The 113,403-nt window shown below is 70.2% G+C and carries 106 protein-coding genes and 1 tRNA gene (2 of these 107 running past the window's edge); 46 read left to right on the forward strand and 61 right to left on the reverse strand.

The genetic code is table 11. The annotated features are described in order from the left end of the window. Positions 1 to 590: the 5' portion of a LysR family transcriptional regulator gene (locus tag K7957_RS14220; protein WP_223012660.1), read on the reverse strand. 313 nt of this gene lie to the left of the window's left edge; only the first 590 of its 903 coding nucleotides appear in the window; it begins with the start codon at positions 588 to 590; its stop codon lies beyond the left edge, outside the window. 94 nt (positions 591 to 684) lie between these two features. On the opposite strand from K7957_RS14220, the gene K7957_RS14225 reads away from it, so the two are divergent. Next, entirely contained in the window at positions 685 to 1,548 is an 864-nt protein-coding gene (locus K7957_RS14225) for an oxidoreductase (RefSeq protein WP_246617113.1), read from the forward strand. 58 nt (positions 1,549 to 1,606) lie between these two features. Beyond that, positions 1,607 to 2,743, forward strand: a complete 1,137-nt coding sequence (gene hemW / locus K7957_RS14230; RefSeq protein ID WP_223012661.1) for a radical SAM family heme chaperone HemW — start codon at positions 1,607 to 1,609, stop codon at positions 2,741 to 2,743. Positions 2,744 to 2,878: 135 nt separating this feature from the next. Here the strand turns inward: hemW and K7957_RS14235 are convergent, their stop codons facing one another. Both K7957_RS14235 and K7957_RS14240 read right to left on the reverse strand, forming a co-directional pair. Continuing rightward, on the reverse strand, positions 2,879 to 4,417 hold the full coding sequence (locus tag K7957_RS14235; RefSeq protein WP_223012662.1) for an ABC transporter permease/substrate-binding protein: 1,539 nt from the start codon (positions 4,415 to 4,417) through the stop codon (positions 2,879 to 2,881). Beyond that, positions 4,414 to 5,211 (reverse strand): ATP-binding cassette domain-containing protein, encoded by a 798-nt coding sequence (locus K7957_RS14240; protein ID WP_223012663.1) that lies wholly within the window; start codon positions 5,209 to 5,211, stop codon positions 4,414 to 4,416. The genes K7957_RS14235 and K7957_RS14240 overlap by 4 nt, the downstream gene beginning before the upstream one ends. 63 nt (positions 5,212 to 5,274) lie before the next feature. Here K7957_RS14240 and K7957_RS14245 point away from each other — a divergent pair, with 63 nt between their 5' ends. Continuing rightward, complete coding sequence (locus K7957_RS14245) at positions 5,275 to 6,057, forward strand: SDR family oxidoreductase (RefSeq protein WP_223012664.1); 783 nt, start codon at positions 5,275 to 5,277, stop codon at positions 6,055 to 6,057. A 147-nt stretch (positions 6,058 to 6,204) separates the two neighbouring features. On the opposite strand, the gene K7957_RS14250 is transcribed toward K7957_RS14245, so the two are convergent. After that, a complete protein-coding gene (locus tag K7957_RS14250; protein WP_183924206.1) occupies positions 6,205 to 6,504 on the reverse strand; it encodes a 4a-hydroxytetrahydrobiopterin dehydratase in 300 nt (99 codons plus the stop codon). A gap of 65 nt (positions 6,505 to 6,569) precedes the next feature. On the opposite strand from K7957_RS14250, the gene K7957_RS14255 reads away from it, so the two are divergent. The 6 genes from K7957_RS14255 to K7957_RS14280 all read left to right on the forward strand — a co-directional run bounded on the left by K7957_RS14255 (position 6,570) and on the right by K7957_RS14280 (position 11,134). Next, positions 6,570 to 6,980: a metallopeptidase family protein gene (locus K7957_RS14255; RefSeq protein WP_246617114.1), complete on the forward strand. Its 411-nt coding sequence runs from the start codon at positions 6,570 to 6,572 to the stop codon at positions 6,978 to 6,980. Continuing rightward, the gene (gene ccmA / locus K7957_RS14260) at positions 6,977 to 7,552 is read left to right on the forward strand and encodes a heme ABC exporter ATP-binding protein CcmA (protein WP_246617115.1); all 576 of its coding nucleotides are present in this window, start codon (positions 6,977 to 6,979) and stop codon (positions 7,550 to 7,552) included. Before K7957_RS14255 ends, ccmA begins: the two co-directional genes overlap by 4 nt. Next, on the forward strand, positions 7,549 to 8,184 hold the full coding sequence (locus tag K7957_RS14265) for a heme exporter protein CcmB (protein WP_223012666.1): 636 nt from the start codon (positions 7,549 to 7,551) through the stop codon (positions 8,182 to 8,184). The genes ccmA and K7957_RS14265 overlap by 4 nt, the downstream gene beginning before the upstream one ends. 229 nt (positions 8,185 to 8,413) lie before the next feature. After that, on the forward strand, positions 8,414 to 9,079 hold the full coding sequence (locus K7957_RS14270) for a PEPxxWA-CTERM sorting domain-containing protein (protein ID WP_343228421.1): 666 nt from the start codon (positions 8,414 to 8,416) through the stop codon (positions 9,077 to 9,079). A 10-nt stretch (positions 9,080 to 9,089) separates the two neighbouring features. Continuing rightward, complete coding sequence (locus tag K7957_RS14275; RefSeq protein WP_223012668.1) at positions 9,090 to 10,700, forward strand: hypothetical protein; 1,611 nt, start codon at positions 9,090 to 9,092, stop codon at positions 10,698 to 10,700. Positions 10,701 to 10,702: 2 nt separating this feature from the next. Beyond that, a complete protein-coding gene (locus K7957_RS14280) occupies positions 10,703 to 11,134 on the forward strand; it encodes a GtrA family protein (protein WP_223012669.1) in 432 nt (143 codons plus the stop codon). Between the two features lie 13 nt (positions 11,135 to 11,147). On the opposite strand, the gene K7957_RS14285 is transcribed toward K7957_RS14280, so the two are convergent. Further along, positions 11,148 to 12,563, reverse strand: a complete 1,416-nt coding sequence (locus K7957_RS14285) for a sigma-54-dependent transcriptional regulator (protein ID WP_223012670.1) — start codon at positions 12,561 to 12,563, stop codon at positions 11,148 to 11,150. Between the two features lie 142 nt (positions 12,564 to 12,705). Here K7957_RS14285 and K7957_RS14290 point away from each other — a divergent pair, with 142 nt between their 5' ends. The 8 genes from K7957_RS14290 (at position 12,706) to K7957_RS14325 (ending at position 19,263) form a co-directional block, all read left to right on the forward strand. Beyond that, the gene (locus K7957_RS14290; RefSeq protein WP_183924194.1) at positions 12,706 to 12,840 is read left to right on the forward strand and encodes an aa3-type cytochrome c oxidase subunit IV; all 135 of its coding nucleotides are present in this window, start codon (positions 12,706 to 12,708) and stop codon (positions 12,838 to 12,840) included. 7 nt (positions 12,841 to 12,847) lie between these two features. Further along, a complete protein-coding gene (locus tag K7957_RS14295) occupies positions 12,848 to 13,972 on the forward strand; it encodes an NAD(P) transhydrogenase subunit alpha (RefSeq protein WP_223012671.1) in 1,125 nt (374 codons plus the stop codon). A 254-nt stretch (positions 13,973 to 14,226) separates the two neighbouring features. After that, a complete protein-coding gene (locus K7957_RS14300) occupies positions 14,227 to 14,595 on the forward strand; it encodes an endonuclease domain-containing protein (RefSeq protein WP_223012672.1) in 369 nt (122 codons plus the stop codon). Then, positions 14,595 to 14,891, forward strand: a complete 297-nt coding sequence (locus K7957_RS14305; protein WP_183924186.1) for an NAD(P) transhydrogenase subunit alpha part 2 — start codon at positions 14,595 to 14,597, stop codon at positions 14,889 to 14,891. The genes K7957_RS14300 and K7957_RS14305 overlap by 1 nt, the downstream gene beginning before the upstream one ends. Before the next feature lie 13 nt (positions 14,892 to 14,904). Next, entirely contained in the window at positions 14,905 to 16,401 is a 1,497-nt protein-coding gene (locus K7957_RS14310) for an NAD(P)(+) transhydrogenase (Re/Si-specific) subunit beta (protein ID WP_223012673.1), read from the forward strand. Positions 16,402 to 16,405: 4 nt separating this feature from the next. Beyond that, positions 16,406 to 17,335 (forward strand): winged helix DNA-binding protein, encoded by a 930-nt coding sequence (locus tag K7957_RS14315; protein WP_223012674.1) that lies wholly within the window; start codon positions 16,406 to 16,408, stop codon positions 17,333 to 17,335. 662 nt (positions 17,336 to 17,997) lie between these two features. After that, positions 17,998 to 19,044, forward strand: a complete 1,047-nt coding sequence (locus tag K7957_RS14320; protein WP_223012675.1) for an acyltransferase family protein — start codon at positions 17,998 to 18,000, stop codon at positions 19,042 to 19,044. Between the two features lie 143 nt (positions 19,045 to 19,187). After that, positions 19,188 to 19,263, forward strand: a tRNA-Val gene (locus K7957_RS14325). Between the two features lie 61 nt (positions 19,264 to 19,324). Here the strand turns inward: K7957_RS14325 and K7957_RS14330 are convergent. From K7957_RS14330 to K7957_RS14345, 4 genes are read right to left on the reverse strand one after another with little or no spacing between them, the layout of a single operon-like run. Beyond that, the gene (locus K7957_RS14330) at positions 19,325 to 19,771 is read right to left on the reverse strand and encodes a MarR family transcriptional regulator (protein WP_223012676.1); all 447 of its coding nucleotides are present in this window, start codon (positions 19,769 to 19,771) and stop codon (positions 19,325 to 19,327) included. Continuing rightward, complete coding sequence (locus K7957_RS14335; protein WP_223012677.1) at positions 19,722 to 20,228, reverse strand: hypothetical protein; 507 nt, start codon at positions 20,226 to 20,228, stop codon at positions 19,722 to 19,724. Before K7957_RS14335 ends, K7957_RS14330 begins: the two co-directional genes overlap by 50 nt. 45 nt (positions 20,229 to 20,273) lie before the next feature. Next, positions 20,274 to 20,537 (reverse strand): hypothetical protein, encoded by a 264-nt coding sequence (locus tag K7957_RS14340; protein ID WP_223012678.1) that lies wholly within the window; start codon positions 20,535 to 20,537, stop codon positions 20,274 to 20,276. A 52-nt stretch (positions 20,538 to 20,589) separates the two neighbouring features. Beyond that, the gene (locus K7957_RS14345) at positions 20,590 to 21,114 is read right to left on the reverse strand and encodes a LuxR C-terminal-related transcriptional regulator (protein WP_223012679.1); all 525 of its coding nucleotides are present in this window, start codon (positions 21,112 to 21,114) and stop codon (positions 20,590 to 20,592) included. 115 nt (positions 21,115 to 21,229) lie between these two features. On the opposite strand from K7957_RS14345, the gene K7957_RS14350 reads away from it, so the two are divergent. Next, positions 21,230 to 21,700, forward strand: coding sequence for a DUF6456 domain-containing protein (locus tag K7957_RS14350; protein ID WP_223012680.1), 471 nt, complete (start codon positions 21,230 to 21,232; stop codon positions 21,698 to 21,700). 44 nt (positions 21,701 to 21,744) lie between these two features. Further along, positions 21,745 to 22,686, forward strand: a complete 942-nt coding sequence (dapF, locus tag K7957_RS14355; protein ID WP_223012681.1) for a diaminopimelate epimerase — start codon at positions 21,745 to 21,747, stop codon at positions 22,684 to 22,686. A 47-nt stretch (positions 22,687 to 22,733) separates the two neighbouring features. Here the strand turns inward: dapF and K7957_RS14360 are convergent, their stop codons facing one another. From K7957_RS14360 to K7957_RS14385, 6 genes are all read right to left on the reverse strand, one after another. Further along, a complete protein-coding gene (locus K7957_RS14360) occupies positions 22,734 to 23,531 on the reverse strand; it encodes a SirB1 family protein (protein ID WP_223012682.1) in 798 nt (265 codons plus the stop codon). 236 nt (positions 23,532 to 23,767) lie between these two features. Beyond that, positions 23,768 to 24,487: a hydroxyacylglutathione hydrolase gene (gene gloB, locus K7957_RS14365; RefSeq protein ID WP_223012683.1), complete on the reverse strand. Its 720-nt coding sequence runs from the start codon at positions 24,485 to 24,487 to the stop codon at positions 23,768 to 23,770. Then, entirely contained in the window at positions 24,487 to 24,939 is a 453-nt protein-coding gene (locus K7957_RS14370) for a VOC family protein (RefSeq protein WP_223012684.1), read from the reverse strand. The genes gloB and K7957_RS14370 overlap by 1 nt, the downstream gene beginning before the upstream one ends. 250 nt (positions 24,940 to 25,189) lie before the next feature. Further along, positions 25,190 to 25,927, reverse strand: coding sequence for a tetratricopeptide repeat protein (locus K7957_RS14375; RefSeq protein WP_223012685.1), 738 nt, complete (start codon positions 25,925 to 25,927; stop codon positions 25,190 to 25,192). Further along, positions 25,924 to 26,649: an alpha/beta hydrolase gene (locus tag K7957_RS14380; RefSeq protein WP_223012686.1), complete on the reverse strand. Its 726-nt coding sequence runs from the start codon at positions 26,647 to 26,649 to the stop codon at positions 25,924 to 25,926. The genes K7957_RS14375 and K7957_RS14380 overlap by 4 nt, the downstream gene beginning before the upstream one ends. Positions 26,650 to 26,802: 153 nt before the next feature. Further along, positions 26,803 to 28,095 (reverse strand): aspartyl/asparaginyl beta-hydroxylase domain-containing protein, encoded by a 1,293-nt coding sequence (locus tag K7957_RS14385; RefSeq protein WP_223012687.1) that lies wholly within the window; start codon positions 28,093 to 28,095, stop codon positions 26,803 to 26,805. A 7-nt stretch (positions 28,096 to 28,102) separates the two neighbouring features. On the opposite strand from K7957_RS14385, the gene K7957_RS14390 reads away from it, so the two are divergent. Further along, positions 28,103 to 29,185, forward strand: a complete 1,083-nt coding sequence (locus K7957_RS14390; protein WP_246617116.1) for a hypothetical protein — start codon at positions 28,103 to 28,105, stop codon at positions 29,183 to 29,185. A 4-nt stretch (positions 29,186 to 29,189) separates the two neighbouring features. On the opposite strand, the gene K7957_RS14395 is transcribed toward K7957_RS14390, so the two are convergent. After that, complete coding sequence (locus K7957_RS14395) at positions 29,190 to 29,447, reverse strand: hypothetical protein (protein WP_223012688.1); 258 nt, start codon at positions 29,445 to 29,447, stop codon at positions 29,190 to 29,192. A 56-nt stretch (positions 29,448 to 29,503) separates the two neighbouring features. On the opposite strand from K7957_RS14395, the gene K7957_RS14400 reads away from it, so the two are divergent. The 6 genes from K7957_RS14400 to K7957_RS14425 all read left to right on the forward strand — a co-directional run bounded on the left by K7957_RS14400 (position 29,504) and on the right by K7957_RS14425 (position 36,821). Then, complete coding sequence (locus tag K7957_RS14400; RefSeq protein WP_223012689.1) at positions 29,504 to 31,144, forward strand: tetratricopeptide repeat-containing sulfotransferase family protein; 1,641 nt, start codon at positions 29,504 to 29,506, stop codon at positions 31,142 to 31,144. Positions 31,145 to 31,223: 79 nt separating this feature from the next. Beyond that, entirely contained in the window at positions 31,224 to 33,281 is a 2,058-nt protein-coding gene (locus tag K7957_RS14405) for a S9 family peptidase (RefSeq protein ID WP_223012690.1), read from the forward strand. A 22-nt stretch (positions 33,282 to 33,303) separates the two neighbouring features. Continuing rightward, on the forward strand, positions 33,304 to 33,867 hold the full coding sequence (locus tag K7957_RS14410; RefSeq protein ID WP_223012691.1) for a DedA family protein: 564 nt from the start codon (positions 33,304 to 33,306) through the stop codon (positions 33,865 to 33,867). Beyond that, the gene (locus K7957_RS14415) at positions 33,864 to 34,256 is read left to right on the forward strand and encodes an acyl-CoA thioesterase (RefSeq protein WP_223012692.1); all 393 of its coding nucleotides are present in this window, start codon (positions 33,864 to 33,866) and stop codon (positions 34,254 to 34,256) included. The genes K7957_RS14410 and K7957_RS14415 overlap by 4 nt, the downstream gene beginning before the upstream one ends. A gap of 239 nt (positions 34,257 to 34,495) precedes the next feature. Then, entirely contained in the window at positions 34,496 to 35,743 is a 1,248-nt protein-coding gene (locus K7957_RS14420) for an HD-GYP domain-containing protein (RefSeq protein ID WP_223012693.1), read from the forward strand. Positions 35,744 to 35,747: 4 nt separating this feature from the next. Next, on the forward strand, positions 35,748 to 36,821 hold the full coding sequence (locus K7957_RS14425; protein WP_223012694.1) for a GGDEF domain-containing protein: 1,074 nt from the start codon (positions 35,748 to 35,750) through the stop codon (positions 36,819 to 36,821). A gap of 82 nt (positions 36,822 to 36,903) precedes the next feature. Here the strand turns inward: K7957_RS14425 and K7957_RS14430 are convergent, their stop codons facing one another. The 12 genes from K7957_RS14430 to K7957_RS14485 form a co-directional block, all read right to left on the reverse strand. Next, positions 36,904 to 38,286: a methyl-accepting chemotaxis protein gene (locus K7957_RS14430; RefSeq protein ID WP_223012695.1), complete on the reverse strand. Its 1,383-nt coding sequence runs from the start codon at positions 38,284 to 38,286 to the stop codon at positions 36,904 to 36,906. Between the two features lie 128 nt (positions 38,287 to 38,414). Then, positions 38,415 to 39,815: a glycosyltransferase family 2 protein gene (locus tag K7957_RS14435; protein WP_343228429.1), complete on the reverse strand. Its 1,401-nt coding sequence runs from the start codon at positions 39,813 to 39,815 to the stop codon at positions 38,415 to 38,417. A 48-nt stretch (positions 39,816 to 39,863) separates the two neighbouring features. After that, positions 39,864 to 40,871 carry a GDP-mannose 4,6-dehydratase gene (locus K7957_RS14440; protein WP_223012696.1) on the reverse strand — a complete coding sequence of 336 codons (1,008 nt, stop codon included), beginning with the start codon at positions 40,869 to 40,871 and terminating at the stop codon, positions 39,864 to 39,866. 147 nt (positions 40,872 to 41,018) lie between these two features. Then, positions 41,019 to 41,795 (reverse strand): metallophosphoesterase family protein, encoded by a 777-nt coding sequence (locus tag K7957_RS14445; protein WP_223012697.1) that lies wholly within the window; start codon positions 41,793 to 41,795, stop codon positions 41,019 to 41,021. Beyond that, positions 41,788 to 43,044 (reverse strand): hypothetical protein, encoded by a 1,257-nt coding sequence (locus tag K7957_RS14450; protein ID WP_223012698.1) that lies wholly within the window; start codon positions 43,042 to 43,044, stop codon positions 41,788 to 41,790. The genes K7957_RS14445 and K7957_RS14450 overlap by 8 nt, the downstream gene beginning before the upstream one ends. 190 nt (positions 43,045 to 43,234) lie before the next feature. Beyond that, positions 43,235 to 44,548 carry a Gfo/Idh/MocA family protein gene (locus K7957_RS14455; protein WP_223012699.1) on the reverse strand — a complete coding sequence of 438 codons (1,314 nt, stop codon included), beginning with the start codon at positions 44,546 to 44,548 and terminating at the stop codon, positions 43,235 to 43,237. Continuing rightward, positions 44,545 to 45,375 (reverse strand): aldo/keto reductase, encoded by an 831-nt coding sequence (locus K7957_RS14460; RefSeq protein ID WP_223012700.1) that lies wholly within the window; start codon positions 45,373 to 45,375, stop codon positions 44,545 to 44,547. Before K7957_RS14460 ends, K7957_RS14455 begins: the two co-directional genes overlap by 4 nt. 178 nt (positions 45,376 to 45,553) lie before the next feature. Then, positions 45,554 to 46,450 (reverse strand): glycosyltransferase family 2 protein, encoded by an 897-nt coding sequence (locus tag K7957_RS14465; RefSeq protein WP_223012701.1) that lies wholly within the window; start codon positions 46,448 to 46,450, stop codon positions 45,554 to 45,556. After that, positions 46,447 to 47,736: an MATE family efflux transporter gene (locus tag K7957_RS14470; protein ID WP_223012702.1), complete on the reverse strand. Its 1,290-nt coding sequence runs from the start codon at positions 47,734 to 47,736 to the stop codon at positions 46,447 to 46,449. Before K7957_RS14470 ends, K7957_RS14465 begins: the two co-directional genes overlap by 4 nt. Positions 47,737 to 47,968: 232 nt before the next feature. Further along, positions 47,969 to 50,083, reverse strand: a complete 2,115-nt coding sequence (locus tag K7957_RS14475) for a GumC family protein (protein ID WP_223012703.1) — start codon at positions 50,081 to 50,083, stop codon at positions 47,969 to 47,971. Between the two features lie 44 nt (positions 50,084 to 50,127). Then, positions 50,128 to 51,390 (reverse strand): outer membrane beta-barrel protein, encoded by a 1,263-nt coding sequence (locus tag K7957_RS14480; RefSeq protein WP_343228430.1) that lies wholly within the window; start codon positions 51,388 to 51,390, stop codon positions 50,128 to 50,130. Between the two features lie 56 nt (positions 51,391 to 51,446). Continuing rightward, positions 51,447 to 52,001: a polysaccharide biosynthesis/export family protein gene (locus tag K7957_RS14485; protein WP_223012705.1), complete on the reverse strand. Its 555-nt coding sequence runs from the start codon at positions 51,999 to 52,001 to the stop codon at positions 51,447 to 51,449. 210 nt (positions 52,002 to 52,211) lie between these two features. Here K7957_RS14485 and K7957_RS14490 point away from each other — a divergent pair, with 210 nt between their 5' ends. The 4 genes from K7957_RS14490 to K7957_RS14505 all read left to right on the forward strand — a co-directional run bounded on the left by K7957_RS14490 (position 52,212) and on the right by K7957_RS14505 (position 61,271). Beyond that, positions 52,212 to 53,393 (forward strand): glycosyltransferase, encoded by a 1,182-nt coding sequence (locus tag K7957_RS14490; protein ID WP_223012706.1) that lies wholly within the window; start codon positions 52,212 to 52,214, stop codon positions 53,391 to 53,393. Between the two features lie 100 nt (positions 53,394 to 53,493). Beyond that, positions 53,494 to 54,639 carry an acyltransferase family protein gene (locus tag K7957_RS14495; RefSeq protein WP_223012707.1) on the forward strand — a complete coding sequence of 382 codons (1,146 nt, stop codon included), beginning with the start codon at positions 53,494 to 53,496 and terminating at the stop codon, positions 54,637 to 54,639. 331 nt (positions 54,640 to 54,970) lie between these two features. Continuing rightward, positions 54,971 to 60,016, forward strand: a complete 5,046-nt coding sequence (locus K7957_RS20680) for a hypothetical protein (RefSeq protein WP_343228422.1) — start codon at positions 54,971 to 54,973, stop codon at positions 60,014 to 60,016. A gap of 157 nt (positions 60,017 to 60,173) precedes the next feature. Continuing rightward, positions 60,174 to 61,271 (forward strand): acyltransferase family protein, encoded by a 1,098-nt coding sequence (locus K7957_RS14505; protein WP_223012708.1) that lies wholly within the window; start codon positions 60,174 to 60,176, stop codon positions 61,269 to 61,271. On the opposite strand, the gene K7957_RS14510 is transcribed toward K7957_RS14505, so the two are convergent. The 4 genes from K7957_RS14510 to K7957_RS14525 all read right to left on the reverse strand — a co-directional run bounded on the left by K7957_RS14510 (position 61,268) and on the right by K7957_RS14525 (position 66,431). After that, positions 61,268 to 62,320 carry a glycosyltransferase family 4 protein gene (locus K7957_RS14510; protein ID WP_223012709.1) on the reverse strand — a complete coding sequence of 351 codons (1,053 nt, stop codon included), beginning with the start codon at positions 62,318 to 62,320 and terminating at the stop codon, positions 61,268 to 61,270. The two genes, K7957_RS14505 and K7957_RS14510, sit on opposite strands and share 4 nt — an antisense overlap. 65 nt (positions 62,321 to 62,385) lie before the next feature. After that, positions 62,386 to 63,642, reverse strand: coding sequence for a glycosyltransferase family 4 protein (locus K7957_RS14515; protein ID WP_223012710.1), 1,257 nt, complete (start codon positions 63,640 to 63,642; stop codon positions 62,386 to 62,388). Positions 63,643 to 63,778: 136 nt separating this feature from the next. Next, on the reverse strand, positions 63,779 to 65,086 hold the full coding sequence (locus tag K7957_RS14520; RefSeq protein WP_223012711.1) for a glycosyltransferase: 1,308 nt from the start codon (positions 65,084 to 65,086) through the stop codon (positions 63,779 to 63,781). Positions 65,087 to 65,108: 22 nt separating this feature from the next. After that, positions 65,109 to 66,431, reverse strand: a complete 1,323-nt coding sequence (locus K7957_RS14525; protein ID WP_223012712.1) for a hypothetical protein — start codon at positions 66,429 to 66,431, stop codon at positions 65,109 to 65,111. Positions 66,432 to 66,737: 306 nt separating this feature from the next. Between K7957_RS14525 and K7957_RS14530 the strand changes: the two genes are divergently transcribed. The 4 genes from K7957_RS14530 to K7957_RS14545 are packed head-to-tail and all read left to right on the forward strand — an operon-like array spanning position 66,738 to position 71,238. Continuing rightward, on the forward strand, positions 66,738 to 68,018 hold the full coding sequence (locus tag K7957_RS14530; RefSeq protein WP_223012713.1) for a lipopolysaccharide biosynthesis protein: 1,281 nt from the start codon (positions 66,738 to 66,740) through the stop codon (positions 68,016 to 68,018). A 25-nt stretch (positions 68,019 to 68,043) separates the two neighbouring features. Continuing rightward, on the forward strand, positions 68,044 to 69,255 hold the full coding sequence (locus K7957_RS20685) for a glycosyltransferase family 4 protein (RefSeq protein ID WP_223012714.1): 1,212 nt from the start codon (positions 68,044 to 68,046) through the stop codon (positions 69,253 to 69,255). A 56-nt stretch (positions 69,256 to 69,311) separates the two neighbouring features. Then, positions 69,312 to 70,670 carry a hypothetical protein gene (locus K7957_RS14540; protein ID WP_223012715.1) on the forward strand — a complete coding sequence of 453 codons (1,359 nt, stop codon included), beginning with the start codon at positions 69,312 to 69,314 and terminating at the stop codon, positions 70,668 to 70,670. A gap of 13 nt (positions 70,671 to 70,683) precedes the next feature. After that, complete coding sequence (locus K7957_RS14545; RefSeq protein ID WP_223012716.1) at positions 70,684 to 71,238, forward strand: serine O-acetyltransferase; 555 nt, start codon at positions 70,684 to 70,686, stop codon at positions 71,236 to 71,238. Positions 71,239 to 71,244: 6 nt separating this feature from the next. Here the strand turns inward: K7957_RS14545 and K7957_RS14550 are convergent, their stop codons facing one another. Continuing rightward, entirely contained in the window at positions 71,245 to 72,606 is a 1,362-nt protein-coding gene (locus tag K7957_RS14550; RefSeq protein ID WP_223012717.1) for a DUF1501 domain-containing protein, read from the reverse strand. Between the two features lie 11 nt (positions 72,607 to 72,617). Next, positions 72,618 to 74,504, reverse strand: coding sequence for a DUF1800 family protein (locus K7957_RS14555; protein WP_223012718.1), 1,887 nt, complete (start codon positions 74,502 to 74,504; stop codon positions 72,618 to 72,620). Between K7957_RS14555 and K7957_RS20690 the strand changes: the two genes are divergently transcribed. Next, complete coding sequence (locus K7957_RS20690) at positions 74,494 to 74,703, forward strand: hypothetical protein (RefSeq protein WP_223012719.1); 210 nt, start codon at positions 74,494 to 74,496, stop codon at positions 74,701 to 74,703. The genes K7957_RS14555 and K7957_RS20690 overlap by 11 nt on opposite strands. A 206-nt stretch (positions 74,704 to 74,909) precedes the next feature. Here K7957_RS20690 and K7957_RS14565 read toward each other — a convergent pair whose 3' ends face one another. The 10 genes from K7957_RS14565 to K7957_RS14610 form a co-directional block, all read right to left on the reverse strand. Continuing rightward, positions 74,910 to 75,599 carry a sugar transferase gene (locus K7957_RS14565; RefSeq protein WP_343228423.1) on the reverse strand — a complete coding sequence of 230 codons (690 nt, stop codon included), beginning with the start codon at positions 75,597 to 75,599 and terminating at the stop codon, positions 74,910 to 74,912. A 294-nt stretch (positions 75,600 to 75,893) separates the two neighbouring features. After that, on the reverse strand, positions 75,894 to 76,361 hold the full coding sequence (locus tag K7957_RS14570) for a PilZ domain-containing protein (RefSeq protein ID WP_223012720.1): 468 nt from the start codon (positions 76,359 to 76,361) through the stop codon (positions 75,894 to 75,896). Positions 76,362 to 76,509: 148 nt separating this feature from the next. Further along, complete coding sequence (locus K7957_RS14575) at positions 76,510 to 77,790, reverse strand: DUF1996 domain-containing protein (RefSeq protein WP_223012721.1); 1,281 nt, start codon at positions 77,788 to 77,790, stop codon at positions 76,510 to 76,512. A 113-nt stretch (positions 77,791 to 77,903) separates the two neighbouring features. Beyond that, positions 77,904 to 78,662, reverse strand: a complete 759-nt coding sequence (locus K7957_RS20430; RefSeq protein WP_246617120.1) for a PEPxxWA-CTERM sorting domain-containing protein — start codon at positions 78,660 to 78,662, stop codon at positions 77,904 to 77,906. 459 nt (positions 78,663 to 79,121) lie between these two features. Beyond that, positions 79,122 to 80,417, reverse strand: a complete 1,296-nt coding sequence (locus K7957_RS14585) for a DUF1996 domain-containing protein (RefSeq protein ID WP_223012722.1) — start codon at positions 80,415 to 80,417, stop codon at positions 79,122 to 79,124. A 95-nt stretch (positions 80,418 to 80,512) separates the two neighbouring features. Beyond that, positions 80,513 to 81,871 (reverse strand): O-antigen ligase family protein, encoded by a 1,359-nt coding sequence (locus tag K7957_RS14590; RefSeq protein WP_223012723.1) that lies wholly within the window; start codon positions 81,869 to 81,871, stop codon positions 80,513 to 80,515. Then, positions 81,868 to 82,593: a glycosyltransferase family 25 protein gene (locus tag K7957_RS14595; protein ID WP_223012724.1), complete on the reverse strand. Its 726-nt coding sequence runs from the start codon at positions 82,591 to 82,593 to the stop codon at positions 81,868 to 81,870. Before K7957_RS14595 ends, K7957_RS14590 begins: the two co-directional genes overlap by 4 nt. Before the next feature lie 10 nt (positions 82,594 to 82,603). Continuing rightward, positions 82,604 to 83,815: a glycosyltransferase family 4 protein gene (locus K7957_RS14600; protein ID WP_223012725.1), complete on the reverse strand. Its 1,212-nt coding sequence runs from the start codon at positions 83,813 to 83,815 to the stop codon at positions 82,604 to 82,606. Next, a complete protein-coding gene (locus K7957_RS14605; protein ID WP_343228424.1) occupies positions 83,812 to 84,801 on the reverse strand; it encodes a glycosyltransferase family 2 protein in 990 nt (329 codons plus the stop codon). The genes K7957_RS14600 and K7957_RS14605 overlap by 4 nt, the downstream gene beginning before the upstream one ends. Continuing rightward, complete coding sequence (locus tag K7957_RS14610; RefSeq protein WP_223012726.1) at positions 84,792 to 86,138, reverse strand: oligosaccharide flippase family protein; 1,347 nt, start codon at positions 86,136 to 86,138, stop codon at positions 84,792 to 84,794. Before K7957_RS14610 ends, K7957_RS14605 begins: the two co-directional genes overlap by 10 nt. A 135-nt stretch (positions 86,139 to 86,273) precedes the next feature. Between K7957_RS14610 and K7957_RS14615 the strand changes: the two genes are divergently transcribed. Next, positions 86,274 to 87,365, forward strand: coding sequence for a glycosyltransferase family 4 protein (locus K7957_RS14615; protein ID WP_223012727.1), 1,092 nt, complete (start codon positions 86,274 to 86,276; stop codon positions 87,363 to 87,365). Positions 87,366 to 87,523: 158 nt separating this feature from the next. Here K7957_RS14615 and K7957_RS14620 read toward each other — a convergent pair whose 3' ends face one another. Together K7957_RS14620 and K7957_RS14625 are read right to left on the reverse strand one after the other, a co-directional pair. Continuing rightward, a complete protein-coding gene (locus tag K7957_RS14620; RefSeq protein WP_246617121.1) occupies positions 87,524 to 89,182 on the reverse strand; it encodes a long-chain-fatty-acid--CoA ligase in 1,659 nt (552 codons plus the stop codon). Between the two features lie 100 nt (positions 89,183 to 89,282). Beyond that, positions 89,283 to 90,893 (reverse strand): peptide MFS transporter, encoded by a 1,611-nt coding sequence (locus K7957_RS14625; protein WP_223012728.1) that lies wholly within the window; start codon positions 90,891 to 90,893, stop codon positions 89,283 to 89,285. A gap of 118 nt (positions 90,894 to 91,011) precedes the next feature. Between K7957_RS14625 and K7957_RS14630 the strand changes: the two genes are divergently transcribed. Then, positions 91,012 to 91,590, forward strand: a complete 579-nt coding sequence (locus K7957_RS14630; RefSeq protein ID WP_223012729.1) for a nitroreductase family protein — start codon at positions 91,012 to 91,014, stop codon at positions 91,588 to 91,590. A gap of 282 nt (positions 91,591 to 91,872) precedes the next feature. Beyond that, positions 91,873 to 93,111, forward strand: a complete 1,239-nt coding sequence (locus tag K7957_RS14635) for a DUF1996 domain-containing protein (protein ID WP_223012730.1) — start codon at positions 91,873 to 91,875, stop codon at positions 93,109 to 93,111. Positions 93,112 to 93,183: 72 nt separating this feature from the next. Here the strand turns inward: K7957_RS14635 and K7957_RS14640 are convergent, their stop codons facing one another. The 5 genes from K7957_RS14640 to K7957_RS14660 are packed head-to-tail and all read right to left on the reverse strand — an operon-like array spanning position 93,184 to position 96,881. Continuing rightward, positions 93,184 to 93,783 carry a class I SAM-dependent methyltransferase gene (locus tag K7957_RS14640; RefSeq protein WP_223012731.1) on the reverse strand — a complete coding sequence of 200 codons (600 nt, stop codon included), beginning with the start codon at positions 93,781 to 93,783 and terminating at the stop codon, positions 93,184 to 93,186. Beyond that, complete coding sequence (locus K7957_RS14645) at positions 93,780 to 94,433, reverse strand: PIG-L deacetylase family protein (RefSeq protein WP_223012732.1); 654 nt, start codon at positions 94,431 to 94,433, stop codon at positions 93,780 to 93,782. Before K7957_RS14645 ends, K7957_RS14640 begins: the two co-directional genes overlap by 4 nt. After that, positions 94,430 to 95,407 (reverse strand): acyl-CoA dehydrogenase, encoded by a 978-nt coding sequence (locus K7957_RS14650; protein ID WP_223012733.1) that lies wholly within the window; start codon positions 95,405 to 95,407, stop codon positions 94,430 to 94,432. The genes K7957_RS14645 and K7957_RS14650 overlap by 4 nt, the downstream gene beginning before the upstream one ends. Further along, positions 95,404 to 96,450: a glycosyltransferase family 2 protein gene (locus K7957_RS14655; RefSeq protein ID WP_246617122.1), complete on the reverse strand. Its 1,047-nt coding sequence runs from the start codon at positions 96,448 to 96,450 to the stop codon at positions 95,404 to 95,406. Before K7957_RS14655 ends, K7957_RS14650 begins: the two co-directional genes overlap by 4 nt. Then, positions 96,447 to 96,881, reverse strand: coding sequence for a pyridoxamine 5'-phosphate oxidase family protein (locus K7957_RS14660; protein WP_223012734.1), 435 nt, complete (start codon positions 96,879 to 96,881; stop codon positions 96,447 to 96,449). Before K7957_RS14660 ends, K7957_RS14655 begins: the two co-directional genes overlap by 4 nt. 214 nt (positions 96,882 to 97,095) lie before the next feature. Here K7957_RS14660 and K7957_RS14665 point away from each other — a divergent pair, with 214 nt between their 5' ends. From K7957_RS14665 to K7957_RS14680, 4 genes are all read left to right on the forward strand, one after another. Beyond that, entirely contained in the window at positions 97,096 to 97,251 is a 156-nt protein-coding gene (locus tag K7957_RS14665; protein ID WP_223012735.1) for a hypothetical protein, read from the forward strand. Between the two features lie 747 nt (positions 97,252 to 97,998). Beyond that, positions 97,999 to 100,701 carry a TonB-dependent receptor gene (locus tag K7957_RS14670; RefSeq protein WP_223012736.1) on the forward strand — a complete coding sequence of 901 codons (2,703 nt, stop codon included), beginning with the start codon at positions 97,999 to 98,001 and terminating at the stop codon, positions 100,699 to 100,701. Between the two features lie 85 nt (positions 100,702 to 100,786). Next, positions 100,787 to 101,557: an SDR family oxidoreductase gene (locus tag K7957_RS14675; RefSeq protein ID WP_223012737.1), complete on the forward strand. Its 771-nt coding sequence runs from the start codon at positions 100,787 to 100,789 to the stop codon at positions 101,555 to 101,557. Beyond that, a complete protein-coding gene (locus tag K7957_RS14680) occupies positions 101,554 to 102,516 on the forward strand; it encodes a glycoside hydrolase family protein (protein ID WP_223012738.1) in 963 nt (320 codons plus the stop codon). The genes K7957_RS14675 and K7957_RS14680 overlap by 4 nt, the downstream gene beginning before the upstream one ends. Positions 102,517 to 102,761: 245 nt before the next feature. Here K7957_RS14680 and K7957_RS14685 read toward each other — a convergent pair whose 3' ends face one another. From K7957_RS14685 to K7957_RS14695, 3 genes are all read right to left on the reverse strand, one after another. After that, entirely contained in the window at positions 102,762 to 103,064 is a 303-nt protein-coding gene (locus K7957_RS14685; RefSeq protein ID WP_223012739.1) for a hypothetical protein, read from the reverse strand. A 72-nt stretch (positions 103,065 to 103,136) separates the two neighbouring features. Next, positions 103,137 to 103,379, reverse strand: a complete 243-nt coding sequence (locus K7957_RS14690) for an amidohydrolase family protein (RefSeq protein WP_246617123.1) — start codon at positions 103,377 to 103,379, stop codon at positions 103,137 to 103,139. After that, a complete protein-coding gene (locus K7957_RS14695) occupies positions 103,379 to 103,531 on the reverse strand; it encodes a hypothetical protein (protein WP_223012740.1) in 153 nt (50 codons plus the stop codon). Before K7957_RS14695 ends, K7957_RS14690 begins: the two co-directional genes overlap by 1 nt. 111 nt (positions 103,532 to 103,642) lie before the next feature. Between K7957_RS14695 and K7957_RS14700 the strand changes: the two genes are divergently transcribed. Next, the gene (locus tag K7957_RS14700) at positions 103,643 to 103,963 is read left to right on the forward strand and encodes a hypothetical protein (RefSeq protein ID WP_223012741.1); all 321 of its coding nucleotides are present in this window, start codon (positions 103,643 to 103,645) and stop codon (positions 103,961 to 103,963) included. Here the strand turns inward: K7957_RS14700 and K7957_RS14705 are convergent. Then, a complete protein-coding gene (locus tag K7957_RS14705) occupies positions 103,953 to 104,150 on the reverse strand; it encodes a hypothetical protein (protein WP_223012742.1) in 198 nt (65 codons plus the stop codon). The two genes, K7957_RS14700 and K7957_RS14705, sit on opposite strands and share 11 nt — an antisense overlap. A gap of 220 nt (positions 104,151 to 104,370) precedes the next feature. Next, positions 104,371 to 105,207, reverse strand: coding sequence for a helix-turn-helix transcriptional regulator (locus K7957_RS14710; RefSeq protein ID WP_223012743.1), 837 nt, complete (start codon positions 105,205 to 105,207; stop codon positions 104,371 to 104,373). A 97-nt stretch (positions 105,208 to 105,304) separates the two neighbouring features. On the opposite strand from K7957_RS14710, the gene K7957_RS14715 reads away from it, so the two are divergent. Next, entirely contained in the window at positions 105,305 to 106,192 is an 888-nt protein-coding gene (locus K7957_RS14715) for an SDR family oxidoreductase (protein ID WP_223012744.1), read from the forward strand. Between the two features lie 20 nt (positions 106,193 to 106,212). Here K7957_RS14715 and K7957_RS14720 read toward each other — a convergent pair whose 3' ends face one another. Both K7957_RS14720 and K7957_RS14725 read right to left on the reverse strand, forming a co-directional pair. Beyond that, complete coding sequence (locus K7957_RS14720; protein ID WP_223012951.1) at positions 106,213 to 108,450, reverse strand: transferrin receptor-like dimerization domain-containing protein; 2,238 nt, start codon at positions 108,448 to 108,450, stop codon at positions 106,213 to 106,215. Positions 108,451 to 108,635: 185 nt separating this feature from the next. Next, entirely contained in the window at positions 108,636 to 108,980 is a 345-nt protein-coding gene (locus K7957_RS14725) for a CHASE3 domain-containing protein (RefSeq protein WP_223012745.1), read from the reverse strand. Positions 108,981 to 109,022: 42 nt separating this feature from the next. Here K7957_RS14725 and K7957_RS20805 point away from each other — a divergent pair, with 42 nt between their 5' ends. Beyond that, positions 109,023 to 109,241 (forward strand): hypothetical protein, encoded by a 219-nt coding sequence (locus tag K7957_RS20805; protein ID WP_425517209.1) that lies wholly within the window; start codon positions 109,023 to 109,025, stop codon positions 109,239 to 109,241. After that, entirely contained in the window at positions 109,154 to 109,507 is a 354-nt protein-coding gene (locus K7957_RS14730) for a sensor histidine kinase (RefSeq protein WP_223012746.1), read from the forward strand. Before K7957_RS20805 ends, K7957_RS14730 begins: the two co-directional genes overlap by 88 nt. A gap of 242 nt (positions 109,508 to 109,749) precedes the next feature. Here the strand turns inward: K7957_RS14730 and K7957_RS14735 are convergent, their stop codons facing one another. From K7957_RS14735 to K7957_RS14745, 3 genes are all read right to left on the reverse strand, one after another. Next, the gene (locus K7957_RS14735) at positions 109,750 to 112,167 is read right to left on the reverse strand and encodes an ABC transporter permease (RefSeq protein WP_223012747.1); all 2,418 of its coding nucleotides are present in this window, start codon (positions 112,165 to 112,167) and stop codon (positions 109,750 to 109,752) included. A gap of 121 nt (positions 112,168 to 112,288) precedes the next feature. Further along, entirely contained in the window at positions 112,289 to 112,969 is a 681-nt protein-coding gene (locus tag K7957_RS14740; protein WP_223012748.1) for an ABC transporter ATP-binding protein, read from the reverse strand. 8 nt (positions 112,970 to 112,977) lie between these two features. Next, positions 112,978 to 113,403: the end of an efflux RND transporter periplasmic adaptor subunit gene (locus tag K7957_RS14745; RefSeq protein WP_246617124.1), read on the reverse strand. The gene runs 861 nt beyond the window's last position; the window shows 426 of its 1,287 coding nt (coding positions 862-1,287); the start codon falls outside the window, past its right edge — the gene reads right to left on this strand; its stop codon occupies positions 112,978 to 112,980.

The following is a 113,403-nucleotide window of genomic DNA, read 5'->3' on the forward strand; positions in this document are numbered from 1 at the left end:
AAACGGCCGACCAGGCCATCATGGTCGAGCAGCGCGCGCGGGTGTGCGGGCCGGCCGCGGCGGTCGAGATAGGCGGGCGCGGCGGCGGCCGCGAAGCGCTGCACGCGCGGCCCGATCGGCACCGCGATCATGTCCTGCTCCAGCCGTTCGTCGTAGCGGATGCCGGCGTCGGCGCCGGAGGCGAGGATGTCGACGAACGAATCCTCGGCGTCGATCTCGACGCGGATGTCGGGATAGGCGGCGAGGAAGCCGGGCAGGATCGCGGGCAGCACGAGCTTGGCCGCGCTCACCGGCACGTTGAGCCGCAATAGGCCGGTGGGCCGCTCGCGCAGCTCGTCGACCGAGCCGAGCGCCGCGGCGACCGAGTCGAGCGCGGGCGCGAGCCGCTCCAGCAGCCGCGCCCCCGCCTCGGTCGGCGCGACGCTGCGGGTGGTGCGGTGGAGCAGCCGCAGGCCGACGCGCGCCTCGAGCCGGCGCAGCGCCTCGCTCAGCGTCGAGGCGCTTCGCCCTGTCACACGGGCGGCGTCGCGAAAGCCGCGTGCGCGCGCCACCGCGACGAAGGCCTCGAGGTCGGAGAGATCGGCGTCCATCGTTCGGGTTCCCGCACGGGTCGTCCCGATTCTTCCGGCTAATCGGCACAATCGCAAGCGCCTATCTGCACTCGCACGAACAAGGAGACGCAGCATGGACGTGAAGATGACCTACCGGCTCGGCGACCGCGACGTGCGCCGGCTCGGCTATGGCGCGATGCAGCTCGCCGGCCCGGGCGTGTTCGGCCCGCCGCGCGACCGTGACGCCGCGCTGGCGGTGCTGCGCGCCGCGGTCGCGGCCGGGGTCGACCATATCGACACCAGCGACTTCTATGGGCCGCACGTCACCAACCAGCTGATCCGCGAGGCGCTGGCGCCGTATCCCGAGTCGCTCACGATCGTCACCAAGGTGGGCGCGGTGCGCGGGCCGGAGGGATCGTGGGACCCGGCGCCGTCGCCCGCCGCGCTGCGCAACGCGGTCCACGACAATTTGCGCAACCTCGGGCTGGAGCAGCTCGCGGTCGTCAACTTCCGCGTCCACGACGGCAGTCACGGCCGCAGCGAGGGCTCGATCGCCGAGGGCTATGGCGCGCTCGCGGCGATGCGCGAGGAAGGGTTGATCCGCCACCTCGGGATCAGCAACGCCACCGCCGCGCAGGTGGAGGAGGCGCGCGCGATCGCGCCGCCGGTGTGCGTGCAGAACATGTACAATCTCGCGCACCGCGAGGACGACGCGCTGATCGACCGGCTCGCGGCCGACGGCATCGCCTATGTCCCTTTCTTCCCGCTCGGCGGCTTCAGCCCGCTCCAGTCGGGCGCGCTCGACGCGGTCGCGGCGCGGCTCCGCGCGACGCCGATGCAGGTCGCGCTGGCGTGGCTGCTCCGCCGCTCGCCCAACATCCTGCTGATCCCGGGCACGTCCTCGGTCGCGCACCTGCGCGAGAACCTCGCGGCGGCGGACGTCGTGCTCGACGCGGCGGCGCTGGACGCGCTCGACACGATCGGCGCGACGCGGTGAGCGCCGGCCGCGCCGCGCCATGGTCAAGCGCGGCGCGGCAGGGCATAGCGCCGGCGCCATGACCGATTCCGCGCTGGCGCTCTACGTCCACTGGCCGTTCTGCGTCTCGAAATGCCCTTACTGCGACTTCAACAGCCACGTCCGCGCCGCGGTGGACCAAGAGGCGTGGCGCGACGCGCTGCTCGCCGACCTCGCGCATGAGGCGGCGGCGCTGCCGGGGCGGCGGCTCGGCTCGATCTTCTTCGGCGGCGGCACGCCCTCGCTGATGCCGCCCGCCACGGTGGCGGCGGTGATCGACGCCGCCACCGCCGCCTGGGCACCGCTGCCCGAGCTCGAGGTGACGCTGGAGGCCAATCCCTCCTCGGTCGAGGCGGCGCGCTTCGCCGATCTCGCCGTCGCGGGAGTGAACCGCGTGTCGCTCGGGCTGCAGGCGCTCGACGACGCCGCGCTGCAGTTCCTCGGCCGCGCGCACGACGTCGCCGAGGCGCTCGGCGCGCTCGACGTCGCGCAGCGCCATTTCGCGCGGGTGAGCACCGACCTGATCTACGCGCGCCCCGACCAATCGCTCGCCGCCTGGGAGCGCGAGCTGGCACAGGCGCTGGGCTTCGGCACCGAGCATCTGTCGCTCTACCAGCTCACGATCGAGCCCGGCACGCGCTTTCACACCGAGGCGGCGGCGGGGTGGCTGACCATCCCCGACGGCGACGCCGCCGCCGACCTGTTCGAGGCGACGCGCGCGATCACCGCCGCCGCCGGGCTGCCCGCCTATGAGGTGTCGAACCACGCGCGGCCGGGCGCGGAGAGCCGCCACAATCTCGCTTACTGGCGCTACCGCGACTATGCCGGGGTCGGCCCCGGCGCGCACGGGCGCCGCCAGGCGAGCGCGACGCAGCGCCACCGCAAGCCCGAGAACTGGCTCGGCGCGGTCGCGCGCAACGGCCACGGCCTCGTCACCGAGGAGCCGCTCGCGCCCGAGGCGCGCGCGCGCGAGGCGCTGCTGATGGGGCTGCGGCTCGCCGAGGGCGTCGACCTCGCGCGGGTGGCGCGGGTGACGGGGCTGGCGGTGGAGGCGATCGTGGACGACGACGCGATCGCCGCTTTGCCGGGGCTGATCGCGCGCGACGGCGAGCGGCTGCGCGTGACCGAGGCGGGGATCCTGCTGCTCGACTCGATCCTGCCGCGCGTGGTGCGCTGAGGCAGGGCGCAGCGCTCCCTCCCCTTCAGGGGAGGGCTGGGGTGGGACGGTTCCGCTGGGCGTTCGCTCTCGAAAACAGATGCGGCGCTCGCGCTAAGCCCCCACCCCCGACCTCTCGCCTGAAGGGGAGGGGAGTCACTCGCCCAGTCCGACCTTCGACGCCAGCCACGCCGCCGCCGCTTCCGGCGACTTCTTGTCGGTGTCGCGGTCGACCAGATAATTCGCCGAGCGCATCGCCGCGACCGGGATGCGCCCGACCAGCGGCGCCAGCGCGGCGCGGAAACGCGCGTCCTCGCGTCGCGCCGGCGCCAGCAGCAGCAACGCGTCATAGGAGGGGATCGCGCCGCGCGGGTCGCTCAGCACAATCAGATGCTCCGCCGCGATCCGTCCGTCCGACGAGAAGGCGCTGATCACGTCGGCGCGTCCGCTCGCCAGCGCGCGGTACATGAAGGTCGGGCTGTACGGCGTCGTCGCGGCGAAGCGCAAAGGATAAGCGGCCCGGATCGCGGCCCATTCCGGCCGGTCGAGGAATTCGAGGTCGGCGCCGAGCCGCAGCCTCGGCGCCGCCGCGACCAGATCGTCGAGCGAGGCGATGCCGCGCCCGCGCGCATCGGCGCCGCGCATCGCGAAGGCGTAGGCGTTCTCGAAGCCGAGCGTCCCCAACAAGGTGACGCCGCGCGACCGCTCGGTCCAGCGCGCCAGCTCGGCCACCAGCCGGGCGCGCGGCGGGGTGTCGCGCCGCGCCATCGCGCCGGTCCATAACGTGCCGGCATAGTCGACGTAGACGTCGACCGCGCCGCTCGCCACCGCGCCGAACGCCACCGCCGAGCCGAGCCCGTCGCGGTAGGTCACGCTATACCCTGCCCGCTCCAGCCGCGCGCCGATCAGCCGCGCCAGGATATATTGCTCGGAAAAGTTCTTGGCGCCGACCACCACCGTTCGCCCGCCGTCGCCACCGCCGCGCCACAGCGGCGTGCTTGCGGCCGCGCCGGCGGCGACCAGCAGCGCCAGTGCCGCCGCCATGCGCCGCCACTGCCGCCGCCCCGCCGCCCGCTCGGCAAAGCCCAGCAGCGCGTCCACCGCCAGCGCCAGCGCCGCCGCGCCGACACAGCCCGCCATCACCAACGTCCAGGCCTGAGTCTGCAATCCCGCGAAGATGAGATCGCCCAGGCTCGGCTGGCCCACGGTGGTCGACAGCGTCGCCGCGCCGATCGTCCATACCGCGGCGGTACGCACCCCCGCCATCGCCACGGGCAGCACCAGTGGCGCCTCGACCCAGCGCAGCTTCTGCGCCGCGGTCATGCCGATCCCGTCCGCGGCGGTCAGCAGCGCGCGGTCGATCCCGGCGAGCCCGGTGACGAGGTTTCGCACGATCGGCAGCAGCGCATAGAGCGTCAGCGCGAGCAGTGCCGGCAGGAAGCCGAGCGCGGGGATGCCGCCGCCGACCGAAGCCGAGAGCCACAGCAAGGCGGGGTAGAAGAGCGCGAGCAGCGCGAGGCTGGGGACGGTCTGCACCAGGCTGGCGAAGCCCAGCACCGCCGCGCCGAGGTGGCGCCGCCGCGCCGCGAGCAGCCCGAGCGGCAGTCCCAGCGCCAGCGCGAGCAGCAGCGCCGCGAGCGCGAGCAGCAGGTGCTGCGCCGCCAGCGCGGGGACTCGCGCGAGCGCCTCGCTCATGCGCCGCCCCTCCGCGCGAGGGCCGCGAGTCGCTCGGCCTGCGCGCGCGGTACCGCGACCAGCGCCGCGGCGCGCTCGCCACCCGCGCCGGTGAGCAGCGCCGCTGGCGTCTCGTCGGCGACGACGCGGCCGTGCTCCATCACCAGCACGCGGTCGGCGGCGAGCAGCGCCTCGGCCATGTCGTGGGTGACCATCACCGTGGTCAGCGCGAGTTCGCGGTGGAGCCGCGCGACCGATTCCATCAGCGCCTCGCGCGTGACCGGGTCGAGCGCGCCGAACGGCTCGTCCATCAGCAACAGCCGCGGGCCGGTGACGAGCGCGCGCGCGACCCCGACGCGCTGGCGCTGCCCGCCCGAGAGCTCGGCGGGCAGCCGCGTCGAGAGGGCGGCGGGCAGGTCGACGAGGTCGAGCATCGCCGCGACGCGATCGTCGTCGCGCCTCCCGGCGACGCGCAGCGGCAGCGCGACATTCTCCGCGACGGTGAGGTGGGGGAAGAGACCGACTTCCTGGAAGACATAGCCGATCCGCCGCCGCAGCGCGTGCGGCGGCCCGTCCGCCACGTCGCTTCCGTCGAGCATGACCCGGCCTGCGCTCGGCACCACCAGCCGGTTGATCGTCTTGAGCAGCGTCGACTTGCCCGAGCCCGACGCGCCGACCAGCGCCACCAGGCTGCCCGGCGCGAGCGTCAGCGAGACGTCGTCCACCGCGGCGGTGCCGTCGGCATAGACTTTGGCGACGCGCTCGAACGCGATCGCCGGGCCGCTCGCCGGCGTGGGCAGCGATTGTGCTGGCATCGTGCGCGACGATGCGGGAAGCCTGCGCCACTAACAAGCGTCAAGAAGCAGGAGAGGGTGAGAATGAGGGCGATACTCGTCACCGGCGGCGGCTCGGGCATCGGTCGCGCGGTGGCGCAGCGCTTCGCCGCGGAGGGCTGGCGCGTCGGGCTCGCCGACATCGACCAGCGCGGGCTCGCCGCGACCGCCGCGCTGCTGCCGCGCGATCGCACCAGCACGCACCAGATGGACGTGCGCGACCCGGCCGAGTGGGAGCATGTGCTCGCCGAGTTCGCGGCGATCAGTGACGGGCGGCTCGACGTGCTGTTCAACAACGCCGGCGTGGCGGTGGGCGGCGCCTTCGGCGAGATCGCGATCGAGGCGCTCGATCGCGTCATCGACGTGAACTTCCGCGGCGTCGCCTATGGCGCGCGGCTGGCCTATCCGTATTTGCGCGCGACGCCGGGATCGTGCCTGCTCAACACCGCCTCGGCCTCCGCGATCTACGGCTCGTCCGGGCTCGCCGCTTACTCCGCGACCAAGTTCGCGGTGCGCGGGCTGACCGAGGCGCTCGACGGCGAGTGGGCGCGCGAGGGCATCCGCGTGCGGTCGCTGATGCCGGGCTTCATCGACACCGCGCTGCTCACCGCGCCGGTCGCGGGCTCGAACCGCACCGCGCGCGAGGCGGTGGTGGCGGCGGGGCTGGAGTTCACCCCGGTCGAGGTGGCGGCGGAGCAGGCCTGGGCGGCGGTGCAGGGCGATCGGCTCCACACGTTGGTGGGCCCGACCGCGAAGCGGCTCGCCTTCGCGGCACGCTGGCTGCCGGGGCGGTTGCGCACGTCGATGCGGCGGCGGGTGATGCGGTAGATCCTCCCCGCTCGCGGGGAGGGGGACCGCGCGCGAGGCGCGTGGTGGAGGGGGGGCGTCCGCATACGAGCCGGTGCGGCGTGCGGAGAGCCCCCTCCGTCAGCGCTGGCGCGCTGCCACCTCCCCGCCAGCGGGGAGGATCTTGGCCTACCCCCCCAAGATCGCGTCGATCGCGGTCGCCAGCTCGATGTCGCGCTCGGACAGGCCGCCCGCATCATGCGTCGTCAGCAGTATCTCCACGCGGTTCCACACGTTGCTCCACTCGGGGTGGTGGTCGGCGCGCTCCGCCAGCAGCGCCACCTGGGTCATGAAACCGAACGCCTCGGCGAAATCGGTGAAGACGATCGTACGCGTGATCGCGTCGCGCGCGTCGTCATAATCCCACTCGGGCAGGCCATCGAGCGCGTCGGCGCGCTCGGCCTCGCTGAGTTGTTCGATCGCCGCCATCACGCACTCCCTCTGACCGCCCCGCCGCTTGCCGCGGCCCGCGCGCGAGCGGTATGGCGCGGGGAATGAACGAGCAAGAGCCGATGGGGGAGGCGCCCTCCGCCGACGCGATCGAGGCGCACGCGCGCTCGGTAATCGCGCGCCTGCCCGACGCCTTCCGCCGCCATCTCGGTGACGTGGTGCTGCTGGTCGAGGAGGAGGCCGACGCCGAGACGCTCGCGGCGCTGGAGATCGACCACCCGCTCGACCTCACCGGCGTCTATCACGGCCGCCCGATCGGCGAGAAGAGCGCCTTCGACAGCGCCGCGCTGCCCGACCGCATCCACCTCTACCGCCAAGCGATCCTGGCCGAATGGTGCGAGACCGGGGTGCGGCTCGACGAGCTCGTCGCGCACGTGACCATCCACGAGATTGGCCATCATTTCGGCCTCAGCGACGACGACATGCACGCGCTGGAAGCGGCGGTGGCGGATTGACGCTGCTGGCGGCGCGCGGGCTGGCGGTGGCGCGCGGCGGCCGGCTGCTCGCCGAGGATCTCGAGCTGACGCTCGAGCGCGGCGAGGCGGCGCTGGTCACCGGCCCGAACGGCGCGGGCAAGTCGTCGCTGCTGCGCGTGTTCGCGGGGCTACTCGCGCCCGCGGCGGGGACGGTGGCGCGCGGCGGGCGCGTGGCGTGGATGGGCGAGGCCGCCGCGCTCGACCCGGAGCGCGCGCTCGTCGAGGCGCTGCGCTTCTGGGCGGCGCAGGACGACGTGCCCGCGGCGGAGACGCGGGTCGCCGCCGCGCTGTCGGCGGTGGCGCTCGACAAGCTCGCCGACGTGCCGGTGCGGCTGCTCTCCACCGGCCAGCGCCGCCGCGCCGCGCTGGCGCGCGTGGTCGCCTCGGGTGCCGAGCTGTGGCTGCTCGACGAGCCGGCGAGCGGGCTCGACGCCGCCGCGGTCGCGCGGCTCGCGCTGCTGCTGGAGGGGCATCGCGGCGCGGGGGGGGCGGCGGTGGTGACGACGCACCAGCCGCTCGCGCTGCCCGGCGCGACCGAGGTGGCGCTGTGACCGCGCTGATCTGGCGCGACGTGCGCCGCGCTTACGCGAGCGGCGGCGCGACGTTGCTGGTGAGCTTCTTCCTGCTGGTCGCGACCTTGTTTCCTTTCGCGATCGGCCCCGACGCGACGCTGCTGGCCCGCGTCGGCGGCGGAGTGATCTGGGCGGCGGCGCTGCTCGCCGCGCTGCTGCCGGTCGAGCGGCTGGTCGCGCCCGACCTCGACTCGGGCGTGATCGATCAGCTGGTGGTGCGCGGGCGGACGCCGGTGACGATCGCCTTGGCCAAGGTAGCGGCGCACTGGCTGGCGTTCGCGCCGCCGCTGCTCCTCGCCACGCTGGGAGCGGCGGCGCTGCTCGATCTATCGGCGGCGCAGCTGCTGCCGGTGCTCGCCGGGCTGGCGCTCGGGACACCGGGGCTCGCCGCGCTGGCGGTCGCGACCGCGGCGCTCACCGCGGGCGTGCGCGGCGCCGGGGCGGTCGCGGGGCTGGTGATGCTGCCGCTCGCGGTGCCGCTGCTGATCTTCGGGGCGGGCGCGCTGACGGGCGGGAGCGGCGGGCTCCAGCTTCTCGCGGCGACCAGCCTGGTGCTGTTGGTCGGCGCGCCGCTCGCCGCGGGAGCGGCGATCAGGGCGGCGCTGGAGTGATACTCGTCCTGGCGTAGCCAGCCCGTCGTGGACCGCTGTTTTTCTTGGCCCTGGGTACCCGCGTTCGCCGGACAACAGCCGGGTTGCAACGTGGATCAATGGAGCGCCGCCGGGCCCGACCGAGCGCGCGCCGCGGCTCCCGGTAGTACACCCGATGCGCTTGCCGCGCGGTGCCGCCGCGCCGCTACACTCGCCGCGGGGACATGGCACGACTCAGGGGGCAATCACGGTGCGTACACTCGCGATATCCTTTCTTCTCGGCATCGCCGCGCTCGCGGGCACGCCCGCGGTGGCGGCGACGCTCGTCGGCAGCGCGCCCGGCGCATCGGACCCGGGCGCCAGCGGCGTGCTGACGCTCGACTTCGAGGGCGCGCTGCCCGCCGGGATCGTCTTCGCCGCGGGCAGCACCTATCAGATCCTCCAGGGCTTCCAGCCCAAGCAGGGCTATGCCCCCGCGGGCGACCTGACGCGCTACCTCTCGGTGCCGGGCGGCGGCGCGGCGGGGTCGGCGACGCTCGACTTCAGCGATGATGTCGCCGCCGCGCTCGGCGATTTCAGCCTCTACTGGGGCTCGATCGACCGCGCCAACGAACTGATCGTCGAGACCAGCGCGGGCGTGCTCAGCGTGCTCGGCAGTGACCTGATCACGCGCGGCTATGGCAGCGAGACCTCGGCGACGGGCAACCGCCGCGTCGCGATCGCGCTGGCCGCGGGCGAGACGCTGCGCCGGCTGACCTTCAGCTCGCCGACCTCGTTCGAGCTCGACGACATCGTCTTCCAGCAGGCCGCCGGCGGCGCGGTGCCCGAGCCGGGGACGTGGATGACGATGATCGCGGGGCTGGGCCTCGTCGGCGCGATGCTGCGGCGGCGCGCGCGCCGCGGCGCGGCGGCCTGAGCCGCGCGCGATGGGCGCGCTGCCGCTCGTCGCGATCGATCCCGCGCCGGCGCGGCGCCTCGCCGCCGCGCGCGGTGGCGCCGCGCTCGCACGGCGCGCCGCGGTGGCGCTGGGCGCGGGGACGCTGCTGCTCGGGCTGTTCGGGCGGATCATGGCCTTCCCGCTCGGCCACGACGAGCAGGGCCATGTCGCCGCCGCGCGGCTGGTGTTCCGCGAGCCGCTCTACCAGACGCTCGGCTACAACCACTTCCCCGGCCTGCCGCTGCTGCTCGGCGGCGTCTACGCGCTGACCGGCGCTGACCATCTGCTGCTGGTCGGGCGGCTGCTGGTGTCGGCCTGCTGGCTCGCCACCGCCGTGCTGCTGTGGATTTTGGCGCGCACGCACGTCGCCGCGCCGCGCGAGCGCCTCCCCGCCGCGCTGTTCGCCGGGCTGGCGCTGGCGAGCGGCGGGATGCTCGACCCGGCGGGCATGCTCGTCACCAACAACTTCCTGCCGGTGCCGTTCGCGCTGCTCGGGTTGCACCTGCTGATCCTCGGACAGCGAGGCGCGCGCCCGGCGCCGGCGACGTTCGCAGCGGCGGGGGGCAGTCTCGCGCTGGCGGTGACGATGAAGGTGGCGTTCGTCTTCGTCCTCCCCTGCGTCGGACTCGCCGCGCTGCTGGTCGGGCGCGAGTCGCTGTCGCTCGCCGAGCGGTTCCGCACCGTGCTGATCCCGCTGGTGCTCGGCGGACTGGTCGGCGGCACGCCGCTGCTCGTGTATCTCGCGCGCGAGCCCGAGGGGCTGCTGGCGCACACGATCCGCTATTTCACCGGGCCGCACCGCGCTTATTGGCAGCAGGCGACCGAGCCCAAGGTGATGACGCTCGCGGGCAAGATCATGGTCGCCGACCAGGTGTGGCTCGGCGCCGGCGGGGGGCTGGCCCTGCTGCTGATCGTGCTGTTCGTCGCGGCGGCGTGGCGCGGGCGGCGCGGGCGTGACATCTCCGTCTGGCCGCTTCTGCTGTGCGGCGCGCTGGCGCTGTCGGGCGCGGCGCTGTCGTTCCTGCCGACCCCGGCCTTCCCGCAATATTACTTGCCGCCGCTGCCGTTCGTGGCCGCGGCGGTGATCCTCTCCTACGCCGCCGTGCCCGCCGACACGCGCCCCGCCGCGACCGCGGCGCTGTGGGCCGGGGCGGGTATCTGCCTCCTCCTGCTCGCGCCGCGGCTGCTCGCGGGTGTGCCCGACGCGCTGCGTCCGGCGCGCTGGACCGGGGTGCAGGTCCACGCCGACGGCGAGCGGTTGCGCGCGCTGGTCGGCGACGGCACCGCGCCGGTCGCGACGCTGGCGCCGATCCTGCCGCTCGAGGGCGGGCTGGCGATCTACCCCGAGTTCGCCAACGGCCCCTTCGTCTATCGGCTCGCGCCCTATCTCGCGCCCGCGGACCGTCGCTGGTTCACCACTGCCGCGCCCGCGACGCTCGACGCCTTCCTCGCCGCGCGACCGCCGAGCGCGATCGTGACCGGCTGGGAGCCGCCGTTCGACCCAGCGTTCGAGCGCTACGCGCTGGCGCATGGCTACCGCGCCGCGGCGTTGGCGACCGCCCGCGCCCACGCCTTCGTCGCACTGGAAGAGGAGAAGTGACGATGCGCGCCTACCTCACGACGCTCGCAGGCAGCGGCGCGCGCTTCGCCAGCGTCGGCGCGATTGCCACTCTGCTCGACGCCTGTCTGTTCCTGCTGCTCGCCGAGCTCGGCACCGACCCGGGGCTGAGTAACGTCGTGTCCTACGCGGTCGCGTCGGTGGCGAACTTCTGGCTCAACCGCGAGTGGACCTTCGCCGCGCGCGAGGGCGCGGTGCTGGCGCAGGCGCTGCGCTTCGCGATCATGGTGCTGATCGGGCTGACGCTGAGCACCGCGATCGTCGCCGAGGCGTCGCTGCTGATCGCGCCCGCCTTCGCCAAATTGCTCGCGATCGCGGCGGTGCTGCCGGTCAACTACACCGTGGCGCGACTGCTCGTGTTCCACCGCCCCGCGCGCGCGGCGCTGGCCGAGGCGCGCGCGACCCGGCGGCGGTGAGGCCGTCCCCGTCTCACGCCGCGCTGTCGATGCCGAGCTCGCCGAGCTTGCGGTAGAGCGTCGAGCGGCCGATCCCGAGCCGCCGCGCGACCTCGGTCATGCGGCCGCGATAGTGCGTGATCGCGAGCCGGATGAGATCGGCCTCGATCTCCTCGATCGTGCGCAGGTGTCCGTCGGAGCGGAACAAGGGCACGCCCGCGGCCTCGCCGGCGCGGTTCGCCGCGCGCGGGCCGCGCTGGCCCAGCGCCGCGATCTGCGGGAAGTCGGCGCGAGTCAGCGTGTCGCCGTCGCACTGCACCGCGGCGCGGAACAAGGCGTCCTGCAGCTGGCGCACGTTGTGCGGCCAGTCGTAGGTCATCAGCAGCATCACCGCGTCATCGCTGATCGCGAGCTCGCGCAGCCCCGGCTGAGTCGCGATGCGCTCGAGCAGGTGGCGGGTCAGCGCGGGGATGTCGCCGGCGCGCTCGCGCAGCGGCGGGATCACCACCGAGACCGCGTTGAGACGATAGTAGAGATCCTCGCGGAAACGTCCGGCGGCGACCTCGTCGAGCAGGCGCTTGTTGGTGGCGGCGATCACGCGCGCGTCGACCGCCCGCGCGTGGCGCCCGCCGAGCGGCAGCACCTCGCCCGACTGGAGCGCGGCGAGCAGGCGGCGCTGCGCGTCGAGCGGCAGGTGATCGACCTCGTCGAGGAAGAGCGTCCCGCCGTCGGCCTCGACCATGCGGCCGGTCTTGCGCTGGAACGCGCCGGGGAAGGCGCCCTCCTCATGGCCGAACAGCGCGCTCTCGATCTGGTTGGCGGGGATGGCGCCGCAGTTGAGCGTGATCCGCGGCGCCGCGGCGCGCGGGCTGGCGGCGTGGATCGCCTCGGCGACCACTTCCTTGCCGACGCCGCTCTCGCCCTCGATCAGCACGGGCACGCGCGCGCGCGCCGCCTTGGCGGCGATGGCGAGCGCGGCGCGGAACTCGGGCGCGGTGCCGATGATCTCGTCGAAGCCCAGCATCGCCGGGATCTTCTCGGTCAGCGGGCGCAGCTCGCCCGCGGCGGTCGCGGCGACCGCGCGGTCGAGCGCCTGGAGCAGCCGCTCGGGCGCGAGCGGCTTGGCGAGATAGTCGGTGGCGCCGGCGCGCATCGCGTCGACCGCCTGCGCCACCGAGGCCTGGGCGGTCAGCATCAGGATCGGCAGCTGCGCGCGATAGCCGCGCAGCTCGCCGATCAGCTCGGCCGGGTCCCAGCCCGCGCTGCCCGGATCGAGCAGGATCGCGTCGAGCTGCATGCCGTCGGGCGTGGCGAGCGTCGCCACCGCCGCGGCGGGATCGTCCGCGAACACGATTCGCCACCCGCCCCGCGCGGCGAGCGTCGCGATGACGCGACGCTGTGCCGCGTCCTCGTCGATCAGCATCAGCAGACGTTGTCCGTTACGCGTCATGTCTGGCCTATCGTCCCGTGGCTCCCTGCCTATCGACTAACCGTTCTGAGTAAAGGCGGGCTTAAGCCGCAACGGTGATATTGCCTCCACCCGACCGCGCCTCTACGCTGCCGACGACGATAGTGAGAAATATGAGGAAAAGATGGCGGAGAGTGGCGCGGGGCGCGGCGACATCAAGGCGCACGAGGCGACCTATTCCGGCATGATCGGCTGGCTGAAATATGGCGCGGTGATCTGTTTCCTCCTCGCCTTCTTCGTCATCTGGCTGATCGCGTAGCCACGGCGTGAAGATCGCGGTCGTCAGCGAGCAGGCATCCGGCGAGCGCCGCGTCGCCGCCACGCCCGAGACCGCGCGCAAGTTCATCGCGCTGGGTGCCGAGGTCGCGGTCGAGGCCGGGGCGGGCACCGGCGCGTCGATCGCCGATTCGGACTATGCCGCCGCCGGCGCATCGCTGGGCGACCGCGCCGCCACGCTCGCGGGCGCCGCGATCGTGCTGGCGGTGCAGCCGCCCGCGCCCGATTCGCTCGCCGGGATCGCGCCGGGCGCCTGGGTGGTGGCGATCATGGCGCCGTTCGGCGACGGTCGCGCGCGAATCGATGCCTATGCCGCGGCGGGCTATGAGGCGCTGGCGATGGACCTGATGCCGCGGATCACGCGCGCGCAGTCGATGGACGTGCTGTCGTCGCAGTCGAATCTCGCCGGCTACAAGGCGGTGATCGACGCCGCCGCGGAATATGGCCGCGCCTTCCCGATGATGATGACCGCGGCGGGGACGGTCTCCGCGGCGCGCGTCTTCGTGATGGGCGTCGGCGTGGCCGGGTTGCAGGCGATCGCCACCGCGCGGCGGCTCGGCGCGCAGGTCTCCGCCACCGACGTGCGCTCGGCGACCAAGGAGCAGATCCTGTCGCTCGGCGCCAAGCCGGTGTTCGTCGAGGCGGTGGCGGGGATCGAGGGCGAGGGCAGCGGCGGCTATGCCGGCGAGATGTCGCCCGAGTATCAGAAGGCGCAGGCCGAGCTGGTGTCGGCGCATATCGCCAAGCAGGACATCGTCATCACCACCGCGCTGATCCCGGGGCGCGCGGCCCCGCGGCTGGTCAGCGACGCGCAGCTCGCGACGATGCGCCCGGGTAGCGTGCTGGTCGATCTGGCGGTGGAACAGGGCGGCAACGTCGAGGGCGCGGTGGCGGGGGAGATCGTGGAGCGCCACGGCGTACGCATCATCGGCCATCGCAACACGGCGGCGCGGCTGGCGGCCGATGCGGCGGCGCTCTACGCGCGCAACCTGTACAATTTCCTCTCGACCTTCTGGGACAAGGAGCAGGGCCGCCCGGTGCTCGACGCCGAGATCGGCGACGCGGTGCGGCTGACCCGCGGCGGCGCGGTGGTGAACGCGAGGCTGGTGTCGTGAGGGAGTGCAAGGGTGCGGCGGGGCGGATCATCGCGGTTGGAGGCAGTGCTCGGGTAGGTCCGCAACGACCGCATCAACTTCGTGATGGCAATAAAGTGGCGAGCGACCTTTTTCATCCTCCCCTGAAAGGGGAGGTGGCGCGCGTAGCGCGACGGAGGGGTATCGCCGGTCGTGAGTCCAGCGCCGATCGCCGGCCGGATCACCCCTCCGTCAGCGCTGCGCGCTGCCACCTCCCCTTTCAGCGGAGGATCTAGGTGCTGCAAGGGCAAGAGGGTGTCGCGCCGCTCGCGCGCCGGCTGCGGCAGACCATGTCGCTGCCTGAAGTCCTCCTGTGGCGCGCGCTGCGAGAGCGGCCGGGTGGCTTCAAGTTCCGCCGTCAGCACCCGTCCGGCGCCTATGTCGCCGACTTCTACTGTCACGTCGCACGCCTGATCCTGGAGATCGACAGCGCAGCACGCGAGCGCGGCGACCACCCCGCCCGCGACGCCGCCCGCGACGCCTGCTTCGCCGCGCGCGGACTGCTGACCGTCCGCGTCGCCGCGAGCGACGTGCTCGACGATCTCGACGACATCGTCAGACACCTCGTCATGCTCGCCGCCCCCCGCACCGCCGGAGCACAATGATGGACTTCGTCGCCATCCTATCGATCTTCGTGCTGGCCTGTTTCGTCGGCTATTACGTCGTCTGGTCGGTCACGCCCGCGCTGCACACGCCGCTGATGGCGGTGACCAACGCCATCTCCAGCGTGATCATCGTCGGCGCGCTGATCGCGGGCGCGGCGGCGGGCAGCACCGGCTCGAAATGGCTCGGGCTCGCCGCGGTGGTGCTCGCCAGCGTCAATATCTTCGGCGGCTTCGCGGTGACGCAGCGGATGCTCGCCATGTACAAGAAGAAGGAGCGGCCGGCACCGCGGCCGTGAGGGGGAGAGCCAAGTGGAGCATGTCGCGGTGAACCCCTGGGTCGCGCTGGCCTATCTCGTCGCCGGCGTGTGCTTCATCCTGGCATTGCGCGGGCTCTCCAGCCCCGCCACCAGCCAGCGCGGCAACCGCCTCGGCATGGTCGGCATGGGCGTCGCGGTGGTGACCACGCTCGTCACGCACGTGCCGCTCACCGCCACGCTGATCGAGGGCGAGGATTATGCCGCGCTGATCGCGCGGGTCGACTATGTCGCGGCGTTCGAGATCGTCGCCGCGATCGCGCTCGGCGGCGCGATCGGCATCGGCGTGGCGCGGCGGATCGCGATGACCGCGATGCCGCAGCTGGTCGCGGCCTTCCACAGCCTGGTCGGGCTCGCCGCGGTGCTGGTCGCCGCGGCGGCCTTCCTCAACCCGGTCGCCTTCGGCATCGCGGTGCCGGTGCTCTTCCCCGACGGCAGCGCGGTGGCGCTGATCGAGCCGGTCAGCCGCGTCGAGATGGGGCTGGGCGTGGCGATCGGCGCGATCACCTTCTCGGGCAGCGTGATCGCCTTCCTCAAGCTCAACGGCAACATGGGGGGCAAGCCGATCCTGCTGCCCGCGCGCCACGCGATCAACCTCGGCGTGGTCGCCGCGATCCTGCTGCTGGTCGCCTATTTCACCGTCGACCAGTCGCCCTGGGTGTTCTGGACGGTGACCTTGCTGTCGTTCGCGATCGGTTTCCTGCTGATCGTGCCGATCGGCGGCGCGGACATGCCGGTGGTCGTGTCGATGCTCAACAGCTACTCGGGCTGGGCCGCGGCGGCGATGGGGTTCACGCTCCACAACAGCGCGATGATCATCACCGGCGCGCTGGTCGGATCCTCCGGCGCGATCCTCAGCTACATCATGTGCCGCGCGATGAACCGCAGCTTCGTCAGCGTGATCGCGGGCGGCTTCGGCGCGGAGGCGGCGGGCGGTCCGGGCGGCGCGGCGGCGAGCGACCGGGCGTGGAAGCGCGGCTCGGCCGAGGACGCCGCCTTCCTGATGAGCCAGGCCGAGCAGGTGATCATCGTCCCCGGCTACGGCATGGCGGTGGCGCAGGCGCAGCACGTGCTGCGCGAGATGGGTGACAAGCTCAAGGCGCACGGCGTCCGCGTCAAATATGCCATCCACCCCGTGGCGGGGCGCATGCCGGGCCATATGAACGTGCTGCTCGCCGAGGCCAACGTCCCCTATGACGACGTGTTCGAGCTGGAGGACATCAACTCCGAGTTCGCGCAGACCGACGTGGCGTTCGTGATCGGCGCCAACGACGTGACCAACCCGGCGGCGAAGACCGACCGCACCTCCCCGATCTACGGCATGCCCGTGCTCGACGTCGAGAAGGCCAAAACAATTCTCTTCATCAAACGGTCGATGGGCGGAGTCGGCTATGCTGGAGTCGACAACGAGGTCTTCTACCGGGACAATACCATGATGCTGCTCGCCGACGCCAAGAAGATGGTGGAAGATATCGTCAAGTCGCTCGACTGAGGCGATGTCTGCGGCTTTCTACGACGCCGGCGGCGAGCCGGCGCCCGCCTTCGCGCTCGGCAGCCTCCACGGCACCGGCGCGCTCGACGCGCGCGAGGCCATCGCGCTGCTCCGCGGCACGATCGTCGCGCACCACCCGCTCGCCGAGGCACCCGGTGCGCTGGCGCTGCGCGAGGACGCGCCAGCGATCGTGCTGGATCTCGCAGGTGCAGACGACGCGCTGGCGCACGACTCGGTCGCGGCGATCGACTCGCTCGCCGCGGCGCGCGGGTGGCGCGTCATCGTCGCTTTCTCGGTGGCGCAGATCGATCCGGTCGTCGCTGCGCTGGGCGAGGAGGCAGCCGCGGTGCAGCTGCTGTGCGAGCCCGACCGCGCCGAGTGGATCGGCGCGCTCGCGGTGGCAGCGGCGCGCGGGGGGGGCGGCGGCGTGCGCTCGCCCGAGCGCGACTCGGAACGGCTGGCAAGGCTCAGCGCCGAGGTGGCGCGGATCGCGGCGCTGCTCGCGCAGCTGAGCGACGGCGGCGTCGGGCTCGACCGCGCCGAGGAGCCCCGGCGGGTCTTCCACGCGGCACCCATCGCGCCGGTGGCGATTTCCGCGGCGCAGCTGCGCGCGGTCGTGCGCGCGAGGCGGCTGCGCGACCGCTTCCTCGGCGAGGGCCTGTTCGAGGACCCTGCCTGGGACATGTTGCTCGACCTCTATGCCTCGCACCTGGAGCGGCGGCGTGTATCGGTGTCGAGCCTGTGCATCGCCGCGGCGGTGCCGCCGACCACCGCGCTGCGCTGGATCACGCGGCTGACGGAGCGCCGGCTGCTCGCGCGCATGCCCGACCCGGACGACCGCCGCCGCGTCTTCATCGGGCTCACCGACGAGGCGGTGCGCGCGCTCCAGGCCTATCTCGGCGCGCTCGTCGAGGCGGGCCTGCCGCTGGTGTGAGAAGGTGTTCGCATGTCGTGCGGACCGGGAGCGATCGGTCGCACCGCCGCGTCGGAGGTGATGCGCGCCCTCGAGATATCAGTGCGTGATGAAGGCTCCTGCTCCGTACCCAGCAGTCGTCATCGCTGACACGGCGCGAGAAGGCCGCTGCCAGCCTCGATGGGCCGGAGAGATGCTGGAGGGCGTCTCTCCCCGGCGACTGTGCGCCACGACATTGGTCTAGTGCCGGGCGTCGCGTTGCGCGCTAACGGAATGGTCGGCGCAGCCCGCAATAGTCGAGTCCCTGGCCGCGCGGCAGGCCGCGCGCAAGAGCCGAGGGCCGGCAGGCGTGACTCGCCACCGCCAGCTCCACAAGCCCGGCCTGATGAGCGCTCCTACATCGCGCCGGCCGCGAGGACAGTCGTCGCAGATGCCCTTGTTTCGCGGGTCAATGGCTGCCGCGCGGACGCGGAGGCATCAGCGCCGTTGAGCGGTCTCAATTCGGCCCGCGCACTAGCTAGTGACTAAGCAGGAGTAATCCCGAATTGCCTGAAGAGAGACGACGCCGGTATGAATATCGATCAGCATCGATTGAACTCTTCATCGGCAGCTTACTGATCTAGACTGCGGACGAGCCATGCTTAAAGCTGCCTGGGCGACATCGATCGCCGGGGGCATATCTGGTGTTTAAGCATCGGACACTGCGGGAAGACGGGCGTGAGGGCGCGCCGAGAACGCGCCGCGAGCGCCTGCAATATATTCAAGCTGCGCGCGTTATAGCGATCTTCTTCGTCGTGCTGTCACATACGCGCTTTCTGTTTCTCCCAAACGACGCGGTTTGGTCAACAAAAGTTCTCTTAGTGGTACGAAATGTAAATATCATTTTCATCTTTATCTCGGGTTTTCTGTTTCAACACCTCTCAGCTAACTTTCGCTATATAGTCTACTTAAAGGCTAAGGTGCGTAATGTTATGCTGCCCTACCTTGTATGCTCAATCCCAGCACTGTTCATGTTTGTCTCGGGAGCGAAGCGCATCAGCGACAATGGTGCACTAGGTTTAGATAATTCACCCGTAGAGATGGTGCTGTTCCTTCTTCTGACCGGAAGCCATCTAACACCATACTGGTTTATTCCTGTCATGATGATATTCTATATTACTTCTCCCCTATTTCTCACGATAGACAGGCGGCCGCGGCGATATCTGATACTACCATTATTATTTGGTATCTCGTTCGTGCTATCCCGCTCTCCGGGAGATGCTTCTCCGATCCACAATGCGATATTCTACCTGCCCGTCTATATCAGCGGTATGTGCTTGGCCCATTTTAAAGACCGAGTTATGCCGCTTCTCGCGCGTTGGTATCTCCTGTTGGCGACCTCGATCTTCCTGCCACTGCTGGTCGACATGGGCGGCTTCGGAACGGAAGGGGTATATCTCATCTCGAAGCTGGTTTTCTGCCTGGCCGTATTCGGCGCACTGTACAGATTCATGAGGGTTCTGCCGCCGTCGATCGGCCGCCTCGGCGATATGAGCTTCGGCGTGTTCTTTGTTCATCAGTACGTGATCGCAGCGATGGAGAGGGCGCAGCACAAGCTTCCGCTGATACGCCCCACCGGTGTCGTAGCGTTCCTCTTCGCCGCGCTCGCGGTCACGGCGGTGTCGCTCGGCATCGTGCGGCTGGTGCAGCTTGTCGCGAAGCATCATAGTCGCCAGCTCGTCGGAGCCTGAGTGGTCGCGCGGCGCTGCCGAGACAGGTCGATCCTTTTCCGCGCCGGGCGCGCTCGCCAAAAGCTCATCGCCCCTCTTGCTCCCGGACACCGCCCGTGTAGAGAGACCGCGAACGGCGGTTTTCGCGAGGCTTTCCTCGCGCCGGGCGCTTAGCTCAGCTGGTAGAGCGGCTCGTTTACACCGAGTAGGTCGGCGGTTCGAACCCGTCAGCGCCCACCACCGCCGTTCCTGGAGGGCGGGCGACACGCTGGCGCATCGCCAGCGCATCGCCCCCGCCGCGTCATCCCAGCCCGACCCAGCTGCTCGCCAGGTACAGCTCGATCATGCGGAGCCCCTTGCCGCTCAGCGTCACCAGCGAGCGGCGGCGGTCGTCGACGTCGGCGCGGCGCACCACCAGGCCGCGCGTCTCGAGCTTGCCGAGACAGCGCAGCGCGGTGCTGGGCGGCACCGCGGCGCCGATGCACGCGCTCGACACCGGCACCAGCGCGCCGCGGCCGTGGTGGATGTAGAGGTCGAGCAGAATGTCCCAGGCCGCCTCGCCGAACAGGTCGGTGCCGAACAGTCGGTCGCGCGAGCGGCGTTCCTGGTACATCAGCTCGGCGCGCTCGAGCAGGCCGGGCGCGGGGGCGGGCTGCTGCGCTTCCTTGGCGCGCAGCCGCTCGAGCAGTGCCTCGATCTCACGGATCGCGCAGCCCAGCTCCTCGCGCGTCGCAGGTTCGTGCCTCATCGGCCGCCTCCCGCCGCTGGAAGGTCCAGTCGAACTCGCTTGCCCCCGCCCGAAGCCGGCGACGGTGGCGCGCCACACCGATCACCAGCAGCAGCAAGCCCGGATAGGCCAGCCACGCCGCCACGCGCGTGTAGACGATCGGCAGCACCGCCGGGTCGTAGGCGCGCACGCCGTGCGTCATCACCGTCAGCGCGTGGAAGGCGGTGAGATACAGCGGCCAGAATCGGTCCGCCGCGAGGCTCACCGCCACCAGTCCGGCGAGCAGCGCGGCGTCGATCGCCACCCGCTGCCACTCGACGTGGAAGTAGGTGTAGCCGCGCACGTGCGGCAGCAGGTAGGAGGCGATCGCCGCTGTCAGCAGCAGCGCCGCCACCCAGCGTTCCGGCGCGCCGCCGCGCCGGAAGGCATAGAGGCAGGTGCCCAGCAGCACCGCGGCGAAGACGAGGACTCGCGTCATCGGCCGCTTTCCCGATCGTGTCGATCACGTTCGATCCGCCGCGGCTCAGGCGGTGAAGCCGGGGCGGGGATCCTGCTTGTCGGTGTCGCCGTACAGCCGCACGTCGAGCCCGCGCGCCTTGGCCAGCGCCTCGAGCAGGCGGTGGACGTCGGCGGTGGCGCCCTGCGCGCCGCTGATCTGCACCGCGACGTCGCTGATCCCGGCGCGGATCGACTTGCCGACGATCGGCGCGATATTCTGCTCGATACGCGCGTCGATGAGCGCCGCCATGAGCCGGCCGCACACCGCGAAGGCGCGGTCCTGCAGCATCTCGAGCTCGCGGAGCAGCGTGGCGACCGCGTCGACCTCGGCCGAGGCGGACTCACCGCGCGAGCTGCGCGACGACGTCGCTGAGGGTGCGGACGAAGAGAGCGAAAAGACCGAAGCCGGTGACGAGGCCGAAAACGATGGCGCCGAGCCAGAAGAGGCGCTGTGCGATAGTGAGGTCATTACCATCCCCTTTGCGGAACGGCAGCCACGGCGCGGCGGGGGCGTGTGGGGGCGCTCCCGTCCCGGCCGCGGCGGCCGGTGCCGGAGCGTCATCGCCCGGCAGCGACGGCTCTGCGGCCGGCAGGGGGGTGGGGTCTCCCACCGAGAAGCGACCCCTCGCATCGGGGTGGGCGGCCTCATGGGCGGCCAGTGCGGCCGCGGCGGCGGGACGGCCGCCGACGCCGAGCAGCGCGGTCGCCTCGGTGAGATAGCCGCTGGCGGTGTTCTCGGAGATGGCGAGCGCGCGCGCGATCTCCTTCACGCGATAGCGCTGGTGGTAGAGGCGCAGGCACTCCCGTTGCCGGGTCGTCAGTTTGGCGAATCGATCCGGCGACATGGTCCCGAGATGGGATAGCATGCGATCCAAGTCATCAACCAAGATCGGCGTCGCGTGCCGTCGCGGGCCTCGCCGCTGTCCTACATCGTCCAACATCCGCCACCCCCGCCGCCACATCATGGACGAGGGAGGACGCATGCGCGAGCTGGTGGAGCAGGTGATCGACGCGAACGGCAACCGCGGCGCGGTGGTGCGCGGCGCGCGGCGCGGGCGCACGGTGACGGTCAACCGGCGCGAGTCGCCGCTGGCGTGGCTCGCCGCGCGGGGCCTGGTCGACTCGCGCCAGGCCGAGGCGGGCGAGCGGCTGCGCGCGGACTATGAGCGCGCGCGGCTCGCGCCGTCGGTGACGATGCGCTGGGCGCCGCGCGTCGACCACGGCCGCGGCACCGCGCTCGATCCGGGCGAGGCGCAGCTCGCCGCCAAGCGCCGCTTCGACGACGCGGTGGGCGCGGCGGGGCGCGGGCTGGCGGACGTGCTGTGGCGCGTGGTCTGCGCGGGCGAGACGCTGCCCGACAGCGAGCGCGCGCTCGGCTGGCCGGCGCGCAGCGGCCGGCTGGTGCTGTCGCTCGCGCTCGACCGGCTGGCGGACCATTACCGCCTGCCGTGATCGCGCCCCTTGCCCCGCACGCCGCGCGCGGACACATAGGCGCGATGCAGCTGCGCTTCGTCAAATGCCACGGCTCGGGCAACGACTTCCCGCTGATCGACGCGCGCGACGCCGCGCTCGACGGCGCCGATTGGGTGGGGGTGGCGCGCGCGCTCGCCGACCGCGCCGGCCCGGTCGGCGGCGACGGGCTGCTGCTGCTCACCCGCGGCGACGATCGCGCCGCCTTCGGCATGCGCATGTTCAACAGCGACGGCAGCGAGGCCGAGACCTGCCTCAACGGGCTGCGCTGCGTCGCGCGCGCCGGCTTCGCCGCGCTCGGGCTGGAGCGCGCCACGGTGCGGCTCAAGACCAGCTACGCCGAGGTGGCGGGCGCGGAGGCGCTCGCGCCGGGCGTCTACACCGTGGCGGAGACCGCGGGCCCGGCCTCGCTCGACGCCGCCGCCTGGCCGCTGCGCGACGCGCCGGCGCGGATCGTCGAGGCGCCGGTGCCGCCGCTGCCGAGCGCGCGCGCCTTCACCGCGGTGGCGATGCCCAACCCGCATCTGGTCGCCTTCGTCGACTCGGTCGACGAGGCCGAGCTGGTCGCGGTCGGGCGCGCATGCGAGGCGGCGCCGGCGTGGCTGCCCCATCGCGCCAACGTCTCCTTCGTCGAGGTGCGCGGGGAGGATCGGCTGTTCGTCCGCACCTTCGAGCGCGGCGTCGGGCTGACCGACAGCTGCGGCAGCGCGATGGCGGCCTCGACCTACGCCGCCGGGCTCACCCAGCGCGTGGCGTTCGATCGCGCGCTGACGGTGTACAACCGCGGTGGCCTGGTGCGCGCGCGCGCCAGTGCGGACGCGATGGTGACGCTCCACGGCAACGCCACCTGGGAGTGGGAGGGCAGCGTCTCGGTCGATCCCGCGCGCGGTGTGGCGGGCGAGCTGGCGGTGGAGCGTCACCATGCGGACGAGATCGCCGCCTGGGCGCGCGTGGTCAGGGCGGCGTAGGTCGGGTGGGAGGCGGGCAGGGCAGGAGCGGGGCCAGAGTCCCGCCCTCACTCGCCGCCGAGCTGCTCCAGCAGGTCGGTCACCTTGCCGCGCAGCTCGGCGTCGCGCGTGATCTCGAGGATCGCGCCCAGGCTGCGGCGCGCGCTCTCATGGTCACCGTCGACCAGCTCGAGCCGCGCGCGCTCCCACCAGCCGTGCGGCTGGTCGGGCGCGAACACCGTCATGCGTTGGTACAATTCGAGCGCACGGCGGCCCTTGCCGGCGAGTTCGGCGCGCGCCGCCTGGTTCTGCAGCAGCCGCACCAGCACCGCGCGGTTGGGCATGGCGGCGACATGGGTCACCGCGCGCCCCGGCCGCGCCGCCTCGAGCAGCGCCGACAGCCGCTCCGCCCCGACGCGCGCGCCGCCCGCGAAGGGATCGACGATCACCGGCTCGCTCTCGGCCTCGATCAGCACCAGCACGTGGCCGGGCACGTCGAGCACGTCGGCGCTCCAGCCGAGCCGACGCGCGGCGGCGACGTAGAGGATCGAGAGGCTCACCGGCAGCCCGCGGCGGCGCTCGAGCACCTGGAGCAGGTCGGCGTTGGCGGGATCGTCGTAGCTGGCGGAATCGCCGAGGAAGCCGAACTCGCCCGCGAACACCTCGGCGAGGGCGTCGGCGCGCTCGAGCGAGGTCTCGGCATCGGCGCCGGTGACGTCGAGCCGGGTCGCGATCGCCTCCAGCAGATCCTGCGCGGGAGAGGGGTCGGCGTCGGGGTGGTCGAGCAGGGCGAGCAGCAGCGCGGCCTCGTCGAGCACGATATCGTCCTCGTCGATCAGGCCGAGGCGAAGGAGGTCGTCGGTCATATCGCGGGAGATGGGGGCGCGTGGCCGGACATGCGAGGGGGCGTGCGGGCGAGATCGTGTCCGCGGGACACGATCTTGGCATGCCGGGGGCACGCCAAAGCGCGGACGCGTTTGAAGGTCGTGCTGGTGGAGGGGGCTCTCCGCATGCGCACCGGGCTCGAGCGCGGCAGCCCCCCTCCACCAAAGCTGCGCGATCGTCCCCCTCCCCGTGCCGGGGAGGATGAGGTCGCAGCCCCTCAGAACGAGTCCTTCGCCGCGCGCCATCGCGCGAACGTCGCCACGTCCGGCGCGCGCAGGAACGGGTTGGTCGCGCGCTCGGCGGCGATCGTGGTCGGCACCGTCGCCTCGCCCGCGGCGCGGGCGCGGTCGACCTCGGCCATGCGCGCCACCAGCGCCTCATTGTCCTGCTCGACCGTCAGCGCGAAGCGACCGTTGCTCTGCGTATATTCGTGGCCGCAATAGACCGCGGTGTTGTCGGGCAGCGCGGCGAAGCGGCGCATGTTGGCGTACATCTGCGCCGCGTCGCCCTCGAACAGCCGGCCGCAGCCGAGCGCGAACAACGTATCCCCGGTGAAGATCACGCCGTCCTCGGCGAGATGAAGCGCGATATGCCCGGCGGTATGGCCCGGCACCTCCAGCACGGTGGCGCGATGCTGGCCGAGCGTGAACGAGTCGCCCTCGCGCACGCCGCGGTCGAGCGGGTCGATCTTGGCGCGCTCCGCCTCGGGTCCGGTAACGGTCGCGCCGGTCGCCGCCTTCACCGCCGCGACGCCGCCGGTGTGATCGGGGTGCCAGTGCGTGATCCACACCTGCTCGATCGCCCAGCCGCGCGCCGCGGCGGCGTCGAGCACCGCCGCCGCCTCGCCCGGGTCGACCACCGCCGCGGCGCCGTCCTCGGCGCGCACCAGCCAGCTGTAATTGTCCTTCAGCACGGGCACGCGGACGATCTCGAGCATCACCACGTCCCCGTGTTGGGCATCGACGCCCAGGGCTCGGCAGGGGCGAGCGGCGCGCGCGCCTGGAGCAGCTCGATCGAGATGCCGTCGGGGGTCTTCACGAAGGCCATATGGCCGTCGCGCGGCGGGCGGTTGATCGTCACCCCGGCATCGGCGAACCGCTGGCAGGTCGCGTAGATATCGTCGACCCGGTAGGCGAGATGCCCGAAGTTGCGCCCGCCGGCATAGGCCTCGGGCGCGCTGCCGTCGGCGGGGGGCCAATTGTAGGTCAGTTCGACCTCGACGCGACGGTCGCCGATCGCTCTGTCGGCCTCGGCGGCGAGGAAGATCAGCGTGAAGCGCCCGGCTTCATTGTCCATCCGCCGCACTTCCTCGAGGCCCAGCAGCGCGAAGAAGGCGACGGTCGCGTCAGGGTCGCTGACGCGGATCATGGTGTGGAGATATTGAGTCATTCTACCTTCCGTTTATCGCGAGGGCAGCGGTCCGTGGCGGGTGCTCGACCGCGACCCCGGTGGAATGAGCGAGGGCGAGACTGGTTGCTCACTTCTAGACCCCCGGCCCAGCGAGCTATGCCAGCCTCTCATCGTACTCCCGCGCACGCGGGAGCCCAGGACCCCGCCCACCGCGCGCTCCGGTCCTGCTTGACCCTGGGTTCCCGCGCTCGCGGGGAAACAGGTGGATGACGTGCGGCGGTAGCTCCGCCTATTTCCCCCCGAACTGCGTCAGCGCCTGCGCCGCCGACTGGCCCACCGGCGAGTCGGGCGCGAGCCGCGCCGCCTCCTGCCACGCCGCCTTGGCGCGATCGGCGTCGCCGCTCGCCGCGGCGATGTTGCCGGCCTCGAGCTGGACCGAGGCGTCGTCGGCGGAGCGGCGCAGCGCCTGGGCGATGTCGGCGCGCGCGCGACCGAGGTCGCCGCCGCGCCGCGCCAGCGTCGCCGAGAGCAGCCACGCCAGCGGGTCCTCGCCCGCGGTCGCCAGCGCCTGGTCGAGGTCGGTGCGCGCACCCGCGGTGTCGCCCAGTGCGACCAACGCGCGCGCGCGATCGAGATGCGCCTCACCGCGCTGCAGCTCGACCAAGGTGCCGGCCGCCAGCGCGGCGTCGAGCGCGCCGCGCGCCTTGGCGGCGTCGCCCGCGGCGAGCCAGGCGTTGCCCGCCTGCGCCCAAAAGTCCGCCGCATGCGAGTCGTGCGCCAGCTCGGCGCCGCGTGCGGCCTCGGCGAAGGCGGCGCCTGCCTCGGTGTAGCGGTCCTGCGCCGCCAGCGCGAGCGCGAGGCACGCGCGCAGCCCCGTGCCGCCGCGTCGCGCGCGCGCCTCGGCGGCCGCGGGGTCGCTCCGCGTCTCGGCGACGCAGCCCGCCGCGGGGTCGCTGCCGGTCACGCCCGCGGGAGTCGCGGCTTGGGCGGCGGCGGCGGCGAGCAGCAGCGCGGCGAGCGGGATCATGGCACCACATCCTCCACCGCACGGATCAGCAGCGCGAGATCGTCCTCGCGCGACAGGCGGTGGTCGCCGTCCTTGACGAGCCAGGTCTGAACGTGCGGCGAACGGATCAGCTCGGCGAGCCGCGCCGAGCGAGGCCACGGCACGTCGGGATCGGTCTGGCCGTGCAGCAGCCGCACCGGCCCGTCGAAGGCGATCGGTCCCGACATCAGCCGGCTGGCCTCGCCCGACTGCCAGAAGCGGCGGGTGTAGACGGTCGGGGCCGGGCCATAAGGGTTGGCGCGCTCAAGCCGGCCGTGCTCGAGCAGGTACATCTTCTCGTCCTGCGAGAAGCCCCAGTCGGTGAAGTCAGGCGCGGCGGCGATGCCGACCAGCGCGGCGACTCGCGCGGGGCGCGCCAGCGCGGCGAGCAGCATCACCCAGCCGCCCATCGACGAGCCGACCAGCACCACCGGCCCCTCGACATGGTCGATCATCGCCACCGCGTCGTCGCGCCAGTCGGCGAGCGACTGCTCCTCGAAGCTGCCCTCCGAGGCGCCGCAGCCGCCATAGTCGAAGCGCAGGAAGCCCTGGCCGCGTGCCCTGGCCCACGCCTCCAGCGCGAGCGCCTTGGTGCCGCTCATGTCGGAGGCATAGCCGGGCAGGAAGATCACCGTCGGCGCGGTGCCGGCGTGATGGTGATAGGCGAGGCGCGGGCGCTTCGGCGCGGTCGTGACGATGCTCATGCGCGCCGGCTTAGACGCGGCGCAGGGCTTTGCGAAGGCGGGGGAAGTCGGGTCGCGTGCGGGTGGGTGCGGGGAAGACGTTCGGTGAGGCGGGCAGCGCGTCCCTCACCTCCTATCTCCTGAGGCCCGGCCCCCGCCGCACCCGCGCGCGCGCTACTCCCCGACGCGCAGCCGCGCCATCTCGCCCCTGGGCGCGCCGGCGGTGGCGGCGAAGAACTGGCGCAGCATCGCCTGCTCCTCGGCGGTGAGATGCGGGTTCCAGGCGTCGAGGATCAGGATCGCGCGGGGGCGGTCGGAGCGGTTCCAGGCCTCGTGCTCGATCGTGTCGTCGAACGCCCAGGCGCGTCCCTCGTCCCATTGCCGCGTCTCGCCGCCGACCCGGAAGCCGCAGTCGGGCGGCACCACCAGCGGCAGATGGACGATCGCGCGCGCGTTGCTCACCCCCGTGTGCGCGGGCAGATGCGCGCCCGGCGCGAGGATCGAGAAGAACACCGTCGGTGTCCGCCCCGGCAGATCGGAGAGCGGCAGCGCCTCCACCGCGGCGGCGGTGCGCGGCACGCGCGAGCAGACCGCATCGTCGCGCCTGCCGTCGCGCCACAGATGGAGCGCCCCCCAGGCGAGCGAGCCGTCGAGCGCGGACCATTTGTTCTGCGGCGTTCCCGGCTTCATCGCCACATAAGGCCGCAGCGCGTCGCCATCCTCCGCCAGCACGCGGAGCAGCTCGTCGCGGATCGTCGCGGTCTCGGCCTCGAGCCGGTCGAACCAGGGGAAGAGCTCGCGCGCGAAGAACTCGTCGGCGGGGAGGAAGGGGACGTGCAGCCCGGCGCAGTGATTGGCGTAGATCTGGCGCCGGCCGAGCGCGTGGTCGACGCAGGCGTCGACGCGCCGCCGCGCGGCGGGCGCGAGCGCGGCGCGCGCCGGCGCCAGCGCGGCGTCCACCGCGGCCGCGAAGCCGGCGCGCTGCGCCGCGACATGGGCGCGCGCGTGCTCGAGCATCGTCTCGATCGCGGGCGAACGCTCGTCGAGCAGCGCCGCCATCGTCAGCACATTGCCCCAACGCTCCGCCGCCTCGTCGCGCTCGCCCGCGCGCTCGTGCCACTCGGCGAGCCTGACGAGCGCCATGAAGTGACGCTGATCGATCGCGAGCGCGCCCTCCAGCGCGGCGCGCTCGGCCGCGGCGTCGTCGCGCGAGCGGTGCGCGCGCGCCAGGTTCATCCACAGGTCGGGCGCGGCCGGATCGGCGGCGATCGCGCGCGTGAACCAGTCCGCCGCATCGGCGAAGGCGCCGCGCGCGAGCGAGTCGACGCCGAGCGCGTTGAAGGCGACCGGGTGCTCGACGCCGTCCGCGACCGCGGCGTGGAACAGCCGCACCGCCTCGTCGCGGCGGCCGGCGTTGCGCGCCGCGAGCGCGGCGGCGAGCTGTTGCTGGGATCGGCCGGAGGTCATAACATGGATGATAACCGATCGCGCGGTCTGGACAATCGCGCGCGTGCCGGCGCACAGCAGGGCGATGGCGGCGGCCCCTGACTCCCTGCTCGACGCGACGTGGCTGGCGCATCGCTACGACCCGGGACACGACGCTTTCCATCTCCGCCGCGTGCCGCGCGAGACGCACCGCGCCGCCACCTTCCTGACCGACGAGTATCTGCCCGCCGATGCCGCGCCGCCGCTGGTGGTGCGCCGCGCCGAGGCGCGCGCCGCCGCGCCCGCGCCGGCGCCGCTGCACTGGATCTTCCACTCCGCCTTCTGCTGCTCGACGCTGCTGGCGCGCGCGATGGATCATCCCGGCGCGGCGATGGGGCTCAAGGAGCCAGCGGTGCTCAACGACCTGATCGGGTGGCGTCGCCGCGGCGAGCCGGGCCCGGATCTCGCCGCGGTGCTCGACGACACGCTGGCGCTGCTGGCGCGGCCGTTCGCCCCCGGCGAGGCGGTGGTGATCAAGCCGTCGACCATCGCCAACGGCTTCGCCCCGGCGCTGCTGACGCTACGGCCCGACAGCGCCGCGCTGCTGCTCTACGCGCCGCTGGCGACCTTCCTCGGCTCGGTGGCGAAGAAGGAATTGGAGGGGCGGCTGTGGGTGCGCACGCTCCTCATCGGCATGCTCGACGACGGGCTGGCGCGCTTCGGCTATGCGCCGCGCGAGCTGCTCGCGCTGACCGACCTGCAGGTCGCCGCGCTGGGCTGGCTCGGCCAGCACCGCCTGTTCGCCGACTTGGTCGAGCGCTTCGGTCCCGCGCGCATCCGCACGCTCGACAGCGCGACGCTGATGGCGCGCCCGCGCGAGGCGCTGGCCGCGCTGGCGGCGCTCTACCGGCTGGGGCTGAGCGATGCCGCGCTCGACTCCATCGTCGCGGGGCCGGCGTTCACGCGCCACTCCAAGTTCGGCAACGCCTTCGATGCCACCGCCCGCGCCGCCGAGCATCGCGACGCGGCGACGCTGCACGCGCCCGAGATCGAAATGGTGGTGCGCTGGGCCGGGGAGGTCGCGACGACCTTCGGCATCGCGCTGGTGGCGCCCGCGCCGCTGCTCGGCTGAGTGGTCAGCAGACGCCGCTCGGCGTGGTGGTCTGACACCCCGTGGAGCGGACGGTGGTGCGCAGCTCCTCGCGGTCGCGCTGCCAATCAGCCTTGGTCTTGCAGACCCGCTCATTGCCGATCAGCGAGCCCGTCTTCGCGAAGCGCTTGCAGATGACCTTGTCGGGCGCGTCGGCGGCGCGCTCCGCAGCATCCTTGGTCTTTGCCTGATCGGCCGGCGCGACGGCGGCGAGCAGAAGGGTGAGCGCGGCGATACTGTGCATGATGATGGCCCTGTCGTATGCGGCTGAGCCACGAGGCTATGTCGGAGCGCCGAGCCATGTCAAACCGAGTCGAGCGGCGGCGCACCAGGGCGGGGCGCGGCGACGGGGCGGCGGCGCGCGCGGCGATCGAGCGCGCGCTCGCCGCGGGCGACGTGCCGCGCGCCGCGGCGCTGGCGGAGGCCGCGCTCGCCGCGGGGGCGAGCGACCCGATGTTCCTGAACCTCGCGGCGTGGCGGCGCGAGGAGGCGGGCGACTATCGCGGCGCGCACGAGCTGTTGCGGCGCGCGCTGGCGCTGGCGCCCGGCGACGTGCTGATCGCGGGCTCGATCGGTGCGGTGCTGCGCAAGGAGGGCCGCCACGACGAGGCGCTGGCGGTGCTCGACCGCGTGGTCGCCGCCGCGCCGCAGCACGCGGCCGCCTGGCTCGAGCGCGGCTACACGCTCGACTCACTCAAGCGCGAGGAGGAGGCAGGCGAGAGCTACCGCCGCGCGCTCGCGATCGATCCGAGGCTGGCGCCCGCGCACGGGCGGCTCGCCGATGCCGCGGCGCGCCGCGGGCGGGCGGAGGAGGCGCGCGACCAGGCCGCGCGCGCGCTCGCGCTCGACCCGCACGAGCCCGCCGCATGCGCCGCGCTCGCCACCGTCGCGATCGAGGCGCGCGAGGGCGCTGCGGCCGAGGCGCTGCTGCGCCCGCTGGTCGATCGCGTCCGCGGTGACGATCGTACGCGCACGCTGACGCTCCTGGGCGACTCGCTCGACCGGCAGGACCGCACCGCGGCGGCGTTCGACTGCTACGGCGCCGCGCAGGCGAACTTCCGCCAGGTCTATCGCGACGCGCTCGAACCCGGGCCGGGGCGGCCGTCGCATCGCACCTTCGTCGAGCGCATCGCGGCGCAGCTCGACGTGCCGCGCGCGCCGGCTGCCGCGGGCGACGTTCCCGGCGCCGCCGCTACCCACGTCTTCCTGCTCGGCTACCCCCGCTCGGGCACGACGCTGGTGGAGAACGTGCTGGCGAGCGCCGCGGGGGTGACCGCGCTGGAGGAGCGCGACACGCTGGGCGCGGCCGACGACGCGCTGATCGGCAACGATGGCGCGATGTCCGATCTCGCCGCGCTGGACCCGGCGCTGCGCGAGCGACTCAGCGCCGACTATTGGCGGCGCGTGGCGGCGATGGGAGCGGCGACGACCGGCACCTTCGTCGACATGAACCCGCTCAACGGCACGCGACTGCCGATCATCGCCGCGCTCTTCCCTCGGGCGCGCGTGCTGATCATGCGGCGCGATCCACGCGACGTCGTCCTGAGCTGCTACCGCATCAACTTCACCCCCAGCCCCGCGGCCTGGGCCTTCAGCGACCTGGAGGAGACCGCGCGCCACTATGACGCGCTGATGTCGCTGACCGAGCGCGCGCGCGCGACGCTGCCGCTGGCCTTCCACGAGGTGCGCTACGACCAGCTGGTGACCGACTTCGCGCCGACGGTACGCGCCATGGCGGACGTCATCGGCCTGCCTTGGACCGATGATTTCGAACGCTTCGACCGCACCGCGCAGCGTCGCGGCGTGCGCACCGCGAGCGCCACCCAGGTACGCCGCGGTCTGTTCGACGGACGTGGCCAGTGGCGCCGCTACGCCGAGCAGCTCGCCCCGGTGCTGCCGATCCTGCGGCCCTGGGTGGAGCGGTTCGGCTTCGCGGACTGAGCGCGCTCCTTCCGGGCGCCGGGGGGCGGTGAACCGCTACCCGTTGCCGCTCTCCCGCGCACACCCTAGGTAACGGGCGATGACGCTCACTCCCCCGGTCGCCGCGACGCGCGCGCATACCTTCACGCGCCACGGCGTCACCGTCGAGGACCCCTATGCCTGGCTCAAGGATCCCAACTACCCGGAGGTGACGGACGCCGAGGTCCTCGCCTATCTCGAGGCCGAGAACGCCTATTTCGAGGCGCAGATGGCGCCGCATCAGGGGCTGGTCGACCGGCTCTACGAGGAGATGAAGGCGCGCATCAAGGAGGATGAGTCGAGCGTTCCCCAGAAGGACGGCGACTATGTCTATTGGACCGCGTTCGAGACCGGCGGCCAGTATCGCAAATGGTGGCGCAGGCCGGTCGCCGGCGGTGCCGACGAGCTGCTGCTCGACGAGCCCGCGCTGGCCGAGGGCAAGGAATATTTCCGCCTCGGCGCCTTCGCCGTCTCGAACGACGCGCGCCTGCTCGCCTATGCGATCGACGACAATGGCTCGGAGCGGTTCACGATCCACGTCAAGGACCTGGCCAGCGGCGCGCTGCTGCCCGACACGATCCCCGGCATGCTCTCCGACATCGTGTGGAGCGCCGACGACAGCGGCTTCCTCTACGGGCTCGCCAACAAGGAGTGGCGTACGGACAACGCGCGCTTTCACCGGCTCGGCACCGACCCGAAGGAGGACGTCGAGCTCTACCACGAGGACGACGAGGGCTATCGCGTCGCGGTGGGCGAGACGAGCGACCGCCGCTGGATCGTGATCTCGACCGGCGACCATGTCACCAGCGAGGCGCGGCTGCTCCCCGCGACCGATCCCTTCGCCGCGCCGATCCTGGTCGCGCCGCGGCAGGAAGGGCGCGAATATGACGTCGACTCGCACGGCGACACGTTGTTCATCCACACCAACGACACCGACCCGATGTGGCGGCTCGTCACCGCGCCGATCGCCGCGCCGGGCGAGTGGACCGAGCGGATCGCGCCGAGCCCGCACTTCTACATGACCGGGGTGGATTGCTTCCGCGACTATCTCGTCGTCGAGGGGCGCGAGGACGGGCTCGACCAGATCGAGATCCATTCCTATGACCCCGCCGCCGCACCGCGCCGCATCTCCTTCCCCGAGGCGAGCTACACCGCCGGCATCGGCGACAATCCCGAACATGACACGCAGGTGCTGCGGCTCGGCTATGAGTCGATGGTCACGCCCGGCACGGTCTACGACTATGACGTCGCGAGCGGCGGGCTGACCGTGCTCAAGGTGCAGGAGATCCCCTCGGGCTATGACGGTGAGCGTTACGCCACCGAGCGGCTCAAGATCGTCGCGCGCGACGGCACCGAGGTGCCGGTCTCGATCGTCTACCCGCGCGACTTCCCCCGCGACGGCTCGCGGCCGCTGTTCCTCTACGCCTATGGCGCCTACGGCCACGCCATCCCGCCGGGCTTCTCGACCGGGCGGCTGTCGCTGCTCGACCGCGGCTTCGCCTACGCCATCGCGCATATCCGCGGCGGCGACGATCTCGGCCAGCAATGGTATCACGACGGCAAGCTCGAGAAGCGCGCCAACACGTTCACCGACTTCGTCGATGTCGCGCGCGGGCTGGTCGCGGGCGGGTGGACCAGCGAGGGCCGGATCGCGATCGCCGGGCGCTCGGCGGGCGGCGAGCTGATGGGCGCGGTGGTCAATTCCGACCCGGGGCTGTGGGGCGCGGTGATCGCGGATGTCCCGTTCGTCGACGTGCTCAACACGATGCTCGACGAGACGCTGCCGCTCACCCCGGGGGAATGGCCCGAGTGGGGCAATCCGATCGAGGACGCGGACGCCTTCCACCTGATCCGCGGCTACAGCCCCTACGACAACGTCCGCGCCCAGGCCTATCCGCCGCTGTTCATCTCGGGCGGGCTCAACGACCCGCGCGTGACCTACTGGGAGCCCGCCAAATGGGCGGCGAGGCTGCGCGCCACCAAGACCGACGACAACCTGCTGCTGCTCAAGACCAACATGGGCGCTGGTCACGGCGGCAAGTCGGGCCGGTTCGAGAGCCTGCGCGAGGCCGCCGAGGAGCATGCCTTCGTGCTGTGGCAGCTCGGGGTCGAGTCATGAGGCGCGACCGGCACCACGTCTCGTGACGATCGAGGCGATCGTCGAGCAATATGGGCTGGCGGCAGTGTTCGCCGGCGCCGCGTTGGAGGGCGAGGCCGCGGTGATCGCGGGCGGGCTGCTGGCGCACCAGGACATGTTCCCGCTCGCCGGCGCGATGGCGGCGGCGGCGGCGGGCTCCTTCACCGCCGACCAGGCCTATTTCTACGCCGGCCGGCGCTTCCGCGACCACCGCTGGGTCGCCGCCGCGCGCGCGCGCCCCGCCTTCGCCAGGGCAATGGCCGCGCTGGAGCGGCACCCGATCGGCTTCATCTTCGTGTTCCGCTTCCTCTATGGGCTGCGCACGATCAGCCCGATCGCGATCGGCACCGCCGGGATCAGCCCGCGGCTGTACGCCGCGGTCAACGCGGTGTCGGCGATGCTGTGGGCGATCACCTTCACCGCGATCGGCTTCGTCTTCGGCGATACGTTCGAGGCGGCAGTCGGGCGGCTGCGGCATGACTCGCGTCTGTGGTGGCTGGCGGGCAGCGTGGTCGCTGCGGGAGTGGCGGTCGCGCTGATCCACCGCATCAGGAGCCGTCGGGCATGACGCCGTTCCGCCGCGAGGTCACCGCCCGGCCCGAGGACATCGACGAGCTCGGCCACGTCAACAATGCGGTGTGGGTACGCTGGATCCAGGACCTGGCGGTGGCGCACTGGGCCGCGGTGGCGCCGGCGGAGCAGCAGGCCGCCCATGTCTGGGTCGTGACCCGCCACGAGATCGACTATCGCGGCAACGTCGTCGCGGGCGAGACGGTGACGGGCGAGACCTGGGTGCCGGGTGCGCCGCGGGGGGCGCGCTTCGACCGTCACTTCCGCTTCCTCGGCAGCGACGGTCGCGTGCGCGTCGAGGGCGTGACGACCTGGGCGCTGCTTGACCGCGCGACCGGGCGGCTGCTCCGTATCCGACCGGAGATCGCCGCGCCGTTCGTGAACTAGCACCTCAGATCCTCCCCGCATGGCGGGGAGGGGGACCATGCACAGCATGGTGGAGGGGGCTTCCGCGGATGACACGATGCGTGTGCGGATAGCCCCCCTTCCACCCCGCCCGGCGGGCGCGGCCCCCCTCCCCGTGCCGGGGAGGATCTTCTGCTACCGCTAAACCCAAATTAACGTCGCTCAAGCATACCGCCAGACAATGGATTCGCCGGGGACAGGGGGCTGGTCGGGCGGTGCTGGTGACGATCAAGACGAGCGCGGCGCGACCCGGGATGTACGTCCACGCGGTCGAGGGCGGCTGGATGGCGAGCCCGTTCTGGCGCAAGCACCTCGTGCTCGCCAGCGCGCGCGACGTCGCCAAGCTGGTCGAGGCCGGCATCGGCGAGATCGTGATCGACACCGGCAAGGGGGTCGGCCCGCTCGCGCCCGCGTCGCCGCCGCTCTCCGTCGCAGCAGCGGTCGAGATCGCCGCTCCGATCTCTGCCACGCCGCCGTCGCGCACCCGCCGACGCGCCGCCAACGAGCTCGATCGCGCCCGCGCGGTGGTGGAGCAGTCGCGCGCGGCGATGCTGCGCATGTTCGCCGACGCGCGCATGGGTCACGCGATCGATCACGGCGCGCTCGCCCCGCTGGTCGATTCGATCACCGAGTCGGTCGCGCGCGACCAGCGCGCGCTGCTCACCGTCACGCGGCTGCGCAGCAAGGACGAATATACCTGGCTCCACTCGGTCGCGGTCGGCGCGCTGCTGATCGGCTTCGCGCGCCACCTCGGCCTCCCGGAGGCGGACGTGAGCGACCTCGGCCTCGCCGGCCTGCTCCACGACATCGGCAAGATGGCGGTGCCGAGCGCGGTGCTCGAGAAGGCCGGCAGCCTCGACCCCGCCGAGCTGGCGCTGGTGCGGCACCATCCCGAGAAGGGCCACGCGCTGCTGCTGGGCGGCGACGTGCCCGAGGTGGTGCGCGACGTCTGCCTGCATCACCACGAGCGAGTCGATGGCCGCGGTTATCCCTTCGGCCTGGCCGGCGAGCGGCTCAGCCTCGCGGCGCGGATGAGCGCGGTGTGCGACGTCTATGACGCGGTCACCTCGCAGCGCCCGTACAAGCGCCCCTGGGCGCCGGGCGAGGCGCTCGCCCGGATGCAGTCGTGGCACGGCCATTTCGACCCGGAGCTGCTCGCCGCCTTCATCGACCATATCGGCATCCATCCCCCCGGCGCGCTGGTGCGGCTGCGGTCGAACCGGCTCGCGCTGGTGCTCGGCACCGGCGCCGACGACCCGACCGCGCCGCCGGTGCGGGCCTTCTTCGACATCCCGAGCCAGGCGCGCCTGCCGCTGACCGACGTCGCCACCGACGCCGCGGGCGACCCGATCCTGGGCGGCGAGCGCGGCGCCTATTGGTTCGGCATGTCGTGGGACGGGATGCGCGCCGCGCTGCTGGCGGTCGACCGCGACGATGCGGCGCCGATCGCTCGTGCGGCAGGGGCCTGAGGCGATGCCGACCCGCCCCGAAGCCGCCGCGGCGCCCGCACAGTTGCGGCGCATGCTCGACTGGCTCTCGCCCGCGCGCCGCGCCCAGCGGCTCGACGAGCGGCTCGCCGCGCGACGCCGGCTGTTCGACTCGATCGGCGAGCTGCTGTTCGCCAGCCGGCTCGCGCCCTCGCCGCGCAACTACGGGCTGGTCCACTCCTATCTGTCGGGCGAGGACGTCGCCACCAGCGTCGCGGTGGCGGAGGCGCTGCGTGCCACGGGGACGCTGAGCGAGGCCGTCGCCGCCCGCATCGCCGTCGGGCAGGAGACTACCGAGCTCGGCCCCGACACGCTCGCTCGCATCGCCGAGACGCTGGAGGCGCGCATCACCGAACTGCTCGGCGCCGCGGGCCAGTCGCGCCGCACCGCCGAGCAGTTCGGCAGCGCGCTCGAGGGCGAGGCGGCGCGGCTCGACGAGGATCCCGCCGCGACGATCGCGCGGATCGCCGCGCTCACCCAGGACGCCGTCACCGCGACGCGGCTGGCCGAGGCACAGCTCGAGCGCACGCGGCGCGAGGCCGACGCGCTGCGCCGCGACCTGCGCCAGGCGCGCCGCGTCGCCGAGCGCGACCATCTGACGGGCCTGCCGAACCGACGCGCGCTGGAGGCGGCGCTTCGCGCGCTCGACGCCAACGACGCGCCCGCGGCCGTGGCGCTGTGCGATATCGACGACTTCAAGCAGGTCAACGACCGCTTCGGTCATGCCGCCGGCGACCGCGTGCTACGCTTCGTCGCCGGCTTCCTCGAGCGCGAGCTCGGCGGCGACGTGCTGGTGGCGCGTCACGGCGGCGAGGAGTTCGCCTGCCTGTTCCGCCGCGCCGACACGCGCGCCGCGACCGCGCGGCTCGATGCCGCGCGCGAGCGGCTGTCGGCGCGCTCGCTGGTCAACCAGGAGACCGGGCTGGCGTTCGACCGCGTCACCTTCTCGGCGGGGGTCGCGCCGATGGGCGATGAGGGCGGGGCGGCGGCGCTGGCCGAGGCCGATCTCGCGCTCTACGCGGCGAAGCACGCGGGGAAGAACAGGGTCTGTGCGGGCTAGGGGCAGCACGCTGCGTCACGTTCGCCCCTCCTACCCGACTGGGTCAGAAGGGTAGGATGACCGCCCTTTCTATCTCACCTCATCACCCCTGATTCTCATACGCCAGCTGGAGCACGCCCCAGTGTACGCCGTCGACGCTGATCGAGGCGATCACCTGCTTGAGCAGCATCACCCCGCCGCTGGCGAGCGGGCGGCGGTAGGCCTTGAGGCAGAAGGGCTGCGTGATCTTCACCTGCACCGCGGTGTCGGGGAAGTGGAAGAACACTCCCGCGCGCGAGTGCTCGCTGTTCCACTGGCGATCGCCCGGGCGCTGCGGCAGCGAGCGCTCGGGCATCGCCACCGCGCCGAAGCAGTTGCGATCGGTGAAGCTCATCCCGAAGAAGCCCGGCAGCGCGCGCGCCGATTCCTGGTGCGGGCGCGCCAGCGCGGTGATCAGCGCCATCGCCGGGTGGGTGAACAGCGCGGGATCGGTGTCGGGCACGGGGGCGTAGCGCTCACTGAGGATCGCCTCCCGGCTGATCTCGCCCGTGCTCGCCGCGCGCGCGAGCCCGGCCGAGACCTGGCGCGCCGCCTCCAGCGCGAAGCGGATGTACGGGCGGTCGGGCATGTCGGCGTCACTCTCGGCGAGCCGCTGGAGCAGGTCGTTGGTGTCGTCGCTCACGCTGGTGACGCGCCGGGAGAGGCGCTGGAGCCCCTGCGCATTGTCCGCTGAGGTGCGCGTCAGCTCGCCTAGCCCGCCCTCGACCTCGCCGACGGCGTGGACCATCGAGCCGATCCGGTCGGCGACCCCCTCGCTCGACCGCGTCAGCCCGTCCATCAGCCCGCGCAGCCGCGCCACCAGCGCCTCGATGTCGCGGGTGCCGCGGTGCGCCGAGCGCGCGGTGGCGACGCCGGCGTCGACCTTGCCGAGCATCGAATCGGCCTGGGTGGTGAGCGTGTCGATCGAGCCGGTGATCCGCGCCGTGGCGACCGCGGTCTCGGAGGCGAGCTTCTTGACCTCGCCGGCCACTACCGCGAAGCCGCGTCCCGCCTCGCCGGCGCGCGCCGCCTCGATCGTGGCGTTGAGCGCGAGCAGGTTGGTCTGCTTGGCGATGGCGTCGATCGTCGCGGTGACCCGCGCGACCTCCTCCAGCGCCGCGGTGAAGCCGCCGATGCTCTCGTGGATGCGGCTGACCTGGGTGATCAGCTCGACCACGTCGCTGGTCGCCGCCTCGACCTGGACGTGCGAGTCGGCCAGCACCGCGTGCGCGCCCGCGGTATGCTCGCGCGCGCTACGCGCCGCGGCGGCGACCTCGTCGATGTCGTCGGCGAGTTGCCCGGTCTGCCGCCCGATCTGCTCGATCGTGCCGGCCTGGGCGGTGACCCGGGTAGAGAGCTCGGCGATGTCGGCCTGTAGGTCGAGCGTGCGCAGTCCCAGCTCACCCGACCGGCGGGCCGCCTCGGCAATCGTCTGATCCAGCGTCAACGCGATAGTCCCCCACTCTCCGTGCTGGCTAACAGCCTGAAGTTAAAAGCGTATTATCTAGGTCCGACGGCGAGATCGAGGCGCCTCCGCGACGAAGCTCAGGCCGCTCCAGCGCGGGCATGGCGAGGTCAGGTGGACAAGCGTCGACGCCACGTGAAGACCGAGGACATACCGTAGTTCCAGACCACGCTGACCAGCGCTCCAGCGACAGCCGACCAGAGCCAGTAGCTGTTATGAACGATGAGCCACTGCGAGATGTTGATATTCGCCACCGCGCCGGTCACGCACACAAGATTGAACGTCAGCCACCCGCGCAGCAAGGCGCGCCCGCGAAGTCGTTGATCACGATAGGTCAGTTTATTGTTCAAGGCGAAATTATTGGTGATGGCGACCGCGGTCGCCACGATCTGAGCCGTCGAAAAGCTCGCCGTACCGGTCACATATACAAGCACGAACGTGAGTATGTGGACGAACAGTCCGACCAAGCCCACCAACGCGAAGCTGAAGAATCGTAACGGTACCCTTCCCCCGGTGAGCTTCTCCAGCAAGAGCTGCCCAAACTCCCATAGAACAAGCGAGTCCATCTTGCTGTCGCCATGGCGACGGGCTCGAAAGGTGTATGGTAGCTCGGCTAGACGGAGTGGGCTGGGCGCGCTGAGGATGAGATCCATCAGGATCTTGAAGCCGACGGACGAGAGGTGCGGCAGCGAGCGCTCGAACGACGCACGGGTGAGCATGAAGAATCCGCTCATGGGATCGCTCATCGGGATCTTCGTCAACCGTACCGCGAGTCGAGTCGCCAGCCGGCTCGCCGCGGCGCGGTTGCGCGCCCAGTCGGCGACGCCGCCCCCGGTCGAGTAGCGGGTGCCCACGACGAGATCGGTATCACCCGACCTCAACAGGTCGAGCATCGCCGGCAGCAGCGTCTCGTCATGCTGAAGGTCGCAGTCTATTACCGCGATAAAGGGCGACGCCGTAGCGAGCATCCCTTCGATGCAGGCGGAGGCGAGACCGCGACGGCCAACACGTTGCAAGATGCGCACGCGCGCGTCTCGCTGGGCCAACACTCGGACGCGCGTGGCGGTGCCGTCGGGTGAATCGTCGTCGACGAAGATGACCTCCCACGAGAGGCCGGAAAGCGCTCGGTCGAGAGCGTCAACCAGCGAGGCGACGTTCTCTCGTTCGTTGAAGGCGGGAACCACGATCGCCAACTGCGCCGGCGGAGCGCGCCGATCCGACGTTGCCTCCTGCTCGCACATCACCTCCATCGCCGTGACCTCCCACACGAACCAGCCTGCTGCAAGGTCGTTGTGATGATGGCGACGAGCGCGGCTCAGTGCGCCATGTCCCGGCGGCGGAGCGGAACCCAAGGCATTGTCGCTGCGGTACGGAACCGCGTCCGTGGCGACAGATCCGTACCGTCGATGCTGCCCCTCTCCGTACGTCATCGCGGACGGATTGACCGACCGCCACCCACCGATCCGACCAGCTCGCTCTTCGCCCGCGTCGAAGCCGCGCTTCCTCGACATCGACAAGGGGGCGGCTGTTATGCCCCGGGCAGTCCGCGCACGAGGATCTCAGCTCCGGCGCGCGCGATAGCCCTTGTACCACTCGACCCACAGCGGGATGCCGACCGCGATCGGCGTGGTCGGGCGAAAGCCGAGGTCGTCGCGGATCGCGGTGAGGTCGGCGTAGGTCGCGGGCACGTCGCCGGGCTGCATGCCCTTGTCGACGCGGATCGCCTTCTGCCCGCACGCTTCCTCGATCAGCGTGATCAGCGTCTCCAGCTCCTCGGCCTTGTTGTTGCCGATATTGTAGAGGCGATGCGGCGAGACGCTGCCGCCCGCCTTGACCAGGCCGTCGTCCGCGGGCGGGTGGTCCAGCGCGGCGACGATGCCGGTGACGATATCGTCGATATAGGTGAAGTCGCGCCGCATGTTGCCGCCGTTGTAGACCTCGATCGGTACCCCTGAGAGGATCTTGTCGGTGAAGCCCCATACCGCCATGTCGGGCCGTCCCCACGGCCCGTAGACGGTGAAGAAGCGCAGCCCGGTCTGCGGGATGCGGTAGAGGTGCGCGTAGGTCTCGCTCATCAGCTCGTCCGCCTTCTTGGTGGCGGCGTAGAGCGAGATCGGGAAATCGACGCGCTGCTCGACTCGGAACGGCAGGTCGGGGCTGGTGCCGTAGACCGAGGAGGAGGAGGCGTAGACCATCTGGTCGACGCGGCGCGCGCGCGCCAGCTCGAGCATGTTGACATGGCCCGCGAGGTTGGACGCGACATAGGCGCGCGGGTTGCTCAGCGAGTAGCGCACGCCGGCCTGCGCGCCGAGATGGACGATCCGCTCGATGTCGGTGCCGCCGAGCGCGGCGTCGATCGCCTCATGGTCGCTGAAATCGAGCTGGTGGAAGGTGAAGCGCTCGCCGCCGCCGTCCGCGGTGATCGCCTCGAGCCGGTCGCGCTTGAGCTGCACCGGGTTGTAGTCGTTGAGATTGTCGATGCCGACCACGGTGTCGCCGCGGGCGATCAGCCGCCGCGCGACATGGCTGCCGATGAATCCGGCGACGCCGGTGACCAGAACCTGCATGATCTCTCCCCGATAGGCGGTGCCGCCATCCGCCATTACGTATGATGCTGCAAGTGCTCAGTCATCTGCCTGCACCGCCGTGGAACGGCGGTGACGGACGGGGCGAAGCGGCGCCGGAAGCGCGCGACCCTCCCGCTCGCCGCGCGATCAGCCGGCGAGCTGGACGGGAAACGGTCGCGAACCGCTCGCATGAGTCTCGATCAGCGCGACGTCGCCGCCGTCGAACACCGCGGCGGTCAGTCGGCCGCTAAGATAGCTGCCGCTGTCGAGGCACAGTCGGCCGGGCCCGCCATAGGCCTCTTCCTTCGGCGTGTGGCCGTGCACCACCAACCAGTGATCGTCCCGCTCGCCCTGCAGGAACTCGCTGCGGATCCACAGCAGGTCGCGCTTCTCCTGTCGGTCGAGCGGCACGCCCGGGCGGATACCCGCGTGCACGAACAGGAGGCTGTCCTGCGCCACCGCGAGCTCGAGCCGTTCCAGGAAGACGCGGTGCGTCGGCGGCACAGCGGCGCGGAAAGGATCTCGGCACGCCGCCCAGGCGGAGCGCGACTCCTCGCGCGGCGGTGCCACGCCATAGGAGCGGAGCGTGGCATCGCCGCCATGCTTGCTCCAGCCCAGCCCGCTAATTCGCCCGTCGAGATAGTCGAGCATCGCGTCCTCGTGGTTGCCGAGCAGGAAGCGGCTCTCGAAGCCAGGATCCTGGGCGAAAGCGAGCAACTGGTCGATCACCTCGCGCGAATGCGGGCCACGATCGACATAGTCGCCCAGGAAGACGATCGACGCGGGGCCTGCGGGTGCGCGCGCGTCGCGATCCGCGCGGATCCGCGTCAGCAGCCTGGCGAGCAGGTCGGCGCGACCGTGGATATCGCCCACCGCGTAGGTCAGGCGGTGAGTCAGCAGCGGCGTGGCACGTTCCTCAGGCAAGAGCGGCGGCGTCGCGCGGACGACCGTTGCGCCGGGTCGAGCGCTGGTCGCGGAGAACGAACATGGTCGAGAGCATGACGCACATGAGAGGATTGAGCGGCGTCAGCAACGTACCCTCGAACGAGAACCACAGGATGAGGATCATCGAGAGCTGCCGGCTCGGCGCGCGATCGAACAGCGACACGATGAAGAAGACGTAGAAGAGGATGCCCTGGATCAGGCCATATTCCACCGTAGCCTTCACGATCGGCCACCAGAAGATGTTCATGGCGCGCTCGATCTGTCCGGCGCCGACGCCCGAGTAGATCGCGGTCGGGTCGGCGAGCGCGCGACGGATCCGGTCAAGCGGATCGATGAAGCGGGACGAGCCGCTCGATCCGGCGCGCTGGAACTCGTTGAGGCGGTCGGCGACAAGGTCGAACCAGTGCAATTGAAACGCTACGAAGAGTGCGATCACGGCCGTGATCAGGATGATGACGAAGGTCCGCGTGTTCGTCCTGGTGAAGATGATCGGCAACGCCGCGAGCACCAGCAGCATTCCTGTGCCCGCGAAGGTGGCGAACAACGTGGCCGCGAAGAAAGCGGCGCGCCACATGCGCTGGAGAAAGAGCAGCTCGATGATGAGCGCGAAGGCGAGAAACTGCGAGACGAACGAGACTTCGAGGAACACGAACCCCTGCGGCTTCATGAAGTCCATGCCGTAGCGGATCGGTTGCATGTAGACGAATTGAGGGATCAAGTAGGCGGGCGGGACCAGTTTGTCGAGATTAGGCCAGTACCTCCACCCAATCGAGAACTGGATCGCGTGCTGCGCCCACACCGCCGCGCCGAACACGAGCATGGCGGTGCTGAAGAACGACAGGCAGCGACGATAGGTCGCCTCGGTGGTGTCGAAGGCCACGAGGAGAGGCAGGTAGAGGACGAAGTAGAGCAGCAGGCTCGTCACCGAGAAGGTGTTGGCGAAAAGCACGTTGCTGAGCGCGGACGTGACGACCACCGCGAAATAGAGCAGCATCCGCTCGAACCGGATGAGCGGTTTGGCGAAGAGGATGCCGGCGCCGAGCGCGGCGAAGGTGATCGGCACGATCAACGCGACCGGTGCATCGGCCGGCCCGACGCCGATCTTCTCGAACAGCGTCATGCCGATCATCATCGCGACGAACATGCCGAAGATGACGTTCTGCCGGAACGCCTCCGTCTTCTGCTCGTCCGGCTCGATCTCACGCGGATGCTCCGCCGGAGGCGACATCGTACGGGACCTGCGCCGCGGCGCGGTCCTGTCACCGCCGCGGAGCGGCATTCCGAATTGATCAAGATCCGACGGCACGCACCAACACTCCCTGGTTCATCCGCGCCTGATGCGCCGCCTTCCGCGATGGCGCACTCCGACAAATAGGCCGAATACCTCCTGTCTGTCCACGCTCGGTACAGACGGCGGCTCAGCGGCGGTGCATCCGCTCGACCGCACTGGCGGCGGTGCGCTCGGCCAGTCGCGCGCGATAGCCGGCGCGATAGTCGGGCGAGTCGGCGAGATCGGCGGGTAGCGCGAGCGGGGCGAAGCTGGTGCTCGGCACCACGGTGGCGCCGCGCGCGCCGGCGTCCTGCACCAGCATCGTCAGCTCGTTGAGGTGCAGGAGGAAGTCCGGCCCCATCAGCTGAGGCCGCCCTTCCGCCAGCGCCTTGCCCATCTCGGCGATGCCGAGGATCTTGTCCTGCGCGTAGACCTCGCGGCGGCGCAGCCAACTCACCAGCTTGTGCTTGGGCGAGTTGCCGACGCCGCGCTCGGCCTCGACCGCGTGCGACTTCCAGCGCCGTACCAGCGACAGGCGGCGGCCCTTGATGCCGAAGCGGCGCCCGATCGCGGGCTGGCTGCGCGCGCTATAGGCTTTGCGCGCGCTCAGACTGACGCGCGAGAAGCGCTCGAGGAACACCGGCGACTGGTCGTGGAAGACGTTGTCGACACTGATCTCGCCCGCCTCGCCGATGACGCGCATCTGGTGGTCGCGCGGCGCCACCCAGCTGCACGTCACGCGCGCCGCGACGCCGTGGTCGAAGGCGAGGCATGCCACCGACAGGTCGGGCGTGGTGGCCGGGTGGAGCGGCTCGGGCGTGTTCTTGTCGGGCACGAGGCAGGTCGAGAAGGCGGTCACCGCGCGCACCGGCCCGAAAAGGGCGCACAGCCAGGCGAGGTGATAGCCGATATGCTCGACGGTGCAGCCTTCCTGCAGCTCCTCGGCATAAGGGAAGGGCGCGCCGGTCGGGCTCGTCACCGTGTCGAGCCGCATCAGGTGCGCGGGATTGTCGTCGAGCTCGGCATAGACCAGCACGGGGCGGCCGATCGCGCCGTCGGCGATCGCCTTCCACAGCGTCATCACCGCGTCGGAATAGAGGTTGCACGGCGCCGCGGCGAGCACGCGGCCCTTGGCCTCGGCCAGCTCGAACAAGGCGCGGGTGCGCGCCGGCTCGGTGGTGATCGGCTTCTCGGTATAGACGTGCTTGCCCGCCTCGAGCGCGCGGCGAGTCACCTCCTCGTGCGAGGCGATGCTGGTAAGGTTGATCACCACCTCGACGCGCTCGTCCGCCAGCAGCGCGTCGAGCGAGGGATAGAGCGCGAAGCCGTAATGCCGGTGCACCACCGCGGCGCGGGCGGCGTCGCGATCGTAGACGCCGCAGATCTCGATCTCGGGATAGGCCCAGCGCGTGCGCATGTAGATGTCGAACACATAGCCGCAGCCGACGAACGCGATCTTCATGCTTCAGTCCCCTGAGGATGGTCGCCGATCGCCGCCGCCAGCGCGCGGACGCGCTCGGGCTGGCGCGAGCCGATCAGCGTGGTGGTGACCAGCGGCGTCGCGTGCGCGCGCCGCACCGCCGCCGCGGCGTCGGTACCGGGTTGGAAGCGCAGCACCTCGCGCGCGATCACCGGGATGCCGCGCGCGCGGATGGCCGCGCCGCGCGCGTCGTCGATCGCGGCGATCACGTCCCACGGCAGCTCGAGCACCTCGGTCACCTCGCTCGCCAGCGCGGCGTCGAGGCTCGCGGTGTCGTCGCAGGCGATCCCGACGAGCCGCGCGCGCCCCGATCTCTTCGCCTCGGCGAGCGCGCCGACCGCCTCGCCGCGCGCGATCGTCGCGGCGTCGGGGCTGTGGAGCAGGAAGGCGTCGACATGGTCGCTGCGCAGCCGCCGCAGCGAGCCGTCGAGCGCCCGCAGCAGCCCCGCCCGGCTCCAGTCAGTACGCATCGCGCCGCCGCGCTGCGCGGTCACCGCCGCGCCCATCGCGCGCCGCGCCAGCACCGCGCGGATCAGCGGCTTGAGCGGGCGCAACACGCGCATCTTGGCGGAGAAGGCATTGCCCGCCTTGGTAACGACCTGGGCGCGGTGGCGCTGGCCGCGCAGCGCGCGCCCGATCGCGCGCTCGCTGTCGCCCTGGCCGTAGATATCGGCGGTGTCGAGCAGCGTCACGCCCAGGTCGAGCGCGAGCTGGATCAGCGCGACGCTGTCGGCGAGCGTGCTGGGATTGTTGAACGACCCCATCTTGGCGCAGCCGAGGCCGAGCGGCGGGAAGGCGGGCGCGGTCATCGGTGGGCCTCCGGGTGAGTGACGTAAAATCCTTCCCAGGATGGGGAGCGGGACCACCCGGGGGAGCCGGGTGGTGGAGGGGGGGCGCCACGCACGCGCCGGGTCGCATGCGGAGCCCCTCTTGCGTCGGCGCTGCGCGCTGCCACCTCCCCGTGCCGGGGAGGAGTGAGGAAGTTCCTCACCGCCACAGGTGCCCCCCGCAGTCGCGGATGTACCGCCGCGCCGCCTTGCCGATCGGCTGGCGCGCCGGCCGATCCTGGCGGCGCAGCCACGTCACGAACTGCCGCATCGCGCGCGCCACGTCCATCTCGCCGCGCGCGAATGCATAGGCATAGGGCGGGAAGGCTATCAGGTTCACCCAGACGTAGGGCGAGGGCATGCGCAGGTAGCTGATGATGAACTTGTTGGTCAGCCTGTCCGACTGCACCTGCCGCTTGGGCTTGCGCCCGGCGGGATGCTCCAGCTCCTCGCACACGATGTCGGGCTGGTAGCGGATCGTCCAGCCGCGATCGATGATGCGATAGGAGAGCTCGATCTCCTCCAGCCCGTAGAAGAAGTCGGGCAGGAAGCCCCCGGTCTCCGCGATCGTCGCGGCGCGGAAGGCGACGCAGCCGCCGACGAAGCGGAAGGTGTCGAACGGCCGGGTCAGGTCGATCGACTTGTCGGTGTGCGGGATCAGGTCAGGGCGGGGGCGCGTCTCGCCGCGCACGTGCTTGCGGATCGTCACCGCGCCGAGCCGCGGCGTGCCTTCGAAGAGCGCGCCGAAGCGGTCAAGGAAGTCAGGCGTCTCGACGAACACGTCGTCGTCGAGCAGCACGACCATTTCGCCGCGCGCCTGCTCGAACGCGAGGTTGCGCGCGACCACACCCTTGTTGGCCCCGTCCCACAGGTGCACCGCGTGCGCGAAGGGGGCGAGCTGCGCGGTACGGTCGATCCGCTCGACATTGTTGTCGATCACGATCAGCTCATAGTCGCTGCGCCCCGCGAGATGCCGGGCGAGCCGCTCGATCACCTCGGCGAGGATCGGCTCGCGCGCGTAGGTGAGGATCGCGATCGAGTAGCGGATGTCGGTCATGCGGGGGTCTCTCGCGCGTGGCGCGCCTCGGCGGCGCGCAGCAGCAGCAGGTTGATCGCCTGGGTCACGGCGAAGGCGATGGCCATACCGGCGACGCCGTGGCGCCCGCCGAGCCACAGGCCGATGATGGTCAGCGCCGCGGTGACGCAGCGGATCGCCAGCATCGTCCGCCCGGCGCGGCGCACGATCAGCAAAGTCTCCGAGGGCAGGTTGAGCCCGAACAGGAAGAAGCCGAGCGCGAGCAGCCGGACGTTGGCGGCCGAGCCGTCATATTGCCCGTGGAACACCAGCGCGACCAGCGGCGCGGCGAAGACCGCGACCAGCGCGAGGTACAGGCCGGTCGCCACCGCGATGGTGAGCCGCGAGCGGCGCACCACGCGCGCCAGCCCGGGCAGCCCCTCGGCGGCGAAAGCGCGCGCGGCGCGCGGCTTGTCGATCGAGTCGATCGCCGAGACGATGCTCATCGCGGGGTTGGTCAGCGTCCGCGCCGCGGTGAACAGCGCGGCGGCGACGGGGCCGATTAACACGCCGATCACCACCACGATCGAGGCGGTGCTGTAGACCGAATAGGGGAGGTTGGTCGCGGCCAGCCAGCTCGACTCGGCGCGGTGCCGCCGCACCAGCGCGCGGACGCCGCCGCGGTCGGCGCGCGCGGGGGCGAGCCCCGGCAGCGCCAGCGCGAGCGCGGCGAGGCTGGCGAGCACCCAGGCGAGCGCGCCGCCCGGCGCGCCCAGGCCGAGCCGCCCCGCCAGCAGCGCGGCGAGCGCGAGCACGAGGAAATAGGCGGTCGCGCACAGCGCCACCATGTCGGCGCGGTCGATCTTGTAGAGCCAGCGTCGAGCGAACTCCCACGCCAGCATCGCGGGCGAGATCAGCGCGGTGAGCAGCAGCGGCTCGATCGCCCAGCCGCTCCCGGGCCAGCGCCGCGCCGCCAGCGCCACCGTGCCCCCGACCAGCGCGGTCGCCGCCGAGAGCGCCAACGCGAGCACGAGCGCGATCCACCACCAGTCGCTATTCTCGGCGCGTGCCGCGCGCGGGTCGTGGTCGGCGCGATGGTCCGTAGTGAAGGGCAGTACCGCGGCGGAGCGGTGAAAGCCCGCGATGACATAGTGGAGCCCGATCATCATGCCGACCGCGCCGAACTCGGTCACCGCCAGCGCGCGGCCGAGCAGCGCGAAGGCGATGATGTTGCCGAGCCCCGACGTGCCCTGGTCGACCAGCGCGTACAGGCGCGGCGCCGCGGCGGCCCCGACGCGGCGCTCCAGCGGCGCGGCCAGCGTGCGCATCGCGCGTTCGAGGCGTTGCGCCGGGATGGTCGGTCCTCCTCGTCGGGGCGGTAAGGGTAGGAAGGGTGAAGGCGCTGGAGCGAGCGGCGCTCACCCGCCGTCATCCTGAGCTTGTCTCAGGATCCACCGCGCCGCCCACACAGAGGCGGCGGCGCCTGCGGCAAGGCGGATCCCGAAACGAGCTCGGGATGACGACACCGCGGCGCCGGCCCGTGCCGGCACCGCGGTGTCGTCAATTGCTGACGTAATATTCCTTCATGTCGTTGTAGTAATAGGAGGCGTCGCCGTAGCCCGACTGCGCCTGTGTCTTCAGGTTCACCATCGTCATCGCCACGCCGGCGACCGACCCGCCGACCGTCTCGATCTGATGGAGCGCGGCGCGCACCGCCTTCACCGGGGTGCGGCGCCAGTGCGTCAGCAGCGCGAGCGAGTCGACCAGCGGGATCATCGTGCGCGTGTCCACCACCGCGAGCACCGGCGCGGTGTCGATCAGGATCACCTCGAACTCGCGCCGCAGCGTGGCGAGCATGTCCTTGAACGCCTCGGTCTCGAAGATGCGCTGGCCCTTCTCCGCGCCCGGCGTGATCGGCAGGATGATCGCGCCGGTCTGGTCGGTGATCATGACGTCGCGCAGCGTCGCCTCGCCGTTGAGCGCGTTGGTCCAGCCGATCGGCGCGTCGGGGCACATCGCCTGGGTCACCGAGCGTCGCCGCAGGTCGGCGTCGATGATCACGACCTTGGTCGAGGCCATCGCCAGCACGCGCGCCATCGAGGTCGTGGTCGTGGTCTTACCCTCGCGCGGCAGCGCGGAGGTGACCGCGATGACCCGGCCGCCCTCGGTCTTCGCCTCGCGCGCGTCGAAGATGAGCGTCGTCGCCAGGCTGCGGAACGCCTCGGCGTAGGACGACATCGGGTGGAGGATCACCGCCTCGGCCGGGTCCTTCGTACGCGGCTTGTCGATCGCCGAGGTCAGCGTCGGGATCGAGTTGAGGAAGTCGACCCCGAGCAGGCGCTGGATGTCGTCGATCGTGTTGATCGTCTGCGACCAGCGCTCACGCAGGTAGGCCAGCGCCAGCGCGATCGCCGCGCCCAGCGCGAAGCCGACCAGCAGGTTGATCGCGAGCTTGGGCGAGGACGGACGGAGCGGCGGCACGGCCGCGACCATGATCTGGGCGTCCGGCTGGACGATCGCGAGGTTGGCAGACTGCTGGCCCGCGGCCGACAACAGGTTGGCGTAGAGCTGCCGCGCAGCATCCGCCTTGCGCTGGAGATCCGCGAGCTCGACGCCCGCGCGCACGTTGGAAGCGAGACGGCCCTGCGTCTGCGCGACGCTACCCGCGATCGACGAGGCGCGCGCCCGCGCCGCGTCCGATTCGGCCCGCACGCTCCGCGCGACACTGGTCATCTCGCGATCGACCGACCTGTCGAGTTCGTTGACCTTCTGACGGGCGTCGATCACCTGCGGGTTGCGATCGCCGTAGCGCGCGGTGAGCCCCGCCAGGTCGCGGGCGGCCTCGGCGCGCTGCTCCCGCAAGCTCGACAGCGCGGTGGTGTCGACCCCGCCCGAGATCACGGTACTGCCGCTCGCCGCGCCGCGCGAGGCGGCCTGCGCAGCCTCGCCCTGTGCACCGGCGAGCTGGGTGTTCATGTTGTTGAGCTGGTCCCCCATCGCGGCCGAGGCGGGATCGATCACCAGATTGTTGCGCAGCCGGTACGAGGCTACCGCCGCGTCCGCGGCGCGCGCGCGCTCCGCCAAGACGGCGAGCTGCTTGTCGAGATCGCCGCCGCCGTTCTTATCGGCACCGGCTTTCTGCTGCGCCTGCACGATGAGATAGGCCTGTGCGAAAGCGTTCGCGATCTTGGCCGCCTCGAGCGGGTTGGCGTCGGTGTAATTGATGGTGAAGAGCGGCGTCTGCCCGACCCGACCGGTCGACACGTTGGCGAGTACCGCCGCCGCCCTGGCATCAGCCGACTGGCCGCTCGGATCCATCGCGCGTGCGAGTGCCTGGACCGTCGGGTTGCTGGCCACTTCAGGTGCTTGCAGCACCTGCTTGGCGACCGGAAGCGAAGTCACGATCTGCAGCTGCGATGCGATCGCCGCCTCCCGCTCGGTGTCGCCGACCTGCTGCGGACGCTGTCCGGCGGGATCGTTGGCCAGCGCCGGCGGCGGCGCATATTGCAGCTGCACCGTCGCGGTGTACTTCGGCTTCATCAGCTTTGTGCCGACATAGGCCAACACCATGGCCGCGACGATAATGGCGAGGCTGATCGGCAGATGACGGCGCAGGCGCGAGAACAGGCCGGCGAGATCCTGCTCGCCGGGATCACGGGTCGTCGGCTGGTTCATCGCTTACCTGTGTATGCAAGGGGCAGAAGCGTGGTCGGCATCGGTCAGATCCTGAAAGTCAAGCTGGTCAGCGCGCGGAACTCGTTGATCTCGGGGCCGCGCTGCGTGCCGCTGCTGAGTCGTGAGCGATAGTTCGTGTCGAGCCCAAGCAACCAGCGGCGATTGAGCGTGTAGTTGAAGCCGCCGCCCACGCCAAAACCATGATCGCGGCGATCGTAGCGCTTGAATTGCCCCTCGAAATACTCCGCGCCCACGTAGGGCACGAGGTTACGCAGGAGTTCGTGGTTCACGCGAACGCCGACGCGGCTCGCGATGTAGCCCGGAGAGCCGCGTACCGCGGCCTCCTCGAGCTGTCGCGAGGCCACCGCGGAGATCGTCGTGATCGGCGACAAGTAATAATCGGCGCGCAGGTCGACCGACAAATCGCCGACCGACGAGAAGGCCGGGCTGTCGTAACTGCGGTGAAAATAACCGACCGCGCCAGCGATCCGGACCAAGCTCGTCACATCGGCGATGGCACCGACGCTCAGCCGCCATTCGCCGCTGGTGCGATCGTCTAGGGGGTTGGTGGTGACATAGTCGGTCTTGCGGTAGGTCGCTTGCGCGAACACCGAATTGTCGGCGCTCAGCTGATATTCGCTCCGCACCGTGCCGCGGTACACCGACCGGTCGCGAAAGGAGAGGTCCAGTCGCGTGTTGTTCGTGGTGATCGTGTCGCTGTAGCGGAAGCTATTGAAATCCGTGCTGAAGGTCCAGCGCAGTCGATTGGTCACGACGGCCGCCCGCAGCATGCCCCGCGCCTGATCCACCGCCACGGTGCCGCCGCCGTTGATCGGGAAGTTGGCCTCCTGCTGATCCTCGTAGGTTCGGCGGTAGGACGCGGACCCGTTGATCACGCTGCGGCCGACAACGTCAAGCCGACCGTCGACCTGAGCGAGGAAGGCATCCTCGTTCTTGGCCGGAGTCCATCGGTAACGCGCACCATCGTAGTTGAACACGCCGGACAACGCGTGGCGCCCCCAGTCGCTCGCCACGGTCACCTGCGGCCGCAGCGTCGCGAAGGCGTCGGATCGCGGGTTGGTTTCGGCGCCGATGACGTTCGTCGTGAGCCCGATCCCTGCGGAGATCTCCGGGAAGACGCGGAACCCGCCGAGCGGCAGACCCTGCGGTGCCAGTTCCGGTTTAGGACGATCGAGGACCCCCTGATTGCGTCCTGTCGCGGTCGACAGCGGGATCTCCGAGTCGAGCAGGGGCCCGTAGACCTGGGCCGACGCTGCGAGCGGCGAGACCGAGGCGCATAGCATCACGGCGACCAAGCCGAGGCGCCGCTGCGCCAACGCCGAGCGCAGATGAAGCCTGCACATCAGAAGTAGCGCTCGCCGACTCGTATCGTATCCCCCGGTTGGATCAGAAGGTCGTTCGTGACCTGCACGCGATACTCGCGCGGGTCACCTTCCCGCTTCACGAAGACCTCGCCCTTCTTCGCGCGATAGGTGAAGCCGCCAGCCCGGGCTACCGCGGAGAGAACGGTCATGCCCTGCGCATATTCATACTGACCGGGCGAGTTCACCTCGCCCAAGATGTAGAAGGGACGGTAGGCGACGATCGTCACCGCCACACTGGGATTTTGCACGAACCCGTCCGCCAGCCGGGTCCGGATATCTTCCGAGACCTGCGCTGCCGTGCGTCCCGCCGCCGCGACACGGCCGATCAGCGGCAGCGTGACCGACCCGTCGGGGCCGACCAGTTGCTCGCCGGTCAGCTCCTGCTCGCCGTAGACGGCGATCTGCAGCTTGTCGCCAGATCCCAGCCGATAGGGTGCCGTCCCGCTCGTGGCGGGGGTCGGAGTCGCTGCGGTCTGCGCCGTCGCGACGGCGGGTAGCAGCAGGATCAAGCCGAATGTGGCTAGCGTACGCACCAACTAAGCTCCCTGGTAAAGGAGTGGTTTTCCTATCAGTAGCGCCGCTGCTCCGTCAACATGGTGCAGTGCAGCACACTGCTCGGAATCGGACACTTCTTCGATCTATTTTTGTTTGCATAACTGAGCCTCTCCCAGGAATATGGAGAGTAGGCCAACCCGGACCGTTGATCGAGGCGACCCCAAATTATCACAGCCAGCCTCTTTGCGGTGATCGGTACGGTCGTGTTGCTGATGTGCGCTATTCACCCGCTTCTGAGCTACCCGCTCAGCCTGCGTGCGTTCGTTCGACCGCGCCCGCTGATGATCGATCAGGCGTCGAGGCGGCCCAGTCTCGCGATCTGTATGAGCGCATATAATGAAGAGTCGGTGATCGCGGCGAAGGTCGAGCGTTTGCTCGAGATCGCCGCCGCTTACGGACCCGCCACGATACACGTCTACGCCGATGCGCCGGCGGACGGAACGGTCGCGATCCTCAACCGCTACGCCGACCGGATCGACCTCGTCGTCGGCGCGGAGCGTGCCGGCAAGACCGCCGGGATGAACCTCCTCGTGAACCGCAGCCGCAGCGACTATCTGTTGTTCACCGACGCGAACGTGGAAAGCGATGCGAACGCCGCGATCGAGCTTGCTGCTGCGCTGCGCGACCCGAGCGTCGGCTGCGCCAGTGCCAAGCTGATCTACTCCAATTCGAGTGAAACGGCGACCAGCTCGCTGGGTTCGATCTATTGGCGCACGGAGGAGTGGATCAAGCGCATCGAGAGCGATCGCATGGGCCTGATCGGGTGCGACGGGGCGATGTTCCTGATGCGACGCTCGCTTCACGTGCCGCCCCCCCCGCACCTCATCGACGACCTGTACCTCAGCCTGAGCATCCTCGTCGCCGGGTCGCGGATCGTCTCGCTCGACCACGTCTTGGTATACGAGCGCAGCGCCACGGGCGCGACGGAGGAGAAGCGGCGCAAGCAGCGGATCGCCTGTCAGGCGCTGAACGTCCATCGTGCCATGTGGCCGAGGCTGCGGCGCATGCCGCTCGTGCTGCTCTACGGCTATGTGTCGCATCGCCTGATGAAGTGGCTTATGCCCTTTTTCCTCGCGGGCGCCGCGCTGTGCGCGTTGCTGGCGGTCGGCTTTGCCTTGGGTGCGGCGGTCGCGGGAGCGCTCGCCGCCGCCGTGGGCGTCATGTTGGTGCTGGGCGAGGTGACGCGCCTCCGCCCCTTCTCGCTGCTCTCTTCGGCGGCGCTGAGCCTGACCGGGGTGGCGACCGGATTCCTCGAGTCGATCTTCTTCAATGAAACCTACGCCACGTGGGACCCGGCCTATTCCGTGCGCGACACGCCGCCTGCCGCGGCGGCGCCGGGGCACGTGCTGGCAGAACGGGAGCGCGGCTGAGCCGATCACGCCCGCGAGCACGATCGCGTCTTGCTGCGGTGCGGCAATTTATGGTGAGGGCTGAATGACTCGGGCGAGTCGCTGTGATAGGCCCGCGCGTATGAGCAACCTTGATGCCGCGATCCCGTCGCCCGCGCCAACGCCGAAAGGCAAGCGTGTCAACCGGCTCGGCTACATCGACACGATCCGCGGGCTCGCCGCGCTGGTGGTCATCTATTTCCACATGGCGCGCTACTTCGTCGAGAACGGACTGAGCACCGTCGGGATCGAGCATGCCGCTTTCATCGCTGGCGCCTACATGATCGATTTCGGCAAGGCCGGCGTCGCGTTGTTCTTCATCGTGTCCGGCTTCGTCGTGCCGTTCTCCCTGTTGCGGGGCAAGCGCTACCCGGTGCGGGACTTTTGCATCAGCCGGTTCTTCCGCCTGTACCCAGCGTATTGGCTGTCGATACCCTTCGGCATCTACTTCTTCTTCGTCGTGCCTGGCGCGCCGTTCGGTCTGGTGCAGCTGCTCGCCAACCTGACCATGCTCCAGCAGTTCGTCGGTCAGCCGAACGCGATCGGCGTGTATTGGACGCTGCAGATCGAGCTCGTCTTCTACGCCCTGTGCGTCGCCCTCTACCGGCTCGGGAAGCTCCGGGACGTCCGGTTTCTGTTCGTCACTGCCGTGACGATGATGGCGATCGGGCTCGGCGCGGCGGTGCTCCGCGGGCTCACCGGCAAGGGCCTTCCGATCGCGCTCCTGCTCGCGCTCACGCTGATGCTGTTCGGCATGCTGTGGCGCTTCTGGCTGGTGGAGGGTGACGAGGCGTCGCGTCGCCATGCGAAGTGGCTGGCGGTCCTGTTCATCATCGCAGTGCCGGTGATCAGCTACCTCGGTTATGGCGTCGAGGGCGCTTGGTACCGGTATACGGCGAGCTACTATGTCGCCTTGGCGGTGTTCCTGCTGATGACCACGCGCTGGCGGGTGAGCGGCGCCGTTTTCCAGTATCTCGGCCGTGTCAGCTACTCGGTCTATCTGTTCGCGCCGGTCGTGCAGGACGTCGTGGTGCGGGCGCTTCCGCCCGCTGCACATCGGGCGATCAGTCCACACCTCTACGTGGTCGCCATCATGCTCGCCTCGGTCGCCGTGGCTTCGATCTGCTACGTTCTGATCGAGAAGCCCGCCATCGCCCTCGGCAAGCGCCTGAGCGCGCGGCTCGACCACGGCGAGCGCTTTCGCTCGCCGAGCTCCGAGGTGATCTGAGCCGTTCGGCACGGCGCCGCGGCGGGACCGTCCGGCACGACAGGGAAGCCGCCGATCCGGCCGGCCAGAACGCGCCGGTGGCAGAAGGATACACCGTGACGCTCACTTCGGCGCTCTGAGACAGCCGTTCGCCGAATAGCGACCGTTTCTTGCCGGACCGTACTTAATTTCCGCGTAACTATGGGTATTAGGCTGAAAGGAAGGGGGATCCATCAAACAGGGCGGCAGTAGATCGGAGTAAGCTCATGCCGCTTATCAATGTTCGCAGCGACGTTGCGCTGCTCTTCGTGAATCAGATGTTAACGAACGCTACCCCTCGCGGGGTGCGGTCGTGAGCGCGTCGGTCTATTCGTCGGCGAATGCCGGCTCAGCACTGGATCTGCTTGGCAGCTTCGGGATCAATTCGCACGCGTCCTTCGACTCGGTCGATGCCTACGACAACTCGGCGCTGATCATCCGCGCCCTCAACTACCTGAACATCAACACGGTACGAGAGGGACTGAATCCGGACGGGCTGGCCGCGCAGGTGCTCTCGTCGATGGCCGACGCCGGCATCAAGTTCAATATTGTCACGCCAAGCAGCGTCGCCGCCGCCGGCGCCGGTGGAGTCCAGGCGCAGGTCGACCGCATCGCCGCCTTCGCGCAGGCGCATGCCGGCGCGGTGGTGTCGATCGAAGGGCAGAACGAGGTTAATCTCTACGGTACGAACCTGGGCGGCGATACCTCGCTGAGCGCCGCGGCGGACGTGCAGAAGCTGCTGTACACGGCCGTGAAGGCGAACGATGTGCTGTCGCGCGTAGGCGTTCTTAACCTCTCAGTCGGCAACGACGATCCCGCCGCCTACGCGGCGATCGGCGATCTGTCGGCCTACAGCGACTATGCGAATGCGCACGTCTACACCGGTCCGGCAAGCGACATCGGCCAACGCTTCGCCAACAGCGTCGCACTGGCATCGTCCGCGTCGTCCGGCAAGCGCACGATCATCACCGAGACCGGGCTGACGACGCTCGCGGGCTCCGGCCTCAGCGTGGACGAGCTCGCCCAGGCCAAGATGACGCTCTCCGAGTTGCTGCTCGGCTACAGCCAGGGTGCGGAAAAGACGTTCATCTACACGCTGTTCGACACCCCCGGTGCCGAGGCGCGCGCGACCAACAACTACTTCGGCCTGTTCAACGCCGACGGGACGCCGAAGCTGGCTGCTGCTGCGGTGCACAACCTGACCACGCTGATCGGAGCCGATCAAGGGCATGCGGTCTCCGGCACGTTCGCGGTGGACGGTCTGGGGGGTGACGGGCACACGCTCAACCTCGCAAAAGGCTCGGGCGCGATCGACCTGGTGCTGTGGCGCGACGTGCCGGCGTGGAACGCCGCGACCGGCACGGCGGCGACGATCGCGCCGCAGCAGGTGACGGTGAGCTTCAGCGACGTCCAGGCGAAGGTCTATGTCTATAGTCCCACCGACGGCGTGACGCCGATCGCGACCTACACCAACGTGTCCTCGATCACTGTCGCGGTGGGTGACTCGCCGCTGATCGTCGAACTCGGCTCGGACCAGCCATTCACCGAGGCCGCGCGTGTCGCGCCATCGACGGTGATGAGCTTCGGCGAGCGCGACTTCGTCGCGCAGATCGACGCGCTATCGCACATGACCGGCGTCAGCGCGGTGAAGCTGACCGGCGATCATGTCCTTCAGGTCTCGTCGGCGGCAACGATGAAGGATCTGCTGGAGCATTACGCCGACGTGCTCGGCAAGATCGACGGCGGCTTCAGCTTCAAGATCGCCAACAGCGGGAAAGGTTGGCAGAGCGACACGCGCTACGACCAGGCGGGCGCACTGGTGTCCACCACCACGTCCGGTACCGGTGCGGACGGGGTGCGCAAAGAGCATCTCGTCAATGTCGACGGCTCTACCGCCGACACGTTCTGGAAAGATGGTCTCCTGCAGAAGGAGGTCACGCTCGCGGTCGACGGCACGCGTGGTCTGGTGCTCTACGGCGCGACCGGTAACATGCTCTCCTCGTCGCAGACCAGCGCCGACGGCACGGTGACCTACTCGAGCTACGATCAAGCGACGGGCGTGCTCACCAGCAAGGTCATCACCCACGCCGACAAGAGCGGCGACATGTGGCACTTCGGTATCATAGGGCAGAGCTACGCGTCGGACCATTACGTCTACGGCGCGGGTGGTGCCACGATCGCGATGACGCGTTATTTCGCCGATGGCGGCGTGCAATATGCCACCGAGACCAGGGCGGACCAGAGCACCGTCAGCGACACCTACGACAACGCGGGCAACAAGCTGTTCGAGGTGGTGAAAGCGGCCGATGGGACGCGCACGACCACCACCTTCACCTATGACGCGGTCGGTCGCATGGCGGCGCGCACCGACGTCGCCGGGAACGGCGTCCAGACCTATTCCGCCTATGATGCCGCGAGCGGGACGCTGACGAGCAAGACCGTCATCAACGCCGACAAGAGCGGCGACATGTGGCATTTCGGGATCAAGGGCGAGAGCTATGCTTCAGACCACTACGTCTATGGCAAGGGCGGCGCGACCGCGGCGCTGACGCGCTACTTCGCGGACGGCAAGGTGCAGTTCCGGTCCGAGACCAAGGCCGACGGCAGCACCGTCTCCGACACGTTCGACGCCAAGGGCAATAAGACGATCGGCCTGGTCAAGCTCGCCGACGGCACGCGCGTGACGAGCAACTTCAGCTACGATGCGGGGGGCCATCTCACCGCGCGCACCGACGTGGCGGCGAACGGGACGCAGACCTATTCCGCCTATGACGCGGCGAGCGGTGCGCTGAAGAGCAAGACGATCACCAACGCCGACAAGAGCGGCGACATGTGGCACTATGGCATCAAGGGCGAGAGCTACACCTCGGACCATTATGTCTACGCCAAGGGCGGCGCCACGGTCGAGCTGACGCGCTACTACGCCGATGGCAAGGTTCAATATGCGAGCGAGACCCGCGCCGACGGCAGCACGGTGACCGACATCTTCGACACCAAGGGCAACAAGCTGTCCGAGACGGTGAAGGCGGCCGACGGCACGCGCGTGACGAGCAACTTCAGCTACGATGCGGGGGGCCATCTCACCGCGCGCACCGACGTGGCGGCGAACGGGACGCAGACCTATTCCGCCTATGACGCGGCGAGCGGTGCGCTGAAGAGCAAGACGATCACCAACGCCGACAAGAGCGGCGACATGTGGCACTATGGCATCAAGGGCGAGAGCTACACCTCGGACCATTATGTCTACGCCAAGGGCGGCGCCACGGTCGAGCTGACGCGCTACTACGCCGACGGCAAGGTTCAATATGCGAGCGAGACCCGCGCCGACGGCAGCACGGTGACCGACATCTTCGACACCAAGGGCAACAAGCTGTCCGAGGCGGTGAAGGCGGTCGACGGCACGCGCGTGACGAGCAACTTCAGCTACGATGCGGGGGGCCATCTCACCGCGCGCACCGACGTGGCGGCGAACCGGACGCAGACCTATTCCGCCTATGACGCGGCGAGCGGTGCGCTGAAGAGCAAGACGATCACCAACGCCGACAAGAGCGGCGACATGTGGCACTATGGCATCAAGGGCGAGAGCTACACCTCGGACCATTATGTCTACGCCAAGGGCGGCGCCACGGTCGAGCTGACGCGCTACTACGCCGACGGCAAGGTTCAATATGCGAGCGAGACCCGTGCCGACGGCAGCACGGTGACCGACATCTTCGACACCAAGGGCAACAAGCTGTCCGAGGCGGTGAAGGCGGCCGACGGCACGCGCGTGACGAGCAACTTCAGCTACGATGCGGGGGGCCATCTCACCGCGCGCACCGACGTGGCGGCGAACGGGGCGCAGACCTATTCCGCCTATGACGCGGCGAGCGGTGCGCTGAAGAGCAAGACGATCACCAACGCCGACAAGAGCGGCGACATGTGGCACTATGGCATCAAGGGCGAGAGCTACACCTCGGACCATTATGTCTACGCCAAGGGCGGCGCCACGGTCGAGCTGACGCGCTACTACGCCGACGGCAAGGTTCAATATGCGAGCGAGACCCGTGCCGACGGCAGCACGGTGACCGACATCTTCGACACCAAGGGCAACAAGCTGTCCGAGGCGGTGAAGGCGGTCGACGGCACGCGCGTGACGAGCAACTTCAGCTACGATGCGGGGGGCCATCTCACCGCGCGCACCGACGTGGCGGCGAACCGGACGCAGACCTATTCCGCCTATGACGCGGCGAGCGGTGCGCTGAAGAGCAAGACGATCACCAACGCCGACAAGAGCGGCGACATGTGGCACTATGGCATCAAGGGCGAGAGCTACACCTCGGACCATTATGTCTACGCCAAGGGCGGCGGGCTCACCGCGCTCACGCGCTTCCATGCCGACGGCACGACGGAGTACAACGCTGCCTATCACGCCGACGGCAGCAAGCTCGTTGAGACCTACGATCAGGCCGGGAACAAGACCCTGGCGGTGCTCACGGGCGCCGACGGCAGCCGCGCCTACCACGGCTTCGTCGAACTGGACGACCAGGCGATGCTGAGCAAGAGCCTGTACAATTTCACCTCGGCCAGCGGCGGCAAACTGGCGATCGTCGGCTCACCCAGCGTCAACCTCGTCGACGACGCGGGCCACGTGCTCGGCGCCGTGGACTCCTCGGCCTATACGATCAAGAACGGTGTGCTGACGCTCGACGCCAACGCCGCTGGCGGCCTGCTCCACGTCGGGGAGCATGCCCGCGTCGATGTCACCTACGCCGTGACGAACGGCACGACCGTGGCGCCGACTTCGGTCTACACGATCGAGATCGATGGCTCGTTGCTGCGTGCCGACGGCACTGCGGCATCGGAGACGGTCAGTGTGGCCGGCCTGAGCGGCAATTATCACGTATCCGGGCTGGGCGGCGACGATCGGCTCTTCGGCGGCGAGGGCAATGACCGGCTGTTTGGCGGCGGGGGCAATGACGTCATCGTCGGCGGCGGCGGCAACGACTGGCTGTACGGTGGCGCGGGTAACAACGCGCTCACCGGGGGAGGCGGGGCCGATCGCTTCGTCATCACGGCCGGATCGAACGATACGATCACCGATTTTCGCTTCGCCGACGGCGACAAGATCGATCTCTCCGGCATCGACGCGATCGCCACCAACGCCGCGGGCACGCTGGATCACTTCAGCTTCGTCGCGGGGGGCAAGTTCACGGGCCGGGCGGGTCAGCTGATCGTGGCCGAGGATGTCGCCGCCGCCGACGGCGCGCACTGGATCGTCCAGGGTGACACCAACGGCGACGGTCACGCCGATTTCGCTCTGCACGTCACCTCGCTGGACGGGCACCTGCTCACCGCCGGCGACTTCCTCTTCGGCTAAGCCGCCGGGTGGAAGAGCCGCCGCCGCGCTCCGGCCCTGCCGGGGCGCGGCGGACGTGTCATTCCGGCGCAGCCGCCGGCACGTCGGCCGTGCTTGCCTTGTGATGCAGCATGCGCTCTGCCATGCGATCGGCTCGGGCCTGCCGGGGGGCACATGCATGCGCGCTGAGACGATGGAAACGACCGGGATCACGATCGCGCGATCGCAGGGGCGCGCGGTCCCGCGGCAGCTGGACGGCATCCAGATCCTGCGGGGCATCGCAGCCTCGATCGTCGTCTTCCACCATTATTGCCAGATGGTGCAGGCACACGGCCGCTCCACCCTGGCGAGCTTTCGCAGCTTTACTTGGGTGGGCGCGAGCGGTGTGGACATCTTCTTCTGCATCAGCGGCTTCGTTATCGTCTACAGCCTGTTGGCGCGGCCGCAGGAAGTGGGCTGGCGCAGCTTCGTGGTCGCGCGTATCAAGCGGATTGTCCCGCTGTACTGGCTGTTTACCTTAGTGATCGTGGCGCTGTGGGCGAGCGGGCGCGCGATGAAGACGCTGGTGCTGACGCCGGACCTGCTGCTGCGCTCGCTGCTGCTGCTGCCGGTCACCAAGATCGCGACCGATGGTCGGGTTAACCATCACCCGATCCTCGATCAGGGCTGGACTTTGCAATACGAGGCCCTGTTCTACGTTGCCTGTACGCTGGTGATCGTCCTGCTCGGTTCCCGTCGAGTCTTCCCCTGGACCCCCGTGGCCGTCGCCGCCGTGGCGGTGTTGGCGGTCCTCCTGCCCGGCGCGCCGCCGTACCTGCATGATCCGCTCATGCTCGAATTCGTCGGTGGCACGCTGCTGGGCTGGCTGGCGGCGACGGGCCGGCTTCACGCCCTGCCCGCTCGCCGCGCGATCGCTTGGGGCTGCATCCTCCTGGGCGCCGGCGCGCTGATGGCGACGAGCCTGCTCTCCGATCCCGTCGAGCTACGAGTCCTCGTCTGGGGCGTTCCCGGCTTCCTGCTCGTGCTCGGCTGCATCCTGGTGGAGCCGCGGCGCGGCGGCAGGATCGTCGACGGCGCGATCTTCCTGGGCGCGGCGAGCTACTCGATCTACCTGGCGCACGGTGTCATCACGCTGTTCGTCAACGCTGCTTTCAAGGCCGGGCATTTCCGTGGTGCCGGCGACGGCTTCCTGATCATCGCCACCGTGCTGACCATCGCGGCTTCGGCAATGGTCTACCCCCTGATCGAGCGCCCGCTGACGCGCCGTCTGCCCTAGCGCTGGAGCGCTCGGGCGTAGATCGCGTCGAGCCGCTCGTACATGACGGGAAGGGACAGGTCGCGCTGCACCGTCTCCAGCGCGGCGCCCCGTATGGCCTCGACCGGTGCGCCGCCCGCGGCGAGTACACGCGCCGCGGCGACGAAGCCGTCGGCGTCCGCCACCAGCCAGCCATTGCGCCCGTGCGCGATCATCTCGGGGATGCCTCCGGCGGGGTAGCCGATCACCGGCAGGCCCAGCCCCATCGCCTCCATGACCGATCGCGGCAAGGGATCGGGCGTGTCCGATGGCACCACCACCGCGTGGAGCCCGCCGAAGATCGCCTCCAGGCCCTCGCGCCGCCCCTCGAAATCGACCTGATCGTCGAGTCCAAGCGCGGCAACGCGCGCTCTGATCGCCTCGACATAGCTGGCATGTTCGGGCGCCGCCTCGCCGCGCACGATCAGCCGCGCATCGATGCCGGCGTCGCGCGCCGCGGCAAGCCAGTCGGGCAGCAGATGGACACCCTTGAACGGGTGCAAGCGGCCGCAGAAGCCGATCGTGAGGGGCGGCGAGGCGGCGGGCGTCGTGTTCAGCACCGCGGGTTCAAAGCCATTGTGAACCACGGTGACGTTCCGTGGCAGGCTCGCATCCGGCCAGCACGCGCGACTGACGACGATCGTCTGTGTCGCGGCGCGGGCCAGCGTCCGCCACACCGCCGCCTCGGAGCGGTAGACCGGAAGGTCGTGGATATGGATCACCAGCGGCGGCGATCCCGTCATCCGGGCCAGCGCGGCGATCGAATGCGCTTTCATGCCGTTGCTGTGGATAACGTCGGCGCCAAGCGTGCGGGCAGCGCGCCTCAGCGCGGCAGCGGCGCGGTAGAAGTCGCGCATCGCCTCGCCGATCACGCGCGGCCGGAGCGGTCGTCGAATCTCGCTCACCGCGCCGAACGGCACGATGGCCACCTCGACGCCCTCCCGGCGCGCGGCGCTCGCCACCGCTCCTTCCGCGGGCACGGCCAACGCCGGCACGATCCCCGGGTTGCGGAGCATATCGCTGAGCACCACCTCCGCGCCGCCTTTGAAGTCCGGGACGGGGCAGAAAAACAGCACTTTCGGTTTCGGCCCGGCGCTCACTCCGGCAGCCCGCCGCTGAGCAGCGCGTCAATGCGCGCCTCGTAGGTCGAGATCACCGCGTCGGCCGTGAACGGCGTCGCTGCCGCCAGCGCGGCGGCGCTGAAGCGACGGTATTCGTCTGTCGGCATCGCGCGAAAGCGTGCCATGTGGGAGGCGAACGTGGCGACGTCATCGGGGCGGTACAATAGGCCTGTCACTCCATCCTCTACCACTTCAGGAATGCCGCCGCTGGCTGCGGCGATCGTCGGCAGCGCGAAGCCATAGCCCTCGTAGATGACCCGCGGCAGCGGCTCGTTGTAGGTGGAGGGGCAGATCAGCACGTCGATCGAGTCATAGAAGGGAGCCGCCTTGGTCCAGCCGACAAAGCGGATGCGGTCGTCGCCGTAGCGCGTGCGGAGCTGCGCGAGATAGGCGGGATCGCCGTCGCCCGCGATGTCGAGGCTCCAGTCACGCCCACCCGCGTCACGCTGCATTATCGCGGCGTCCAGGAGGTTCTCGACTCCTTTGGTCGGCGCGATGCGGCCGATGAAGCCGAAGACGATCCGATCGTCAGGGAGCGCTCGGGGGGTGTTTACCAGCGGATTGTCGTTGATGTTCCACTGCACCAGCACCGGACGTCCGGCCGGGAAGGCACCGTAGCGCGCGTGCTCGTCGGCAACGAAGCGGCTGTTGGCGAGAAAAAGGTCAACGTGACGGGCGTGTCGCCGTCGAACCGCGGCGTGGACGGTGCAGTCACCGCACAGACGCTCGCAGGGTTTCCCGCCGCGGAACATACCCGATCGGGAGCAGAGCAGGTAATAGTCCCGCATCGTGTGGACGAGCTTGGCGCCCTCGGCGGTCGCCGCGGCGAAGATCGAGGTGGAGAAGCCGTCGACCACGCTGGTGTTGACCACGTCTGGCCGGACTGCGCGGACCAGCGCGCGGAAGTCGCGCGCGGCCGCTGGATTGTGCAGGTCGATCGCGTGCCACACCGCCTTCTGCAAAGCGCCGTGGTGCACGGTGTCGTCATAGGGGCCGTAGATGTTGTGGATCGGATGGAAGTGCAGCGTCGGCCGGTCCGGGGCGAGCAGGCCCGCCGCCGCGGCGGCGGCGCGCGCGTCGGCCACACCGTCCTTGGGCACGAGGCGGACGACATGAACCTCATGGCCGCGCGCCAGTAGCGCTTCCGCGAGGTTCTGCGTCGATCGCGCAGAGCCGCCGCCCTGGTCTGGTGCATAGGGGCGGATGGCGAAGAGGAACCGACGCGGCGTCATCGGCCGGCGAGCTTCGGTCGCATAGGACGTCTCCTGCTGAGGGGCGGCCCGACGGGTCCGTTGATCCTCTTGCATCATCGACCTCTTGCATTCCGCCTTGAGCGGCGCAAGCACTTGCTGCGCCGCAGCAAAATACTCAGCGCCGCTGCAACGCCGCCTCGACGAAGGTCGCGAAACGATCGAGGAAGTGCTCGCGGCTGAACTTCTCGGCGTGGGCGCGGATCGCGGCAGGGTCGAACGAGGCCTCCTCCGCCTCGAAGGCCGTCATCGCGGCGACCAAGCTCGCGACACTCTGCTCTGCGAAATGCCTGCCGGATAGGCCGGGCACCACCGTCTCGAGCGCGCCGCCCGAGGCGAAGGCGATCACAGGTCGTCCCGACGCCATCGCTTCCACCGGGGCGATGCCGAAATCCTCTTCGCCCGGCATCAGGAAAGCCCGCGCGCGCGCATAGAAGCTCTGGAGGTCGGCGAACGAACATTGCCCGACGAACTCGATGGTCGGGCCGGCCAGCCTGCGCAACGCTGCGGTCTCGGGTCCGCTACCGGTGATGATCAGTCGCCGTCGCAGCTGGTTGCATGCCTGTATCGCCAGATCGACGCGCTTGTACGACACGTGGCGGCCGGTGATCAGGTAGAAATCCTCAACTTGTTCGACGGGGCTGAAATCCTGCACCTCGACCGGAGGGTAGATCACCTCTGCATCGCGACGGTAATATTTGGCGATGCGCGACGCCACGTAATGCGAGTTGGCGATGAAGCGATCCACTCGCATCGCGCTCACCGCGTCCCACTGGCGCAGCCGCGCCACGGTGAGCGACATCACGATGCGTTTGATCAGGCCCGTGTCGCGGCGGTACTGGTGAAACTGATCCCAGATGTAGCGCATCGGCGAGTGACAATAGCAGACATGCACCGCTTTGAGCGGCGGCATGATCCCCTTGGCCGGCCCGGACTCGCTCGAGATGATGAGGTCATAGCCCTCGAGGTCGAGGTTCTCCAACGCCATCGGCGCGAGCGGCAGCAGCGCGCGGTGGGCGCGGGCCGCACCAGGGATGCGTTGCAGGAAGCTCGTATGCAGCCGCTCGCGCGGCACGATGGTCTGCGAGTAAGCCGGTTTCTCCACCAGCGTGAAGACATCCGCCGTCGGGAACAGCCGCAGCATCGTCTTGACGACGTTCTCGCCGCCACCTGGCCCGACAAGCCAATAATGAACGATCGCCACGCGCAGGCCGGCGAAGCGGTCCCGCAGTTCGGCCTCCGCACGAAGCGGGCGCGCCGAAGGCGAAGCGACGGGTATATCCGTGCGCGATCCGTCCAGCGTTACCGACATGAGGCCTGTCCTTCTACTGCAACCCAGCCCGCTGTTGGCGAACGACGTATCGCACGGTGGCGATGGGCATGCCCGACCCTCGACGGTTGAGCAAGCGCACTCCGCGGTGTCCACCTCCGAGCCGTCACGTCGCCACTCACGCGGGGTGCACCGCCGCCTCGCCGACAGGTGACGCGGACGAGCGACGCCGCCGGCGGCGGCGCTGCCCGCTACCATCCTCGTTCGCGCCGCTGGTGCGGGTCCGGGGCCGCTGATAGGCGATCGCCAGACCGAAGGCCATCAGCGGGACGACCGCCTCGATCACGTTGGCGGCCGAGCCGACCCCCAGCATCGCGACGATCATGGTGAAGTCGCGCCGCCCGCGGCCGCCGGCGGCGATCGCGCGCTGTCCGCCGCGGAAGATCAGCACCGCCGCGCCGAGCGAGACGAGGCCGAGCGCGACGAAGAGGTACACGGCGAGATTGTCGGCCGGGTTGCCCACTGTGTCGAACATCATCGACGGCGTGCCGATCCCGCCGAGCCCTCTTCCGACCAGAAGCGTGACGGAGTTACGCCAGTCGATCATCGACATGGCGTTGGGCCAGGTGTTGAGCAAGCGGTCGGCGAGCGAGCTGTAGCCGCGGCCGACCCCGGTGCCTCCTGGGTAGAGCTGGTGCGCGTAGGTCATGCTGATGAAGGGCCCGGCGAAGATCAGTGCTACCCAGAACCCCATCAGCAGATTGGCCAAGAGCTTGCGGCGAGCGGCGTCGCTCGCTCGCGCGCGGCCGATGATCAGGTAGGCGGCGGGCAAGAGCACCATCGCTAATTCAGGTGACTTCGAGGTGGTGTAATGCACGCCGATGAGCCCGAGCACGTACCAGAAGGCCCGCCAGGGAAGGGACTTGAGCCGATGCTCCAGCGCGCAGAAGCCGATCAGGATCTGCCCTGCGGCCAGGAAGCTGGCGCGCGTGAAGCCGGCAAGTCGCGGTTGACCACCGGCCTGCCACTCGCGCGCGGCGGCGACCTGACGCCCCATCACCTCGTAGGTGGAATCCGCCCACGGGAACCTTATCATCATGTTGAGCAGCACGCCGGTGAGCGCGAAGAAGAAGACTGGCACGAGCGCTCTGATCAGCCGGTCCTGCATGCCACGCTGCACCAGCGACATCATGACCAATCCCGGCATGAGGATGTAGAGCTGGAACAACGCTGCCTCGAGGCGGCGGCCCAGCGCCATGGCGATCATGGTCTCGACGACGAGAAAGCCGACCACGGCCAGGACCGGCACCGAAGTGCGCGAGTCACCGATCCGGACCAGCGCGTTGGCGAGCAGCGCCACCAGCGCCGCTGCCGCGGGCACGTAGATCAGGGCGGTGAGCCCGACCATCCCGAGCCCTGCGCGAAGCGGGCCGCCGAACAGGTCGAAGAAGAGGTACAGCAGCCCCGCCGCGACGAGTCCCGCTCCGGCCAGCTCATCCATGCGTCCTGTCGGCCGCAGCTCGTCACGCCGGGCGCGGGGCGACAGAAGCTCGCCGATCGCGCTGGATAAAATCAAGATTGCGCCCCTTTTCCTTGAACGCGACCTGGCGTCGCCGAAGCGTGCGCAGCATAAGCGCGGCGTCAGGGCGGCGCAACGGCGCCTGCCGCGCGCCGTACCGAATCCGTTCGCAACTGCAGCATGACGCTTGCCAACGGACACCGGTGTTAGATAAACGCCGCATTAAAGCTGGGCGGCTTCCGGGGCGGGTCGAGCGGGACCCGTGATCCGTCGGCCGAGTGGAGCGTCATGACCATTGCCATACCAGCCAAGCTGATCAGCCTCTTCACGGTGGGTATTCGCGGCGCCGGGCTGGCCATGCGGTTCCTGCTGTCCTTCTACATCATCAAGTTCCTCGGCTATGAGGCCGCGGGCGTGTACGGCCTCTCGCTGGGTGCGATCGGCCTGTCGCCCGCCATCCTCGGCTTCGGCCTGAACTATTTCTTGGCGCGGGACGTCGTCGGGGTGGAGCCGGCGGAGGCTGGCGTGCGGATCAAGACGCGTCTCACGGTCACCGCGATCGCGCTTCTCGTCGCGACCACGGCGACGCTCGTCGGCACGCTTGCGCTCGGTCACGAACTGAAGCCCATCTACGTGCTCATCACGCTGCTCGTCTGGTTCGAAACCTTCTCGAACGATATCAACGTGTCGCTGATCGCGTCGGAGATGCCGTTCCAGGCGAACGTCCTGATCTTCGTGCGCATGGCCATCTGGGTACCGTTCGTCATCGTCGCTGGGCTGGTCGTTCCGTCGTTGCGAAGCATCGAGGTGGTTTTCATCGGATGGATCGTGGCTTATGTCGTCTATGCCGCGCTCCTGTTCTACTTCGTGCGCGGTTGGCCGCTGTCACGCATTCTCCACGCGCCACTTGAGTACAGCTGGATCCGCGAGCGCGCCAAGCAGACCTGGTTCATCTATCTCAGCGACCTGGGCATGGTGGGATCGATGTACGTCGATCGCTACGTCGTGTCGTTTCTGCTCGGGTTGAAGCAGGTCGGTCTCTACACCTTCTACTGGTCGCTCACCAACGCGCTGCAGACGCTGGTCGGTACGGCGGTGGCGCAGCTTGCCTTGCCAGCCTTGTACAAGGCGTTCCGGGTCGGCTCCGTCGCGGGCTGGAGCGAGGAGATGCGTCGCCAGATGCTCAAAGTGGCGGGGTTCGCCGGCGTGTTAGCAGTGCTGATCTACGCCGCGAGCCAGGTAATCTTTCGCTTCATGTCCATGGCGGAGGTTGCGGAGCATAGCGGCGTGTTCCTGATGCTGTTGACCGCCACCGTGATCCGCTGCACCTCGGACGTCTTCAACATCGGACTCATGAGTGCGCATAAGGACCGGCACTACGGGCTGATCAATATGGGCGGCGTGATCCTGTCCGTGGTCGTTACCTACTCCAGCATCAAGCTCTTCGGTTTCGTCGGCACCGGCATCGGTGCGATCGTGACCGCGGTCATCTTGGCGAGCGTGCGCGGTTCGATCCTGTGGCGGTTCGCGACCACCGCGCCGTCGCCGCGACCGGCGATGCCATCATGATTATGCGGGACAAGGAGTGTTTGCGGTGACAGCAACGGCATCGGGCGCGCGGCGCGAGCAGCACAACGTCCTTTTCCTCGCGGAAGTGATCAACGTCAACGACGGTATTGCCACTTACTGCCTCACCCTGGCCGAGGGACTGAAACAGCGCGGCGTGAGTGTTCATCTTCTCTCAGGCCCGATCAAGTCGGACGAGAGATCCCGGCACAAGCGGGTCCAGATGGAGCAGGTGTTCGCCGACTGGCGCGCATTCGACGGCATGAAGCGCTTTCCGAAGATCGCTCTGATCCGCGAGATTGCGGCCTATATTCGTGCACATGATATAAAGGTGATCAACACGCACGGCCTAGGCATGCTGTTTCTCGGTAAGGCGCTGTCGCTAATGACGGGAGCTCGCTTCGTCGGCACGTACCATCCCTCGCTGATCGGCGGCCTGGAGTCCGTCAAGAAGTCTGCGTCGCAGAAATTCAGCCGACATCAGGAGCTTTTTCTCCGCCTCTTCTTTCCACATCGCCTCATCGTGCTATCCGACCAGTCAGTCGACTTCATCCGTCAGCATCATATCCCGCAGCGCGAGCGGGTGGTGAAGGTGATGGGCGGCACCAGCCTGGACCACTTCTACCCGCCGGCCCCCGCGCAGCGCGAGGCGGCGCGCGCGTCCTTCGGCTTCGCGCCGACCGACATTGTGTGCATCCTGGCGGCTCGGCTGGCGTGGAACAAGGGACATGACTTGCTGATCAAGGCAGTCCGCGATCTGCGCGAGCGTCATCCGGAGTACGGCTTCAAATGCCTCTTCATCGGCAGCGGTGGTGCAGATCGCGAGGCCGAGATCAAGGCGTTGGCGCATCAGGGGGAGGCCGACGCGGACACGTTCCGCTTCGTCGGCTTCGTCAAGGACGTGCGCGATGCCATGTGGGCGTCCGATGTGGCAGTCCTGCCAAGCCGCTTCGAAGGTTTCGCGATCAGCATGGTCGAGGCGATGGCGACGGGCCTCGTGCCGATCCGCACGCCGGCGGGCGGTGCCACCGATCAGATCGTGGACGGTGAGACCGGCTATATCGTGCCGTTCGAGGACAGTGACGCGCTGGGCGCGGCGATCCTGGCGCTGGCCGATCCCGTGCGACGAACCGAGTGGGCGACCCGCAACGCTGAGCGTGCCAGAAAGTTGTTCGGCATCGAGCCGATGGTGGAACAGATCATGGCGCTCTATGGGCTATCGCCGGCTCGCGCTGACTGAATCGAGAGACGTAGAGCGAGCGGGAACGGAGAGCGTCGATGCGAATGAGGCGGGTGTTGGCCCTGGGCACTGTGCCGGCGATCGCAGTAGCGGCGCTCGCGGCGCATGCGCTGTATCCGCAATCCCTGCCGACGACGTCGGTGCGGTTCGCGGCTCCTGGCGCCACCAGGTCTGTCGCCTATCAGCCGGCGCTGCTCGGCGCGACGACGCACTTCGGCATGGTACGCGACCTCGGCTACAACAATCCGGCACTCGCGGCGCGGCAGCTGAGCCAGATCGGCGCCAACGCCTATCGTGATGGGCTGGTATGGGGCGCGTTCAGCTTCCCGGCCGGCGCGGCGCCACGGCTGGATCAGCGGCGCCGGGTGCTCGACTTCATGCCCGTGGCGAACGCCCGCCCGCTGCTCGTCCTGGGTCTCGGCGGCGTCAAGATGGCGCCCCAGGGCATGCCATTCGACGATCAGCAACTCGGGCAATTTGCCGCCTATACCAAGACGATCGTGCAGCTGGGCCAGCGCTACGGCGCGATGTACGAGGTGTGGAACGAGTGGAACATGAAAGTAGGGGACGCGCGCCCGGCTTTCTGGATCACGGGCCAGGGCAATCCCGCGGATCCCCGTGCGGCGGTCCACTACGCGGCGCTCGCCAAGGTGGCCGTCGCGGCGGTTAAATCGGTGAATCCGTCCGCCAAGGTGTTGGTCGGAGCGGTCGGCGTGGATGATGGATGGCAGTGGACCCAGGCGATGGTGCGCTACGGCGCCCTCGAGGGTGCCGACGGCGTCTCCGTGCATGTGTACAATCAGTGTCGACGCGATGAGCAGCGCAACGCGCCCGAGATGATCGATCGGCTTCAATCACTTCAGGACATGCTGCGGCGCGAGACCAAGCGCGCCAGTGTGCCGGTCTATGTCACCGAGTTCGGCTGGCCGACCACGGCCACCAAATGCGCCATCTCTCCCGAGCGCCAGGGATATAATCTCGCGCAGTACCTTCTGCAGTCGTCGACGCTGCCGTGGCTGCGCGGTTCCTGGATCTACGATCTCAAGGACATCGGCCAGAATCCCAACGATATCGAAGACAATTTCGGCATCTATCGCCCCGACGACAGCGCCAAACCGTCGGCATGTTTCGTGCGCGAGTCGCGTTCGATCGTCTCGGCCGCTACGTCGGTGGAGCTGAAGAACCCTTTTCCCGGGATCTACGTGCTGCGCGCGGTCCTGCCCGATCGCCAGGTCGCGGCGGTGTGGACCAGCAACACCGTGCCGACCGGGCACGTCACGCTCGAGGGGCAGCCCAAGGCGGCTCGGACGATGTGCGGCCAGGCGGCCGGCAAAGGTGCCTTGCCGATCACGCCCGAGCCGATCCTCGCCGATTATCCATCCGGGGGCGCCGTGACGGTGACCGTCTCGGGTTGACGGGCGCTACGGCATGACACGGACGATCCGTTTCCGCGACATCGTGCGCGAGGACCTGTATGCGGCGACGGGGCACCGGCGCCTGCGCCGTGCGGTGACGGCTTTTCTCTTCATCCCGGGGTTCAGCACGATCCTGCTCCATCGGCTGGCGCTCCCGATGATCCGCACCCCGCTCGACAAGCTGGGTAATCTTATCTGGGCGTGGAATGTCCGGCGTAGTGGCTGCCACTTCCACCTCGACAGTGTGATCGCTCCCGGGTTGCGGTTACCGCATCCGGTGGCGGTGGTGATCGGTCAGGGCGTGACGGTCGGGCGCAACGTCACGCTCTATCAGTCGGTGACGATCGGCCGCTCGAAGAGCGAAGATTATCCCGTGATCGAGGATGACGTCATCATCTACCCGAACGCGGTCGTGATCGGCCCGATCCGCGTCGGCGAAGGCGCGGTGATCGGCGCGGGCTCGGTGGTGCTGCGCGACGTGCCCGCGGGCGCCGTCGTCGCGGGCAATCCCGCGCGCATCCTCAAGCTGCCAGACCCGTCCGATGCGGCGCTGCCGGGGGTTCAGTGACCGACATCAGGTAAACAGCGCGATCGGTCCACGCCCGGCGGTCGACCAAGTCGACCAGTTCGGCACGACATAGGGCATGTCCGCGTCCGCGACGCCGTGCCAGCGCAGGATCGCCCCGATATACTCCTCCTGCGCCATGGTCGGCAGGAAGCGGCCTTCCCAGCTGATATCGTCGGCCCCGCCGAGCGTCGGATCGGGATAGCGGCCGAATACGCCGCGCGCGGCCACGCCGCCGCCGATCACCAGATGATTGCTGCCCCAGGCATGGTCGCAGCCATATTGAGCGTTGCCCTTGAAGGTGCGGCCGAAGTCGCTCATCGTGAAGGCCGTGACGTTGCTGGCCAGTGCCAAACCGTCCATCGCATTGTAGAAGGCATAGAGCGCCAGCGCGAGATCCTTCAGGAGTGCGGCATGCTTGCCGGCGACTGGATTGCCCGCCGTCACTTGGTTATCGTGCGTGTCATATCCGCCCTGAGACACGAAGAACGTTTGTCGCGCGTGTCCCAGCGTGCCATGCGCCTCGATCATGCGGGCCACACGCTTGAGCTGGTTGGCGAGGTCGGAGGTCAGCGCGGCGCCCGTGTCAGGGTCGACGAAATTGCTATCGATCGCGCTGCTCGCACCGAGCACAGCGGCGGTCGCGCCGGTCATCTGATAGGCGTCATTGTAGGTGCCGGCGGTCGCCTCGCTCAACGCGCCCAGTCCTGATCCAGCGGCGAAGGACGCCAACGCCGCATCGATCGCGCTGCTGCCGGACGCGATCCGGCTGAGCGAACCGGCCGCGGGCAGCACCACCGCCCTCGCGTTCTGGCCGATCAGCGCGATGTTGTTGCCGGCGAACGACATCAGCGGAGGTACGCCGCCGGCGGCGATACGGTCGTTCAATCGGCCCATGAAGCCGTCGTCGTTCTTGGAGCGGGCACGCAACCCCTGCCAATGTTCCTGCTCGTCGGCATGGCTCATCAGATTGGTCGGACGCAGATCGGGACGTTGCAGGTACGTCACCTTGTCGAGCGGTGCGGCGAGTGTACCGGTGTTGAGCACGACGGACATCGCGCCGCGATCCCAGAGCTGCGCGAGGCGTCCCATCGCCCCGTGCAGGCCGAAGTTGGTTCCTGACAGGGGTGCCAGTGCGCTCGGTGGTAAGGCAACGGTGCCGCGCGAGGCAAGATAGGCGCCGTAAGTGGCTGGATCAGTCGGAACAACCATGTTCCAGCCGTCATTGCCGCCGAACAGGAAGACTCCCACCATGGCGCGGTAACCGCTGGTGGAGGTACCGAAGGCGGCGGAGCGGCCGAACATGCCGATGGTGGCGGCTGCGCCGGTGTTGATCGCCATGCGGTGGAAGTGGCGTCGGGTGATCGACATGCTGGCGGTCCTTAGCGATCGACGAGGAAGTTGGGGCTGGACGCGGCGATATAGAGCGCGACCTGCGCGCGCTTGTGCGCCTGAACGGTGGCATTGCTGTTGCGGACGGACAGGATAGCGCTGCGCAGCGCGCCTCGCTGCGCGTCGTTGGCGGAGTTGTTGAGCAGCAGTAGGTTCACCATCGCGACTAGGCGATCGGGGTCGTCGCTGATCGCCTCCCAGCCCTGCCAGTTCGGCTGCGAGCCGGTGAACCGCGGCAGCCCCATGTCAAAGTTCCACTCGCCCCGATTGGCTTCCCCAAGGATCGTCCAATTGTAGACGAGGTTGTGAATCCAGGTCGCGTTCCCCGCCGATAGTAGCTTGGATGCGGGGCTCACCAGCGCGGGTTGGCCCGCCAGCGGATAGTCGGCGGGGTAGAAATTGAACACCGATGGTGCCCCGAAGACGGGCTGTCCCAAGTTCGCGTCGCGTTGGACGAAGGCGACTCCATCCGTCGCGAGACCGATGGCTCGTGCCACTCCGGTCATCACGAGCACAGGCTCCTTGACCTTGCCCGCGTCGGCGCCGCGCGGTTCGTCACCGCGCGCCTCGGGGTCAAGCAGTATCGCGCGCACCACCGCCCTAAGGTCGCCGCGCACGCCGGATCCGTTGTCGGCGAAGACGGCGGCGATGCGCCCGACATAAGCAGACGTAGGATTGGATTTGACGAGATGCTGGATCAACAGCTTGGCAAGACGCGGCGGTGTGGAGGAGTGGTTGAACGCCGCGGTCGCGACGATCCGCACGCTGTCTGCCGGCGTTGCCCCCGCAGGCACAGTGGTGGTCAGGAACGTCTTGGTGTCGCTATCGTAACGATTCGCGCCTGCCGGCACCATCGGCAGCGAGAGATCGTTGCCGGTCCAATCGCTGCGTCCTCCGCTCTTCGCGTAGGTCCAGCCGGTCAGCGCGCGCGCGATGCCGCGGATGTCATCGGGCGTATAGGCCGGCATCGTCGCGCCGGTCGCATCCAACCGTGGCGTGCCGTCAGCGTTGAGCTGAACAGGTCCGCTGCTGAACAGCTGGAGCAGCTCGCGCGCGTAATTCTCCGATGGCGCTATCCGACTGCTGTCGGCCATGGAGAGATAGCGTCCCATGAAGCCGTGAAGCGTCACGTTGTACAGCAGGTCGCCATAGTTGCCGAACGCATTGTCCAGCAGCAGCTGCTCGTAGGAGGCTAGACCCGCGGTCGCGTCGCCGCCGTTCGACACCACGAGGATCTGCGACAGAGCGAAAGCGACCCGCTGGCGAAGCTGGTCCGGGGCCATCGTGGCGTCGGCGTAGAAGCGCGCGGCGACCCGATTGCGCGAGAAATGGATCGAGGCGCATTTCGGCACCGCGGTGTTGTTGGTGCAGAACTCGGCCGGCACCCACTCGATCAGATCCTTGTAGGTGCTGCCGCGCAGCGTGAACTGCTCGTCGATCCAGCCCGGGATGCCGAGCTCGGCGATGCGGCTCACCACCTGCGGTGTCGGGCCGAAGGTGGCCTGTCGCGCGAGCCGCACGACGTCGGGGGGGATCGCCGCCGCGCCCGCGGCGCTCAGCACCGGTGCGCGGAAGCCGGTCAGCCCCGTGCTCCACGGCGTGCTGCCGCCGTCGGCCGTGAACAGCGCGAGGAAGCGCCAGAAGGCATCGATGATGGTGTTGCCGAGATCCGTGACCAGGCCGGCGAGATAGGAGAAGCCGCCGGCGGGCTGATCGGTGGCAGGGGCCGAGGCGCTGGGGAGCGGCGCAGGCGTCGCCGCCGGGCTGGGCGTGGGCGTGACGACGATGATCTCGCCGCTGCCACTGCCGCTGCTCTGGGTCGGCGTCGATGTCGGGGCGGGAGTCGCCGACGGGGCCGGCGTCGGCGTGACGATCACGATCGCGCCGTCGCTCGCGGTGGGTGCGGGCGTCGGCGTCACGGTCGGTCCGGAGCTCGCCGGGGGCAGCGTGGGCGTCGGCGTCGGGCTCGGCGCCGGCACGACCACGACGGGCACGGGGGTCGCGGATGAACCCGCGCCGCCGCCGCCGCCGCCGCAGCTCGCCAGCGCCAGAGCAGCGCAGGCCGTCAGCAAATGATATCGTGTTCGTGCGCTCGACACGCCGGCCCCGCCAAGTTCATTGATCTGGAAGTCGCGCGGTAACCGCGCTGCCAGATCAATAACCGGGCGTGCTAAAGACCGAGTTAACGGGGATCGTCTGACTCATCGACGCGACCAGAACGACGGAACGGTGCCGCCCCTTGGGCGACACCGTCCGTACTCGACTTTAACTATCGGGTAAGGTCAGTAGGATCCGCGCTGGAACAGAACGCTGGGTACCGTGTACGCCATGATCTTGACGTTCATCGCGCAGGAGCGCGCGCGGCTGTAGGTCACGTCATAGGCGACGCGGCGACGATAGGACACGTCGTTGCGACCGCCGACCTGCCACAGGCCGGTGATGCCCGGGCGCACCGCGCAATAATGCTCGAAGTAGCGACCGTAGCGCGCGATCTCGCCGACCACGATCGGGCGCGGCCCGACCAGGCTCATCTCGCCGCGCACCACGTTGATCAGCTGCGGCAGCTCGTCGAGGCTGGTCTTCCGCAGGAACTTGCCGATGCCGATCACGCGGGGATCGTCGCGCAGCTTATGGTCGCGCTCCCACTCCTCGCGCGCCTCGGCGCTGGTCTCGAGCAGTTGGCGCAGCCGCGCGTCGGCGTCGACCACCATCGAGCGGAACTTCAGGCACGGGAAGGCGCGGCCACCGCGCCCGATGCGCTGGTGCGCGAAGATGATCGGGCCGGGATCCAGGATATAGATGATCGCCGCGATGATCAGCATCAGCGGCGCCAGGATGATCAGCGCGGTCAGCGCGATCGTCACGTCGAGCGCGCGGCTCGCCATGTCGTCGACCCGACGCAGGTTGAACCCGTCCTCGCGGGGATCCACGTCGCTGCTGGGCACCGACGCGGTGATGGTCGCTTCATGCACGAAGATCGCTCCCTGACGATACGCTGCAACGCAACATTAGGTTATTTGGCTGTTAATGTAACCCTGAAGATGCAGCGGCTCGTCTCGAATCCGGGATTGATCGTCGCAGCCTGTACCGATGCGGTACGGTCAAGCATCAGCAATCAGTAGTAAAAGCCTACTGGTCCTGCGGTTTTTTCCAATGGCTCGGAAATGCGGGCAGCATAGGTGACGGTCGCGAGCCACCGACACGACCCGTGTTCCGGCGGCGCGACCAAGTGCGCGAAGGGAGTAATCCTGCTGCGCTGCGGTGGATCAGAAGAGGGCTACCGCGACCCGCGCGATCAGTGCCCAGAGCAGCGCCGAGCTGCCGACGATCACGCCGAGCCGCACTGCGCCGGGGAGTTTCTGGATCTCGGGCTCGGCGAAAGGCGCTTCCAGCGGGGCGGAGGAGGTGAGCTGGATCACGGTGTCGGTGCGGAACGCGCTCGCCACCACGGCATGGCTGACCGGCTCGGCGAACTCGCAGCCGTATCCGCCCGGTATCTGGCGCACCACGCGCGCCATGGCGCGGCCGTGGCCCGCGAGACCGATCGTCACCGTGCTGCCGATCGCGAGGCGCGAGTCGGTGGTGACGCTGAAGCCCGTCTCCGACAGATCGTCGACGTAGACGTCGTGCGCGCCACGATCGCCGCGCAGCGTCGACGGCTGGTTGATCGCCTGGCGCTCGGCACCGCGGCGATCGTCATTGTCCTCGTTCACCATCACCGCGTGGAGCAGCATTGTCGCACCCTTTCGATCAGCTGCGCGAGGATTAGCGGTGACGCACCTACTATCGAGTTAACCGACGCGGTCCGATCGGGGCCGAAGAGGCGGATTCCGCGGCTTTTCCGCCTATCGTGGTAAACGCGCCGTAAGCCACGACGCGCGGTCAGCGCATCGCCACGCCATGCTGCATCCCGGCATGCGGGTCGGCGCCCGCGGCGGCGGGGGGGCGATCGGGCACCGGCACCGAATGGGGCTTGGCGACCCAGGCGAAGGGCGTCACCTGGCGCAGCTGCTTGCCGTTGCCGAGGTCGCCGCCGTGGCAGTTAAGCAGTTTGTCGATGCAATTGTCGGTCCACTGACGCAGCGTCGAATCGTCCCAGGCGCCGAACCAATCGGCGTGGAAGGTCGTGCCGGGTACCCGCATCGTGCCGTTGGCGCCGGGCATCTCGTCCGACGAGAGATGCCAGGTCGGGCGCGTCCCGTCCCACGCGCCGCTGCGGTCGAGCGTGGCGTCGACCGTGTACCACGAACCCATGGTGAAGGTCGGGATCACGACCGGGTGGGTGAATGGGCAATGTTCCTTGCCGTTGGTCCATTGCGGATAGGCGACGTGCGCGCGGTGATCGGGGCTGTCGAGTCGCTTGCCGTCCCAGCAGCTGGGCGCGTTGATGATCGCACCCAGCTGGGCGCCGGGCGGGCAGACCTTCGCCACCTCGACCAGCGTGGCGTGATGCCCCTCGGTCGCCCCGGGGCCCTGGCAGTTGAAATAGCTGGCGCCGGTCGCGGGTGCGTCGGGGTGGACCATGTCGAAGCCGAACACGAAGCGCAGCCCGCGCGGCAGCGCGACGCAGGCGGCGCGCACGCGGTTGCACTCCGGATCGGTGTTGGGCCGGCGCTTGTAGTAGATCGAGACGAAGTCGGGGCGGATCACCTGGCCGCGCCCGTTGAGCATCGCCGGCATCCAATAGGCCGAGCGGTTGAGCCGGTTCATGCAGGTGCTGTCGCCGCTGCGGCGCAGGCTGGCATAGGTCGAGTGGGCGTCGGCCGCGGTGTTGCCGAAGAACTGGTGGAGATGCGACTGGCCCGGCTTGCCGGGATAGAGGATCGGATCGTCGAAGCGCAGCTGCCCCGCCGTGCAGATGAAGCGGAAGGCGCCGACGACGTCGGGCGCGGCGCTCTGCGGGATCGCGCCGGGCGGGCCGCTCTCGTGCGACACCATGATGCCGCTGGCCGAGTCGAAGTTGCTCGCTACCGCGGGCTCCTCGCCCTCGGGGCCGCGGGCGGCCTCGCGCGGTGGGGCGAGATCGCCGGTGCCCCCCATCTTGCCCTTCGCCTGCTGGGTCGCCGGCGCGGCGGGACGGTCGGCCTGCGCCGCGCCGGCCAGCGCCAGCGCCACCAGCAGCGTCCCGATCCAGCCTCGATGTCCGCTCGTCCGCACCCGCATCACGCCTCCGTCACTCGTCGCGGATCATACATCAGGCCAGCGCGCGGCGCACGCGAAAGGGGCCGGTCGCTCGCGCGGCCGGCCCCTTCACTGTCCCTATCGGGAACGCGCGATCAGGCGATCGCTGCGCCGCCGGTGACGCTCTTGCGACGACGCACCGCGGCGCCGACCATCGCGAAACCGCCGATCATCATCATCCAGGTCGCCGGCTCGGGCACCGCGCTGCTGACGGTGACCGCACCCAGTTTGAAGCCGTCGATCTTGCCGTCGGCACCGCCGTTCGCGGCCGCACCGACGAGCCAGAGGTTCGACGCGGCTCCGCTCACGTTCCGCGTCGAGGCGCTGCTGCCTCCCTCGAGATACTGGCTGCCGCTCAGCATGTTGTTCACCACGTTGGCCGACTTTCCGTCGAGCCCGAGCGACTGGTTCCAGCCTGTGCTCACGTTCGCCCAGCCGATCACCGCGTCGGAGTCGGTCGAGTTGCTGACGGTGAAGGGGTTGGTGGTGATGTTCGACAGCAGCACCGCGGTGTCGAACTGGAAGAGAATAAAGTCCTGCCCGTTCTGATTGTCGATGGTGTGCGTGTTGCCGCCGCCACTGCCCTCGCTGTCATTGAGGACGCCGAGTCCCTTGTCGTAATAGCCCAGTCGCGCGTCGTAGACATTGGACGTGGGACCGCTGGCATTCGCCGTCGACCAAGCAGTCGCCCGAACGTTGACCGTCTTGCCATCGAGCTGGAAGCTATAGTCCTTGTAGGCGCTGCTGCCGCTACCATTCATCAAGTTCAGCGTGAAGTCCGCCGCGCTCGCCGGCGCTGCCGCCGCCGCCAGTGCCAGCCCCGCCGCGGCCGCGATCATCTTCAACTTCGTCATGATGTCTTCCCCCAGAACTCTGTTGGTCGCGTGATTGCCGCGGTGAGCGATGTGCTTCAAGATGCGACCGTTACGCCCCTGTCCCGGTTTCGGACCCGTGCGACACTCGGCGCGCCAGCCTGCTCCGTCGTGCCTGCGGCTCCCTATGTTCGCGATCTCTCCCGGCATCCCTGCGAAGGCAAAGATCCAGATGCGCGGACCTGTCGACGGAGGCGGGACGTCAGCGTCTCTGGATGCCCGCCTTCGCGGGGATGACGGAAGCAAGAGGCGCCACGGGCAGGTAGCGGCGACGACAGGGGGCGGGGCCGAGAGAGGGCGGGGCTGATGAAAGGAGCAAGAAGGAGGGTAGGCGGGGGACGGAGGTGAACACGCGACGACCAAGCCGGTTCGGCCACCACGAGCCCGATCGCTGAGGAGGACAGACCGTCGCCCGGCTTCGTCAGCGCAGCCGCTTCGCGCTCACTTCGGCAGCGCCACGACGTGCGGGGTGCTGGTCCAGGCGAAGGCGTCGAACATCTTCATCTGGCGGCCGTTGCCGAGGTCGCCGCCGCTGCAGTTGAGCAGCTTGTTGATGCAGTTATCGACCCACATCTTCATCACCTCGTCGTCCCACGCGCCGAACCAGTCGGCGTGGAAGGTCGAGCCGGGGCGCATCGTCGCCATGCCGGGCATCTCGTCCGAGGCGAGGTGCCAGCCGCTGGTGCCGCCGTCCCAGCTGCCGCTGCGGTTGAGGTCCGAGTCGACCGTGTACCAGGCGCCCATGGTGAAGGTGGGGATCACGTACGGATGGTCCGCCGGGCACTTCTCGTACCCCCAGTCGCCGTAGCTGGTGTAGGCGACGTGCGAGCGATGGTCGGCGCTGTCGAGGTTCTTGCCGTCCCAGCAATTGGGCGCGTTGATCACCGCGCCGATCTGGTTGCCGACGCCGCAATGCTTGCCCGCCTCGATCAGGTCGGCGTAATGGCCGGGCTCGGCGGTCGGGCCCTGGCAGTTGTAATAGCCCACGCCGGTCGGCGGGGTGCCGTTGATCATGTCATAGCCGAACACGAAGCGAAGCCCGCGCGGCAGATCGACGCAGGCCTTGCCCATGCGCTGGCACTCGGGGTCACTCTCCGGCCGGCGCTTGTAGTAGATCGAGACGTAATCGGGCCGCACCACGCCGCCCTTGCCGTTGAGCATCGCCGGCATCCAATAGGCCGAGCGGTTGAGCGCGTTGGTGCAGGTGCTCTCGCCGCTGGTGCGCAGGCTGCGATAGGTGGAGTTGGCGTCCGCCAGCGAGTTGCCGAAAAACTGGTGGAGGTGCGACTTGCCCGGCTGGCCCGGGAAGACGATCGGGTCGTCCTTGGCCTCGTGGCTGGGCGTGCAGATGAAGCGGAAGGCGCCGACCACGTCGGGGGCGCCGCTCGACGGGATCGCGCCCGTGCCCCAGGCGGCGACGAGCTGCTGGCTGACGTCGAAGTTGCTCGGGATCGAGTCATAGTTGCCCGCCACCGGCAGGCTGCCCGGCGCCACCACCACGCCGCTGCTCGCGGGCGTGGGAGTCGGCGTCGGCGTGGGCGTGACGGTGGGGGCGACCGGCGCGCTCGCTACCGGGGTGGTGCCCGCGGTCGCGCCGCTACCACCGCCGCCGCCGCCGCAGCCGGCGAGCGCCAGCGCGATCAGGATCTGGGGCATGAGGCGCGCGGCGCGCGGCAGCATGGTCGCGGGGGCGCGCGTCAGCGCAGGGCGCGCGCGCGCGCCCAGCAGCGTCATCATCTGAGGTACTCCCAGTCGCCGCGGGCGAACTCGAGCCCGGCAGCCGTTCAGGCCACACTAGGGACGCTGGGTTAAATCGACGTGGGGAAGCGTGCTTAAGCGACGTTAGGGATTGGTTCCGCGAGGCTTTCCGCCGCCTCGTCGCGCTCCGGCGCGACCGCCGCGCGCTTCCGCCGCGGCGCCCAATAGCCCATCTCCGCGGCGATGCCCGCGATCAGCCCGACCGCGATCGCGTACATATACTGGGTGACGTAGAGCACGAAGATCCACTCGTAGAGCGAGTGCAGGCTCACCATCACCAGCGCCACCGCGAGGCCCAGCAGCACGTCGCCGCGCGGGTCGCGGCGGTAGCGCCAGGCGCAGCGCAGCGCGACGATCACGGGCCACACCAGCATCAGCACGAAGGCGACCAGGCCGGCATAGCCCGTCTCCGCCGCGGACAGCAGATAGGCGTTGTGGACGTGCGCGCTGCGGCTGCCGAACACCGCGGCGACGCCGGCGCGGTCGGAATAGCCCTGGGTGTTGGCGACGATGACGTAATGGTTGCCGCCCACCCCGAGCGGGTGGTCGTGGAGGATCGCCTTGGCGGCGCGCTCGAACGCGGCGCGCTCGTCATAGTCGCCGGTCTCGGACGGCTTGCTGAAGCGCGCGCCCAGCGTGGCATAGGCCACCGGCGCGGCCACCACGAGCGACAGCACGCCCGCCATCGCCACCGTGGTCTTGCGCCCGCTCGGCTGGCGCATCATCGAGAGGAGCAGCGTCAGTACCACGCCCGCCGCGGAGAAAGCGATCGTCGCGCGCGAGGCGGTCAGCACCACCGCGGTGAGCCCCGCGATCGGGCCGAGCCACAGCCAGCGCGACTTCTTCGTCGCCAGCAGCATCGCCAGCGAGGGGAAGATGACGAAGTGGGTCAGCATGCCGAGCAGGTTCTGGTGCCCCAGCGTGCCCGCCGCCTGGATCGCGCCCTGCGCGTGCGCCTTGAGCGACATCACCGCCTGGAAGCAGATGCCGAGGATCAGCCCCAGGATCAGCCCGCGCACCGCCTTGGGGTCGCGACAGATCATCGCCACCGCGCTGAGCACCAAGACCATGCGCGCCAGCTGCCAGACGTAGAAGAAGGTCGACATCGGCACGTCGTTCTGGAGCATGCTCACCAGCACCAGCGCGGTGAAGGCGACCAGCGGCCAGCGCAGGTGCACGCGGCGGAACTTGCGCGGGGTCGAGGCGATCAGCGCGATCGCCAGCGCGTCGATCAAGGTGACCTCGGCGCCCTTCACGAAGCCCGGCCAATAGGCCCAGGAGATCGGGGCGATCAGCAGGTGCCAGGTGCTGGTAACGAACGGCAGCGCGCCGAACACCATCATCACGCGCGGCAGGTGGCGGCGGTTGCTGCGGAGCCAGCCGATCAGCACCGGCAGCATGCCGAGCACCGCGAGGAGTGCGATCCACTTCATGCGAACACCGCCACCAGCGCCGCCGCGCCACCGATCCCCACCACCGCGATCACGATCGACTCGCGCAGCCCGAAGCTGCGCCGCGCCGCCGCGCGCTTGAGCGCGCGCGCCGCGCCGGCGCCCTCGCGCAGCAGCGGCAGGCGATCGAAGAAGCGCAGCGCGGCGATGTCGGTGCGCGACGGGCGCTGCTCGGCCAGCACCGGCTCGGCGAAGGCGGTGCGTACCTCGGGGTGCGCGCGCCGGTACCACACATAGGCGCCGTCGACCGGCGGATGGTCGTCGAGGGTCAGCAGGTGGCGCAGATAGGCGGCGAGCGGCGCGACCGTGTCGGCGCTGAATGCCATGCAATGCGCGCCGATGATGTCGCTGGTGGGCAGGTCGTCGGGCGAGGCGGCATAATAGCCGCCGTAGAGGATCTGCCAGCCCGGCGGCACGGTCACGTCGCGCGCGGCCGGGGTGAAGTCGGCATCGTCCTCGAGGATCAGCACGCTCTCGCCCGCCGCCGCGGCCTCCTCGAGGATGGCGAGATGGCTGTGGTACACGCCGCGCGCGCCGCGCGAGGTGAAGCTGCCCGCGTCGTCGAAGCGGCACGCGTCGAAGAAGGCGACCTTGGGGTCGTGCTCGGCGCCGAGCCGGCGCAGCTCGCCCAGCATCTGCGCGCGCCGGTCGGTGCGGTGCGCGAGGTTGATGATGCGGACTCGGTCGACGAGGTCGAACAGCATGAGGGTCAGCCTATGGAACGGCGAAGCGGGAGACGAGCGGGGCGACCGCGGTGGCGATGTCGAACTCGCGCTCGACCTTGGCGCGGCCGGCGGCGGCGAGCCGGTCGCCCAGCGCGGTATCGTCGCGCAGCCGCGCGATCTGGCGGCGCAGGTCGTCCCAGTCGCCGGGGCGGAACAGCAGGCCCTCCTGGCCGTCCTCGATCAGCTCGGGCACGCCCGCGACGCGGCTGCCGATCACGGGCAGGCCGAGCGCCATCGCCTCCATCAGCACGATCGGCAGACCCTCCATGAAGCTCGGCAGCACCAGCATGTCGTGGCGCGCGATCTCGGCCAGCGTCGCGGCCTCGTCGAGCCGCCCGGCGAAACGGACGCGCGCGCCGAGTCCGAGCCGCGCCACCGCGGCGTCGATCTCGCCGCGCAGCGGGCCGTCGCCCACCAGCGTGAGCTCGACGTCGAGCGGCGCGATCGCCTCGAGCAGGCCGAGATGGCCCTTCTCCGCCGACAGCCGCGCGACGCACACCAGCTGGCGCCGGGTCATCGCCGCGCGCGAAAGCGGCGCGGCGAGCGAGGGGGCGGCGAGGTCGAGCCCGCAGCGCACCACCGCGAACTTGTGCCAGTGCGCCGGCGCGGTGACTCGCATCGCCTGGGCGCGGCCGAACCAGGAGACGCAGGCGGCGAACTCGGCCTGCTCCAGCTTGGCGCCGAGCGTCAGCCCGGCGGGATAGTCGGTCTCGGAGATGCCGTGCAGCGTCAGGCTCCACGGCAGCCCGGCGAGCCGCGCCGCCATCATGCCGACGGTCGCGCCCGCGTTGGCGAAATGATTGTGGACGTGACTGACACCGTCCTCCGCGAACATCCGCGCCAGCACCACCGCCTCGGCGAAGTGGAACAGCGCCCAGAGCGCGGCGCGCAGCCCCGGCGCGCGGTGGCGCAAGGCCAGCCGCAGCAGCGCGAGATAGGCGCCGGGCCGGCGCGTCAGCGCGCCCAGATGCGCGCCGAGCAGCGCGCCCGCGCCGAGCGGCAGCACGAAGCGCGTGGTCTCGGCCGAGGCGCGATCCTCGGGTGCGACCAGCTCGGCCGCGCCGGGGCGGCGGATGCTGTAGGTGCGCACGTCGACGCCGTGGCGGCGCAGGCTCTCCACCTCGCGGCGGATGAAGGTGTGCGACGAGGCCGGATATTGGCTCACCACATAGGCGATGCGGGGGGTGCGCGGGTCAATCATTTGTAGGTGATCGCGGATCCGGCGGCGCGGCGGCGGCGCGCGTAGCGCAGCATGCCCTGCAGCTCGGGGAATTTGGCCAGCATCGTGTAGAAGGCGTTGGGCCAGGCCATCGCGCCGTGGCGGTCGCGCCGCGCCACGCGCGCCACCTGGAGCGCCAGCAGCAGCAGCGGCAGCAGCAGCAGCGCGGGGTGGACCAGCAGCGCCAGCACCGCGCCCGCGAGCGGCAGCGCGCCCGCCCACAGCAGCGCGCGGCGGCGCTCGGCGCGGTAGAGCGGGTGCGGCAGCGCACGGGTCGCCTCGCCGGCCTGGGCATAGCCGAAGCCGCCGCGCACCGCGCGCCACCACCATTGGCCGAAGCGCAGCATCGCGGCGTCGTGCAGCGTCATCGCCGCGTCGATCCGCCACACCCGCCAGCCGTCGGCGCGCAGCCGCGCGCACAGCTCGGGCTCCTCGCCCGCGGTGAGGTCGTCGCGGAAGCCGCCCGCGGCGCGGACCACCTCGGCGCGCATCAGCGAGTCGCCGCCGCACGCCCCGGCCTCGCCGATCGGCGTGTCCCACTCCAGGTCGCACAAGCGATTGTAGACCGAGGCCTCGGGGGCGCGCTCGCGCCGGCGCCCGCACACCACCGCGACGTCGGGGTGCGCGGCGAGGAAAGCGGTCGCCGCGGCGAGCCACTCCGGCGCCAGCTCGCAGTCGCCGTCGATGAACTGGACGAGGTCGCAGTCGGCGGGCAGCGCGGCGAACCCGGCGTTGCGCGCGCGCGCCGCGGTGAAGGGCAGCGCCATGTCGAGGTCGACCACCTGCGCGCCGAGTTCGCGCGCGCGCGCCGGGCTGCCGTCGGTCGAGGCCGAGTCGACGTAGACTACCGCCGCGGCGCCGCTGCCCTCGAGCGAGTGCAGGCAGCGCACCAGCCGCTCGCCCTCGTTGCGGCCGATCGCGACGATGCCGATGCGCGGTGCGGTCGGGAAGGCGGGGCTCACTTCCACGGCAGCAGACTCGCCACGTCGCCGGTCAGCCCGACGCCGTACAGCGCCTCGCGGAAGAGCACGGCCAGACCCAGCATGACGAGCGTCATAGCAAGGTCCTGGCGCGCGAACGACAGGCCCTCGCGGCGCTGCGCGACCCAGAGCGGCACGTAGCGGACCAGCTCGGCGCTGGCGATCACCAGCACCGCGCCGCTGATGCCGTGGAAATTGACCGCCAGCGGCAGGCCGACCAGCAGCCAGACGAACTTGCCGATATTGGCGCTGGCGCCATAGACGGGCTTGCCGATGCCGAGCAGCACCGACTCGTTGATGGTCGACAGGATCGCGAACCACACGCCGAACGACAGCGCGGGCAGCATCTGCGCCGCCGCCTGGTAGCGCTGGTCGTAGAGCAGGGCGGTGAGCAGGTCCGAGATGGCGATGAACCCCGCCACCGCGGCGGCCGCGCCGAGCAGCAGCAGCGGGCGGTGCCGCGCCAGGCGCGCGCGCAGCTCGGCGGTGGTGTCGAACGAGGCCGCCACCATCGGGAAGACGATCATGTTGCCGAAGCGCGCGACCAGCAGGTTGAGGATGTCGGCGAGCGAGCGCGCGATGCCATAGGTACCCAGCACCGCCAGCGTCACGGCGCGCGCCATGTACAGTCGGTCGAAGTTCATCGCCAGGAAGTAGACGATCGAGGACAGCGCCACCCAGCGGCCGAAGGAGAGGATCTCGCGCATCGCGCCGCGATCGATCAGGAAGCGGTGGCGCATGCCCGGGATCAGCAGGTAGCTCGCCACCATCACCGCCGCGCTGGAGGTGATGCCGCCGAACACCAAAGCCCAGATCGTCGGCGTCGCCAGCGCGAACAGGATGTGCGCCACGGTCGATACCGCGGTGTAGCCGACCTCGAACGCGGTCAGCGCGGCGAGCCGCAGGTGCTTCTGCGCGATGAACCGCCCGGTCGATTCGAACCCGGCGAAGACGAAGAACAGCGACGCCACCGCGAAGATGCCGGCGAGCTCGGGCTTGCGGTAGAACCATGCCACCGGCCAGGCCAGCGCGGCGCAGACCATCCCCAGCGCGATGCCGCGCACCAGCTGGAGCGTCCAGGCGGTGTCGTAGAAGTCGGGCTGCTCGGCGCGCGGGTTGCTGATGATGTTCTGGCCGATGCCGATATCGGACGCCAGCTCGATGCCGGTGCGCACCGTGTTGACGATGATCATGATGCCGAACAGCTCGGGCGCGAGCAGCCGCGCGAGCACGACGTTGTTGACGAGCCGCAGCGCTTGCACCACGCCATAGCCGGCGGTGGACCAGCCCAGCCGCAAGAGGATCGATCGGGAAAGCAACTTCATGCGCGGGCGGACGATCCCAGGAAGGAACCGACCGGCGCGGCCGAATCGGGTCGCGCCGGATCGGCAGCGCGGTCTCTAGCAGCCCAAGCCTTAAAATCGAGCACACGTCCGGCCAGGGCGTTTGAGGATAGAGTGATGCGGATCCTGTTCGCCCTGCCGGGCTTCCATCGTTTCGAGCGCGGCGCCGAGGTGGCGCTCCTCTCGCTCGCGACCGAGCTGGCGCGCGGCGGCGACGCGGTGACGGTGATCGGCGCGGGCGACGCGCGCGAGGGCACGCCCTATCGCTTCCGCCACGCCGGCGCGGTGCGACGCGAGAAGCTCGAGCGGATGCCGCGCGTGCCCGCGCTGCGCAGCGAGACCGGCTGGGAGGAAGCGAGCTTCGTCCCCGGCCTGCTGCGCGCCTATCGCCCGCGCGACCATGACGTGACGGTCACCTGCTCCTTCCCCTTCACCAACTGGGTGCTGCGCCGCCCGGTGCTGTTCGGGCGGCGGCCGCCGCACGTCTTCGTCACGCAGAACGGCGACTGGCCCGCCGTGTCGAACGACTCGGAATATCGCACCTTCGGCTGCGACGGACTGGTGTGCACCAACCCCGACTATCTCGAGCGCAACCAGGACAGATGGCGCTGCGCGCTGATCCCCAACGGCATGGACGCCGAGCGCTTCACCCCCGGCGCGCCCGAGCGCGCGCGCTTCGGCCTGCCCCCGCGCGGCACCGTGGTGCTGATGGTGAGCGCGCTGATCCCCTCCAAGCGCGTCGCCGACGGCGTGCGCGCGGTGGCGCAGCTGCCCGACGCGCACCTGGTGGTCGCGGGCGACGGGCCCGAGCGCGAGGCGGTCGACCGGCTCGCCGCCGAGCTGCTGCCCGGCCGGTTCAAGCGGCTGACGGTGGGGGCGGCGGAGATGCCGCTGCTGTACCGCTCGGCCGACGTGTTCCTCCACCTCTCGCGCGAGGAATCGTTCGGCAACGTCTATATCGAGGCGCTGGCGTGCGGGGCGCCGGTGGTCGCGCATGACTCGCCCCGGCTGCGCTGGATCGTCGGCGACGACGCGGTGCTGCTCGACACGGGCGACCCCGCGGCGGTGGCGGCGGCGCTGGCGCACGCGATCGCGGCGCGCTCCGAGCTCGCCCCGCGCGGCCGCGTGCGCGCGCTGCGCTACGCCTGGCCGCGCGTGGCGGCGCAGTACCGCAGCTTCCTGGCCGAGGTGATCGCGGCGGCGAAATAGGGGTGGAGGGTGACCGCGCGGTAGAGAACGCTTCCGGTCCTCTCCTTGCAGGGGAGGTGGCGCGCGAAGCGCGACGGAGGGGTGACCCGGCCGGCGAGGGGCGCTGGACTTACCGCCCGCGACACCCCGCCGTCACGCCTTCGGCGTGCCACCTCCCCTTACAGGGGAGGATCGTTGCACCCACTATCCCCGCCCTCTGCCTCCCTTAGCCGGTAGTCGCGCAACCGCTCGCGCAGCAGCTTCTTGTCGATCTTGCCCGTCGCGCCGAGCGGGATCGCTTCGACCACCAGCACGTCGTCGGGCATCCACCAGCGCGCGATCTTGCCGTCGAGGAAGGCGAGCAGCTCCTCCTTGGCGCAGGCCGCGCCCGGCGCTGGCTGGACCAGCAGCACCGGCCGCTCGCCCCATACCGGATGCGCCACGCCGATCACCGCCGCGATCGCCACCGAGGGGTGCGCCACCGCGAGGTTCTCGATCTCGATCGAGCTGATCCACTCGCCGCCCGACTTGACGATGTCCTTGGCGCGATCGGTGATGCGCACATAGCCCGCGTCATCGATCACGGCGACGTCGCCGGTGTCGAACCAGCCCTCGGCATCGACCGCTTCCGCCGCCTCGCCGTAATAAGCGCGCGCGATCGTTGGGCCGCGGATCAGCAGCCGCCCCGCGGTGGCACCGTCGTGCGGCAGCGGCGCGCCCGCATCGTCGACCAGCCGCAGCGACAGTCCGCACACCGGCCGCCCCTGCATCGCCTTGCGCCGCACCTGCTCGTCATAGGGCTGCGCCAGCACCGCCGCGGTGGGGGAGGAGAGCGTCGCCAGCGGCGAGGTCTCGGTCATGCCCCAGCCCTGCACCACCTCGACGCCGTAATCGTCCTGGAAGGCGCGGATCAGCGCCTCGGGCGGGGCGGCGCCGCCGATGATGACGCGCTCGAGGGCGGTGAAGCCCCGCCCGGTGCCGCGCAGGTGCTGGAGCAGCCCCTGCCACACCGTCGGCACCGCGGCGGAGAAGGTCACCTGCTCCTGTTCGATCAGCTCGTACAGCGAGGCGCCGTCCATGCGCTGGCCCGGCAGCACCAGCTTGGCGCCGACGGCGGGCGCCGAATAGACCACGCCCCAGCTGTTGGCATGGTACATCGGCACTACCAGCAGCAGCGTGTCGCGCGCCGAGAGCCCCATGGCGTCGTGCTGGAGCGCCATCATCGTGTGCAGCCAGTTGGAGCGGTGCGAGTAGAGCACCCCCTTGGGCAGGCCGGTGGTGCCCGAGGTGTAGCACAGCCCGCACGCGGCGCGCTCGTCGAACCCGCCCCAGGCATGGTCGGTCGGCTGCGCCGCGACGAGCTCGTCGAAGGCGAGCGCGCCCGGCTCGGGCAGCCCGTCCGCGCCGCACAGGTAGACGACCCGCTCGAGCGACGGCACCTCGCGCAGCAGCCGTTGCGCCAGCGCGGCGCAGGCGGGATCGGCGAAGAGCAGCCGGTCGCCGGCATGGTCGGCGATATAGCGGATCTGCTCGGGGAACAGCCGCGGGTTGAGCGTGTGGAGCACCGCGCCGATGTTGGTGGCGCCGTACCAGGCGGCGAGGTGGCGGAAGCCATTCCACCCCAGCGTGGCGACGCGGTCGCCCGGCGCGATGCCGAGCGCGGCGAGCGCGGCCGACACCTGCTTGGCGGTGCGATGCAGCCCGGCGTAGTCGCTGCGGCTCACCGCGCCCTCGGCGTCGCGCGAGACGATCTCGACGCTGGGGTGCCACTCAGCCGCATGGTCGAGGAAGCGGTCGACCGTCAGCGGCATGTCCTGCATCAGCCCGAGCAGCGGCATCGTCTCTCCCACCCGCGCGCCGCGAGGATCGCGGTCGCGTCGTGCGGGGATGATGGCTCAGCCGCGCCCGGCTGTCGCCTGTCGATTGATGTCGGTCGGCTCAGTGCGGGCGCGTCGCGCTGGCGCTGTCGAACCCCGCCGCGTGCGGCTCGGCCAGCTCGGCCTCGCCCGCCATCGCGTGCGCCTCGTCGTGGTCGCGCAGCGTGTCGAGGTGCATCCAGCGGCGCACCAGCGGGCTCGCGAGCAGCACCAGCACAGCGATCCCCATCGCCCACCAGCCGATCGTCTCATAGACCGCCAGCGTGCCGTCGCGGGTCATCGTGCCGCCCTCGCCGCCGCCGGTCGCCTCGCCGATCTTGCCCGCGACGAAATTGCCCACCGCGGTCATGTAGAACCACGCGCCCATGATCAGGCTGGCGAGATGGCGCGGCGCCAGCCGGTTCATCGCCGAGAGACCCACCGGGGACAGGCACAATTCGCCCGAGGTCTGGAAGAAATAGATCATGAAGACGAGGTACACCGGGGTCAGCGCCGCGCCGTACAGCCGCGCGCCCCAGACGAACAGCAGGAAGCTCAGCGCCACCTGCACCAGCGCGAGCCCGAACTTGGCGGGCGCCGAGGGTTCCCAGCCGCGCCGCCCGAGCGACACCCACAGGCCAGCGAGGATCGGCCCGAGCAGCACGATGTAGATCGGGTTGACCGATTGGAACAGCGAGGCGGGCACGCCGCCGCGGTCGACGAAGCGGTCGGTGTACAGGTTGAGGCTGCCGCCGGCCTGCTCGTACAGCCCCCAGAACAGCGGGTTGAGCGCGATCAGGAAGAGCACCGCGAACATCCGGTCGCGCGCGTGCGGGTCCAGCTTGAACGAGGCGAACAGCACGTAGCCGAGCAGCGCCACGCCCGAGACCATCAGCAGCGTCTCGATCACGTCCTGATACTGGATCAGCAGCCAGATCACGCCGACCGCGGCGATGCCGACCGCGTAGAGCGTCCACTCGCGCCGCCGGGTCAGCGTGCCCGGCGCCTCGCCCTGGCCCTTGAGCAGCGGCTTGCCGAGCACGAACACCAGCAGACCGAGCAGCATGCCGACGCCGGCCGCGCCGAAGCCGTAGGACCAGCCGTAGGTCTCGCCGAGCCAGCCCGCCAGGATCGTGCCGAGCGCGGCGCCGGTGTTGATGCCGATGTAGAAGATCGTATACGCGCCGTCGCGGCGGATGTCGGTGAGCGGGTAGAGCTGGCCCACGATCACCGAGATATTGGCCTTGAGGAAGCCCGCGCCGACGATGATGAAGCCGAGCGCGAGCCAGAAGACGTTGATCGCTGCCGAGGCCTGCCCGCCGTCGCCCTCCACCGCCATCAGCAGGTGGCCGAGCGTGAGCAGCACCGCGCCATAGACCACCGCGCGGCGCTGGCCGAGATACCGGTCCGCCAGGTAGCCGCCCAGTACCGGGGTGACGAACACCAGAGAGGTGTAGGCGCCGTAGATCAGGTTCGCCTTGCCGTCGTCGAACAGCCAGTGCTTGGTCAGGTAGAAGATCAGCAGCGCGCGCATGCCGTAATAGGAGAAGCGCTCCCACATCTCGGCGAAGAACAGGACGTACAGCCCTTTGGGGTGGCCGGCGAACTCGTCGCCGGGTTTGACCGCCGCGGCGATCCCGCCGCCCAGCAGCAATGCGAGAAAACCGACCGCGATCGTGGGGATGATGGGCAAGGGCTGGCGGCTCCGGAGAGGGGCAGGGCGCGCGCTGGCGGCGCCGGTTGGTTGCGCGCGAGACTAGCGCCTTGGCCGCGGCTGTAAATATCCCGCGGGCGCGCTATCTGTCTCGGCGATGTTCAACGACCTCTCCTCACCGCTCACGCTGCTCGCCACGCGTCGCTCGGGCAAGCCGCGCGACCTGGTCGCGCCCGGGCCGACGCGCGACCAGCTCGTCGCCATGATCCAGCTCGCGGGGCGCACCCCCGATCACGGTAAGCTCGCGCCGTGGCGCTTCGTGATCGTTCCGGACGAGCGCCGCGGCGCCTTGGCCGCGCGCCTGGTCGAGGCCTATCGCGCCGAGCGGCCGGCGGCGACGCGTCTCGAGCTCGACGCGATGGACCAGTTCGCGCGCCAGGCGCCGGCGCTGGTGGTGGCGCTCTCCTCGCCCCGGCGGGAGAGCCATATCCCGCTGTGGGAGCAGGAGCTGTCGGCGGGGGCGGCGTGCATGAACCTGCTCCACGCCGCGCACGCGCACGGCTTCGCGGCGGGCTGGCTGACCGGCTGGCCGGCCTTCTCCGACGCGGTGCGCGACCTGTTCGGCGCCGCGCCCGAGCGGATCGCTGGCTTCCTGTTCATCGGGACGCCCGGCCGCGCGCTGGAGGAACGCCCGCGGCCCGATCCCGCCGCGCTGTGGAGCGAGTGGGCGGGCTGAGCCCCGCCCTGCCGCCAGCGCTCATGGCGAAAGGATATCCGGATGGCGCCGGCGCGCCGTGCAGTTGATCGACGTGGCATGATCGATCATCATAGGTCTTTGGACGCCGATGTTAAGTAGAAGTTAATGCGATCCTATGGTCGCTTAGGTTAAGAACGCGAAACCCTTTGGTTTAACCGATCGGAATGGAATCCTGGAGTAAGAAGGCTTTAGTCGGAAGGCGCGCGGCTTATCGCATTGTCGCTGTGGCTCCGTCCAAATGTCTGTCTCTTCGGGGGTTTCATGAAGAAGCTTTGGATCGTGGGTGCGGCCGTGCTCGCCGCGTCGAGCGCCTATGCGGCGACGAACACCGCCAACGTCGCGCAGGCCGCGACCAGTCTCGTCGCGGTGGTCGCCGCGCCGGCTGCGGCCTCGGCGCCCAAGCCCGCCGCGACGGTCAAGCTCGCTGCGGACGGATTGCCCGTCGACGCGATCCGCAAGACCGGGCCGCTCGGCCTCGTTCAGCAGCCGTCCTATGCCAGCAATTTCAAGACGGACGATCTGTTGGTCCCGGCCTGGGGAACGGGCGCGATCCCGCAGTCCGGAGCGCCGGACGTGGTCGGCGCCTTCCGCTTCATCTGCATGCCGGGTCAGGTGCTCAAGGACGATCCGATCGTCTTCCCGGGCCAGCCTGGCAAGTCGCACGCCCACCAGTTCTTCGGCAATACCGGCGCGAACGCTTACTCCGACTACGGCAAGCTTCGCTTTACCGGCGACAGCACCTGCAACAACAAGCTCAATCGCTCGGCTTATTGGGTCCCGGCGATGCTCAACGGCAAGGGCAAGGTCGTTCGCCCCGACTACGTCTCGATCTATTACAAGCGCCTGCCCGACAGCAGCCCGGCCTGCCAGATCGAGGGCAAGGCGTGCGTCGAGATGCCGCGCGGCCTGCGCTTCGTGTTCGGCTACGACATGAGCAACGGCAAGAGCGACAACAATTTCTACTTCAACTGCGACGGTCCGACCGCGACGCCCGGCCATTACCCGGATCTCGTCACCGCAGCGAAGTTCTGCCCGGTCGGCAACCGCATCGGCGCGGTGATCCAGGCGCCGAGCTGCTGGAACGGCCGCGAGCTCAACCCCAAGAACCACCGCAGCCACATGGCCTTCCCGAGCTACGGCTGGGACGGGATCCTGAAATGCCCGGCGACCCACCCGTATATCGTGCCCACCTTCACGCTGGGCGCCTGGTACACGGTGGACGAAGATCTCGACACCTCGGGTGACTGGAGCGAGGGCAAGAGCACCTGGACGCTCGCCTCGGACTCGATGCCCGGCATGGCGACGCAGCGCCCCGGCACGACCTTCCACGCCGACTGGATCGGCGCCTGGGACGACAAGGTGCTCGAGATGTGGACCGAGAATTGCGTCAACAAGCTGCTCAACTGCTCGGGCGGCGACCTTGGCAACGGCCTGCAGCTGCGGATGCGCGACGATTTCACCTGGAACGCCACGCCGCGGCTGGTCGACCTGCCGAAGTAAGCCGCGCACCCGCACGACCCACGCGCCGGGACGATCGCACATCACCGCGCCATGGTCGCCTCCGAGGAGCGGCTATGGCGCGGTGATGCCATGTTGGGCCAAACGGCACGCCAACACCACCCAGCGCCCGGTGCGCCGGACCGGACGGGTGCGCCAGCGTCGTCCGGTCGCTCGCAGGAACCGGCGCTGCAGCGACGCCGCGTGCTGCGCGAAATCGTGGAAGTCGATCCGGTGATGCGCCAGCACGAGCATGCCGCCCGGCCGCAGCGCGCACGCGACGTCACGCGCGGTGCGCGCCATCGCGCTCGGATCAAGATAATAGAGCAGCTCCGCCACGACCACCGCGTCGTAGCGCGGGCGCGGGAAGCGGGCCGGCACCGTCAGCCGGATCGCGCGCGCGCGCGCACCGCGGCCGAGGAGCGCGGCCTCCACCAGTCGGGTCCCCGCCTCGGTCGCCTCGGTCGCGTCGAGCCGCAGCGCGCGCGCGGCGAGCGCGCGGCTGTTCGAGCCATTGCCCGCGGCGAGCTCCAGGACGCGGCCGCGCGCCCCGGCGCCGAGCGCGTGCAGGATCGCGACGCGCTTCACCGCCTCGTCGCGGTCGGAGAAGGTGCGCCACGGGTCGGGATCGGCGGCAAAGGTGCGCTCGAAGCCGGCGAGCGTGATCGCGCTCACCGCGCCGCCGCCGCGGCGAACAGCTCGCGCGGGCGGCTGAACGCCCTGATCTGGTGCGCCGTCATGGCGAAGCCGCGCGGGTCGTCGGTGATCCGTCCGGCCTGCGTGCGATAGCCGCGGATCGCGTGCCGTTTGGCGAGCCGCTCCTGCGCGCTGAGCGGCAGCGCGCGCGCGCCGCGCAGCTGCTGCCCGGCGGGCCACACCGGGTAGCGCCACCACCGCACCCCCGGCCGCGGCCGCGCCGCCGCGGCGACGACGCGATGATCGGGGTGCGCGTCGCCGATCGACGGCGCGAGCGCCAAGAGCGGTGCGGGCAGAGCCGCGACGGCGCGACCGACACCGCGGCGGACCGCGGCGGCGTGGTCGGCGAGCCGCCCGTCGGGCAGGTCGAGGAAGGTGATCGCGCCCGCGGCGACGCCGATGCGCCGCATCACCCGGCGGGTCTCGCGGCGACGCTCGCGCACCAGCCGCGCGCGCGGCCAGGCGCGGCTGCCGGGATGCGACGCCGCGCCGTCGCTCACCACCAGCACCGCCGCGCGCGTGCCGCGGCGCGCCAGCCGCGTGATCAGCGCGTGCGCCGCGATCGCCTCGTCGTCGGGATGGGGCGCCACGACCAGCAGCGCGCGCGGGCGGCCGACCTGCGCCCTCACAGCGCCGGGCTCAACACGCCCGCGGCGACGGCCGCACCGACCAGCATCCGCTGCGCGTCCGGTCCCGGCTGACGCAGGTACATGGCGAGATCGGTGATCGTCGCGGCGAGCGGGTGGTCGAGGAACAGGCCCTGAACGCCGACCGCCTCCTGCGCGAGCGCGAGCGCCTCCCCGCCCGCGGCATAGACCGCGCAGCGCGCCGCCGCGACCAGCGGCAGCCGCGCGTCCGCGTCGGCGAACCAGCCCGCTGCGGCACGGCGCACCGCCGCGGCCGCCTGCTCCGCCAGCGCGTACAATCGCGCCAGGCGCCCCGCCTGGTGCGGGTCGGCCGCGCGCGCGACGGCGACGAGATGGTCGCGCACCGCGTCGACCAGCCGCGCGACGCCACCCGCCTGCACCGCGGCGAAGCGCAGTGCACCGCCGCTGAACCATGGCTCGCGCGCATAGTCGCCCGGCGCGCCGACCAGCGTCGCGGCCGCGGCGGGTGCGTCGTCCCAGCGCACCACATGCGTCTCGGAGCGCTGCATGCCGACGACGCGCCACACGGCGCGGTCGATCGCGGGGGGCGCGACGCCGAGGTCGAGCAGCACCAGTTGGCGCCCGTCCGCCGCGTCGACCGTGACCAGCGCGTGCGACAGCAGCCCGGCGCCCGAGGCGAAGCTCTTGCCGCCGGAGAGCCGGCCGTCTTCGTCGAGGCGCAGCGGCTCGCCGGGCAGGTCGGCGTTCCACACCCCCAGCGCGGCACCCGCGCGCATCGCCGTCGCGAGCCGCGCGCGCAGCGCCGAGTCGCCGTAGCGTGTGACGATCTGCGTGGCGTCGACATGCCCCTCGAAGAGTCGGCCGAGCGGCAGGTCCTCACGCCCGACGCGATAGAGCAGCCGCAGCAGCGCCAGCAGCGCTTCCTCGTCGCGCGGGTCGTCGGGCGCGCCGCGCTCCGCGTCGAGCGCGGCGAGGCGCGCGCGCAGCCCGCTCACGCGGCGCGCGCCGGCGCTGCCGCGGCGAACAGCGCCGCGAGCGCGCGCTCGGCGAGGGGAAGCGGCACTTCGCGCATTCCCTCAGGCCCGACTGGCACGACTCGCATCGCGAACGCCTCGGCATTGGGGCAGTCGCGGGCGACGCCGAGCAGATGGTCAGCGCCCAGCCCGATCGCGGGCGTCAGCACGCCGAGATCGCCCGCGCCGAACGCGCGGCGCGCGAGGGCGTGACGTTCATATTGCCACAATTGGTCGAGCGGGTGCGCGACGCGGACGCTCGCCAGGCCGTCGCGATCGAGGGCGCGCAGCGCGGCGGCGAGGCCACCGCGCGCGCGACCGTGCCGGCGCGCGGAGGTGTGGACCACGCTCGCGGCGTCGCGGCGGACGCGGTGTCCGGCGCGCGCGGCGTCGTCGACCAACCGCGCGTCCTCGCCGCTGACGAGCGGTTCGAAACCGCCGAGCGCCGCGTAGGTCGCGCTGTGCAGCGCCATGTTCGCGCCGCTGGCATGGTGGTGCGTCGCCGCGGCCTCCCAGGCGACCGGATCGACGCGCCGGCGCAGCGCGTGCAGCCCCGCGTAGTAAAGCTCGATACGGTCCTGCGCTTCGTCGCCGCGCGCGCCGCTGCGGACGACGTCGCCCGCCACCAGCTCGGCCTGGCGGAGCGCGGCGAGGGTGGCGTGCAGCCAGTCGGGCGCGGGCCAGCCATCGGCGTCGGTGCTGAGCAGGACACCCCCCTCGCGCCCCAGCGCCGCGGTGCCGAGCGCCATGGCGGTGTGGCGGGCGATCCCGGCGTTGGCCGTCGAGCGCGGCAAGGCGGCGACATGGAGGCGGTGCACCGAGGTGCGTGTATAATCGGCGGCGAGCGCCGCGCTGTTGTCGGTACAGCCGTCGAGCAGCAGGCAGACGTGCACCGGCAGGCCGGGCGGTATCGCAAGCCGCTCCAGTCCCTCGAACAGCCGAGGGAGCCGCGCCCCCTCGTCGCGCGCCGGCACGCAGATGGCGAGCGCGGCCAGCGCGTCGCCGACCGCCGCGCCGTGGCTCAAGCGGCGATCTCGCCGTCGTCGCCGCCGTCCCAGTAGCGGATACGGTCGGCGCGGACGACGATCATGACGACGCCGGGCGTGTCGATGCCGTCTGGAAAGTAACGGTCGAGGTCCTTGGTCCAATGCGCCTCGAACTGGACCTTGTCCTCGATCAGCGCCGCACGCCCGTCGACCGCGACGAACAGCGGCGGCCCGCCGAGCATCCCGGCGGCACCGGTATAGCTGAGTGTCACCGCCGCGTCGGCGCGGATCTCGGCGACCTTGCGCGAGTCGTCGTAGGCGAAGAAATAGCTGTCGCCCTGGTATTCGACGTCGCCATTGTTGCTCATCGGTCGGGCGGTGAGCGCGCCGGCGGCCGATCGAGTCGCCAGCATGGCGAAATCCAGCTTGGCCATCTTCCGCGCCAGCTCGTGCAAGGTCAGCTCGGCCATGTTCCCCCCCCCGATGGGTGGCCCAGCCGTCAGCGACCACCGCCAACTCGCTGATTCACCGAGGCTTCAACGAGAGCGAACCGATCTGGTTCATCCATCTCGGCTGTTAGCCTGGTTGCGGGATCGTGGGTCCGCGGGTGACAGGCGCCAACCTGTGCCATCGCGGGACCGAGCCGCCACTTTCCTCGCGGCGCTACCCGGCTAAGCAGCGCGTGTGTCTGAACATGTCCGCTACCTCGCCGCCCGTCGCCCATCCGTGGACGGCGAGGAGCAATGGGGCCTCTATCTGCCGAGCGAAGATCGCTGGATCGACATCATCTTCCGCACCAAGCGCGAGGCGGAGCGGCTGATCGACGAGATGGACCAATAGCCGGGCGTGCCAGGCGCGGCATAGCGCAGCACCTCGCAGGATGCCGGTAACAGGCCGTCCGGGCAGGGCGATGATGACCCGGGATCGGGCGGCGGCGCCCTCGCCGTGGCGCCTCGCGGTGCTTCGCGTCCGGCGCGACGACAGGTCGGCATGGTGCACCTGACGGCGGGAGAGCGAAGCGCTCGATCGCGGCGGCGGGCGGCCACTAAGATCTGGGACACGATCGTTCCGCGGCGGTACGCCGCGATCGGCTGGTCGCGCGGATCGACCGCCGCCGACTGTCATACTTTCGTTTCGTAGCGCGCTCGATTGCGCTCCCGATGGCGCAACGGCGTATCCCGCGCCCACAATCTTCGTCGCGAGAACTCCCGCCCGCCGAAGAGGACGCATCTCTCATCGGGGTATCGAGGGCTGCCCGGCGAGAGGCGATGTTGTCCCGCGCTTGACGGCGCTCAACGGTCGCTGCTTTTCACAAATAAGCAAAGTGCGTTTAGTTTCGTTTGCTTTCTTTCTCCCGGGCGGTAAACAGACGCAAGGAACGAGTCGCAAGCAAGCGCTCCTCCGTTGAGAGGGCGAGCGGCGCGCGTCGCGTCGGTACGGGCGTGCGACGCGGCCAGCCGACGCGCCGCCCGGAGTGCATCGCGAGAGACAGGCGAGTCGCCGACACGATCGAGCGAGCGAACCGGCTCAGCAAGGACGGTCGAGCGACAGATCACACGAGTGGCTTCCGCCGCGAGAGGGGAAAAGATGAACGAACGTGCACATCGCCGCCTGCGTCATGCTCTTCTGATCAGCTCGGCCTTCCTGTCTACGGTCGCCAGTGCGCGGGCGCAGACCATCGGCGCCAACGCTCCCACCGAGGGCGAAGAGGTGGCACCGTCCCAGGCGGAGGGCGCCGACGTCGTCGTCACCGGGCTGCGCGCCGGGATCGAGCGCTCGCTCGCCGACAAGCGCCGCTCGATCTCGGTCGTCGACGTGATCTCCGCGCAGGACATCGGCAAGTTCCCCGACAACAACCTGGCGGAATCCCTGCAGCGCGTGCCCGGCATCACGATCGACCGCTCGGTCAACGGCGAGGGCCAGACGATCAACCTGCGCGGCCTCGGCCCGCAGTTCACCAGGAGTGAGATCAACGGCGGCACCGCGCTCAACGGCTTCGACTTCAGCGTCCTCGCGCCCGAGCTGTTCGCCAAGGTGACCGTCGAGAAGTCGCCGACCGCGAGCACGGTCGAGGGCGGACTCGCCGGCACGATCCTGCAGGAGACGCCCAAGCCCTTCGACATCCCGGGCTTCCGCGCCACCGCCACCGGCGGCGTCACGATCGGGCAGAAGGGCAAAGCCGTGCCGCGCCTGTTCGGGCTGGTCAGCCAGAACTGGGACGATCGCTACGGCATCACCGTCGCCGCGGCCTATTCGAAGACCGACTTCCGCACCAACGAGGTCGACTTCGGTCCCTGGGTGCCGTTCCGCAACATCGCCTCGGCCGACGTGCTCGCCACCGCCCCCGCGCCGCTGCTCGATGCCGCCACGCCGCGCACCACCGCTTTCTACAGCTACCAGCAGAAGCGTGAGAATCTCGGTGTCACCGTGGCCGGGCAGGCGCGCCCGACCGAGCGGCTCGAGCTGACCGCGGACTTCCTCTACGCGCGGCGCAAGGGAACGCAGATCGACGATCGCCCCGACGCGCCGATCGAGGGGACCAGCTTCTTCGCCGACGGCACCAGCTCACCCGGCAACCAGGCGCCGACCGACTATGTGATCGACAACGGCGCGGTCACCCAGGCGACGTTCCGCAACATCCAGAACCGCGTCGGCTACAGCTACCAGCCGCAGGAGAACAAGGTCTACCAGGGAACGCTGCGCGCCAAATGGGAGGCGGCGGATCATCTCACGATCACGCCGGGCTTCAGCTACGCGCACCAGCGCTCGAGCAACGAGCTGGATCTCTACTCGTTCGCCGCGCCGGGTGCCGACGTGACCTATCGCGTCGCCGGCGACGTGCCGCAATTCAGCTCGACCGCGACCGACTTCAGCAGCAACCCCGATCGCTTCGGCTACAACGTCTTCATCTTCAACCGCGCGGTGAACACGATCGACGAATATGTCGGGCGCGTCGACGCGACCCGCGAGTTCGAGGGCGTGCCCGGCCTCACCAGCGTCCAGGCCGGCGCGCGCTACACGCACCGGACCTCGCGCCAGCAGGCGCGCAACGTCGGGCTGTACAACGGCGCCGAGCTGCTCGGCGCGAGCCCGCTCGGCCTCGGCGCGTTCGCCGCCACGCTGCCGTTCAGCGTGCGCAACGCGACCACGCCGGACCGCATCCTCTCGGTCGATCGCGACAAGCTGATCCAGACGGTCTACCCGGGGCTCGACCCGTTCACCTCGGACCAGTTCGCGACCGATCCGCAGGGCGACCAGCTCAACTCCTTCGAGGTGGTGGAGCAGACGTACGGCGGTTACCTGCAGGGCAATTTCACCATGGGGGCGCTTTCGGTGAACGCCGGGTTGCGCGTGATCGTCACGGACACGTCGTCGAACGGCTTCGGCCTGATCGGCACCGAGCTGACCCCCAGCAACGTCGACGCGCGCTACACGAACTTCCTGCCCGCCATCAACGCGCGCTGGGAAGTCGCGCCCAACATGCTGCTTCGCGGCACCTATTCGCGCGCGATGACGCGCCCTACGCTCGACCAGCTGAGCCCCGCGACGACGATCAACTCGGGGCCGCGCACCGGTAACCGCGGCAACCCCAACCTGCGCCCCTATCTCGCCGACCAGGAGGATCTCGGCTTCGAGTGGTATTTCCACCCGGGGGCGCTGCTGACGCTCAACGGCTTCGCCAAGCAGATCGGCTCGCTGATCTCGCAGACCACCGTGTCGGAGCTGGCTAGCTTCCCCGACCAGGAGACCGGCCTGCCGACCAGCGGCATCGTCGCCTTCACCCAGCCCACCAACGGCGACAGCGCGACGATCCACGGGCTGGAGGCCGGGCTGCAGTCGCCCTTCTTCTTCCTGCCGGGCGCGCTGAGCTATTTCGGCACGATCCTCAACTTCACCTATGCCGACAGCAAGGCGAGCGTGCGCAGTGCGGACGGCGTGTCGCGCACCACGCCGCTGCCCGGCCTGTCCAAGAAGAGCGCCAACGCAGTGCTCTATTATGATCACGCCGGGATCGACGCGCGGCTCGCCTATGCCTGGCGCAGCGCCTATCTGCGCGACGACAATGTCGGGCGGCAGTTCGGCGCCGAGCGCTACGTGCGCGACTACGGCCAGCTCGACCTGTCGGTGAACGCCTTCGTCACGCGCAACGTCCAGCTCGGCTTCAACGTCAACAATGTGCTGGATACACAGCGCAAGGAGTACATCCTGATCGGTAGCGGGGCGGAGCTGCCCGCCAGCTTCCTCGAGCAGGAGCGCCGCTTCGTCCTGACCGCCCGCCTCATCATGTGAGATCGTCGGGGAGGGCGCGCTCCCGCCCGCCGGGCTGAGACCGTTCGCGCCCGAGCGGCGTTATGCGGCGGCAACGGTGAGGACGATGACGGTGGCCAGGACGATCGTGGTGACGGGTGCGGAATCGGGTATCGGCGCGGCCTGCGCCGCGGCGTTCGGCACCGGGGGGGATCGGGTAGCCGTGCTCTACTTCGCCGATGCCGCGGCCGCCGAGGCGAGCGCCGCGGCGGTGCGGCAGCACGGCGGCGAGGCGATGACGGTCCAGGCGCATGTCGACGACGAGGCCTCGGTCGACGCCGCTTTCGCCGCGGTCGAGGCGGCGTGGGGGCCGGCGGACGTCCTGATCAACTCCGCCGGGCTCAACATGAGCGGTGTCCCGGTCCGCGGCATGGCGCTGGCGCAGTGGCGCCGTCTGCTCGACACCGATCTCACCGGTGCGTTCCTCGTCTCGCGCCGCTTCCTGACCGCGCGCGGCGAGGCAGCAAGTGACGCCGCGATCATCCATATCTCGTCGATCCACGCCTATGCGGTGCGCGCCGGCGGCGCGGACTATTGCGCCGCCAAGGGCGGCCTGTCGAACTTGGTCGAGACGCTGGCGATCGAGGAGGCACCGCGGCGCGTCCGCGTCAACGCGATCGAGCCGGGCATGATCCTCACGCCGATGAACGCACGCGCGCAGGCGGACGAGACCTACCGCCGCACGTTGGAGAACAATATCCCGCTCGGCCGCGCCGGCGACCCGGCGGAGGTGGCGGACCTCGCCGTCTTCCTCGCCTCGGACCGCGCGCGCTACATCACGGGCGCGCGCATCGTCATCGACGGCGGCCTGTCGCTGATGCAGGCGCTCGGCGCGTGACCGCCCCCGATCCCGCCGCGGCGATCGCCGACCCGCACCGGCGCGATCCGGTCGTCGCCGCCGCGACGCCGCTCGACTTCAACGTCAAGGCGATCGAGCCGGTCTCCGTCGACGGTCCGCCCGCGCTGATGGCGCGCGACCTGATGAGCCCTTATGTCTGGCGCGAGGACGATGGGCGCTGGGGGCTGATGGTGCGCGCCACCGTCCGGGCCGGTGAGCCGCTGACCGACACCGGCCAGATCTGGGCGGGTTGGAGCGACGACGGCGTGCGCTTCACGATGCTCGACGCGCCGTCGCTCGTGCCCGGTCCCGGCGACCATGACGCCGGCGGCGTGGAGGACCCGACGGTGGTGCGGCAGGCGGACGGCTATGTCGTCTATTACTCGGGCGTGCTCGCCGACCACGCGCACGGCGAGCTCTCCTACGCGACCGGTCCGTCGCCCGACCGGCTGACCAAGAGCGGCGTCGCGCTCGCCTCGTCCAAGTCGGAGGGCAACACCAAGGAAGCGACGGTCGACCGCCCCGCCGATGGACACTGGCGGCTGTTCTACGAATATGCCGCGGACGAGGCCTCGCGCGTCGGGCTCGCGACCGGGTCTGACATCGCGGGACCCTGGACCGAGCAGCCGACGCCCTTCATGCCGCGCGCGGACAGCTGGGACGACTGGCATCTCTCCACCGGGCCGTTGCTGACCGACGATCCGGCCTCGCCGGTGATGTTCTACAACGGCGCCACCCGCGACGCGCGCTGGCGCATCGGCTGGGTCGCCTTCGACGCCGCCTATGAGCGCGTGGTGGCGCGCGGGATCGAGCCGCTGCTCACCCCGCCGCCGGTGGCCGACCGCAGCGCCACCGACATCGCCTTCGCCGCCTCGGTGGTGGTCGAGGGGGACGCGATCTGGCTCTATTACTCGCTGGAGGATCGACGGCTGGCGCGCGCGCTGATCCGGCGCAGCTGAGTGGCGCGCGGTCATCGTGCGGCACCGCGCCGCTAGCCGGTCGCGCCGGTCAGCCGCTCCCAATCGGCATGAGCGAGGCCCCGGCGCGCGCGCTCGTCGAGCGGCGCGCCGTCGAGGAATGCCCGCGCCGCGCCGCCGGGGCGATATTGATAGGGAAAATCGGTGGAGAAGAGCAGCCGCTCGGGCCCGACGACGTCGAGGCAGCGGCGCAGGTAGGTCTCGCGCCGAATGCCGCTGCCCGTGACTTAGAGGTTGTGCCGCGCATAGTCGGCGAGCGAGCGCACCAGCGTGAGCGCGCGGTCGAGCACCGCGCCGGTGCGCTCGAGGTAGAAGAGCACGACCTCGCCCCACTGCCCGAGGATGATCTGCAGCTTGGGCAGTTCGTCGAACACTCCCGCCGCGGCCAGCCGGACCCATTCGAGCCCCGCCTCGTAGTGCCAGCCCAGCCCGAAGGCGGCGAGCGCGACATCGGCGGTGGCACCGATCCCGGCGTAGCTCGCCTCGCGCACCTGGGGCGGCGGTGTCTGGGGGGGGATGAACAGCCGCACGTCCAGCGCCGCCGCGGTGGCGAGCAGCGGACGGAGCGCTCGCTGGTCGAGGTGGCGCTCGCGCGTGCGCCCTCACAGGAGCGCGCCCTTGAGCCCGAGCTCGCGCACCGCGCGCCCCAGCTCGCGCGGCGCCGCCTCGGGGTCCGGGGTGGGGATGGCGGAGAGACCCTGGAAACGATCGGGGCGGCGCGCGACCGCGTCGGCGATCGTGTCGTTGACGCGACGCGCGGTCTCGACCGATGCCGCGGCGGCGAGATTGTGGAGGCCGGGGGTGGTGAGCGAGCGCACCTGCATGTCGACGCCGGCCTCGTCCATCAGCGCGATGCGTCGTCGAGGTCGGCCAGCCGCTCGCCGGCCGCGCCGCCGTCGGCGAAGGCCGAGACGGGGTCATGGGGCGGGGGCGCCGCGGCCCAGGCGTCGCGGACGAAGCACGGTAGCACATGCTCCTCGATCGCGATCAGTCGCATCGCTCTATCCTCGCGCCGCGCGTTCGGCTGTAACCGCCCGGCACCGCGATCGGTTCGTCGCGGCGCCGGGTTGCGTGGCGGTCGCCGCCGGCCGACATCCGGCATCGCGCCATGCTGATTCCCGCCGCCTTCCTCACCCGCCTCGACGCGCTGCCCGCCGGCTATGGCGAGGGGCTGTTCGCGGGGCGGCGCTACGGCGTGACGGTCGCGCGCTCGGCCGATCACCGACGCCAGTGGCTATGGGCCGAGGAACTCGGTGGCAGCGACCGGGTGAGCTTCAACCTCTACCGGCTCGGCGGCGACCGATCGGCGCTCCGCCCGTGCGAGATGTCGGGCGCGAAGGTGATCGATTTCGTGCTGGGCTACGTTCCACTCGCTCACGCCGGCGTCTCGGTTGACCGATCGCGCGCCCCGCGACGGTTCAGAGGCTGATCGCGCGACGCGTCATCTCGCGCGCGGCGATCTCGTGCAATGGACCACCGCGCTCACCGCGGAAGATGTCGGCGAGGTCGAGCAGGTCCTCGTTCTCAAGCGCCGCGATCGATCGCTCGATCTCGGCGAGGAGCTGCACCGCGCGCGCGTCTCTGGCGGCGATGCGCCGCTCCCGGATTCTCAACATGACCCCGCGTAACAGGTCCGTGACAAAGAAGGGAGGGGGCGCACGTTATCCCTTCGCCGCGACCGACGGGCTCCGCCGTGTCGAACTCGTGGAGCATCGCGCCCGATGCCGCCGGTGCGATGGAGCCGCACCAACTCCGCGAACCCGGCCGTGCGCGGCGATGATGACAGGCAACCCTCCCGCCGCGCGAACGTCGGTCGATCGCGGCGCGGGCGCGCGGTCACGCCGGGGGCGCGTCCAGCAGCGCGCGGAGTCGCTCGGCGTCCGCCGGCGTCGCTGGATTGTAGACGATCATGCCGAGCTCGGGCCGGCCCTCGACCGCGAAAGAGGAGAATTCCATCGCGAGCAGGCCCGCCACGGGGTGGTGGATGCGCTTCACCCCCTCGCCGTGCGCGACCACGTCATTGTCCTGCCACAAGGCCTCGAACTCGGGACTGAGGCGCGACAGTTCGGCGATCAGCTCCGCCGCGGCGGCGCTGTTGTTCGCGCCGGCGCGCGCCACGTCGGCGCGGAAGGCGGCGACGACGAAGCGCGCGATGCTGTCCCAGTCCTCGTTGCGGGCACGAACATGGTCGCTGCCGAACATCAGCCGCAGGATGTTGCGGCCCTCGCGCGGCAGCCTGCTGTAGTCGGTCAGCAGCAGCGCCGCCGCCCGGTTCCAGCCGACGACGTCCCACATCGCGGTCTTGATGATCGCGGGGCTCAGCGTCATCGCGTCGAGGAGACGCTGCAGCCGCGGCGAGATGCCGTCGACCGGCCGGTACCGCGCCTCCGGTGGTCGGCCGAGCCCCAGCATGTAGAGATGCTCGCGCTCGGGCTCGGTCAGCATCAGCCCATTGGCGATGCGATCGAGCACGTCGGCGGAGGGCGCCCCGCCGCGACCCTGCTCGAGCCAGGTGTACCAGGTCGGGCTGATATTCGCGCGGCTCGCCACCTCCTCGCGGCGCAGGCCGGGGGTGCGACGCCGACCGCCGGCGAAGCCGAGCGCCGCCGGGTCGAGCCGGGTGCGACGGTCGCGCAGATACGTCCCGAGCGGGTTGGCGCCATTCTCCGCCATGCTGATCCTGTCACGGTCTATACTAGGATAACGTCCCTACTTTAACCGGTTTGCCCGCGCCGCGATACGCCCTCGCACCAACGAGGAGAGTGATACCATGCGCGTGTTCCTGACCGGCGCCACCGGCTTCATCGGCTCGCACGTCATCCCCGAGCTGCTCGCGGCCGGGCACCAGGTGCTCGGCCTCGCCCGCTCCGACGAGGGCGCGCGCCGACTCGCCGCGGCGGGAGTCGAGCCGCACCGCGGCGACCTGGACGCGCCCGCGACGCTCGCCGCCGGTGCCGTCGCGGCCGACGCCGTCATCCACTGCGCGTTCGACCACGATTTCGCGAACTTCGTCGAGAATACCAGGAAGGACGAGCGCAACATCGCGGCGATCGGCGCGGCGCTGGAGGGAAGCGACAGGCCGTTCCTGATCACCTCCGGCGTCGGCATCGGCACGCCGCTGCGTGGCGGTCCCTCCACCGAGGACGTACTCAACCCCGGTCACCCCAACCCGCGGATCGCCACCGAACTCGCCGCCGCGGCGCTGATCGCGCGGCGCCTCGACGTGCGAACGATCCGGCTGCCGCAGGTGCACGACACCACCAGGGCGGGGCTTATCACCCCGCTGATCGCGGAGGCGCGGCGTGCCGGGGCGATCGCCTATGTCGGCGCGGGCGAGTCGCGCTGGGCGGCGGCGCACGTCAGCGACGTGGCGAGGCTCTATGTGCTCGCGCTCGAGCGCGGCGAGCCCGGCGCGCGCTACCATGCCTCGGCGGAGGAGGGCGTGTCGGCGCGCGCCATCGCCGAGGCGATCGGGCGCGCCGGCGGGCTGCCGGTCCGTTCGATCGCCGCGGACGAGATCAAGCGGTATTTCGGCTGGATGGCGTCCTTCGCGGCGCTCGAGATGACCGCGTCGAGCGCCTGGACGCGCGCGCGCCTGGGCTGGGCGCCGACCGGCCCCGACCTGCTGACCGACCTGGCCGCGATGGATCATGCCTAGCCGACCCGCCGTGCGGCCCTCTACCGGGCGGTCGCCACGGCAGCGTCGAGCCGGTCGGCATAGGCGTTGAGCACCGCCGCGGTGTGGGCGACGTAGGCGGTCGCATCGGAGAAGCGACGCTGCTCGATCGCCTCGCGCACGCCGGGCAGCGTCTTGGCGCCATAGCCGGTGAGCGTGCCCGGCGCGTAGACGAGGTTGCGGAACCAGGGCCGCCCGGGAAGGCCCTTGGGGTCGATCAGCAGCTGGTCGATATCGCGCAGCAGCGCGAGCGTGCGCGCCTGCGTCGCGGGCGGCAGCGTCGCGAGCCGCTCGACCGCGGCGTCGGCGGCGCGCGCCGTGCGCCCCAGCCGGTCGGCGGCGTCCTCCAGCGCGAGCATGTCGATCAGCGGCGTCACGCCCTTGTCCCGCGGCGCGACCGTTGGATCGTCGGGGTGAGAGGCGAGCGTGAACACGCGCTCGCGGGTCAGGTCGCGCAGCGTGCGGTCCCTCTCGCGCTGTTCCGCGGCGAGCGTCTTCACTTCCCCGACGTAGCGCGCGACCGTGGCGGCGAAGTCGCCGTAGCGCGCCGGCACGCGCGGCCCGTCCGCCGCGCGCAGGACCAGCCGCCCGACCATCTTCGACAGCACCGCGCCATAGACCAGGCCCGGGTCGTCGAACGTGGTGACGTGATAGAAGCTGTCGTAGATCGAGTGGTACGATCCGCCGCCGCCCCCCTCGCCGCCGAAGCCGATGTCGAGCGAGGGGATGCCGAGGTGCTGGAGGAAGGCCGAATAGTCCGAGCCCGAGCCGAGCGCGCCGAGCGGCATGTCGCCGCCCGACTTGGCAGCAGCCAGCGCGACCGCATCTTCGGAATGCCCGGCGTAGGCGTCAGCGCGGACATGCGCCTGCAAGCGGTCGAGCACGCTCACCGACGTCTGCGGATCGGTGACGTCGCGCGCCGCGGCGTTGACGAGATGCTGGAGATCGTGGCTGCCCTCCGCGCTCAGAAAGCCGCGGCCGTTGCCGTCGGTGTTGACGTACAGCACCGCCTTGCGCGCGAGCTCGTCGGCATGCGCCTCGACCCATTCGGTCGAGCCGAGCAGCCCGGGCTCCTCGCCGTCCCAGCTCGCGTAGACGATCGTGCGGTCGGGCCGCCAGCCCGCCTGGGCGAGCGCGCCGAGCGCCTTGGCCTCGCTCATCAGCGCGACCTGCCCGGTCAGCGGATCGCTCGCGCCGAAGACCCAGCCGTCGCGGTGATTGCCGCGCACCACCCACTCGTCGGGGCGGGTCCGCCCGGGGAGCGTGGCGATGACGTCGTAGAGCGTCTTCATCGACCAGTCCGACGTCACCGCCAGATGGACCTTGACCGCGTCGGTGCCGCCCCAGTGATAAGCGAGTGCGAGCCCGCCGCGGGCGCCGCCCTCGATCACCGGGCCTTCCAGCCGCGCCATGATCCTGCTCGCGTCGCCGTAGGAGATCGGCAGCGCCGGAATCTTCAGGATCGTCGGCGCGGTGGCGCGAGTCAGCCGCTTCGCGCCGGGCGTGGCGCCCACCCCCGGGGTCAGCGGATCGCCCGGATATTGCGTCATGTCCTGCACCGAGCCGCGCTGCACGCCGCGCTCCGGCCGGCCGCCGCCGCGCGGATAGGGGTCGCGCTCGCCATAGCCGTCGTCGGCCGGGTCGGAGTAGATCAGGCAGCCGGCCGCGCCGTGCTCCTGCGCCAGCTTGGGCTTCAGCCCGCGCCAGCCGCCGCCGTAGCGCGCCAGCACGATCTTGCCCTTCACGCCGATGCCGCGCGCCGCCAGCGCCTCGTAATCGTCGGGCATGCCATAGTTGACGTAGACCACCGGCGCGGTGACGTCGCCGTCGCCCTGATAGGCGACATAGGGCGGCAGCGCGCCCTCGAGATGGGCGGAGCTGGGATCCTCCGCGACCGCCGGTTCCTGCCCGCCGAGCGTCGCGCGCTCGGGCGCGACGAGTTCGAGCGTGGTGCTGATCGGGGTGGGGTAGAGCACCTCGAAGGTCTCGATCCGCGCGTCCCAGCCCCAGCGCTTGAACAGCGCGAGCTGCATCTCGGCGTTGGCGCGATCGTGCGGACTGCCGACGTGATTGGGCGCCGAGCTCATCTCCTTGAGCCAGGCGAGCTGGTCGGCGCTGCTGATCTGCGCGTCGAAGGCGCGCTCGCGCGCGCGCGGGTCCGGTGCCGCCGGCGCGGTCTGGGCGACGCTGGCGAGCGGCAGCGCGAGCAGCGCGGCGGTGGCGAGCAGGCGGGGAATCATCACGGCGAACATCTCCGGTCGCGGCGCCGCGCGGGCGCCGCCGGGAGATCGGCGGGTGCTGCGACGGTCGTCCGCGCCACTGGAGCATGCCCGACCCGCGGAGGGAAGAGGGCGCGCCGACGCCCCCACCCTCAGGCGAGCGCGCCGCCGTCCACGTTGAGCACCGTGCCGGTGATCTGGCGCGCCTAGAAGAAGGAGATGCCGAACGCCGCACTGAGCAGCGACAGCGGCTCGGCGAGCGCGGCCGCCGTCGCGGTGCGTCGCGTGTCGCGCTCCTCCTCCGCCATGCGAGCGGCGAGCAAGCCCTGCTCCCTCTCGGCGCAGCGGGCGAGAACGCCGTCGATCCGCTCGCTTAGCGCCTGGCCCTTGTCGGTCCGCACGACCGCCAGCGCGGCGTCGAGGCTGGTCCGCCGCAGCCGGATCGTGAGCGCCAGTGCCGCGAGCTTGGCCTCGACCACGGGTGAAAGCACCTGGCGCGGCTCGACCACGCCGAGTGGACCAAGGAGCTCCTCCTCCAGGAGCTGGCGCACCGCACCAAGAACGATCTGACCATCATCAGCTCGGCGATCGAGCTGCAGAGCCGCGCCGCCGAGAACGCGGCGGTGCGCGAAGCGCTCGAGGCGGCGAATGCCAGGATCCTGGTGGTGGCGCGCGCGTCGACCTCCGCGATTATATCGCTTCGCTGTGCCAGGGGCTCCGCGACATGCTGCGCGACGTCCGCCCGACCGCGGTGCGGGTGCAGTGCCCGCCGCTCAGCGTGCCGAGTTCGCTCGCCGTGCACGTCGGACTGATCGTCAACGAGCTCGTCACCAACAGTCTGACATACGCCTATCCCGGCGAGCGCGGCGGCGTGATCGCGGTCAGCGTCGATCAGCGCGGGAGCGAGCTCGTCCTCCTCGTCGCCGACAACGGGTGCGGCTGCCCCGACGGCGTGGTGCCGGGACTGGGCTCGAAACTGGTGCGCCCGCTGGCCAAGCAGCTGGGCGGCAGCGTAGATCGGGTACCCGCGGACGTCGGCTTCGCGACGCGGGTCGTCTTCGCCCAGACGGGACTGTGAAGTTCCCGTACGACCGGACCCGGGCTGGAAGGGGGCCGTCTGCTCGCCTGGACGGTCGCGATGCAAGCGGGCCTGTTCCCGCTCGATGCCGTCGCTTCCCGCCGCTTCACCGGCCATCGCGCTGCGGTGATGTTGCTGCCCGGGGGCGGCGATGACAGCGAGTCCGTCCTGCCATCTCGCAGTTGCACACGTCCTCGGGGGCGGCCGACCGAGCGAGCGTCCCGAGGCGCACGGAGCCGTGCTCACTCATACCGCAGCGCGCGTGCCGGCTCGGCGCGGGCGACCCGCCAGGCCTGGGCGAAGATCGTCGCGGTGGCGATGACGACCGCGATCAGCGCGACGCCGAGGAAGTACAGCGGCGACAGCGCGATGCGGTCGTCGAACCCGCCCAGCCAGCGCCGCATCGCCACGAAGGCGACCGGCCAGGCGATGAGGTTGGCGAGCACCACCGGCCGCATGAACTGGCCGATCAGCAGGCGCAGCACGTCGGCGGTCGACGCGCCCAACGTCTTGCGGATGCCGATCTCCTTGATCCGCCGCGCGGTGTCGAAGGCGGCGAGCCCGTACAGGCCGATACAGCCGATCAGCACCGCCAGCACCGCGCCGAGGGTGAACAGGTTCGCCCGCTGCGTGTCGGTCCTGTAATAGCGGCGGTACAGGTTCTCCTCGACCGTCCGTCCCTCGAACGGGACGGCGGCTGCCGTGCGCTTCCAGGTCGCCTCCGCCGCGACGCGGAAGGCGGCGGGATCGCCGCTGTAGCGCACCATCGCGTAGGGGCTGGAGAAGGGTTTGCTCGAGTAGCGGTATTCGACCGCGCTGATGGGCTCGCGCGGACCACGGAAGCGCAGGTCGTCGACCACACCGACGATCATCATCGTCCCGTTGCCGTCGAGTGCCTGACCGACCGCGGCCGCAGGGCTGGCGAACCCCAGGTCCGCCGCAGCGGTGCGGTTGATGACGACGTGGTAGGGCGCCTTGCTGCCCCTCTGACGCAGCGCGATATCGTCGGCCGGATGCGCCGCGTCGAAGAGGCGGCCGGCGATCAGACGCCCGCCCACCGTCGGGAAGTACGCGTCGCCGACCACCACATCCATCGTCGAACGCCCACGGCTCTCGTCGAGACCCGCTCGATACACGTTCGACGTGTTGGTCATCATCTGGTCGCCAGGCGCGTTCTGCGCGGAGGTAACGTCTGCCACGCCCGGCAAGGCGGCAAAGGCACGCAGCACGCCCGCCTGCTGGTCATCGTCGACCCACGCGAATTTCGTTAAGATGAAGAGGCTTTCCCGCTTGAAGCCGAGGTCGGCGGCGCGGACGTGCGCCGCCTGCGCCAGCATGGTCGCGGTGCTGATGCCGAAGGCGATGGCGATGGCGAACTGCCCGACGACCAGTGCCGCGCGCAGTCGGGCGCCGGCCCGCCCCCCGCCCGGCGCGCGCGACGACGCGAGCACCGCCGCGGGCCGGAACCGGGCCAGAACGATCGCGGGATAGATGCCGGCGATCGCGCCGACGACCAGCACCATCGCTATCAGGGGCGGCAGGATCGATCGCGCGCCGAAGTAGGTGATGGCGAGGGTCATACCGCCCAGCGCGTTGATCAACGGCAGCGACAGTTCGGCGATCGCCAGGCCGATCAACGCGGCGAGCGCGACGGTCGCGACCGCCTCCAGCATGAACTGCCGCAGCAACGCGCCCCGCGTCCCGCCCAGCACCTTGCGCACGGCCACCTCGCGCGCCCGCAGCCCGGCACGCGCGGTGGCCAGATTGACGTAATTGACGATCGCGATGAGCAGCGTCAGCGCGCCGACGATGCCGAGGGTCGCCACCGCTGCCCGATCCGCGGGGTCGTACAGGTGATTGTCGACGAGCGGGCGCAGCGACTGCTGCCACATCCCCCTCTTGATATTGCCGTCCGGGAAGACGTGCCGCTCGGCGAAGCGGCCGAGTTCCCCCTCGAACGCGCTGGCAGCGGTCCGATCGGGGAAGCGAAGGAACGTGGTCAGCGATGTGCTGCCCCAGTGGTCGAACCACTCGTTGGCAAAGCGCGCGCGCACGATCGGCACGAAGATATCACTGGAGTAGCTGAAGTCGGCCGGCATGTCCGCGATCACCGCAGCCACGCGATAGGTGAAGGTCTTGCCGTCGATGGTGATGGGGAGCGAGCGGCCGACCGCCGGCTGGGTACCGAAGTATTTGCGCGCGATCTGCTGCGTGATGACCGCGGCGTCGGGGCTGGCGAGGGCCTTGACCGGGCTGCCGCCGATCGAGGGGAAGCTCAGCAGCGCGAAGAAATTGGGATCGACCGCGGCCAATTGCTCATCGGTCACGGTGCTGCCCTGATGGACGATCGCGTTCATCGGCCAGAACCGGGTGCCGGTGAGATTCGGATAGTCGCCGCGCAGCCGTTCCAGAAATGCCCCCATCGTGTAGGGGTTCGCCTCCTTGGGATAGCCCGGCGTGAAATAGCGTTCCTGCACGATGTACAGCTTGTCCGCACCCGGGATGCTGCGATCATACCCCGTCTCGAAACGGACGTAGAGGAACAGCACCAGGAATACCGCGATGCCGAGCGCCAGCCCGCCGATGTTGAGCAGCGCGAACAGGCGATGGCGCGTGAGCGAGCGGTAGAAGCTGAGCAGCGCGGAAGCCGGCGAGGACATGGCGATCACCTTCAAGCGACGGGCTTGGTCTGCGCGACGACGCGCAGCAGCAGCAGCAGGACGAGGACGAGCAGCACGATCACCAGACCGTGGCCGCGCGGGCGGGGGGCGCGGCGCAGCATCACGCCGCCAGTCGGGCGGAGGCGAGGATCCGGCCGTCGAGCATGTGCACGGTACGCTTGGCGATATCGGCGTGCGCGGGGCTGTGCGTCACCATCACGATCGTCGCGCCCTCGGCGTTGAGCTGCCGCAGGATCTCCATCACCTGCGCGCCATTGGCGGTGTCGAGGTTGCCGGTCGGCTCGTCCGCCAGGATCAGCCGCGGCGCGCCCACGATCGCGCGGGCGATCGCGGCGCGCTGCTGCTGGCCGCCCGACAATTGGTGGGGATGGTGGCGCTGGCGGTGCGCGATGCCGACGCGGTCCATCGCCGCGGCGACCCGCTCCTTCTTCTCGCGCGCCGGCATCGACCGATAGGCGAGCCCGAGTGCGACATTCTCCGCGATCGTCAGCTCGTCGATCAGGTTGAAGCTCTGGAACACGAAGCCGAGGCGGTCGCGGCGCAGCCTGGCGAGCTCCGCCTCCGGCGCGTGCGCGACGTCGTCGCCCTCGAACAGATACTTGCCCCCGCTCGGCCGATCGATCGTGCCGAGGATGTTGAGCAGGGTCGACTTGCCGCAGCCCGACGGGCCCATGATGGCGACGAACTCGGCGCGCTCGACGTGCAGGTCGATCCCGCCCAGCGCGGTGGTCTCGACCTCGTCGGAGGCATAGGTGCGGCTGACGTCCTGGAGCTGGATCATGGCGGTTCCTATCGGATGATCAGGGTCTGGTAGGGGGCGTAGGTGGCGAGCGGGGTGGTCACGATGCGCTCGCCCGGGGCGAGGCCGGCGGTCACCTCGACCTGGTCGGGGTTGCGGCGACCGGTCTGGATCGCGCGGCGCACCGCGTGGCCGTCGCCGTCCAGCACGAAGGCGGCGGCGCCGCCCGCGTCGAGCCAGCCGCCCGCCGGGGCGACGATCGCCGGCCGGTCGGCGCCGAGCACGAGGCGCGTGTCGAGCGTCTGGCCGCGGTTGAGCCCGGCGGGCACCGCGCCGTCGAAGCCGAGCTCGACGCGGAAGCGGCCCTCGGTCACCTGCGGCAGGATGCGGATGACGTGCAGCGGGTAGCTTCTGCCGTCGAGGTCGGCGCGCGCGCTCAGCCCGGTGCGGACTCGGCCGAGGTAGAATTGGTCGAC

It is taken from the genome of Sphingomonas yunnanensis (assembly GCF_019898765.1).
Classification (GTDB): Bacteria; Pseudomonadota; Alphaproteobacteria; order Sphingomonadales; family Sphingomonadaceae; genus Sphingomonas; species Sphingomonas yunnanensis.

What these genes read in the sequence shown, in the direction of transcription:
- K7957_RS14225 (WP_246617113.1), top strand. Translation starts at nt 685, where the DNA reads ATGGACGTGAAGATGACCTACCGGCTCGGCGACCGCGACGTGCGCCGG.
- hemW (WP_223012661.1), top strand. Translation starts at nt 1,607, where the DNA reads ATGACCGATTCCGCGCTGGCGCTCTACGTCCACTGGCCGTTCTGCGTC.
- K7957_RS14235 (WP_223012662.1), bottom strand. Translation starts at nt 4,417, where the DNA reads ATGAGCGAGGCGCTCGCGCGAGTCCCCGCGCTGGCGGCGCAGCACCTG.
- K7957_RS14240 (WP_223012663.1), bottom strand. Translation starts at nt 5,211, where the DNA reads ATGCCAGCACAATCGCTGCCCACGCCGGCGAGCGGCCCGGCGATCGCG.
- K7957_RS14245 (WP_223012664.1), top strand. Translation starts at nt 5,275, where the DNA reads ATGAGGGCGATACTCGTCACCGGCGGCGGCTCGGGCATCGGTCGCGCG.
- K7957_RS14250 (WP_183924206.1), bottom strand. Translation starts at nt 6,504, where the DNA reads ATGGCGGCGATCGAACAACTCAGCGAGGCCGAGCGCGCCGACGCGCTC.
- K7957_RS14255 (WP_246617114.1), top strand. Translation starts at nt 6,570, where the DNA reads ATGAACGAGCAAGAGCCGATGGGGGAGGCGCCCTCCGCCGACGCGATC.
- K7957_RS14275 (WP_223012668.1), top strand. Translation starts at nt 9,090, where the DNA reads ATGGGCGCGCTGCCGCTCGTCGCGATCGATCCCGCGCCGGCGCGGCGC.
- K7957_RS14280 (WP_223012669.1), top strand. Translation starts at nt 10,703, where the DNA reads ATGCGCGCCTACCTCACGACGCTCGCAGGCAGCGGCGCGCGCTTCGCC.
- K7957_RS14285 (WP_223012670.1), bottom strand. Translation starts at nt 12,563, where the DNA reads ATGACGCGTAACGGACAACGTCTGCTGATGCTGATCGACGAGGACGCG.
- K7957_RS14290 (WP_183924194.1), top strand. Translation starts at nt 12,706, where the DNA reads ATGGCGGAGAGTGGCGCGGGGCGCGGCGACATCAAGGCGCACGAGGCG.
- K7957_RS14305 (WP_183924186.1), top strand. Translation starts at nt 14,595, where the DNA reads ATGGACTTCGTCGCCATCCTATCGATCTTCGTGCTGGCCTGTTTCGTC.
- K7957_RS14315 (WP_223012674.1), top strand. Translation starts at nt 16,406, where the DNA reads ATGTCTGCGGCTTTCTACGACGCCGGCGGCGAGCCGGCGCCCGCCTTC.
- K7957_RS14330 (WP_223012676.1), bottom strand. Translation starts at nt 19,771, where the DNA reads ATGAGGCACGAACCTGCGACGCGCGAGGAGCTGGGCTGCGCGATCCGT.
- K7957_RS14335 (WP_223012677.1), bottom strand. Translation starts at nt 20,228, where the DNA reads ATGACGCGAGTCCTCGTCTTCGCCGCGGTGCTGCTGGGCACCTGCCTC.
- K7957_RS14340 (WP_223012678.1), bottom strand. Translation starts at nt 20,537, where the DNA reads ATGCTGCAGGACCGCGCCTTCGCGGTGTGCGGCCGGCTCATGGCGGCG.
- K7957_RS14345 (WP_223012679.1), bottom strand. Translation starts at nt 21,114, where the DNA reads ATGCTATCCCATCTCGGGACCATGTCGCCGGATCGATTCGCCAAACTG.
- K7957_RS14350 (WP_223012680.1), top strand. Translation starts at nt 21,230, where the DNA reads ATGCGCGAGCTGGTGGAGCAGGTGATCGACGCGAACGGCAACCGCGGC.
- dapF (WP_223012681.1), top strand. Translation starts at nt 21,745, where the DNA reads ATGCAGCTGCGCTTCGTCAAATGCCACGGCTCGGGCAACGACTTCCCG.
- K7957_RS14360 (WP_223012682.1), bottom strand. Translation starts at nt 23,531, where the DNA reads ATGACCGACGACCTCCTTCGCCTCGGCCTGATCGACGAGGACGATATC.
- gloB (WP_223012683.1), bottom strand. Translation starts at nt 24,487, where the DNA reads ATGCTCGAGATCGTCCGCGTGCCCGTGCTGAAGGACAATTACAGCTGG.
- K7957_RS14370 (WP_223012684.1), bottom strand. Translation starts at nt 24,939, where the DNA reads ATGACTCAATATCTCCACACCATGATCCGCGTCAGCGACCCTGACGCG.
- K7957_RS14375 (WP_223012685.1), bottom strand. Translation starts at nt 25,927, where the DNA reads ATGATCCCGCTCGCCGCGCTGCTGCTCGCCGCCGCCGCCGCCCAAGCC.
- K7957_RS14380 (WP_223012686.1), bottom strand. Translation starts at nt 26,649, where the DNA reads ATGAGCATCGTCACGACCGCGCCGAAGCGCCCGCGCCTCGCCTATCAC.
- K7957_RS14385 (WP_223012687.1), bottom strand. Translation starts at nt 28,095, where the DNA reads ATGACCTCCGGCCGATCCCAGCAACAGCTCGCCGCCGCGCTCGCGGCG.
- K7957_RS14390 (WP_246617116.1), top strand. Translation starts at nt 28,103, where the DNA reads ATGATAACCGATCGCGCGGTCTGGACAATCGCGCGCGTGCCGGCGCAC.
- K7957_RS14395 (WP_223012688.1), bottom strand. Translation starts at nt 29,447, where the DNA reads ATGCACAGTATCGCCGCGCTCACCCTTCTGCTCGCCGCCGTCGCGCCG.
- K7957_RS14400 (WP_223012689.1), top strand. Translation starts at nt 29,504, where the DNA reads ATGTCAAACCGAGTCGAGCGGCGGCGCACCAGGGCGGGGCGCGGCGAC.
- K7957_RS14405 (WP_223012690.1), top strand. Translation starts at nt 31,224, where the DNA reads ATGACGCTCACTCCCCCGGTCGCCGCGACGCGCGCGCATACCTTCACG.
- K7957_RS14415 (WP_223012692.1), top strand. Translation starts at nt 33,864, where the DNA reads ATGACGCCGTTCCGCCGCGAGGTCACCGCCCGGCCCGAGGACATCGAC.
- K7957_RS14425 (WP_223012694.1), top strand. Translation starts at nt 35,748, where the DNA reads ATGCCGACCCGCCCCGAAGCCGCCGCGGCGCCCGCACAGTTGCGGCGC.
- K7957_RS14435 (WP_343228429.1), bottom strand. Translation starts at nt 39,815, where the DNA reads ATGTCGAGGAAGCGCGGCTTCGACGCGGGCGAAGAGCGAGCTGGTCGG.
- K7957_RS14440 (WP_223012696.1), bottom strand. Translation starts at nt 40,871, where the DNA reads ATGCAGGTTCTGGTCACCGGCGTCGCCGGATTCATCGGCAGCCATGTC.
- K7957_RS14450 (WP_223012698.1), bottom strand. Translation starts at nt 43,044, where the DNA reads ATGTCGCCTCCGGCGGAGCATCCGCGTGAGATCGAGCCGGACGAGCAG.
- K7957_RS14455 (WP_223012699.1), bottom strand. Translation starts at nt 44,548, where the DNA reads ATGAAGATCGCGTTCGTCGGCTGCGGCTATGTGTTCGACATCTACATG.
- K7957_RS14460 (WP_223012700.1), bottom strand. Translation starts at nt 45,375, where the DNA reads ATGACCGCGCCCGCCTTCCCGCCGCTCGGCCTCGGCTGCGCCAAGATG.
- K7957_RS14465 (WP_223012701.1), bottom strand. Translation starts at nt 46,450, where the DNA reads ATGACCGACATCCGCTACTCGATCGCGATCCTCACCTACGCGCGCGAG.
- K7957_RS14470 (WP_223012702.1), bottom strand. Translation starts at nt 47,736, where the DNA reads ATGCGCACGCTGGCCGCGCCGCTGGAGCGCCGCGTCGGGGCCGCCGCG.
- K7957_RS14475 (WP_223012703.1), bottom strand. Translation starts at nt 50,083, where the DNA reads ATGAACCAGCCGACGACCCGTGATCCCGGCGAGCAGGATCTCGCCGGC.
- K7957_RS14495 (WP_223012707.1), top strand. Translation starts at nt 53,494, where the DNA reads ATGAGCAACCTTGATGCCGCGATCCCGTCGCCCGCGCCAACGCCGAAA.
- K7957_RS14505 (WP_223012708.1), top strand. Translation starts at nt 60,174, where the DNA reads ATGCGCGCTGAGACGATGGAAACGACCGGGATCACGATCGCGCGATCG.
- K7957_RS14515 (WP_223012710.1), bottom strand. Translation starts at nt 63,642, where the DNA reads ATGACGCCGCGTCGGTTCCTCTTCGCCATCCGCCCCTATGCACCAGAC.
- K7957_RS14525 (WP_223012712.1), bottom strand. Translation starts at nt 66,431, where the DNA reads ATGGATGAGCTGGCCGGAGCGGGACTCGTCGCGGCGGGGCTGCTGTAC.
- K7957_RS14530 (WP_223012713.1), top strand. Translation starts at nt 66,738, where the DNA reads ATGACCATTGCCATACCAGCCAAGCTGATCAGCCTCTTCACGGTGGGT.
- K7957_RS14545 (WP_223012716.1), top strand. Translation starts at nt 70,684, where the DNA reads ATGACACGGACGATCCGTTTCCGCGACATCGTGCGCGAGGACCTGTAT.
- K7957_RS14550 (WP_223012717.1), bottom strand. Translation starts at nt 72,606, where the DNA reads ATGTCGATCACCCGACGCCACTTCCACCGCATGGCGATCAACACCGGC.
- K7957_RS14570 (WP_223012720.1), bottom strand. Translation starts at nt 76,361, where the DNA reads ATGCTGCTCCACGCGGTGATGGTGAACGAGGACAATGACGATCGCCGC.
- K7957_RS14575 (WP_223012721.1), bottom strand. Translation starts at nt 77,790, where the DNA reads ATGCGGGTGCGGACGAGCGGACATCGAGGCTGGATCGGGACGCTGCTG.
- K7957_RS20430 (WP_246617120.1), bottom strand. Translation starts at nt 78,662, where the DNA reads ATGACGAAGTTGAAGATGATCGCGGCCGCGGCGGGGCTGGCACTGGCG.
- K7957_RS14585 (WP_223012722.1), bottom strand. Translation starts at nt 80,417, where the DNA reads ATGATGACGCTGCTGGGCGCGCGCGCGCGCCCTGCGCTGACGCGCGCC.
- K7957_RS14590 (WP_223012723.1), bottom strand. Translation starts at nt 81,871, where the DNA reads ATGAAGTGGATCGCACTCCTCGCGGTGCTCGGCATGCTGCCGGTGCTG.
- K7957_RS14595 (WP_223012724.1), bottom strand. Translation starts at nt 82,593, where the DNA reads ATGCTGTTCGACCTCGTCGACCGAGTCCGCATCATCAACCTCGCGCAC.
- K7957_RS14600 (WP_223012725.1), bottom strand. Translation starts at nt 83,815, where the DNA reads ATGATTGACCCGCGCACCCCCCGCATCGCCTATGTGGTGAGCCAATAT.
- K7957_RS14610 (WP_223012726.1), bottom strand. Translation starts at nt 86,138, where the DNA reads ATGAAGTTGCTTTCCCGATCGATCCTCTTGCGGCTGGGCTGGTCCACC.
- K7957_RS14615 (WP_223012727.1), top strand. Translation starts at nt 86,274, where the DNA reads ATGCGGATCCTGTTCGCCCTGCCGGGCTTCCATCGTTTCGAGCGCGGC.
- K7957_RS14620 (WP_246617121.1), bottom strand. Translation starts at nt 89,182, where the DNA reads ATGCCGCTGCTCGGGCTGATGCAGGACATGCCGCTGACGGTCGACCGC.
- K7957_RS14630 (WP_223012729.1), top strand. Translation starts at nt 91,012, where the DNA reads ATGTTCAACGACCTCTCCTCACCGCTCACGCTGCTCGCCACGCGTCGC.
- K7957_RS14635 (WP_223012730.1), top strand. Translation starts at nt 91,873, where the DNA reads ATGAAGAAGCTTTGGATCGTGGGTGCGGCCGTGCTCGCCGCGTCGAGC.
- K7957_RS14660 (WP_223012734.1), bottom strand. Translation starts at nt 96,881, where the DNA reads ATGGCCGAGCTGACCTTGCACGAGCTGGCGCGGAAGATGGCCAAGCTG.
- K7957_RS14670 (WP_223012736.1), top strand. Translation starts at nt 97,999, where the DNA reads ATGAACGAACGTGCACATCGCCGCCTGCGTCATGCTCTTCTGATCAGC.
- K7957_RS14675 (WP_223012737.1), top strand. Translation starts at nt 100,787, where the DNA reads ATGACGGTGGCCAGGACGATCGTGGTGACGGGTGCGGAATCGGGTATC.
- K7957_RS14690 (WP_246617123.1), bottom strand. Translation starts at nt 103,379, where the DNA reads ATGGACGAGGCCGGCGTCGACATGCAGGTGCGCTCGCTCACCACCCCC.
- K7957_RS14695 (WP_223012740.1), bottom strand. Translation starts at nt 103,531, where the DNA reads ATGCGACTGATCGCGATCGAGGAGCATGTGCTACCGTGCTTCGTCCGC.
- K7957_RS14700 (WP_223012741.1), top strand. Translation starts at nt 103,643, where the DNA reads ATGCTGATTCCCGCCGCCTTCCTCACCCGCCTCGACGCGCTGCCCGCC.
- K7957_RS14705 (WP_223012742.1), bottom strand. Translation starts at nt 104,150, where the DNA reads ATGTTGAGAATCCGGGAGCGGCGCATCGCCGCCAGAGACGCGCGCGCG.
- K7957_RS14710 (WP_223012743.1), bottom strand. Translation starts at nt 105,207, where the DNA reads ATGGCGGAGAATGGCGCCAACCCGCTCGGGACGTATCTGCGCGACCGT.
- K7957_RS14715 (WP_223012744.1), top strand. Translation starts at nt 105,305, where the DNA reads ATGCGCGTGTTCCTGACCGGCGCCACCGGCTTCATCGGCTCGCACGTC.
- K7957_RS14720 (WP_223012951.1), bottom strand. Translation starts at nt 108,450, where the DNA reads ATGATTCCCCGCCTGCTCGCCACCGCCGCGCTGCTCGCGCTGCCGCTC.
- K7957_RS14730 (WP_223012746.1), top strand. Translation starts at nt 109,154, where the DNA reads ATGCTGCGCGACGTCCGCCCGACCGCGGTGCGGGTGCAGTGCCCGCCG.
- K7957_RS14735 (WP_223012747.1), bottom strand. Translation starts at nt 112,167, where the DNA reads ATGTCCTCGCCGGCTTCCGCGCTGCTCAGCTTCTACCGCTCGCTCACG.
- K7957_RS14740 (WP_223012748.1), bottom strand. Translation starts at nt 112,969, where the DNA reads ATGATCCAGCTCCAGGACGTCAGCCGCACCTATGCCTCCGACGAGGTC.